Below are 115,343 nucleotides of genomic sequence, written 5' to 3' on the forward strand. Positions count from 1 at the left end.
CTAGAATGAGATAACCAAGACAATATAAGCAGATTTATTATTGAAATTATTCGAATAACTCTGATTAAACTTGATTTGTATTACAGACATTTACCCCTTTATGGCCTATCTTACTGAATAATTAAAACGAGACAGGATACCTACCGGCTTATGAACCGTTTATTCATTCCTTTACAAGGTGCGCAAATGTTATTTGTGGCCTTTGGTGCATTAGTATTGATGCCATTACTGAGTGGTTTAGATACGAGTGTTGCCCTTTTCACTGCGGGTATCGGTACCCTAATCTTTCAGGTCATCACTAAAAGACAAGTTCCAATATTTCTCGCATCATCCTTTGCCTTTATCGCCCCGATTATGTACGGCGTACAAACCTGGGGAATACCTGCAACCATGGGCGGGCTGATGGTTGCAGGTTTTGTTTATGTCATTTTAGGTGCTTTAGTTAAAGTGAAAGGCAGCGGTTTTATTCATAAACTCTTACCGCCTGTCGTTGTCGGTCCAGTGATTATTATTATCGGTTTAGGCCTTGCACCTATGGCTGTGAATATGGCATTGGGTAAAACGGGCGATGGGAGTACAGTGCTGGTCGAGCCTAACATCGCACTGTTTATTGCATTAATGTCATTGGCAACCACAGTCGCAGTAGCAGTATTTGCCAAAGGGGTATTGAAATTAATGCCAATCCTAGCAGGTATTCTTGTTGGTTATGGTCTTAGTTTATTTTTCGGAATTGTAGACTTCTCCCCGGTTCATCAAGCTGCTTGGCTTGCCATGCCAAATTTTGTCGCACCAGAGTTTCACTGGCAAGCCATCCTCTTTATGATCCCAGTTGCTATTGCTCCTGCGGTTGAACATATCGGTGATCTGTTAGCAATATCTAACGTAACTGGCAAAGATTACATGAAGAAACCTGGGTTACATCGCACGCTTACTGGTGATGGTGTTGCAACAATGGCAGCGTCTGCTTTTGGTGGACCACCGAATACAACCTACTCAGAAGTGACTGGTGCAGTGACGCTTACTAAAAACTTCGATCCTAGAATTATGACTTGGACAGCGATTACCGCTATCTGTTTAGCCTTTATAGGAAAATTAGGTGCGCTCATGCAAACCATTCCATTATCCGTGATGGGCGGCATCATGTGTTTGCTTTTCGGTTCTATTGCAGCCGTGGGACTCGGTACGTTAATTCGTAACCAAGTTGACTTAAACGAACCACGTAATTTAAGTATTGTGGGAGTGACATTAGTATTTGGTATTGGTGGTATGGCTTTCGGTATCGGAGAATTTAGTTTAACTGGGATAAGTTTATGTGGCTTAGTTGCCATTGTAATGAACCTAATTTTACCTAAAACCCCCGAAACAACTAAAGCGTCATAAAAGAGAAAACAAACAGTAAAATAGACAATAAAAAACCTAAAGTGAAAACACTTTAGGTTTTTTTGTATCTGGTTAATAACGGCAACCGATATGAACCAAGCATAGAAACTATAATTTATGCAATAGTGCGGGCTATAGCATAATCTGAAGCTTACTCAGCGCCTTCTTCAGTACGGAACTTATCAGCAGTTTCTTTAATAATTGGCTGTAATTCACCTTTTTGGTACATTTCAGTGATGATGTCACAACCACCGATTAGCTCACCTTCTACCCACAATTGTGGGAAAGTTGGCCAATTAGCAAACTTTGGTAATTCAGCACGAATATCTGGATGCTGTAAAATATCAACGAATGCAAACTGCTCACCACAGTTAATCATGACTTGTGCAACTTGCGATGAAAAACCACAGCTAGGTAACTTTGGTGATCCTTTCATGTATACGATGATTGGGTTTTCACTGATTTGCTGTTTAATCTTGTCTACTGTTTCCATTGTAATTCCTAAGTGCAACTTGATAATCTTTGACTATTGTACGCGAGCTAGTTCAATAACAAAATCCCACAGTTTGTAGGGTTATAATAAAAATAGCTTTTTTAGATTGCGTCTATCGACATTATTCATCAAACAATGATTCACATCACAAAAATTTTAAGTACAATGTCGGCAGAGCAATGATGCCTAAGTGGTACTCATACAATAACGATAACCTATGTCCATGGAGAGATAATAATGGCTTTCGAATTACCAGCATTACCATATGCTAAGAACGCACTTGCACCACACATTTCTGAAGAGACTATTGAATATCACTACGGTAAGCATCACAACACTTACGTTGTTAAACTTAATGGTCTTGTTGAAGGTACTGAATTTGCTAACAAAACATTAGAAGAAGTTGTTAAAACTTCTACTGGTGGCATGTTCAACAACGCTGCTCAAATCTGGAACCACACTTTCTACTGGAACTGTTTAGCTCCAAATGCTGGCGGCGCACCTACTGGTCCTATCGCTGATGCAATTAACGCAGCTTTCGGTTCTTTCGAAGAGTTCAAAGCTAAGTTTACAGATTCTGCTGTAAACAACTTCGGTAGCGCTTGGACTTGGTTAGTAAAAAATGCTGACGGTACTGTTTCTATTGTTAACACTAGCAATGCTGCTACTCCGTTAACTGACGAGTCAGTAACATCACTACTAACAGTTGATGTTTGGGAACATGCTTACTACATCGATTACCGTAACGTTCGCCCTAACTACATGGCTGCGTTCTGGGAACTTGTTAACTGGGATTTCGTTAACGCAAACTTCGCGGGTTAATCTACCCACAAAGTAACAATTGAGATGAAGTAAAAGGAGCCTAATGGCTCCTTTTTTATTACTCAAAATGAGATATTTTTCATTTACCCATCTAATACCAAACGCATTTATAGTTAAATAAAACTTTTGCAACAGTTGCAATTGCAACTGTTTATCATTGTTTTTATTGATAATTTTTATTTCTAATTTCTCGCCAAGTTCAAATCTCTAGCCTAGACTTAATTTAGCAAGTGGGTTTATTTACTCATTTAAGACAGTCAAATGTCACCGTAAAAACAAACCAAACATGCGCTATCACATACTTTCTTTCAGCTAAGTTTCAAGGGGTTTCTTATGGGCATATTCGAACATTACCAACAACGTTATGAACAAAAGCTAGATGAAGAATATTCATTACAACAGTTTCTTGAAATCTGTAAGGAAGACAGAAGTGCATATGTTTCAGCCGCCGAAAGAATGCTAATGGCAATTGGTGAGTCTGAAACCATTGATACATCAAAAGATCCTGTTTTAAGTCGTATTTTTTCAAACCGACTTATTACTCACTATCCAAGTTTTAAAGATTTCTATGGGATGGAAGAATCAATTGAACAAATTGTTTCTTACTTAAAACATTCAGCTCAAGGATTAGAAGAGTCTAAACAAATACTTTATCTACTAGGGCCAGTTGGTGGCGGTAAGTCATCTTTAGCAGAAAAACTTAAGTCACTCATGCAAAAAGTACCGATTTTTATTTTAACAGCCAATGGCGTGCGTAGTCCTGTTAACGATAGTCCACTGTGTTTATTTGACGCAGAAGAAGACGGAGAACTACTAAGCAAAGAATATAATATTCCTACTCGATACATTAAAACCATCATGTCACCTTGGGCAGTGAAACGGTTACATGAGTTTGGTGGCGATATTACTAAATTTAAAGTCGTTAAAGTATATCCTTCTATTCTTGATCAAACTGCAATCGCTAAAACTGAACCAGGAGATGAAAATAACCAAGATATATCGGCACTAGTCGGTAAAGTAGATATTCGTCAGCTTGAACACTTCTCACAAGATGATGCCGATGCCTATGCCTATTCAGGGGCTTTATGTCGAGCAAACCAAGGTGTGATGGAGTTTGTTGAGATGTTTAAAGCACCGATAAAGGTACTGCATCCACTATTAACAGCCACTCAAGAAGGTAATTATAACGGAACAGAAGGATTATCGGCCCTTCCCTACAACGGCATGATATTGGCTCATTCGAACGAGTCAGAGTGGACAACATTTAGGAACAATAAAAATAATGAAGCATTTTTAGATAGGGTTTATATCGTTAAAGTGCCATATTGTTTACGTGTATCCGAAGAAATTGAAATTTACCAAAAACTGTTATCAAACTCCGAGCTATCTAAAGCGCCTTGTGCACCTGGTACACTAGAAACCTTAGCGCAATTTAGTATTTTATCCCGTCTAAAAGCACCAGAGAACTCATCAATCTATTCAAAAATGCGCGTGTATAACGGCGAGACATTGAAAGATACCGATCCCAAAGCAAAATCCTTTCAAGAGTATCGTGATTATGCAGGCGTCGACGAAGGCATGAACGGGTTATCAACCCGCTTTGCGTTCAAGATACTATCTCGAGTATTCAACTTCGACGATACAGAAATTGCAGCTAACCCTGTGCATCTGTTTTATGTCCTCGAAAAACAAATCGAGCAAGAACAATTCCCTAACGAAATTAGTGAAAAGTATTTAGAGTTTTTAAAAGGGTATCTAATCCCTAAATATGTCGAATTTATCGGAAAAGAAATTCAAACTGCCTATTTAGAATCCTATTCCGAATATGGCCAAAATATTTTCGATAGGTACGTCACCTATGCTGATTTCTGGATTCAAGATCAAGAGTTCAGAGACCCAGAAACAGGCCAACTGTTCGATAGATCAGCTTTAAATGCCGAACTTGAGAAAATTGAAAAGCCTGCAGGAATAAGTAACCCTAAAGATTTTCGAAATGAAATCGTTAACTTTGTTCTTCGTGCACGTGCCAATAATGAAGGCAACAACCCACTTTGGACAAGTTACGAAAAACTGCGAGTCGTGATTGAGAAAAAAATGTTTTCTAACACCGAAGATTTACTCCCCGTTATTTCATTTAATGCGAAAACATCTGCTGACGATCAACGTAAGCATGATGATTTTATCAACCGAATGATGGAAAAAGGCTATACCCAAAAACAAGTAAGACTGCTATCAGAATGGTACTTAAGAGTCCGTAAGTCATCATAAATGTCGCTTAGTGAGCCTAGTCGTTGTGGGCGATTTTCATTTGAAAATTGCCCTCATTAGGCCATCTTTTAACGAGCTACATTAGGAGCTGTGTATGGCAAATTTTATTGATAGACGCCTAAACGCTAAAGGTAAAAGCACTGTAAACCGTCAACGATTTATTGAACGATATAAAAAACAAATCAAAAAGTCTGTCAGTGAAGCAGTGACGCGCCGCAGCGTGACCGACATTGATAAAGGCGAGAAGATCAGTATTCCGACACGAGATATCAGTGAGCCCATTTTTCATCAAGGACAAGGTGGTATAAGAGAAAGAGTCCACCCAGGCAACGACCAATTTAATCAAGGCGATCAAATCGAGCGCCCTAAAGGTGGTGGTGCAGGTGAAGGAAGTGGCGAAGGTGATGCATCAAATTCTGGTGAAGGTAAAGATGAGTTTTTATTTGAGATATCAAATGACGAATACCTAGAACTGCTATTTGAAGATTTGGCTCTCCCTGACTTACAGCAAACCAACGCCAAACAAATGGTGGAATTTGAAACCTACCGCGCCGGTTTTACCAATGTCGGTGTACCTGCCAATATAAACATCGTTCGTTCTTTACGGTCTTCACATGCAAGACGCATTGCAATGACCGCAGGAAAAAAGAAAAAACTCGCACAATTAAAAGCTGAGTTATCAAATCTTGAAAACACTCCCGGTACCCAAGCTGAAGTTATAATCGATTTAAAACAACAAATTGACGACTTACAGAAAAAAATTGAAAGCGTTCCTTTTATCGATAGTTTTGATTTACGTTTTAATAATTTTGCTAAGCGTGAAAAACCTTCAAGCCAAGCGGTAATGTTCTGTCTAATGGATGTCTCTGGTTCTATGGATCAAGCAACTAAAGACATGGCAAAGCGATTTTATATCTTGTTATATCTTTTTCTAACGCAAACATACAAAAACTTAGAAGTCGTTTATATACGCCATCATACTCAAGCTAAAGAAGTCGATGAGCATGAGTTTTTTTATTCACAAGAAACAGGCGGCACAATTGTATCAAGTGCATTGAATTTAATGCATGAAATCCAGCAGGAACGTTATCCTGCCGATGAATGGAATATCTATGCAGCACAGGCATCAGACGGCGACAATTGGGCTGATGACTCCCCTGTCTGTAAACAAGTGTTAGCAGAAAAGATATTACCAGTATCTCGTTATTTCAGTTACATAGAAATTACCCGACGCGCCCACCAAACCCTTTGGCGCGAATACGAAAACCTACAACAAGATTATGCAAATATTGCAGTGCAACATATCCGTGAGGTGGATGATATCTACCCTGTTTTCCGTGAGTTATTTAAAAAGCAGCCTAGCTAAGGAGAACATGATGACGAATCATAAAACCAAAGCAAAACAGCCATTAAGTGATGGGCCAGATTGGAGCTTTGATTTACTTGAAGCTTACATGACTGAAATTGAAAAAGTGGCTGCTTTTTATAAACTCGATAGCTACCCAAATCAAATTGAAGTGATCACTGCTGAGCAAATGATGGATGCATATGCAGGTATTGGTATGCCCATTGGTTACACTCATTGGTCTTTTGGTAAACGTTTTATAGAAACTGAACAAGGTTACCGTCGTGGCCAAATGGGATTGGCCTATGAAATTGTGATTAACTCAGATCCTTGTATTGCTTATTTGATGGAAGAAAACACCATCACAATGCAAGCTTTAGTGATGGCTCATGCAAGCTTTGGACATAACAGTTTTTTTAAAAATAACTATTTGTTCAAAACTTGGACTGATGCAAGTTCAATTATCGACTATTTAGTTTTTGCTAAAAACTACATTCATGAGTGCGAGCTTAAATATGGAGTGGAACAAGTCGAGTTAACTGTAGATTCTTGCCATGCACTAATGAATTATGGTGTGGACCGATATAAGCGACCCGCTGAGGTGTCGTTTAAAGAAGAGCAAATGCGTCAAAAAGATCGTGAGAGCTACTTACAAAGTCAGGTGAATGACTTATGGCGAACGGTACCTAAAAACCTCGATGAAAACCAACAAGAAAACAGTGCGTCCTTTCCTGATGAACCACAGGAAAATATTCTCTATTTTATTGAAAAAAATGCGCCGCTGCTTGAGCCTTGGCAGCGAGAAATTGTAAGAATAGTTAGAAAAATGGCGCAATATTTTTACCCACAAAAACAAACCCAAGTCATGAATGAAGGCTGGGCAACGTTCTGGCATTACACCATCCTAAATCACATGTTTGATGAAGGTACTGTTACCGATAGGTTCATGCTTGAGTTCTTACAAAGCCACACAGGAGTTGTCGCACAACCTGCGTATAACAGTCCGTATTATAGTGGGATAAACCCTTATGCTTTAGGTTTTAACATGTTTATAGATATCCGACGAATATGTGAATCCCCTACTGAAGAAGATATAAAGTGGTTTCCTGATATCGCTGGCAGTGACTGGCTTACAACCGTTACCTTTGCGATGGAAAACTTTAAAGATGAAAGTTTTATCAGCCAATACCTTTCGCCTAAAGTGATCCGTGATTTTAAATTATTCAGTATTCTTGATGATGACAGCTGTAATCGATTATCAGTATCAGCTATTCACGATGATCGAGGTTACCACCTCATTCGTGAAAAACTATCGCAGCAGTACAATCTATCCAACCTTGAACCAAACATCCAAGTTCAACGAGTAGATATAAATGGTGATCGGTCATTAACATTACGGTATGTGCCAAACAATCGAATACCGCTAGCCGGGAGTCATGAAGAAGTGTTAAAACATTTACATCGTTTATGGGGTTTCGATGTCAGCATTGAACAAGTTGATGCAAGTGGTAAAACAACAGTCTTAGCTCAATGTCCCACAAAGGAAGAACAGCAAAAAATGACTACACTATAGATAGCAATGGTTGATGGTTCACCTTTTTCGACACCAACAAAAAACCAACCTCTCGGTTGGTTTTTTAATTGCTGTTTTTATTTATCGTTTTTTGCAATTTCTGCAGGCATGTCATCACGTAGCTTTTGCCACATTATGCCACTGTTAATGCCGTTGGACTTCATCAGCGCAGGCACTTCAGTATATTTACCTTCCTGAGCTAATTTTTCTAGCGCTTTATAAAAATCCAGCGCAATAGTGCGTGCTTCTTGGCTTGAAAAGTAATAACGACCAACACGACTGTATAAGCCTTTAAAGCCATTAAGAATTAATACATAAAGTGGGTTTCCGGATGAAAAAGCCAAAGCATGATGTAATTCATAGTCATAATCAGCATACGCTTCAGCTGTTTCTTCTAACTCATGAATTTTGGCTAATACTTCCTGCGCTTTTTCAGGGTTATTTCGAACAGCACCACGAAAATAAATCGCACTGACGTTCGCCCTTGCTGATAACAATTGATCCACCAATAGTGGAAATCCGTCAGGATTAAGATCAGCAATAGTTTCTAGGATATTAAGCCCTGATGTTTCCCAAAAGTTATTGACTTGGGTTGGTTTACCATGCTGAATCTTAAGCCAGCCATCACGTGCTAATCGTTGAAGTACTTCACGTAACGTGGTTCTAGTGACACCAATTAACTCTGATAGTTCTCGCTCAGCAGGTAAAATTGAACCTGGTGGGAATTTATTTTCCCAAATAGAACGGACGATATACTTCTCTGCAAAACTTGCAGGACCTTTTGCATTGATAATTGTCAACTTGAACATCCTGTGATTACTCAATGAACTGATCATACCAGAGGTATTCCAAATAGGCACTATTGATAAAGGTCAAACACACTGTTCTACAACGTTATTGGTGAATAAACAGACGATACAGGTAAAGAATGTGAGATAGGAGTTATATTCGTTATTTTTTTTCGTCCCAAAAATTAATTCGCATTACAATAGAAACCGTTTGCGCTAAACTAGCGCCAAAATTAATGGATGTAAGTTAGTGGTACAACTAACGAATTTTGAAATATCAAACAAAAGCAATATAAAACAACAACATAAATAGAGTTAAGCTTTGTCATTTTGCAATCATTAGACAAAATAGTTTAGGGGCAAAATCACCAACCATAACAGCAGTTTTTGTTTTGGCTTAAATTGGTCTACAAAATTCCTTCCTCAAAAATTCACTATCGTAAATTCATAACTGGAGAGGCTATTATGCCGTCAACCACTGGTGCTGCGTTTTTTAGTAACTTTTTGGGTAACTCCCCAAAATGGTACAAATACGCAATATTATCGTTTCTTGTAATAAATCCCCTTTTATTCTTTTTAGTCAGTCCGTTCGTTGCCGGGTGGGTATTAGTAATAGAATTTATTTTTACCTTAGCTATGGCATTGAAGTGCTACCCACTTCAGCCTGGTGGTTTACTAGCGATACAGGCAGTCATGATTGGCATGACTTCCCCAACACAGGTACTGCATGAGATAGAAGCAAACTTAGAAGTTTTATTGCTACTCATATTTATGGTTGCTGGTATTTACTTCATGAAGCAGTTGCTTCTTTTTGTATTCACCAAAATGATCACTAAAGTACGCTCTAAAATTATTGTTTCATTGATGTTTTGCGTATCTTCCGCTTTCCTTTCAGCATTTTTAGACGCTTTAACTGTTATTGCCGTCATCATTGCGGTCGCAGTCGGGTTCTACTCTATTTATCATAAAGTTGCCTCAGGCAAAGACTTTAGCTGTGACAAAGAACATGACCATACTTCAGAAGAGCGTGAACAACTTAACGATGAAGAACTTGAAGCTTTCCGTGGTTTTCTACGTAACTTGCTGATGCATTCAGGTGTTGGTACAGCACTTGGTGGTGTATGTACTATGGTTGGTGAACCACAAAACTTGATCATTGCAGCGCAAGCGCACTGGCAGTTTAGTGAGTTTTTCCTTCGCATGTCACCAGTCACTATGCCTGTGTTTATTGCTGGGATAACAACCTGTTTCTTGGTCGAGAAATTTAAATTATTCAGCTATGGTGCACAATTACCAGATGCTGTTCATAAAATTCTAAGTGACTATTCAGATTACGAAGATCAAAATCGTACTAAAGCGGATAAAGTGAAGTTACTTGTTCAAGCATTGGTAGGGGTTTGGCTAGTTATTGGTCTTGCATTCCATTTAGCTTCTGTCGGACTGATTGGTTTATCTGTGATTATTTTAACCACAGCATTTAATGGCGTTACAGATGAACATGCATTGGGTAAAGCATTTGAAGAAGCCTTACCCTTTACTGCACTATTAGCCGTGTTTTTTGCTGTTGTCGGCGTAATCATTGACCAACACTTATTCGCGCCAGTGATTCAATGGGCATTAAGCTTTGAAGGAAACGCGCAACTGGTTATCTTCTATATTGCCAACGGCTTACTGTCCATGGTGAGTGATAACGTCTTTGTCGGAACAGTTTATATTAACGAAGTTAAAGCCGCTCTCATCAATGGTCAAATCACCCGCGATCAATTTGACTTACTTGCCGTTGCAATTAACACAGGTACTAATTTACCTTCAGTGGCAACACCAAACGGCCAAGCCGCATTCTTGTTCTTATTAACGTCTGCATTAGCACCATTAGTTAGATTGTCATACGGCCGTATGGTTTGGATGGCTTTGCCTTATACGATTGTGTTATCTATCGTCGGTATTATTGCAATTGAATCAGGTTTCTTAACCGATATGACGCAATACTATTATGATAATCAAATCATTATTCACCATTCAGCCAAAGATATTGGTGGAATTTCGGTTGGACATTAATGCCAATTTGAATTAAGTTTGACCTGAAAACACCCTCAATCGAGGGTGTTTTTTTATCGTCATAAATCGACAGGAGATTGATTTGACTGGTTTACAGGAATTTACTCGTTCGCGTACTGCATGGCTATTGCTACTTTTATCCGCAATAGGCCTAGAAGCAGCTGCATTATTCTTTCAGTACGTAATGCAATTAGACCCTTGTGTCATGTGTATCTATGTACGTGTGGCTGTATTAGGGTTAATTATTGCTGGAATTATAGGCGCCTTAGCACCTAAATTCTGGTTAACTCGCTTTCTTGGTCTCATTGGTTGGGGAGTCAGCGGCGTTTGGGGCTTATCGTTATCGCTTGAGTTAAATGAATTACAAGTTAATCCATCACCCTTTTCTACTTGTTCGTTTTTCCCAGAGTTTCCAACTTGGATGCCATTAGATCAGTGGCTGCCTTCGGTCTTTTCTCCAACGGGTATGTGTAGCGATGATCCTTGGACATTTTTGTCAGTGAGTATGGCGCAGTGGATGGTTGTCACTTTTGTTATCTATCTACTCGTTCTGGCGGTGATGCTACTTCCAGCAATAAAACCGTTAAAGCGCAGCTAACACCACGAAGTTGATTCGTTTATAAAAGAAAAAAGCACTCAATCAGAGTGCTTTTTTGTGGTCAATCAAATCTAACTTCACTTGTTCTAACCCGTAGCGTTAATCTAGGTCTTTCAAGGGCCATAGAACAATATGGTCAAAAACATCTTTAACTCGTTTCTCGTTAATGGTTTTCCCTTTAACTGAGATACCCGCTGCGTGCATTGCCTCTTTCGAACCGGTTAATAATGGATGCCAAGAAGGAAGCTCCCTGCCATCATGCAGACGCTTATAAGCACAAGAGTCAGGCAACCAAGTTAACTCTGCAATATTATCGACGGTAATCGCTGTACAAGCTGGCACATATTTAAATCGTTCAGGATAATGACGACAGGCGCACGTTTCATCATCGAGTAGATGACAAGCAGCATCTGTGTAATACAGATCCTCGGTTTCATCATCAATTAACTTATTCAGACAACACTTACCACAACCATCGCACAATGATTCCCATTGCACGGTGGTAAGTTGGTTAAGCTTTTTTTCAACCCAAAAAGACATAATTCAATACGGTAATAACTTACAATACCAGTATTGTATCATTATTTAATAGGAGGATTTTTGATTCGTTCAGATAGATAGGTCACAGTCAGTAAGAAATGTTCTTTTTTTGACCAAGCTTGCAGCAGTCGGAAATTATTATAAACCAGATACTCTCGGCCTTTTTCGCCATCAGGCATTAAGAAAGACACTTGCATGTCATCACGTTTAGGTAAATCATTGCCGTTGTATCGACGAACGCCCAGCTCTTGCCACTCATTAAATGTTTGAGTGTGGTCAGCACCAATCAGATACTGCGGAACTGGATTAACTGAACTAACTTGTCTTCCCCAAGTTTCATCGTTTTTCCATCCGGTATCTTTAAGCATTGCAGCTGCAGTAGCAAAAGCGTCAAATTGGTTGTTCCAAATGTCTTTGTTTCCATCTCCATTGCCATCCTGGGCATAGGCTAGATATTGAGATGGCATTAACTGCATATGGCCCATAGCACCTGTTGAGGAACCAATTAATTGCTCATAGGTAACTTGTTGGCTATCGATGATTTGCAGCGCTGCGATAAACTCATCGATGTAAAACTGTTCTTTTACACCTGAATAGGCATTAGAAGCAGTGACAGATAAAATAGGAAAATTCCCCTTCTGTTCACCAAATTCTGAAGTCATTCCCCATAAGGCGACGAGAAAACGAGGCTGAACACCGTAACGGTCACCCAGCGTAATTAACGCATCTTCTTGTTCTTTAAACATTGCCCTAGCAGTGCTGACTGTTATTTCAGGTGCATTTTGTGGAATATAACTTTCTAGATTAATGCTCTTATCAGCGCCGTTAACAGTGGCACGTTTAAACACTTTAATTTTAGAAAAGTGTTTATTAATAGTATTTTGTGAAACACCAGCCTGTATTGCTTTGTCTTTTAATGAAGCTAAATAATCATCGAAAGTAACGGTTTGCTGTGCATGAGCAATGTTAAAAGTAATCAGAGAGATGACTACTGATGAAATGATCTTCCCAATCATAAAATGTCCTAAGTTAACTCATTACTGCTGTTTTTGTTCTTATTAACTAAACGTTAACACATTTGTGTTAACGTCGAAATACTAAAATTGATAACTGTATTAAAAACAAGCTATTGTAAATTTAATATCATTTAAAAAAACGCTTTTCAGGCCAATAAACTATCACTGTAATAACAGGCGACGCTAGTCTTTTATCCCTAAACTTTTTCTGTGTTCATCTAACAAATTCGTGACTGGTGGCGGGATTTGTAAATAAAAGCCTTTATCTGCTAATTCTGATTTGACCTTCTCAATATCAGCCATCGCTAACTCAGTACGTTTGGATAAAGGCACCATCATAACCAATTTTGGAGTGCCAAACATTTGCATTAATGCTTCAGGTACAGCGTCAAAAACATCACGTTTTTCAACGAATAAGTAAGTATCAATTTTTCGGCTGCTTTTATATACTGCGCATATCATTTTGAAGTTAAATTCCTATGTTTCTTGCTTGATAGTCAACAACGCACACTATAACATGGACAGTCATAATTTAATTGCAAATCAGTTCACACACTGAAATTTTTGGAGATTAACGCCTGGATGGCCACACAAAGTCTTGAGCTCAAAGCGACCTCTTTTACTCTTTCAGTTCTTCATATCAATACACACGATATAAGTGCGATAGCTGCTGATTTAGACAGAAAGCTATCCCAAGCACCGCAATTCTTTATCGGCGCACCATTAATTTTAAATTTAAGTGCGATAGAACAACACGACGTTAATCTTGCTGCATTAAAACAACTTCTTACTGATAACCAATTAATCATCGTTGGTGTAACATCTGCAAACGATGATATTAGTAAACAAGCAAAATCGTTAGGCCTTGCGGTCGTTAAATCGGGCAAACAAGCCAAGAATATGCCAGCCCCAACCAAAGAAACCAAAATCATTAAACAAAATGTACGTTCAGGGCAGCAAATTTATGCAAAAAATGCTGACTTAGTCATTTTTGGTGCGGTTGGTAATGGCGCAGAAGTGATTGCGGATGGTAGCATTCATATATATGGCGCTTTACGAGGTAAAGCAATGGCGGGAGCTTCAGGTGATCGCAATAGCATCATCATAGCCAATAGCCTTGACGCCGAATTAGTATCAATTGCTGGACAATATTGGCTAGCAGAACATTTGCAGCAGCATTGTAGCGATCAACGCGGTTGTGTTCGTCTTAATGACGAAACACTCATGGTTGAATCATTGCCTCAATAGTTGGCAACATAAAAGGATATAATAACAAATGGCACAAATAATTGTTGTCACATCAGGTAAAGGTGGCGTAGGTAAAACAACTTCGAGTGCAGCTATTGCGACAGGTTTAGCACTTAAAGGAAAAAAGACTGTTGTTATCGATTTCGATATCGGTTTACGTAATCTTGATTTAATTATGGGTTGTGAGCGCAGAGTTGTTTATGACTTCGTCAACGTTATCAACGGTGAAGCTAATCTCAATCAAGCACTAATTAAAGATAAACGTTGTGATAAGCTATTTATTTTACCAGCGTCACAAACCCGTGATAAAGATGCACTGACTAAAGAAGGTGTAGGCGGAGTGCTTGATGAACTCAGCAAAGACTTTGACTATATTGTTTGTGACTCACCAGCGGGTATTGAACAAGGTGCAATGATGGCCTTGTATTTTGCAGACATCGCTATTGTAACGACTAATCCAGAAGTGAGTTCTGTACGAGATTCAGACCGTATTCTTGGTATGTTACAAAGTCGCTCTCGTCGTGCAGAACAAAATCTTGAACCAATTCAAGAGTTTTTATTATTAACTCGCTATTCACCTGCTAGAGTTAAAACAGGTGAAATGTTAAGTGTCGAAGACGTATCAGAAATTTTAGCCATTAAGTTAGTCGGTGTAATTCCTGAATCACAAGCAGTATTAAAAGCATCAAACTCTGGTATTCCAGTCATTAACGATGAAGAAAGTGATGCAGGTTTAGCGTACGCTGACACTGTGGCGCGTTTACTTGGTGATGAAGTACCATTTCGTTTTCTGACAGAAGAGAAAAAGGGATTCTTAAAAAGGATATTTGGTAGCTAACTATGTCTATACTTGATTATTTTAGAAGCAATAAAAAAACCAACACAGCGGTGACAGCTAAAGAGCGACTGCAAATTATTGTTGCTCATCAACGTGGTGAACGTGATGCGCCTGATTACTTCCCAAAAATGAAACAAGAGATCATTGAAGTTATCCGCAAATACGTTCATATCTCTGAGGATCAGGTATCAGTTCAGCTTGACCAAAATGATGACAAGCTGTCGGTACTTGAGTTAAACGTCACTTTACCTGATGGCAAATAACGTTTTTCAGGTCATAGCTTACTAAGCTGAACCTCACTATAAAAAAGCCAAGATAAATACGTATCTTGGCTTTTTTAATATCGTTAACTCAATAGCCTTGCTGACTATATAAAAGTTCCTTTCGTGTTAACCAAACTTTATTCCTTCTAGACTATCTTTAATGATGCTCGCTCGCCAGCCGGTTAATAATAATGGCGTGTCTGTTTGTTTTTTATGATAGAGCCACAGTAAAAATTCATGAATGAGACGTTTAGAGCCAATAAACTCAATCGCGACATCATGTTGCTCAGCCAGTTGCGTGAGGATGACTTTAACTTCTTTAAATGAGGCTTTATAACCATTTTTAAGGGCTATCACGTCCACAGCTTCTGGTAAATTTTCTAAATCTGCTGTTTGAAGCAGTTTGATGATCTCTTTACCATGGAAACGCTTTTCATGATCGGTTAAGTCATTTAATTGATTCAACTCGACTACCGTTTTCGGCTGTTTTTTTGCTAAAGCAATCAAGGCATGATCTTTAATGATAAAGCCAAGTGCAGAATCTTTCTTTAATGCTTTTTGTAAACGCCAAGTGGCCAAAACTTTCAAGTAAGCCAATTGTTTTGGGAATAACTGAAACGCATTTTTCACCTTTAAATAAGCAAACTCTTCATCAGGCGGCGTTAAACGCCCTTCTGTCATTCGCTCACCCTCTTCCAGCAACCAATCCATGCGGCTAGCTTGATTAACCTTTTCAAGTAATTGTGGGTAAAGGTTATATAAATAGTAAACGTCATTCGCGGCGTATTGTAATTGTGCATCGGTTAACGGACGTTTCATCCAATCAGTTCGTGACTCGCCTTTATCAATCTCAATGTCTAAAAACATATTAACCAATTTTGCGTAACCGACCCCATGTCCCAAGCCACATAAGCTAGCGGCAATTTGACTATCAAATAAAGGACTTGGCTGGCATTGTCCGTAACGCGCGAACACTTCCAAATCTTCACTACAAGAATGCACAAGTTTAGTAATTGAAGTATTTGTTAATAACTCCCAAAAACACGATAAATCAGGCAGAGCAACGGGATCGATTAGCGCCAATGTTTTGCCATCATAGGCTTGAATAAGACCCAACTTCGCGTAGTAGGTTCTTGTTCTTACGAATTCAGTGTCTAAGACCAGTAATTCACTTTGTTGATATTGTGCCACTAACGCTTCTAAACTTGCTTGGTCACTAATGTATTCGAACGATAACAAAATTCACTCCAGTATTAACTTATCGCCAATGGAAGGTCTAAATAGGATGCATTAAAAAGCCGGCAACTGCCGGCTTTACTTTACGCTGATTTAACTTCGTCTCGAAGTTCTCGTCGTAAAATCTTACCTACATTGGATTTTGGTAACTCTTCTCTGAATTCTACCAGCTTTGGTACCTTATATCCTGTTAAATGATGACGACAATGTTTAATAATATCGCTATCAGTTAAGCTGTTATCTTTTGCGACAACAAATACTTTAACTAATTCACCGCTGGCTTCATTTGGAACACCAACAGCCGCAACCTCAATGACTTTAGGATGCAGTGCAATGACATCTTCAACTTCATTTGGAAATACATTAAAACCTGATACCAAAATCATGTCTTTTTTACGGTCAACAATGAAAAAGAATCCTTTTTCATCCATATAGCCAATATCACCAGTCGCTAGCCAACCTTCTTTGTCGATGACTTTTGCAGTTTCCTCTGGACGCTGCCAGTAGCCTTGCATAACTTGCGGGCCTTTCGCAAATAGCTCACCAGTTTCACCTTGAGCTAATACATTACCTTCATCATCACGCACTTGTATGTCAGTTGACGGCGCAGGGAAACCAATCGATCCGTTATAACCATCAAGGTTATAAGGACAACACGTCACCAGTGGCGATGCTTCAGTTAACCCATAACCTTCAAGTAATCGCGTCTTAGTAATGCTTTGCCATTTGTCAGCAACGGCTTTTTGTACGGCCATTCCGCCGCCAATAGAAAGCTTTAAGCGGCTGAAATCAAGACTATTAAAGTCTTCATCATTAACTAGGGCGTTGAATAACGTGTTAACCCCTGTCAACGCTGTAAAAGGATACTTCTTTAACTCGCCAACGAACGCTGGTAAATCACGAGGGTTAGTAATTAATAAGTTTTTACTGCCTTTATGTAAAAACAGCAAACAATTAACAGTGAGTGCGAAGATGTGATAAAGCGGCAATGCAGTAACGACAAATTCGGTACCATCTTTCAAAGCTGGAGAATAGGCACCATTGGCTTGCAAAACATTACTCACAACGTTTTTATGACTCAACATCGCGCCTTTTGAAACACCCGTTGTACCACCGGTATATTGCAAGAAAGACAAATCCTCTGGTGAAATCTCAGGTTTTACGTATTGTAAACGACGGCCTTTACTTAAAGACTGCCTAAAAGACAATGCATGAGGCAAGTTGTATTTAGGCACCATCTTCTTGATGTACTTAACCACGAAGTTGACTAAGGTTCTTTTTGGTGCACTCAGTTGATCACCTAACCCAGTGATGATCACCGATTCTACAGGCGTTTCTGAAACCACTTCTTCCAATGTACGTGCAAAATTCGACACAACGACAATGGCTTTAGCACCAGAATCAACTAACTGATGTTTTAATTCTCTTGGGGTATATAGAGGGTTAACATTGACCACGACCATGCCCGCACGTAATACACCAAATAATGCAATTGGGTATTGCAGTAAATTAGGCATCATCAAGGCAACTCTGTCGCCTTTTTCTAACTTGAGTTCATTTTGTAAATAGGCTGCAAATGCACGACTTCTTTCTTCTAACTTTCTATAAGTCAGTGTCGCCCCCATATTGATAAACGCAGGTTGGTCAGCATATTTAGCTACCGCAGATTCAAACATATCGACAAGCGTTGAAAATTGCGCTGAGTCAATTTCTGCCGGTACGTGTTCTGGTAAATTATTAATCCAAGGCTGGTCCACAAAATTCTCCTATTTATCCTGACCATTGCTAAGAAGACGGGCTTCAATTTTTACAAGGTCGAAGATCACTGCACTTAAAACTAGCTGATATTTTTATTATTGTTATGAGTTGCAGTAAAAACGTTATTGATAGTTATTATTCTTGAGCCGCAAAAAATCATACGACCGTTTTAATTCAGACCATAATCACATAAATAAATTAAAAATCCTAGTGATTTTAAAACAAAGAAAGCTTAATTTAGAATAAATGTTCTAATCGTGTTAGCAACTTGTGCTGCGCTTCCCATATGTAAATGGTGATCGCCTTTAATCTGCACATTCGTAAGCTGTGTAAACCACAGCTTAGCTTGCGGTATTGCTAATTTTAACTGTTTATAGCCCTCTTCGGCTAATATTAATAAACAAGGGGTATCACTGACGCTCATTAAAACATCAACCTGTTCAAAGGTTAATCTATAAGGAGAATCCAGTTTCAAACGAGGATCACTTTTCCAACAATATTGATGATCTTTGATTTCAAGATTTCGCTTTATAATTAACTCACACCACGTAGGATCCATACCAGTGAGCTTATGACGGGCATTTACGGCCCGCTCAAGCGTTAAGTTTGATGAAGACTCAGGTTTCTTCTGTCCCTGAATCCCAGCTTGATTGAATCTGATATGCTGCTGAAAGCTTCTATTGACTCTTGCTTTAAATTTCGACAGATCTTCAAATAATGGCGATAAAGCTTCAATTAATATGAGTTGCTTTAAGCTATCAGGGAAAGCCGCATTATAAGCTGCCGCAACTATCCCACCTAAAGAGTGTCCGATAACGGTTACAGGCTGGTCCTGCTTAAGTAATAAAACGAGTTCGTGCAAATCGTAGAGGTAATCAATCCAATGCAAAGGATATTGCCCTGGACGATGTTGAGATAAGCCATGACCAGGCCAATCTACGGCAATAATTTGATAATCTGTAAGTACTTGCTGCTCAGATAGCGCATTAACTAACGGTACGAAGCTGTCGGCATTATCTAACCAACCATGTAAAGCCAGTAAAACGGGTTTGTTACTACTTCCATATCGCTTTGCTGCTAAACGAATATGAGCCAATTGAAAATCGACATCTTCAAATTCTAATGCCGCATCAATTGGCTCATTCATCATTATCTTCTTTATCAGTTATAGCGTGGTTATTTCGCTTTTTTAACAAATTTTAAAGTCATACGATCACTTTCACCAATCGCGAGATATTTATCTTTGTCCTGATCTTCAAGGGCTAAACGTGGCGGTAATGTCCAAACACCTTTTGGATAATCTTTTGTATCCTTAGGATTGGCATTCACTTCCGATGACGCCGCTAATGTAAAGCCGACTTTTTCAGCCAGTGCAATCATTTCAGCCTGATCCATATAGCCGCTATCAAATGACATACCAGGGTTTGCACGATGTTCAACCACACCAAAAACGCCGCCATCTTTTAGTACATTAAAAGAAGCTGTAAAAGCATTTTCAAGTTGTTTCTGGCCAGCCCAATTATGTAAGTTACGGAATGTTAATACATAGTCAGCACTGTTATCTTCACCTAAAACAACAGATGCAGGTGGCTGAAAAGTCACCGTTTTAGCATTACCTACAGCATCTTTGTTATCAGCTAACCAGCTTTGAAACTTTTTACCTGCTTTAGCGTAATATTGAGTGCGCTTAGTATCTTCTTTTGGATTGGTTTCAAAAATACCACCGATGTACTGACCTTTTTCTGCAAGGTAAGGTGCCAAGATTTCGGCATACCAACCGCCGCCAGGCCAAAGCTCAATAACGGTATCATCCGCTTGAACACCTAAAAAAGCTAAGGTTTCAGCAGGATGACGATATCCATCACGGGCTGAATTTTTTTCGCTTCTGAAGCTACTTGCTACAGCTTCTGCGAGTTGAGGGTTAACTTTAACAGCTTGTGCTTTGTCACTTGTTGAATGACCGTGCTCATGTGCAACCACATTTGTACTGATGGTCGATAGACCAATCGAACTTAAACCTAACATTGTGGTTAACAATAACGTACGTTTCATTGTCTTCTCCCTGAAGAAATTGTTTTAAAAAACAGCAACTGATACGACAAAAATTGCTAAGTTGATCACTCTAAACTGTTTCTGGCTTTTTGTCGTCTACTCTTCGCCAACACATCCATAACATAGTGCAGCTAAACACTAACCAGATTATTACCCAAAGCCAAGCTGGTAGCCATGTTAACTGTGATAGCTTAGCCGCATCTCCTTGAGTTGATAAACCAAAAAGAATTGTCGGGCTCGCCATAGCATTAAGCACAATCATCAAACCCAGTGTTCGTAACAAACTGTTAAGCCATGCAAAATTATTAAATTTAAGCGGCATTAGAAACACAACGGCTAACGAAATTAAAATGAATATGGTTAATAAATCTCTCGCCCAGAAAATTAATGATGCCAGGACTGTTGTACCAAGAATGCCTAAGGTAAATTTAATGCCCGCTCGCCAAGTCGCCAATAAGAAGATGATATACCCCCACAGCGCAGCACCGAAATAGCCACTAAAAGTGATGAAAGGTGCAAAGCCCCCTTGGGTAAAACATAAGCCCGCACCATTCGGAAATAGTTGAATTTGAGTGACAATGCCACCACTGGCTATAGCCGCTAATCCGTGGGAAATCTCATGAAAATAGCTTTCAAACCATTTGAAAGGAATACTGATAATAGGCAGTTTAGTAATCAGAAAAGCAATCAGTAGTTCAAAAAAGAAAAGCCCTTTAGAAGGAATAGCGGATAAGCGAGCAGGCTTAGGATCATGCATATAAATCAATACCCACCATTTGTTGAATTTGCTCTCGTTGAGCAGCATGTTGGTTTAATAAGTATTCTTTAATCGCACCTCCACTTCCTTGAACATGCTGTTGCTGTGATGCGTTAAAATGCGTTTGCTTGTCGTACTGCAGTTTTGCATCGACGGCATCGTTAATAACAGATTGCTCAACAAAGACAACGTGCGCATTAGTCGGTTCAGCAGCCTTGGTCAAGGTTTCTTGTTTTGCCGCAGAAGTATGATTCACTTCAGAGACTTGGCGAGCACGAGTTAACCTATCAACTGTCGATTGTTCATTACTTACCGCTTGGTTATTTTGACTATTATTATCAGCAATCTTGTTTGTGTCAGTTCTTAACGTAAATGGATTATAAGAAGACAAAGGCTGAATTGATGATTGAATTGTATGAAGCAAATTGTCCTCCTATTTAACTAAACAAATACTTAACTACACACATACTTAACTACATTATTAGAAAGCTAATACTAAGCCCATACTTAGCTAATAATAAGGCAAGAGTTAAACACAAACTCATCAAGCAAATAAAGCTAACCTATTATTCGCGCCCTGGTAATTTTTTCCAAGTCACCGTATCACGCAAATACACGGGAGCAAGCTCATCCACAGGAGTCGATAAACCTTGCTTATATCCCAATTGCGCGAGTTTTAACATCGCTTTGGCATCGGGTAATTTGATATCACTCATTTGTGTAGAATCAAGATTTGACAATAAATCAGGATACGCATCAAACCCAGTGCCACACAGTGTGATCGTTTGCTCAGTATCTAACAGTATATTTACTTGTTCGGGAGTAGATACATGTTCTTCGCCAACTAACGTCGCAATTCCATCTGAATTAGTAAACTGTCCCCAGTATATTTCATTCATTCTTGCATCAATGGCTACAAATACTTGTTTAGCACTGTCAGCGTCAATAGCCATTTGTGCCATTGCTGCCAAAGTAGAAATACCGATAACAGGTATATCATGTCCTAGTGCTAAGCCTTGAGTCATACTTGTACAGATTCGAATTCCAGTAAAACTACCTGGCCCACGCCCATATGCAATCAAGTTTACATCTGCAATCTTAATATTTGCTTCTTTCAATACTTCATCAACCATTGGCAATAAACGCTGGCTATGTTCTCTTGGTGCATTTGCTGAACGACAATGTAAATCTTGGTTATGCAACAACGCTGCCGAACAAGATTCTGTGCAAGTATCTAATGCAAGTATTGTTAAATCTGAATCAATGTGAGCCATGTAAGACGTGTTAACCCTAGAGTAATTCGGTAAATAATGGTCGCTATAATAACTTATGGGATACTTTTTAAAAAGCGTAACGCAGTATCTAAATCACGAGTCCTGCTCATTGGCGGTAATGAATTGATGAATGCTTCGCCATAGGGTCTATTTACAATACGGTTATCACACAGTATTAATACCCCTCTGTCTTTCTCGTCCCTAATGAGACGGCCCACACCTTGCTTTAAGCTAATAACAGCTTGAGGTAATGATATAGACGTAAAAGGATCGTTATGACTTCTCTCAGCGTTTGCCGCTCTAGCCCGATATAACGTGTCATCAGGAGAAACAAAAGGCAGTTTGTCGATGATTACGCAGCTAAGTAACCGCCCTCTTACATCAATACCTTCCCAAAAGCTACTTGTCCCCAGCAATACACCATTACCGAGTTGGCGAAATTTATTTAACAAGCTTTGCTTACTCGCCTGTCCTTGTACCAACAAAGGATAATTCACTTTACGTTGAAGCATTATCGCAACTTGCTGCAGCATATGATGACTGGTGAATAAAATAAAAGTCCGTCCTTGAGCTGCATTAATTGCTTGAGTACAGACATCTACGAGTTGATTAACATTAGCTTCAGTTTGGCCTGACTTAGCAAGATGTCTTGGCACACAAAATAATGCTTGGTTTGGATAATCAAACGGACTATCTAAGATAATTTGCTTTGCTTTACCCAGCCCTAACTCGTCAGCAAAATGTTTAAGCTGTCGGTTCACTTGTAACGTTGCCGAGGTAAAAATCCATTGAGTTTGTTTGTCAAACAATTGCTGACATTGCTTTGCGATATTAATCGGTGCCATTCTTAACATAGTAAATCGACCACTAGGTTCAACACTATAAGCGGCATTTTGATCATTACATTCAAAGTACAGTTGAAGCTGTGCAACGATTGAGGAGAGTTGATCTACTACATTATCTAACGTTTCACTGCGGCCAACATGTTCTGTTGTCACAGCAAGCAACGTCGTTAGTTCATTCAATAAATCCCAAGATTGTGTGGCTAAATCTTTATTTGAAATAACGTGGCGCCAATCTGTGACATCCCCCTCAAGCAATGCATTTTGCCAACGAGATAACTTCACTAATAGTCGTTGACTCAGCTGCTCCAATTGAATGCTGTCTCTTAGCTCTGTTCGATACACATCAATAATTTGATTTAGCACTCTGTCGATATCACGCGTCGCAATTTGTTGGCCAAAATAGTTAATGCAAACATCAGGAACCAAGTGAGCCTCATCAAAAACGACGACATCGGCTTCTGGTAATAATTCTGCAAATCCTGTGTCTTTTAGTAATCGGTCGGCAAAGAATAAATGATGATTAACCACAACAATTTTCGCATCTTGCGCTTTAATCTTGGCTTTACGACTAAAACAGGCATCGTAATAACTGCACTTTTTACCAGTGCAGCTTTCTTTGGTGCTGGTGACTGTGGCAATGGTGGCCGAATGTTCTGCTACTGAGGTTAAGTTACCAGTATCACCATCTTTGGTCATACTAGCCCATTGATTTATCTTGATCAGCTCATCAACCACTTGCGGTGACATTTGACTTATTTTTTGTAAGTTCTTTTCCAACCTAAGTTGACATAAGTAATTACTGCGACCTTTTAGTAGCGCCGTTTTGGGCGCGACAGAAAACATGGTTAATAATAGTGGTAAGTCTTTGAAGAAAAGCTGTTCTTGCAGGTTTTTACTCCCTGTACTAATGATGACTTGCTTACCACTTAATAATGCAGGGATCAGATAAGCAAACGTTTTACCTACACCTGTACCTGCTTCTAAAATTAAATTGTGTTTATCACTGATGGCACTCGTCACAGCCAAAGCCATGTCATACTGACTTTGCCTTGGTCGATATTGATGAACACTTTTTGCTAAAGCGCCCTGAGGAGAAAAAGCCAAGTCGACTTCTTTGCGTAATTTGCTGCTCACTATGATGCTTAATCTTGCCTTTTTAGTGGAAAAAACAGATAACCGTACTCGGTTATCTATCAAGCTTTTCATTATCCAATGATTTACAACAGTAAACAATGAAATAAAGTTTCTTTGAGTTAAGGCTCTTCATTAATGATTTCGACGATAAACATTGATTTATCTGAATTAAACACCTTACTTGTATATACAAACAGAGCAAAAATAAGCCTAAAAATCATACTGATATAAGATATATTTTTTATTTAGCAAAAAAATGCAAATAGTGTTTATTCTGTATTGCAAACAAAATTAAAAGGGGTTAGATTGTTTGTAATGAAATTACACAAGCTAATTTAATAGAGAATTTATTATGTTCATCCGAATCAATACAAACCATCATCATCACCATTTGCGGTAGCCTTCGGATGCTTACTGCCGGAGGACTATTTCCTTCAGGCGGTTGTAAAAACATACACAAACCCCTGAAAGAAATTTCAGGGGTTTTTTAGTTTTAGGCTTTAAATAATTGTTTTTATATCAAATTTAATAGGAATTACATCATGAGCGAAAATAACAGACTGCGTATTGCAATTCAAAAATCAGGTCGCCTTTCAAAAGAATCACAGAAATTACTTAAAAGTTGTGGCGTAAAGTTCAACGTAAACGAACAACGTTTAATTGTACACGCTGACAACATGCCTATCGATTTACTGCGTGTACGTGATGATGATATCCCTGGCTTGGTTATGGATGGTGTCGTTGATTTAGGTATTATTGGCGAGAATGTTCTTGAAGAAGAACAAATAGAACGTCAAACACTTGGTAAGCCAGCTGACTGTGTAAAATTACGTGAATTAGATTTCGGAGCATGTCGCCTTTCACTCGCTGTTCCAAATGAATTTAGCTATGAAGATGCAAGCTCACTAGAAGGTTTACGTATTGCGACTTCTTATCCAAACCTTCTACGTCGTTACATGCAACAAAAAGGCATTAACTATAGCGACTGTATGTTAAAAGGTTCGGTTGAAGTTGCCCCACGTGCAGGATTAGCTGACGGTATCTGTGATTTAGTTTCAACAGGTGCAACTCTTGAAGCGAATGGTTTATACGAAACAGATATCATCTATCAATCAATGGCATGCATTATTCAATCAGCTGAGGAGCAAGTACCTGCAAAACAAGCACTCATCGATAAAATCCTTTCGCGCATGAACGGCGTCGTACGAGCTCGTGAAAGCAAGTACATTCTACTGCACGCACCAAGAGAAACTCTTGATCAAATTGTTGCACTATTACCGGGTGCTGAAAACCCAACCGTATTACCACTCAATGATGATACTGATCGGGTCGCAATCCACGCCGTTAGCACTGAAGATTTATTCTGGGACACAATGGAAGAGTTAACCGCACTGGGTGCGAGTTCAATCCTTGTTATGCCTATCGAAAAAATGGCCGGTTAACTAACACATTTGTCGTAGTGGAGCAGCACATGCAAACACAGCAAACAATGCAAATTCTAGATTGGAATGAATTAAGTTCAACAAAGCAACAAACTGCGCTAAATCGCTCGCCATTAGTTGGTGACAATAGTGTTGAGCGTTCAGTTAGAGACATCATCAACACCGTTGTGGCTGATGGTGACAGCGCTTTAGTCAAATATAGTCAGCAATTCGATGGGGTTAGTATCGATTCCATTACTATGTCTGATGATGATATCTCACTAGCTTGTACCAGAGTATCTGAAGAGGTTAAGTCTGCTGTTGCTAATGCAGTGAATAATATTGAAACGTTTCACCAAGCACAAACATTCCAAGCAATTGATGTAGAAACGCAACCCGGTGTTCGCTGTGAGCTTCGCTCTGAGCCAATTCAGAAAGTCGGTTTATACATACCAGGCGGCAGTGCGCCGCTAATTTCTACGGTAATGATGCTGGCTTTACCAGCTAAAATTGCAGGCTGTGAGCAACGTGTTTTAGTCAGTCCTCCACCAATTAATGACGCAATTGTTTATGCTGCAAAGGTCTGTGGCATCACAGAAATTTATCAGGTTGGTGGTGCACAAGCTATCGCTGCCCTCGCCTTTGGTACAGAATCGGTGCCAAGTGTTGATAAAATCTTTGGTCCCGGTAATCGCTTTGTCACTGAAGCTAAACGTTTAGTTTCACAAGATGGCCGCTGCAGCGTCGCAATTGATATGCCAGCGGGCCCATCGGAAGTACTTGTCATTGCAGACAAACTCGCAAATCCAGCCTTCATCGCGGCTGATTTGTTATCACAAGCAGAACACGGGCCTGATTCACAGGTTATGTTAGTCACAGATTCTGAATCAGTGGCTAATGAAGTCAACCGAGAGCTCAGTAAGCAACTTAACGTCTTATCTCGACAAGATATAGCCGCACAAGCACTCAGTTGCAGCCGGTCTATCATTGTTGATGATATGTCTCAAGCAGCCATGGTATCTAACCTTTATGGTCCTGAGCACTTAATCATACAATCTGAAAAACCTCGTGATGTATTAACCAATATTCGAGCCGCAGGTAGTGTTTTTCTAGGGGCGTATACGCCAGAATCAGTTGGCGATTACGCGAGTGGAACCAACCATGTATTACCAACTTACGGATATAGTCGCAGCGTTTCTAGTTTGTCATTAGCTGATTTTTCTCGCCGATTTACCGTACAAGAATTAACTCCACAAGGCTTACAAGGTCTTGGCGAAACAGTCATGGTACTAGCAGAAAATGAGTTACTTGATGCTCATAAAAATGCCGTAGCCATTCGCTTAAATAGCTTATAAAGAGTAAAGATAGATGACAAATAACAGTGAACCCTCATCAAAATCTGCGCTAACGTTAGCAGAATCGTTAGCTAGACCAGAGCTGTTAAGCCTTGTTCCCTATGAAAGTGCGAGACGCATTGGTGGTCGCGGCGATATTTGGATAAACGCCAATGAGTCGCCTTTTAATAATAGCGATTTAGATACATTAAATCGTTACCCTGAATGTCAGCCTGAGCCATTAATTAATGCTTACAGTCAATATGCTAAAGTGCCTGTTGAAAATATCGTTTCAACTCGTGGAGCTGATGAGGGGATTGAGCTACTTATTAGAACCTTCTGCACCCCAGGCGTTGATAAAATAGCTTGCTTTGGGCCGACTTACGGTATGTATGCGATCAGCGCACAAACATACAATGTAGGTGTCAACAATTTAAACCTAACTGATAGCTATCAACTCCCAGAAAATTATGCTTCGCAAATTGATGGCGCAAAAGTCGTCTTTATTTGCAACCCCAATAATCCAACTGGCACGATTATTCAAAAGCAGGATATTACAGCGGCCGTTGAAGCTATGCCAAATGCCATTGTGGTGGTTGATGAAGCATATATTGAGTTTTCTCCGCAATACTCAGTGGCTGACTTAGTGACTCAGTATCCTAACCTGGTCGTGTTAAGAACCCTTTCAAAAGCATTTGCATTAGCAGGAGCTCGCTGCGGTTTTTTAATGGCCAACAGCGATATTATCAGTTTAATTATGCGGGTTATTGCGCCTTACCCAGTGCCTCTTCCCGTTGCAGAATTAGCGCAAAAAGCACTGTCGATAACGGGTATTGAGTTAATGCAGCAGCAAGTTGCACAGCTCAGCACTCAAGGGCAGCGATTATCCAATGCGCTGCAACAAGCTGGCGCTAAAGTATTACCTGCCCACGGCAATTTTGTATTAGCTGAGTTTACTCAACCTGATACGGTCAGTAACGCTTTACAACAAGCTGGGATAGTTGCACGGGCTTATAAAGACCCACGTTTACAAAGTCGAATTCGATTTAGTTTTAGCCATGCATCTGACACAGACAGACTTATCGATGCAATCAACAGCCTAAACTCACCCGTTTGATAGATATTACCCAATTTAAAGAATAAAAATATTTTGAAGGAAAAGAGATGAAACAAAACATTTTATTTATCGACAGAGATGGCACCTTAGTTGAGGAACCTGCAATTGATAAGCAGTTAGATAGACTTGATAAGCTAGTGTTTGAACCACAAGTCATTCCTTCTTTACTGAAACTACAAAAAGCGGGTTACCGATTAGTGATGGTGTCCAACCAAGATGGTTTAGGCACAGATTCATTCCCACAAGCAGACTTTGACGCACCGCACAATATGATGATGCAAATCTTTGAAAGCCAAGGTGTCAAATTTGATGATGTCGTCATTTGCCCACACTTTGACGCTGATAATTGCAGTTGTCGTAAGCCTAAATTAGGCTTGGTCAAAGAATACTTAACACAAGGTAAAGTCGATTTTACGACCTCGGCGGTTATTGGCGATCGTTATACTGATGTAGAGCTTGCAAGTGCTATGGGGATCCGTAGTTTTCAATATCAACGTGAAACACTCAATTGGGTTGCCATTACAGATGCAATCTTAAATCAAGGCCGTATCAGTGAAGTTGTTCGCACAACAAAAGAGACGGATATTAAAGTTAATATTAACCTTGATGATACTAGCAAAGGCAAAATTGATACAGGTATTGGCTTTTTTGACCACATGCTAGATCAAATTCAAACTCACGGAAATTTCAGAATGGATGTGACTGTTGATGGCGATTTAGAAATAGACGATCACCACAGCGTTGAAGATACCGCCTTAGCCATAGGCGACGCATTACGCCAAGCACTAGGCAATAAACGTGGTATTGCCCGTTTCGGCTTCAGTCTGCCTATGGATGAAGCAAATGGAGAGTGTTTAATGGATATTTCTGGTCGTCCATTTATTAAATTCAATGCTCAGTTCGATCGTGAAATGGTCGGTGAAATGGCCACTGAAATGGTGCCGCACTTTTTCCGCTCATTTGCCGATGGCCTGCGTTGTACGTTACACATCAGCACCGATGGCGATAATGATCACCACAAAGTTGAAGCGCTATTCAAAGTTTTAGGCCGCACGTTACGCCAAGCAGTAAAAGTCGAAGGTGATTTGCTGCCTTCAAGTAAAGGTGTACTGTAAGGAGCGCAATTCATGTCAGATAACAACACAACCGTCATTCTTGATACTGGCTGTGCAAACCTAAGCTCGGTACGATTTGCATTTGAGCGCCTAAACGCTGATGTCATTGTATCTGCTGACCATCAAGTGATTAAGTCCGCCGCAAGAGTCGTTTTGCCTGGTGTCGGCACTGCTGGCGCAGCGATGGATGCGCTTGTGAGCCGTGATTTAGTGTCCATTATTAACAACCTAACCCAACCTGTCATGGGGGTATGTTTAGGGATGCAAATGCTCACGGAGAAATCCAATGAGCACGGTGGGCGCACAGAACAAGACATCGCCTGTTTGGGATTAATTCCTACTCAAATTAATGAATTAGACAGCCAAGGCTTGCCATTACCACACATGGGCTGGAACCAAATAACAGTATCTGATCATCCGTTGTTTAAAGGGATTGAAGACGGTAGTTATTTGTATTTTGTCCATAGCTTTAAGGCGCCACTCAGTCAGTACACCATCGCATCATCACAATACGGTGAAGCATTTAGTGCCGCCATTGCAAAAGATAACTTTTTTGGTGTGCAATTTCACCCAGAAAAAAGTGCAGCAATAGGCTCGCAGATATTACAAAATTTCCTAAATATGGGGAACCAAGCATGATCATTCCAGCAATTGATTTAATCGACGGCCAAGTGGTACGTTTATATCAAGGCGACTACCAACAAAAAACGACTTTTGATTTAAGTCCATTAGCTCAACTTCAGTCTTATGAATCCCAAGGAGCTAAGCTACTTCATATCGTAGATTTAACAGGTGCTAAGGATCCCGAAAAGCGCCAAATAGCACTGATTTCACAATTAGTTGCAGGCTTAAACACCGATATCCAAGTCGGCGGCGGGATCCGTAGTGAACAGCAAGTAAAAGAGTTATTAGATAGTGGCGTTAAACGTGTCGTCATTGGTTCATTAGCAGTCAAAGAGCCCGAATTGGTCAAAAGCTGGTTTGTAAAATACGGCAGTGATGCCATTTGTTTAGCGTTAGATGTCAATATTAACGAGCAAGGCGAAAAAATGGTTGCAGTGTCAGGCTGGCAAACTGGTGGTGGTAAGTCGTTAGAATCATTAGTGTCAGAATACAGCACAGTTGGACTTAAACATGCATTGGTCACCGATATTAGCCGTGATGGCACTTTACAAGGCGCTAATACCCTTCTTTACGCTGAGCTAGCTAGTAAGTACCCAAACATAACTTGGCAAGCCTCTGGCGGTATAGCAAGCCTTGATGATGTTGCGGCGGTAAGAGACAGTAACGCCAATGGTATTATCATTGGTAAAGCATTGCTGATAAATAATTTTACCGTTGAGGAGGCAATCACATGTTGGCCAAACGCCTAGTCCCCTGCCTCGATGTTCGTGATGGGCAAGTCGTAAAAGGGGTTCAATTTCGTAACCATGAAATCATTGGTGATATTGAACCACTAGCAGCAAGATATGCAGCCGAAGGTGCTGATGAGTTAGTCTTTTATGATATTACTGCCAGCGCCCATGATAGAGTGATTGATAAGTCTTGGGTAACTCGAGTCGCAGCGCAAATCGATATTCCTTTTTGCGTCGCTGGTGGAATTAAAACCATCGAACAAGCACGACAAATGTTAGCTTACGGTGCCGATAAAATTTCAATTAACTCACCAGCACTCAGCGACCCGAGTTTGATTTCACGATTACAGGATGAATTTGGCCGCCAATGCATCGTGATTGGTATTGACTCATTCTATGATGACGAATCAGATAGCTACAAAGTAAAGCAATTTACTGGTGACGAAGCTGCAACTAAAGATACGCTATGGTTTACTCAAGATTGGGTTGAAGAAGTTCAAACTAGAGGTTGTGGAGAAATTGTACTGAACGTCATGAACCAAGATGGCGTGCGAGGCGGTTATGATATTAAACAGCTCAGCATGGTAAGAGCAATTTGTGATGTCCCATTAATTGCTTCTGGCGGTGCAGGCACAATGGCACATTTCAAGGAAGTGTTTCAGCAAGCGAATGTTGATGCTGCCCTAGCAGCCAGTGTGTTTCATAAGGGAATTATCGATATCGCTGAATTAAAGCAATATTTAGCCAATGAAAACATTGCGATTCGTATTTAACAGGCAAAGAAACTGAATAAGAAGTGAAACTGAATTATGACATTATCTGCAACTGTGACATTTGATACCTCAGCACTAGCATGGGATAAACAAAACGATTTATTACCAGCCGTGGTTCAAAACCACTTAACCGGTAAGGTGCTTATGCTGGGTTATATGAATAAAGCGGCATTAGAACATACCTTAGAAACAGGCAAAGTAACTTTTTTCAGTCGCTCAAAACAACGCCTATGGACTAAAGGTGAAACGTCAGGCAACACATTAGATTTAGTTGCCATTGATAAAGACTGTGACAATGACAGTTTACTGGTTCAGGTTATTCCAAATGGCCCTACCTGCCACACAGGAACTGAAAGCTGCTGGCCAAATGGCAATGCTCACAGTTTCATTGACAACCTCACCAATGTGATCATTTCTCGAAAAGGCCAAAGCGCAGATTCAAGCTACACGGCATCGCTTTTTGAACGTGGTACAAAAAGAATTGCACAAAAAGTTGGTGAAGAAGGATTAGAAACGGCGCTAGCTGCTGCAACACATGATAAAGAAGAGTTAATTAATGAAGCTTCGGATCTTATGTATCACTTAATTGTGCTACTTGAAGATCAACAATTATCCATGGCTGATGTTAATCAAAACCTAATGCAACGTCATTTAAACAGTCAATAGCGTTAATCTAAACCGGCCATGTAAGCACATTGCATCCAATAAAAAAGGCACCTACTCGGTGCCTTTAATTTTTACAAAACTGATATCTATTTGATTACGCTTGGTCTTGCCACAGCTTTTCATCGTTTTGCATGTTATATAAGCTCTCAGCGCGAGACACCAATAAGTTAGCAAATTTAAGTTGGGTCTCATCGCGAGTTGCGCCAGACTTATGTAAGTTTTCAGCTTTAATTTGCCACATCATTGAAAAGTGACGAATCGCCTCACGCGCAGTACCAGCAACTTTTACATCGACATAGTCAGAAGGTAAATCGCCTGACATTACCCAAAAAGTTTGCTTGGTAGGTTGTTTCGATTCCATTTTCCAAATTGCTAAATATGGCACTAAATAGCGGCTTTCATCAGCAAGGACTTTTGACGGGATAACGCCTTTTTCGGCAAGGAATCGATTGGCTTTTTGAAATTGTGCTTGGACCCATTGTTGTCTTAATACTTCTGGATCTTGTTGTTCTGTTTTAGGCTCAGCCACTGATTCAGTCATTCTTTCTTCCTATTTTATTGTTATATGTCGTCATCATAACACTTACATCTTTATATCAATTTGTGTGACAAATGCAACGAAACGCAAAAAAAGTTTACGTTTACGTAAAGTGGCAAGCTAAATTGCCACGTAGATCACAAAATTATATGAATCTAACTTTGTTGAGAGTATCGCTAAATGCTATCGTTCTGCAATAAATAATAACAAGCAGTCGTTATTCACTTTTATTCTGACGACTATTTAATCGCACAGCGGAGATCACAAGTGGCTCTATTTAATCATGTATCGTTTGATGACCACGAACAAGTCGTATTTTGTCACGACAAAGAAAGTGGCTTAAAAGCAATTATCGCTATCCATAATACTAACCTAGGCCCTGCAGTGGGCGGTTGTCGTATGTGGAATTATGACTCAGACGACGAGGCAATCAATGACGTGTTGCGTCTATCTCGTGGAATGACTTATAAAAACGCACTTGCTGGTTTAACAATGGGTGGCGGCAAGTCAGTTATCATCGCAGACCCTAAAACTACCGATCGTGAAGCCTTATTCCGCTCATTTGGTCGTTTTATTCACACTTTAGGTGGTAAGTACTACTCTGCTGAAGATGTGGGTACTACCACAGCTGATATTATGATTGCTCATGAAGAAACACCCTATATGGCTGGTCTTGAGGGCAAAAGTGGCGATCCATCTCCATTCACTGCTTTAGGAACGTATTTAGGTATTAAAGCCGCGGTAAAACATCAGCGTGGTCTAGATAGCTTAAAAGGCTTAAAAATTTCGGTTCAAGGCGTTGGACATGTTGGTTATTACTTATGTAAGCACCTTCATGAAGATGGCGCTGAACTGATCGTGACTGACATCCATCAAGCTTCTTTAGACCGTGTGGCCACGGAATTTGGCGCTACAGTTGTTGCACCACAAGATATCTATACCCAAGATGTTGATGTATACGCACCATGTGCACTTGGCGCAACGATCAACGACACGACTATCCCGTTGCTTAAAGCAACAATTGTTGCGGGTTGTGCAAATAACCAGTTAGCTGAAGTTCGTCACGGTGAAGTATTAAAAGAGCTAGGCATTTTGTATGCACCTGATTATGTCATCAATGCTGGCGGTATCATCAATGTTTCTTTCGAAAGTGACTATGATGTAGCTAAAGCCACTGCCAAAGTCGAAGAAATTTATAACACGTTAATCAAAATCTTCGAGCAAGCCGAAAAAGACAACCGCACCACCGGTGATGTTGCTGACGAAATGGCGCGTGAGATCATTAACGCCGCTAAATAATTAACGCACTCATTTTATAAGCCTATTTTTATAAAATGAGTTACGGTTATGACCTCACTAAAGGGAGCCATCAGGCTCCTTTTTTATTGGAATTGAGTCGCTAGTAATCCAGCGTTAACTTTGCTTTAGTTTCTTATATTAGTTTCTTATATTCGTTTCTTATATTAGTTTTTATATTAGTTACTTATATTAGTTACCTATATTTGTTTACTGCCAATGACCAAATTTTGGATCTTATTGTCTCTTAGAGCCTTACTAAATCTTATCCAAAATAACATTGCCTTGCTTAGCCTAGCATTCATTTAACTCGGCTCCGTTCACTGTAAATTGTCATCCCTTTGACATATTGGCGTCATCTTGAGTTCAAAAACCGCTCCTATGCTAGTTTAGACATTCATCGTTGAGCGATATATCAATGACTCAAAATGCTAAAGATAAGACCGGTTTACATGAACTTACATCTAATCCCACTTCTCACTTCAGCCCTTTTGAACATGCGATTACAACCAGCAAATCCCCTAAATCTAGTGGCAAAGTAAAACAAACTTTCAATGCTTTATGGATTTCAGATGTTCACCTAGGCAGTGTCGATTGCAAAGCAGAATATTTATTGGATCTGCTTAATCAAACTCACACTAATAAGCTTTATTTAGTTGGCGACATCATTGATATCTGGGCACTAAAACGTAAAGTTTATTGGCCTGAAAGTCATAACCTAGTCCTACAAAAGTTAATCCAACTGGCGCAAAGCGGTATCGAAATCAAGTTTATACCAGGCAACCATGATGAAGAGTTTAAAGCTTATAGTAATTTCCAAATATGGGGTATTACCATCACCCGCCAATATATACATGAATGCATAACTGGCGATAAAATTTTAATGTTACATGGCGATCAATTTGATTCAGAAGTGTGTATAAGTCGCACCTACGCCAAACTTGGCGATCATTTATATGATGTTTTGTTATTACTCAATCGTAAATTACATCGTATTAGACACAGCTTAGGCTTTTCGTATTGGTCTTTAGCCAGTTACGTGAAACTCCGAGTCAATAAAGCACAACATGCCATCAGCATGTATCGAGATGCAGTATTGCGCTACGCACAAACACAGCAAGTACAAGCAGTGGTTTGCGGTCATATTCACCAACCAGAATTATCCCAACACAAGAATATCATTTATGCCAACGACGGTGACTGGGTCGAAAATTGTACGCTGATTGCTGAAACCCACAATGGTGAATTACAGCTGCTTCGCTGGAGTGATGAAGCGTGCACGACCAAAGTCATCAATCAAATCACATTGAGTGAAGCCAGTGCTAGTCCAATGAAGCAAAAAGTCGCTTAGCACTGACTACTCACTTCTTATAACAATAAAGGCTATGGACATGATTTTTACAGTAGATAATGTGGTAGAAAAAAACTTACCCAAAATCCACCAAAAACCTTGGCTAGCAACACCAACAAAAGCCATGTTGCGTTATTTATTAAACGAAAAACAATGTAATGATATCGCGGCAGAATTCGCTTATTTGAAAGGGGTAGATTTTGTCGAGCATGTACTAGATTGTTTTGATTTCAATTACTCAGTGCCTAGTAATGAAATTGAAAATATTCCCATCGAAGGAAGAGTGGTTATTTATGCCAATCACCCTATTGGTTCCCTTGATGCACTCGCTCTCATCAAACTTATTAGCCAAGTTCGACCTGATATCAAAGTCGTCGCGAATGAACTGCTGATGGCACTTGAACCACTACATTCACTGCTGCTTCCCGTGAATAACATGTCCGGTGGTACACCAAGACAGCACTTAGAAAATATTCACTTGCACCTAAAAAATGAAGGCGCTGTATTAATTTTTCCTTCAGGAGAAGTATCAAGACTCAGACCCTCAGGTGTCACTGATTTAAAGTGGCATTCTGGCTTTTTAAAAATGGCCAACTCCTGCAATGCTCCGTTACTGCCAATGTTTGTTGATGCTAAAAACTCACTTTCATTCTATGGCGCTTCAATGATTTATAAGCCACTCGCTAGTTTATTGCTCGTCAAAGAAATGTTTAAACAGCAAAAGCGCACCATGCCAGTACGAATTGGACAGTTAATTCCTAAAGAAGCTATTACTGGCCATGATTTTAATGTCAAAACCAAGGTTCAGTTACTTAAGAATCACCTTTATCGAATTGGAAAAAATCGTCGGCCATTATTTGCTACACAAAAAGCCATTGCCCATCCAGAGTCACGAAGCGAACTGCAATCAGCTTTGCAACAATGTGAGATGCTCGGTGAGACTAATGACAATAAACAAATCTTTTTATATCAGCACCAAGGCTGCAATCCAATCATGCGAGAAATTGGCCGATTAAGAGAAATCGCATTTCGTGCCGTGGGGGAAGGTAGCGGCAACAGGCGAGATAACGATCAATATGATCCTTATTATCAGCACCTGGTGTTATGGGATAAGGATGATTTAGAAATTGTAGGATCCTATCGTTTTGCAAGTGCTAAGTGGGTTCACGAGCATCAAGGTAAAACGGCCTTATATAGCCAATCATTGTTTCAATATAACGATGAGTTTGCCCCCTACTTTGAAAATGGCTTAGAGCTTGGCCGTAGCTTCGTGCAGCCAAAGTATTGGGGAAAACGAAGCCTAGACTACTTATGGCTTGGTATTGGCGCTTATTTAGCTAAGAATCCACAATTTCGCTATTTATTTGGTCCTGTGTCTATTAGTGACCAAATCCCCGAACAAGCGAAAGAAATGCTTGTCCATTTCTATCAGAAGCAATTCAGTAACCCTGAGGTGTTAGCAATCTCAAATTGCCCTTACCGCTTTACCCAAGATAAACGCCAACAACTCGATGCACTTTATTCCGCTGACGATTACGCATCTAATTTCAAAGTGTTAAAACACACAATGGCGAATATGGGGGCGGCAGTACCGCCACTGTTTAAACAATATGGCGAATTGTGCGAACAAAATGGCGTATCGTTTCTCGACTTTGGTATCGATACTGATTTTGGCAACTGTATTGATGGACTGGTACTTGTTGATGTGCATGCATTGAAACCTAAAAAGCAGCAACGATACATTAATTACCACTTAACTAAACCATAAAATAACTGTTGAAATTAGCAATGAACTGATCAATCACGATACATGACTCAATTATTCATCATTTGTCGGCTTTTCAATTGTCTGATATAAATAGATTAATTGAAAAGGAGAACAAGATGGTTACTGTTGAGCAAATAATGAGCCACAGAGTAGTCACTGTTGAAATGGATGATCGGTTAGCCACGGCTAAAGATATTTTTGACAATGTACCATTTCATCACCTTGTGGTGTTAGATGAACATAATCAAGTCTCCGGTATCTTGGCGCGTGCCGATCTGGTTAATGCTATCAGTCCAAATCTTGGCACGGCCGCAGAACTAACTCGAGATATTGAAACGCTACAAAAACGTGTCCATCAAGTGATGGCTCACCACCCTATCACTATTCCTCCAGAGTTGGATGTTAACAGTGCTTCAGAACTTATCTTATCTAAAGGGATCACCTGCTTGCCTGTATTAGTGGATAAGGAAATTGTCGGTATTGTGAGTTGGCGTGATCTACTTGCTCATTATTGTGGTTTAGAGCCCTTGAATGGCGAACAACCGTAACCAACTGTTTTATATACAAATAAAAACATCTCATTAATGACAAAAACTATTTTATGCGTTTCTGTCTAACAATTGCTTGCTCCAAAAATAAAATAAAAAATTTTCTTCAATCTCAACAATCACATACTAATCCATTCAAAAAAACTTCATTTATCTTGGTGGAAAACGTCACATTTGTCTGCTTATCTTAAGGTAGGTTTACACGCCAAGGAGAGATTAATGACAAGTTTTAAATATCATTTAAATCATGAAAAAATCGAATTGCTTGCCAGTGATTGGTTTGGATTAGAGCGTGTTTTAGTTAATGATCAGCTTGTATCAAGTAAAATCAACTTTAGCCAAAGAAGTACTCACCGTATTGAGCTTAAAAATGGCAAACCTTGCCAACTTCAGTTACTCATTGACCCACAAACAGAGCAATTAACCTGTCGTTTATACAAACAAAACCAATTAATTGGGAGTTTAAAACAAGGTAAACAAAGCTTATTGAGCAGTAAGAAAGTATTTGAAGCCAGTGTCATGGTAACGTTTATGAGTGTTTTAGGACTTTATTGGTTTAGTTAACGGTACCGAAATTACATTGAAGATACACATTAAAAAAGGCTGCGATATGCAGCCTTAGCGTAGCGATTATATTTGTTTTACTGTTTTTTAGTCGCATAAACTGACAGCGTTTTCTGCAATACACACCAACTCGCTTGTTTGATAGTTTCCACTTCCAGCGGTTACCGTAGTAATATTAAGTTGTTGGCCATCACTATTATCTTTAAGGACTTCTACCGATAAAATTGTGCCATCTCTAGGAATAATTATCCCATCAGCAAAATCACCTACATCCAAGTTTTTATATAGCTTAATGCTTATGGTACCAATAGAACGTGGCTCGATACGGCCTTCAGCAATCACCACACTTTGCTGGTTAGAAAAAGAAAATGCTTTAACATAAGTGCCACCATTTGATGTAGTTAACTCGTGTACTTCGTGGGCGTTAACCATACTTACGCTGCCATACAACAAAGGCGCAATCATCAAAAACGACAGCATATTGTTTACACGAGAAGTCTTTTTCATATTTTTCATTATTAGCCCTTCCTATCCATGATACTTAAAAGTACATCAAGTTAACTATCAACAAAACCTTAGCTTAAGCATTGTTCATATTATTACAGTTCGCGAATTTTAAGCATTAAAAAGGCTGCCATATGGCAGCCTTAATCACGAGCGTCAGTGGCAATAGTCTTTAAAAGACTCTTGCAACCAAGCCTTTAAGGTAAAATCCTTCTGGAAATGCACTACCAATAGGATGATCACTTGCTTGGCTCAATCTATCAATAAATTGAACGTCACGCTTTGCATCAAGCGCCGCATCAGCAACCACTTTTTGGAATAAATCAGCGGCCATTAACCCTGAACAAGAGAACGTTAGTAATGTTCCACCAGGATTTAATAACTGCATCGCAATCATATTGATGTCTTTGTAACCACGGCAAGCACCATTCAGTTGTGCTTTATTGTCAGCAAACTTAGGTGGATCTAGCACAATGACATCAAAGGTTTTACCTTCATCACGATACTGGCGCAGTAACTTAAACACATCAGCTTCATGATAATTAACGTGATCATCATTAAAGCCGTTTATTTCCATATTTAATCGCGCGGTATCTAACGCAAGTTTAGAAACATCGACATTTTCAATGCTCGCTGCGCCGCCTTTTGCAGCATACAAACCGAAGGTACCTGTATAGCAAAAGCAATTAAGCACTGACTTATTTTTTACGAAGCGTGCTGCAATAGCGCGGTTATCACGTTGATCTAAATAAAAACCCGTTTTATGCCCTTTTGTCACATCAACAGAAATTTTTATACCATTTTCTTCAATTACCACTGGCATTACTGGTAATTCACCGTGCAATAAACCGGTGACAGGCTTTAAACCTTCTTTCTTACGAGAGTCGACATCAGAACGCTCGTAAATGGCACAATCAGGATAGAGTTCTGCTAATACCTCAACTAAAGTATCACGCCAGTAATCAGCCCCTGTGCTCAGTAATTGACAGACTAAAACATTCGCGTACTTATCAATGGTAATACCCGGTAAGCCATCTGATTCCGCAGCAATAAGACGATAGCCGGTAAGGCCTTGTTCTTCAATTAATGCATCACGCCCCAATTGAGCACGCTGAATACGACGAACAAAAAAGTCTTTATCGATTTGCTCTTCTTTATCAAACGTCCACACACGCACTTGAATTTGTGATTCAGGAGACCAAGCACCACGGCCTAACCAATGACCATCATGAGCGACAACATCAACGGTTTCACCTGCTTGTGGTTTACCTTTTATGTTATGTATACCACTTGCAAATACCCAAGGGTGCTTACGTTCAAGTGATTTTTCACGCTTAGGTCTAAGCTTGATTCTGATTGCCATGATGGTGCCTTTTTAAAATTGGGATAAGGATAATAAGGATCCTGTATAGGGAACGCAAGTTAGAATCTAAAAATTATAGCTTGAAATTGAATGTCATACACTCGAGGTCACTCATCGAAAATCAGTAACATCAACTTGCAGTTAACTAAAAATCCAAATCAAATGGTTATTATAACGTGGTGGGTAATTAAATATAAAAATGCTACTCATAATTGAGTAGCATTCTAAAAAAATATTTCACAGAGTTAACTATCTCAAACAGTGAAATAATTAAGGATGATATGTAAATAATCTTATAAGCAATATTTTATTAAAATCAATGACTATTGTTTTAATAATAGTAAAGTAAATAACTGTGATTGACTCAATAATGTAATATCTTGAGGCTCGCCATCAACTGACAAAGATAGCACTGGATTTTGTAAAAAGTCTTTTGCATCATCAGCTGAGTACAACTCAGGTAAATCTAAATGATACTGCTCATTACCTTGGACATTTAGCTTAAGATAAAGTGGTTCAGACTTAACCCAATGCCCTGAGTCATCGGCGTTATCTTGAAACAGATCGCTATAGCTCACTTCAATTAATTGCTCGCCAGGGATAAGATCCACTTCACGCTGAAATTCGATAACAACACCATTCACACTATCAACATCTAAATCATCATGAAACGTAATGCTTGATGACTGAGCCGTAAAACTGGTTAGCATAAAACTAAAAGCGGTCAAAATCATTATTTTGGTATTCATATTTCACTCCAATTAATATCTTCTTATCCCACTTGGCACAAAACACTGCACCGTTTAAATAAAGAGACCTTAAAATGATAAAGAGACCTTAAAATGAAAATTAAAATTTCATTTTTTAGAATTATTTTTTAAATCTATAAAATATGAGGAAAAAGATATTATAAAAACCATCTATCTATATGAGTAAAAATCAAAAAATATTTTTTTATTTTTTTAAAATTTAATTCTAATCCAGTATTCTTTGATTTAATGCAAAGAAATCAACAAGCATTAACACTAAAGTTACCTAGGTAACAAATATTCAAGATTGATAGAGGTAAGTTGTTGATGTTAAGTAATCACACGACAGCAGGTTCACGTGTAGCAGGTTCGAAATCAGATGAGTAAGTCATACAAAAAAAGAATAACTTGCATTCATTGTGACGCAGAAATTGTGGATTTTTCATCCATGTGTCATTGCAAAAAACGTCATATCATGTTTTCCAAACTGACTATTACCGTACTGGGCACATTGAGTGTATTCATGGCTATTTCCACAAGCCTTTTTTGGCTTGATGTAATTTGCCATCCTTTTAGCTTTCCTGAGCACAATTCAATCACTTATGTATTAGCTGCAGGTTGTTTTTTGGTTAGTTGGTACTGCTGTCTTAGATGGTGTAAAGACACAATTAAAACGGCCAAAAGATCGTCTTAAACTGACAGTGAAGTCTGCTTTACAAAACGTTTCATCTACTGATTAAAATGTGTTTTAGATAAGCTCATTTGACTAATCTGTTTATCAAAATACACCTTTAAAAAATCGAGTAATAATCGCAATTTTTTTGAGTCAGCCGCCCCTGGCGGGAATACACCATAAATATTAATATCGGATAAATGGTAATCATCGAGCACGGTTTCAAGTGTTCCTTGCTTAACCTTAGGCCAAGCATCATAAGTCGGCACCCTTCCTATACCATGTCCTCCTTCAATAAAGGCTGTTCGTGCTGAAGCATTATTTGTGGTTATCGAGCCTTTCATTTCAATACTGAACGATCGAGCACCTTTCTTCAGCTCCAACACTTTTTTAAGAGGTTTATAGATAACCCAATCATGTGAGCTAAGATCAGCCGGCGAACTCGGGCGTCCGTTACGATCAAAGTATTCAGGAGAACCGCACAAACAAGTCGTTAATACACAGAGTTTTGTAGCTTGTAAACTTGAATCAACTAATGGCGCACCTCTTATCGCTAAATCAAACCCTTGATTTATGATATTGACAATTTCATCAGTCAACATGACATCAAGTTCAATTTTGGGGTACAGCACTTTAAATTCGTTCAAGGCTGGCACTATGGTTTCAAGTCCAGCATTAACCGGACAAGTAATACGAATTAGCCCTACGGGCTCACTTTTCATATTTTCAATTTGTCGATTCGCATTAAAAGCTTGCTCAGCAATCACTTTACATGACTGATAATAGGCTTTGCCCTCTTCGGTTAGGCTGATGCTTCTTGTTGAGCGGTTAAGTAACTTTACTGATAAATGCGCTTCAAGCTTTTTTAAATGGTAGCTCACCACAGCACGAGATAAGCCGATGTGCTTTGCCGCGCCACTCAAGCTACCTTGCTCCACTACTTGTGAAAAAACCACCATGCTCTTTAACTGTTCAAACGATACGTTCACTTAACAATACTCCGCTTAAAACCTTCCGGCCATTGTATCAATTAATTAAACAATGAAGTCAAAAATATCTGCATTGTACGAATCTAAATGTATTTCTATACTGTGTAGCATTATTCAGAGCCTCATTACACAAACTTGTTTAAGGGAATATCATGACTCAAGCAACACAAACCACCAAAAAAGTATTAATGGTGCTAACTTCACATGACAAGTTAGGCGATACAGGTGAAAAAACCGGATTTTGGATTGAAGAGTTTGCAGCACCTTATTATGTATTTGCCGATGCTGGCTATGAAGTCGTTTTAGCCTCTCCTCTTGGTGGACAGCCGCCTATTGATCCCAAAAGTGAATTAGCTGATTTTCAAACAGAGGACACTCACCGTTTTGACAACGACGAGCAGCTTAAATCATTGCTGGCTAACACTCGTGTATTATCTAGCATAAATCCAGCAGAGTTTGATGGCGTATTTTATCCGGGCGGACATGGGCCATTATGGGATTTAGCTGACAATGCAGATTCAATCTCACTGATTAACCAATTTGTGGTTCAAAATAAACCTATCGCAGCAGTTTGCCACGCCACAGCAGTGTTATTAAATGTCAAAGACCAAAACGGTAAGCATATTGTCGCTGATAAAGCCGTAACAGGCTTCACGAACTCAGAAGAAGACGCTGTCCAATTAACGGATATTGTGCCATTTTTATTAGAAGATGAACTTATCGCCCGTGGCGCTGATTACCAAAAAGCGGCAGATTGGCATGCTTTCTCCGTACAAGATGGCTTACTCATTACAGGTCAAAATCCTGCTAGCTCATCATTAACAGCACAAAAGTTGATTAGCCAGCTCAATGCATAACAGTCAATTAGTCTTGATCCCCACTGTGTAACACAGTGCATCACTTTATTATCAGGAACGACACATGTTAAATTTTTCTTTTCAAAACAATACAAAAATTTTATTTGGTGAAAACCAAATCAGCGCAATCAGCCAAGAAATCCCAGCAGATGCCAAAGTATTAATGGTTTATGGTGGCGGGTCGATTAAGTCAAATGGCGTATACCAACAAGTCACCGAAGCACTTAAAGACCATACTTGGTTTGAGTTCTCTGGTGTTGAGCCTAACCCGCAATACGATACATTAATGAAAGCGCAAGCCATCATTGAAGCGGAAAATATTGATTACCTCCTAGCAGTAGGCGGTGGTTCAGTTGTTGATGGCGTTAAATTTATAGCCGCTGCAGCAAAATTTGAAGGCCAAGATCCTTGGGATATCGTTGCAAAAGGGGCCAGTGTTAAACAAGCACTGCCAATCGGCGCAGTCTTAACACTGCCAGCGACAGGTTCAGAGTCTAATGGTGGCTCAGTTATTACTCGAGATGGTAATAAACTGCCATTTGGTAGCCCATTAGTCAGACCATTATTTGCAGTACTCGATCCTTCTGTGACGCTATCACTGTCAGATCGACAAATTAGTAATGGGGTTATTGATGCTTACATTCATATTATGGAGCAATACTTAACTTACAGCGTCAACGGTAAAGTACAAGACAGATTCAGTGAAGGTTTACTGCAAACCTTAATTGAAGAAGGCCCTAAAGCTCTGGCTGCCGAGACAAAACAAGATCTTGAAGTCAGAGCTAATATCATGTGGTCAGCCACCATGGCACTAAATGGCTTAATTGGTGCCGGCGTACCACAAGATTGGTCGACTCACATGATTGGTCATGAATTAACAGCCAGCCACGGTATTGATCATGCACGTACTTTATCAATCGTGTTACCTGCAGTAATGAAAGTGCGCCGAGTACAAAAACATGACAAGCTAGTTCAATATGCTGAACGTGTATTTGGCATCACTACAGGCACTGATGAGCAAAAAATTGATCAAGCGATTCTTGCAACAGAAGCATTCTTTAAACGAATGCAAGTGCCAATTCGTTTAGGAGATATTGATTTAGGTACAGATCAAGTCGATGTAATGGTTAATGCCCTTGAAAAACACGGTATGACAAAACTAGGTGAACATGGTGATATTGATTTAACTGTCAGCCGAGAAATACTAACGACAGCGTTATAAATGATTTAACTTAATTGAACACAGATTTTTACTCTGTTGTGACTAAAAGCTAGCATCTTGCTAGCTTTTGTTTTTTATACTGTTTTAATATTTTGGTCACTACTGCAAGAAGTGTGATCTAGTGTTGAAATTTTCAATTAATTCATCAAATGTGGAATATTGATGAATTTAAATAGTAAACGAAAGACTCAGGTTGGCTTACTATATTCTACACTTGAAGAATTATTCATACATTAGTGCTTACCGATGCCCATTCTTAAAAAAACTGCTGGTAGACCGTTAACTCAGGTCGATAATCGCAATGCATTAATCGAAGCTGCTCGCGTACTCTTTGTTGAAAGTGATTACGACAAAGTATCTGTACGTGCGATTGCACAGCAAGCGAATGTTGACGCCAGTCTGATCCGTTATTATTTTCAATCCAAATTGGGCTTATTCAGTGAAATGCTAAAAGAAACATTAGCACCACTGACGCAAAAAATATCTCAAACTAACAAAGCAATGATCCACAACTCACCAGAAGAAATACTTAGCACTTATTACAGTATGATGAGTCAAAACCCAGATTTTCCGAAGCTCATTTATCGCACTGCAAGTTTGCCTGACTCACCGCAAAATCGTGAGCTACAAACAAGGCTATTAACCTTAATGCCATCACCTAAATTCGCCATCATAGACAAAATTAAAGATGCCGATATTTTAAAAGCGGATGTTGATGTAATGTGCGCCAAAATGAGTTTTATTAGCTTACTGATTTTCCCTTTTTTGATGCCTGAGCTATTTAAAAAAGCCGTTGGTATCGAAACCTCACCTGAATTTATGCAAAAGCTTGCGAAGCACAATGCATCACTTTTACGTCATGGGCTTTTTGCCGATGACAACCAACCAAGCCAGGACTGCAAAAAATGACCAGCTTAAAAAGACGTTATGTTTTCCCGGGGATTGCTGCCGGATTTATTATTTTATTTATCGCTATTGCAATGCGCTCATCGCCTGAACTGGAAGCAGGTCATGACAAATCTCGTTTAGTTGAAGTCATTAATCTCGACAAACAACAAAGTATGCCAGTGATTAAAGCGTATGGCAGAGTCGCGCCAAAGCACAGTTGGCAAGGTATTGCTGAGGTTGGTGGTAAGATTATTTATCGTCACCCAGAACTTGAAACTGGCCGCTTAATTAAAGCTGGCACCTTAGTATTAGCTATTGATCCACTCGAATACGAACTTAAATTGGCGCAAGCTGAAGCCAATGTAAATGCCGCAGAGGCGCAGTTAATTCAGTTAAACCAAAAAGAAGTTAACCTTGAAACCAGTTTGCAAATTGAAAAGCAAAAGCTCACGTTAGTGGATCAAGAGTACCTGCGTAAACAAGCGCTAAATGTTAAAAATCTTATATCTAAGTCAGAACTCGAAACCCAAAAGCAAGCATTACTTGCCCAGCGTAACCTAGTTCAAGACTTAAACAGCAGCTTGAGTTTACTGCCCGATGATAGAAAAGTGACCCAAGCTCAAGTCAAAGTTAATCAAGCCTTACTGAATGATGCACAGCGACAACTCAACAATACCCGTTTTACCCTGCCCTTTGACGCCCGTATTGCTGAGGTGAACATAGAGCGAGCTCAAGCGGTAACGAATGGTTCGGTGTTATTTGAAGCCCACCAGCTCGGCGCTGTAGAAATCAAAGCCGAGCTCTCTTTGCAAGATGCTGAAACACTGATTAGCAGCATCTCTGGGATCCCACGTGATACAGCATCATTACCATCAATCGAAAAAGTCAACTTTGATGCTTATGTTGAAATCAACATGGGACAAAATCATCACCAGTGGCAAGCAAAACTCACTCGTATAGCCGATACCATTAATCCAGATCAAGCAACCATAGGCTTTTACCTGGAAGTTGAACAAGACTTTAATGATATGGATCTGGTAAAACGCCCACCATTAACCAATGGCATGTTTGTTACTGCTTATATCCATGGCTACCCGTCAGAGCAATTTGTTATTCCTGAAAAAGCCCTCCACGGCGACCAAATCTATGTCATGGATCTTGAAGGAAAACTACAGATTATTAAGGTTAAAGTGGTATATCGCACTGATAAGGGCGTCGCAATCGAAAGCCTGTCAACAACCGCACCATTAACGCAAAACATGCAAATCGTTACTAACGATCTAATTCCTGCCATTGCAGGCATGAGTTTAAAAGTGGCGCAACAAAACAGTCAAAGTGATGAGGAGTCAAACCAGTGATTAACTTTTTCACTCGACATCCAACCATCGCAAACTTGATGATGCTGGCGTTTTTTGTTGTCGGCCTAAGTAGTATTGGCAAAATTAAGCGAGAAACATTCCCAGAGTTTAGCCCGCCTTACATTATTGCCAGTGTCGTTTATCCAGGCGCCTCTCCTGCAGAGGTTGAAGAAAGCTTATGTTTGAGAATGGAAGATGCCATTGATGGCCTAAGCGACATTGAAGAAACCAAATGTGATGCACAAGAAGGCTTTGCCTCTCTTACCGTTAAGCTCAACGGTGATGCCGATATGGGTCGCAGTTTAGTCGATATTCAGACTGAAATTAACGCCATTAAGGACTTCCCATCACAAATTGACCCACCAACCGTCAAAGAGCTTGATTGGGCTGAACCTGTCGTCGATATTGCTATTGCAGCCGATGCCAGTTTGCCTCACTTAAAGTCTTACGCTGAAGATTTAAAGCGACGATTAAAGATTGATGCAGGGGTTAATTTAGTCACAGTATCAGGCTTTTCAGATCATCAAATCCGAGTCGAGCTAAACGAGGCTGACATAAGACGTTTAGGACTTACCGTGGCAGAAGTCGCCGATAAAGTTGGCCGTCAGAACGTTCAAATGCCAGCAGGCAGCGTAGAGTTATCAGATAAAAACTTATTGATCCGTTTTGATGAGCGGCAAATTACCCCAGAAAATTTGGGTAAAATAATCGTATCATCAAACCCTGAAGGCGGTGTGGTTCGCTTACGTGATATCGCTAAAATTGAAGACTTATTTGAACTAGAAGAAGAGCACACCATATTTAATGGTAAAGCTGCAGCGGTATTAAAAGTTCAAAAAAATAAAGCTGATGATGCTTTGCGCATTAAAGAGCGAGTCACCGAGTTTGTTGCCCAAGAGCAACTCGTCGCCCCTGATGGCGTAACGCTCACGCTGACAAATGATATGTCATCATTGCTACAAGACAGATTATCCATGCTGCTTAAAAATGGCTGGCAAGGGATCATCTTAGTGTTCTTTTCAATGTGGCTGTTTTTCTCGTTACGTTATTCTTTTTGGGTGTCCGCAGGTCTGCCTGTCGCCTTCATGGGCGGGTTATTTTTAATGTGGGTGTTTGGCGTATCCATTAACATCATGAGCCTAGTCGGTTTGTTAATGGCCATCGGTATCATGATGGATGATGCCATTGTGATTGCAGAGTCAGTTGCTGCCCATGTAGAAAAAGGCTTACCCATTAATGATGCTGTCACTCAAGGAGTTAAAAAGGTCGCACCAGGGGTATTCTCATCCTTTTTAACGACAGTATTTATTTTTGGCAGTTTGTTGTGGCTCGACGGCCAAATGGGCGATGTACTATCTGTTGTACCACTCGTCTTAATTATGGTGCTCAGCGTCAGTTTGATTGAAGCTTTTTTGATTTTACCGAACCATTTAAGCCACTCATTAAAATCAAATAAACAAGAAAAACCACCGCTTAAATTTAAGCGTGTCTTTTTAGAAAAATTTGAGCATTTCCGTAATAACAATTTAGTTGAAGCTGTCACCTTCGTGGTTAAGTGGCGTTATGCAAGCCTTGGGGCAACCTTAGGTTTACTCTTTGTCTCTATTGCCCTAGTTGCCGGCGGCGCTGTGAAATTTGTTGGCTTCCCTGAGCTTGATGGTGATATTGCTGAAGCGCGCATTATATTGCCGCCTGGCTCAACACTGGATCAAACCAAACAAGTGGTCGAAAAGTTAGTTGCCAGTGCGAATAAAGTGGGTGACCGTTATACCAAAGAGAATCAAGAAGACTCAAATTTAATTCGGTATATCACCGAACAATACAACATGAATGCCGATGCCGGCGAATCAGGTCCCCACGTTGCAACAGTCAGGTTAGATTTATTGTCAGCGGAGACTCGAGAAAGCTTAATCGATGACTTTATTCGAGATTGGCGTCTAGAAAGTGGAGACATTGCTGAGCCATTATCGCTCGTCTTTAAGCAACCAAGTATGGGGCCTGCTGGGCGTGATGTGGAAGTCAGACTTCAACATGATGACTTAGAATTACTCAAAATGGCCTCAGTCGATCTGCAATCTTATTTAAGCCAGTTCTCAGGTGTAAATGGTATTTTAGACGACATGCGCCCAGGCAAAGAAGAAGTGCTCGTTAAATTGCGTGACGGCGCTGAAAATTTCGGTGTCGATGGCGAGATGATCGCATCACAACTGCGCGCAGCTTACTTTGGGCAAACTGCCGATGACGTGCAAGCAGGACCCGAAAACATTGAAATTCAAGTACGCCTAAATAAACAACAAGCAGGGAATTTACAGGCATTAGCCAACTTTCCTATTATGCTTAGTGATGGGAGTCAGCTACCACTTAATGCTGTCGCTACATTGAATTATGAGCGCTCTTACGTACGTATACAGCGAATTGAAAGTCAGCGTACCGTAACCGTAATGGCTGATATTGATAATGCTAAAGCCAATGGTAGTGAGATTGTCAGTAAAGTACGTAATGAATATGCCAATGAATTACGAGAAAAATATCCAGGTTTACGAGTGGACTATGAAGGCGCGGCTAAAGAAACTGCTAAAACTGGTGCCTCGTTCATGCAAGGTTTCATCATTGGCTTATTTGGCTTGTTCGCCATTTTAAGTTTTCAATTCAGAAGTTACTTAGAACCATTTGTGGTGATGTTAGCCATCCCACTTGCCTTAATTGGGGTATTCTGGGGACATTTATTAACAGGTCACAGCCTATCAATGCCATCAATTTTAGGCTTTGTTTCATTAGCTGGTATTGTCGTCAACGACTCCATCTTATTGGTGCAATACATAAGGCACCACGTTGATATAGGTGATGACATTCAAGAAGCAGTAGTCAAAGCGAGCCGAGATAGATTTAGAGCGGTATTTTTAACATCGCTTACTACAGCTGCAGGGTTACTGCCATTACTGATGGAAACCTCATTACAGGCGCAAGTCGTAAAACCGATTGTAATCTCTATTGTGTTTGGTATTTTCACCTCTACCTTATTGGTATTATTTATTATACCAAGTGCTTATGCCGTATTAGCTGACTTTAATCTCGTGCATAAGCATGAAGAATTGTCAGCCTAAACAAACCATAAGCTCAAACTGACAAAAAACAAAAGGCCGTTAATGACAACATTAACGGCCTTTTTATTGATAAATCAATATACCTGAAACTGTAAATAGACTCCGTCTTACTCATGCTCAGGCTATTTATTTATTTTATTCAACAATTGCAATAAAGTTTGCTGTTCTTGCTCATCGAGAGCTTCCAGACACTTCTCATTGACCCACTGCGCTTCATGGATCAAGTCTTGCTCTAGCGCTTTGCCCGCGTCAGTTAAGAAAATTTGGAATGCACGGCGATTGTCTGACTCTTGGTGGCGAGTGATATAGCCTTGTACTTGTAATTGGTCAAGCAGACGCGTCATGGTGTAGTTAGCCACATCACATAGCTTTGATAGTTCAGTTTGGCTTATGCCCTCTTCTTGCCATAAAGAAAACAGCACCGGCCAAAGCTTAACGTCTAATTCATAACGTTTTAAGCGTTCATCAAGCTCATTTTGAAGCGTGATGTTGAGGTGAGAGATTTGATAATAAAGACTTTCGTACCGCTTCATAAACCCTCCTACATGCTCAGCAATCCTTAGCTACTAGGTAAATTAACGAATCAAGCTAAGAATGCAGATTTCTGAGTTGTATTTTAGATTACCATCATATACTCAGGTTAACACCTTAAGCTAGGTAAGATACGTATAAGACCGCTATTTTAGTCAGTCTGTTACAAATTGATTAATATAGCGGTAGTAACAAGCACGCCCTAACCCTGCAATGACGCCTCTTTCTACTGGAAATTCAATAGCATCTTCTAACAATCTCACCAATGAAGGGTTGTTGATTATATGCTCAGTACCAATACTGCTAATTAGGGATAAGCTGTTATCATCATTTTCAATATAATCAACAATCACGAAAGCGTGACGTTCAACTGTCACCTGCACCATTTCCACTGGCGTAATCAAGAAATACTTCCCATCAATACCATTGAGTACACTCGCAAATAACTTAGCAAACTTTTTCGGCAGTGGACTGCCCAAATACGTCCAGTCGCCTTGCTTATTAATATTAAATAGTGGCTCATCACTGCATAACCGTGTAGACGATTGTTGGCTTTCGTTATTATTGGGGCTTAATTGCCCCAATTGTTCGGCAATGTTAATGGGGTCAGCCATTATCTTGTTTCGCTTGAACTAACAATTGCAATAAGGCTTCAATTGGATGTTTTGGTTTGAAGCCTGCAAAACGTTTAACTTGGCTTCGACATGAATAGCCTGACACTAAAATTTGCGTTTTATCGTCAATCTTATCTAAGGTCGGCTGCCAAGACATAGCAAACAATTTAGTGGAACGACCTAAATTATCTTGTTCGTGACCGTAGGTGCCTGCCATACCGCAGCAACCAACGTTTATCACATCGAATTCAGCCCCAAAGTGACTAAATATGGTTTTCCATTCTGCTGGCGTGGCAGGTTTTGCCGTAGATTCAGTACAATGGCTGAACCAACTAAATTTTTGCTGCGTGTTATTCAGTTTTGGTATTGAATTGATGGCATCCGTTAGCCATTCATTTGCTAATAACACTTCAAAATTTCCACGACTATTGCCTAATACTTGCTGATATTCATCTCGGTAACATAAGACTAAGGCTGGGTCTAACCCTACCATTGGCATATTAAGCGCGTACACTTGATTCAAAAAATCAGCACTGGATTGCGCTGTTTTTGCAAACTTATCTAAAAAACCTTTTATGTGGGTAGGCTTACCATTAGGTTTAAATGGCAATAATACCGGCTTTAAGCCCATTTCTTTTATTAGCTGAATAAAGCGATACACCAGATCCGCATCATAAAAGCTGTTAAAAGGATCTTGAACTACTAACACATATTGAGCACGCTCTGACTCAGGAATACCCTGTAGCGCTTCTAAATCATAGCCACGACTTTCGTGTCCATCTAAGCGTTGTTTGAGTGTCGGCACCGATAATGCTGGCGCATCGACATAACCAATCGATTTTTTAATCACCCATTGGCTGAGTTTATTTTGCGATGCAAAGTTAGTCACCTTTGGCATTGCGGCCATCATAGGTAACATATCTTCAATACCTGCGACCAAATAGTCTTTTGCTGGGCGCATGTAACGCTTGTAATAGATATTAAAAAATTGCGCTCTGAATTTAGGCACATCGACTTTAACTGGGCATTGTCCAGAGCATGCTTTACAGGCTAAACATCCTTTCAAAGACTCCATTACTTCATGGGAATAATCGTAGTCACGCTCTGCGTTATAGCTATTCTGAGCACGTTGTAAAAAACTTAATGGTTTTGACTTAGCTAGGGCATCAACATCAACACCTTCAGCTTCTAGTAAACGTAGCCATTCTCTCATTAAGCCACTGCGCCCCTTTGGCGAATGGATACGGTCGCCCGTTGCTTTAAATGACGGACACATAAAAGAATAACTGCTGTAGTTAAAGCAAAGGCCATTACCATTGCAGTTCATCACATCAGGAAACGCATCACGTACTTGGATTGGGATTTGACGGTCGAATGTGCCACGTTTAACACTGTCAACGTTAAACATCATAGGGCCACTGTCTTTTGGAGCAACCAATTTACCTGGGTTTAAACGGTTTTGCGGATCGAATAAACCTTTAATTTCTTCAAGCTCACCGTACAGTTCATCGCCAAATACCGCTGGACCGTATTCTCCGCGAACACCTTTACCATGTTCACCCCACATCAAGCCGCCATATTTAAGCGTTAACTCTGCCACTTGATCTGAAATGGTTTTCAATAACTTTTCATCTGCTTCATCACACATATCTAGTGCAGGACGAACATGTAACACACCAGCATCAACATGACCAAACATGCCATATTGCAGCTTATGCCCGTCTAATAAATGACGAAACTCCATAATAAAGTCAGCTAAGTTTTCAGGCGGCACTGCGGTGTCTTCGGCAAATGCAAGTGGTTTTCGGCGTCCTTTTGTTGCACCTAGCAGACCTACTGCTTTTTTACGCATCGCATAAATTTTATTGATACTCGGTTTATCTGAAGTGATTTGATAACCCACAACACCAGCTTCTTCATTGGCAAGTTGGCTTGCCAACACAGATTCCAGTTTGCTAATACGTGCTTTGACATCCTCTTCATCACCCGCAAACTCAACCATGTTAAGCCCCTCGATGACTTTATCAGGTACAGCTTCAATCAAATGCGAAACTGAATGCCAGATGATATCTTCGCGGGCAAGGTTAAGCACTTTTGAATCGATCGTTTCAACCACTGTGGCACTGGCTGCAACCAAAGAAGGTGCATGCCGTAATGCTGACTCAAACGAATCATATTTGATATTAAGCATCATTCGCGTGTTAGGAAGCGGTGTAATATTAAGTTTAGCTTCGGTTAAGACCGCTAGCGTGCCTTCAGAGCCTGCTAATATCCGCGATAAATCAAATTGAGTCAGATCATCATTCCAGACATGGCGTAAATCATACCCCGTTAAAAAACGATTTAACGCAGGGAATTGCTTAACAATCAAGTCTCGCTTTTCATGACAACGACTCGCTATATGACTGACAATATGTTGAGCAAAGGAGTTTTGATTAACTTGTTGGTGTAAATCACCTTGTTTACCCAGTGCAATATCACCTTGCATTGGTGAAGTTGCTAGTACACTGCCATCAACCAGCACGCTGGTTAGTCCTAATACATGATCTGAGGTTTTACCATAGACAAGAGAACCCGCACCAGAAGCATCAGTATTAATCATCCCGCCAACAGTGGCACGGTTAGAGGTTGATAAGTCAGGACTAAAAAAGTATCCATGTGGCCGCAGTGCATCGTTCAATGCATCTTTAACGACACCGGCTTGTACTCTGACCCAACCTTCTTCAGCGTTGACTTCAAGCACTTGATTCATATGCCTTGAAACATCAAGAATAAAGCCATGAGTTAAAGACTGACCGTTAGTACCTGTACCACCGCCACGGGCACTAAAAGTGACTTGCTTATATTGAGGATCTGAAGCCAGTGTTAACACCAGTTCAACATCAGTTTGATTTAGCGGATAAATTACAGCTTGAGGTAAAAACTGGTAAACAGAATTATCGGTCGCTTGGATTAGCCTTGCGCTGTAACGTTTATCTATTTCACCTGCAAACGAAGAGGCTTCAAGCGCTTCTAAAAAGCGTAAATAGATAGGTTCTAATGTTTGATGATGGGATAGCAGCGGCAGCATAGTCGACTTCTGTTATAGTAATTTTGTCATCATTATAAACAAAAAAATAACAGCTAAGTAGTTGAGTTAGTAAAATTCATTAAATTTTGATATCGATTGAATATTCTACAAAATCATGGCTGCATATTTCATCAATTGATAAATATCTGCCTCATCCTAATGAATATGATGACTTATCATTGAGCATCATTGGCACAATTGTAATGTCTGTAATTAATTGGTAGACAATAATTGGCAAAAATTAATTGGCCAAATTGATAACCGAGCCTAACAATAAACGACCTGTTAATTCCTACAGAGTGAGTTGATATCGGTTTTAGAGAAATGTTTAAAATTTAAATAGCGCTTATTTCTGCTTGATTGTTAACGGTTTACCTTCTATTCCTGCATAAAAAACAATTATCTCGACTGGTTCTACTCCTGAGTTAGTACCGTAATGCCATTTATCAACGACTTCAGCTATTGCATCACCCGCTTTCATAACGAGTTGTTTACCGGCTTTTGTCGTTACAGTTAAATGTCCTTTCGTTAATATGCCAGCATTAATGACCGGATGCTGGTGATATGGCAAGGTCGCACCGGGGGCAATGGTTATTTTTAAAATAGTGACTTCTGGTTGACCTGTTGGGTAACTAGGTAGTGTACGACCATCCCAACTTTTGGTTGTTTTAAGGAGTTGCTCAACTGCAATATCATCGGTTGGCTCTATGGCGACAGCTGTGCTCAAAAAACTAGAAACGAAAGTCAGGCTTAGGCCTAAAAACATGACTGAACGTAAAGCGCTTGCTAGGCACGGTATCTTCTTAGCTGTAAAGTGGTAAATCATGTTATTTCCTTATAGTCGATGATTTTAAATCAGAGGTGAATATTAAAGCAGAGTCAAAATCCGTTTTATACAAATCTATCTGAAGCACTAATTTGAGATGCTAAATCCAACGTATTTAATCAGAAGTTATTAATCAGAAGTTATTAATCCAAAGTACTTAATCCAAAGTACTTAATCCAAAGTACTTAATCAGAAGCGCTAACTAGCAATAGCTGGATTACTATCTGTTTTTATCAGATTCAGATTATATACAGCTTATGAAAAACCTGTGAAAAGATATCAATAAAAAAACACCTATCGAGTCATCATGCAAACTAGATAGGTGATAAAGTGTGATGATCAGAATACTAAATTACATGTGTCGTGTAACACAATAGACGGTATTACAGACGATATGGCTTATTAAGAAAAAATAACAATAAATAACACTTACTCATCTACCGCAGTCGCTCCCTCTTCCGCACTGCATATGAAGATACTTGGAGCCAGGCCTGTTTGCTGCTCGTATTGTGCATTAACCGCTTTAATCACTTGCTCAACCATCTCATCAGGTACGAGTGAAACCACACAACCTCCAAAGCCTCCACCGGTCATTCTTACTCCACCAGCCTCTCCTATCTCAGCTTTAATGATCTCCACTAAAATATCGATTTCCGATACCGTTATTTCAAAATCATCTCGCATAGATGCATGCGATTCTGCCATAAGTCGTTGTAATGTTTTGATGTCATTATTTCTCATTGCCTCAGCAGCATCTATGGTACGTTGATTTTCGGTGATAATATGCCTTGCTCGCTTGGCAATTACTGATGAAAGTTCACTTTGTTGATCATTAAATCTTGCGATATCAACATCACGCAGTGCCTGAACATTAAAATAAGCTGCTGCATCTTCACATTGCTGCCTGCGAGTATTGTACTCACTGTCGACTAAACCACGTTTTTTGTTGGAGTTTACAATTAATACGCTGAAACCAGCAGGCAGTTTTACTGGCTGAGTATTTAATGAGCGGCAATCAATTAATAACGCATGGCCTTTTTTGGCCTGCGCCGAAATAAGCTGATCCATAATGCCGCAATTACACCCAACAAACTTATTCTCAGCTTCTTGGCCATTTAGGGCGATTTCTTGTTGCGATATAGCTAAGTGATATAAGGTTTTAAAGGTTTGACCTATCACCACTTCTAATGCCGCAGATGAGCTTAACCCCGCGCCTTGTGGGACATTTCCACTAATAACGATATCGGCGCCATTAAAATGATAACCACGTAATAATAAGTGCTTTACCACGCCACGAATGTAATTAGCCCAATCATGCTCTGCATGAGTTATTTCTTCACTTACACTAAACTCATCAACAGCTAAGCCATAATCTAACGAAATAACTCGTACGACATTGTCATCACGACGACTTGCAGCTACTGCTGCGTTGTAATTAATGGCGCATGGCAACACAAAACCATCATTATAATCAGTGTGCTCGCCAATTAAGTTGACTCTGCCTGGCGCCGTAACGACATGACTAGAGGCATAACCAAATTGCGCTTCGAAAGCGTGTTTTACATTCTTTATCAATTGCTCACTCATTATTCAATCCGTTATCTGTATTATCTCTTTAAATAAAGCGCTTCGATGCGCCAGCTACTGGCTATATTTCGTAGTCTTTATACTTGCCCAAATGGCCGCTTATTCTGATTTATAATGCACATCACTTTGCTGACGAAGCATTGTGGCAGCTTGTTCTGGGGTGAGATCCCGTTGAGATTCGGCCATCATTTCATATCCCACCATAAACTTTCGTACACTGGCAGAACGTAAAAGTGGTGGTAAAAAGCTGGCATGTAATGTCCATTCAGGGTGGTTTTTGCCATCAAATGGCGCACCATGCCACCCCATTGAATACGGGAAAGAACAATTAAAAAGGTTGTCGTATTTAATGGTAATTTTTTTAATAATATCGGCGAGTGTCGACTGTTGTGCACAGCTGAGTTCTGTCATGCGAGTTACACTAAAACGCGGTAAGACTAATGTTTCAAATGGCCAAGCCGCCCAATAAGGCACCACAACGACCCAATCTTCATTAGCCACTACAATGCGTTCTGCATTGTCCAGTTCTCTGCCAACGTAGTCATTTAAAAGGCTTGATTGATGGGCCTCATAATACGAAGACAATGCCAATTGTTTTTTTTGCACTAACGTTGGTAAATGATTTTGCGCCCAAACTTGGCCATGTGGATGAGGATTTGAGCAGCCCATAACCGCCCCTTTATTCTCAAATACTTGTACCCACTGATACTGCTCGCTTAATTCTCGAGTTTGCTCTTGCCAACAGGCCACGACTTTTGTGATGGCAGCAACAGATAACTGCGGCAAGCTTTTACTGTGATCAGGCGAAAAACAAATAACACGACTTTCACCTTGCTCTGTTTCCATTTTAAATAAAGGATCGTTTTCACTGTGTTTAGGGGTGTCTGGTTTTAATGCAGCAAAATCATTTTGAAATACAAAAGTATCTTGATACTCAGGATTCACTTCTCCATTAATTCGCGTATTACCCGAGCACAAAAAGCAAGACTCGTCATAACTAGGCTTAACGTCATTATCAATGCTTTCAACTTGGCCTTGCCAAGGCCGCTTTGCTCGATGTGGTGAAACAAGTATCCACTCATTTATCAATGGATTAAATCGGCGATGAGGATGCTCAGTAGGATCAAACGTCATGATGCTTTCCATTTCAATTTTATAAACAATAATGCTAATAACTCGATGTCACACGTGCTGTTTAAAAACAATACAATGACAAAAGGGTAAACGTTTACCCTCTTTTATGCAATAGCTATTTTTAATTGGACTATTTGTTTGCTAAACCCGAGTTAGAAAGGTAATTTACTGCTACTAATAATTTTCATTCAGGATATGTTGTGTCAAAAGCAACCATTAAAGATATCGCTAGAGCCGCCAATGTATCTGTGGCTACTGTATCACGTGTCGTTAATAATGGACCCAAAGTGGGCGCTAAAACCCGAGAACGTATTCAACACCTAATTAACACTATGGGGTATCAGCCCAATGTTAATGCTCGTTCATTGGTCATGAAAAAAGCAGCTACCATTGGTGTGGTTATTCCTGATGTTGCTGACCCATTTTTTGCAGCACTCGCCAAAGGAGTCGACCAAATTGCGCGAGAAAATAAAGTGCAGCTACTTATCAGTACTGGCCAAGTGAGTGCTGAATCAGAAATGAAAGCGATAACGTCTTTGATGCAACAGCGCTGTGAATCAATCGTGATTCATAGCAAAAAAATACCAGATGAAACATTAATCGCTTTGTTTAACGATAACCCAAAGTTTGTATTAATTGATCGCTATATTGAAGCAATCAGTCACCGCTGTATTTGGCTTGATAACCACATTGGTGGTCAAAAAGCGGCTGACTATTTCTCCGAGTTAAATCATTGCAATATTGCGTGTGTAAACAGTAATCTGGATATTGATGATCCAAAAGAACGTTTGGCAGGATTTCAACGTGGTTTAGCAAGTCATGGCTTAACACTCAATGATAAATTAATCACCTATGCATCACCTAGCCTGCAAGGTGGAGAACAAGCGGCTCAAGATTTACTTAAACAAAATACTCCCTTCAGTGCCATATTTGTATATAACGACGCTATGGCCATTGGTGTTATTTCAACCCTTGAAGATAAAGGCTTGTCAGTACCTAATGATGTTTCCGTCATCGGCTTTGATGACGTGTTATTATCACGTTATTCAAGACCTAAGCTAACAACCTTACGTTATCCTATTGATTCCATGGCTAAAAATGCGGCCTTGTTAGCCCTGTCAGCTACTATTAATCCAACAGCGCAAGTATCATTTTATTCACCAGAGTTAGTGATAAGAGAGTCTACTCAAGCCTTATAAATTATCGATCATTTTCATTGTAAAAAAATTGAAGTACGTGCTGTAAATATTGCAGCAAAAAGCATTGAAACCGACTAAAATAGCGCCTTTTTAGGATCTGGCTAATGAAACTCAGCAAACGCTTATTACAAATATGTCATATGGTAGAACCAGGGTTTGATCATATTTGGGATTGTTGCTGCGATCATGGTTACCTCGGCGCTGCACTATTAAAACAACAATCTGCTAAGGTCCATTTTGTTGATATTGTGCCAGAATTGATGTCAAATTTAAGCCACAAATTGAACCATTTCTTTGCTGATACCAACACTTGGCAAACCCACTGTATCGATGTTTCCTTATTACCGTTAACTCAATACCAAGGCCATCACTTGGTAATCATTGCAGGCATTGGCGGCGACTTAATGAGTGATTTAGTCACTAACATACTTCATGCTCATCCTGATCAAGTAATAGATATTCTCCTGTGTCCTGTTCATCACCAATTTGAACTGCGCCAAAATCTTTCAAATCTACATTTATCGTTAGAAGCGGAAGTATTGATTGAAGAAAATGGCCGCTACTATGAAGTCATTCATGTCACCAATAACGCTGACAAGATGAGACCAATTAGTTTAACTGGTGAGCTTTTTTGGCAAACAGATTGCGAAGAGCAAAAATTGATAAATCAGCAATACCTGCATAAAACGTTAGCGCATTATCAGCGAATTCAAAAAGGACAACCCTTGCTGGTCAAAAACGTCATTAACGCTTATGAACAGTTACTATAAGCTTATGATCGTAAGTACATAAAAGCACAAATTATTGGCATAATTATCTTTGTACGTTCAATTTTATTCAGCCCCTATTAAGCAAATTTGGCTACACTGTTAATCGACATTTAATCAGTTTAATTCTAACGATGTTATTACGTTCTCATTTAAATAAAAAAGGCACCCATGAAAATCGCACAGTACCGAGCAAGTCAAGCAGAAACCGTTATAGAGCTTTTTGCTAATGTATTTTCCGACTCAGAGGGAGCCGATGAAGGACAAGTTATTGCCACACTTGTTGATGATTTAATCACAACAACTGACTCAAAAGATCTCATTGGTTTTGTTGCCACTGAAAACGAGTTTGTTATTGGTTGCATCTTCTTCAGTCGACTTGTTACTGCGAATAACGCAAACGCATTTATCTTGTCTCCTGTTGCGATTAATACCGAGAACCAAGGTCAGGGAATCGGGCAGAAACTGATTCTTGAAGGTTTGTCTTATCTTAAAGCAACTGGTGTTGAACGTGTGTTTAGTTATGGCGACCCTAACTACTACAATAAGGTTGGTTTTAAGCAGATTAACGATGCCATTATTACTGCCCCCTTCACATTAACGTATCCAGAAGGCTGGATCGCACAAACGCTTAATGAGAAAGAGATTAGCAAACAAGACAGCGTTATAAGCTGTGTTGATGCGCTGAACAAACAAAAATATTGGTAATTTATTGTAAATAATTTCAATTACCCGTTCTTTGAATAAACGCTGATATATGAAATTTAATAAGGATTTAATTGTCCGATTAAGCCTGCTTGCAAGAACTTATGACTTAATTACATAACCTACCCCTGCAAGCTGGCACGACTTCCCTCATGTTTTCATTTCTATTGTAACTATTCTGCGAATTGTTATAAGTACACAACCACATAATTGCTCAATGTTAACTGAAATCAATTCTGGTTAGACAGAAAATATACTTATGCTAGTATTAATTCATCAATGTTAATTTAGCTTTAGATTGTATTACTTCCAAGTAATAATACAAGTTACTGAATTATTTATTGATTTAACCAAGGAGAGGATGCAATAGCTCAAGGAAGGAGTGCAATACTACCCCTTTTAAGCTTCTGAGCAAATGTTTGATTGTATTACCTTTATCTAGACATTAACTATTTTGGGATGTTAAACATGAAAACATATAAATCGATATTAACGACTTTAGGAATCCTATTGAGTTTTAGCGCAGTTGCAAGTGATGACATATCAGCTCCAAACCATAAAGACTACGTTGCAAACGAATTATTAAAAGACCTTTCTGACTGCTATGTAAAATATGATTTTATTGGTAAAGATACTAGTGCTATTGAAAGTGTGCTCAGTCTATATGATCAAGAACAAGTTCGTGTATCAATTAATAAATACAATAGCCGATTTTACCAAGCCATGGCTTTAGGGGTTAATAGTGTTGAGCGAACACAACTAGCTCGTGGATGTGGAAGAATTAATCAAAGAGCAATTTCAATTAACGAGTATGTTGACAATAAGGTGAGTAAAACTGCTGAATAATTTTGTTTACCAGTATATTATAAGTGTGAGAACCGCTTGTAATATACTGTTTTAATTAGTATTGTTTTAAAAAAATATTCGATATATAGTATAAGTCAACAAGTAATCAAAGTTGTGTGACTGAAAAAGCTACCACTGTTTTAATATGCCTAGTTAACTTCAATCCTGTAAACTCGTTATACTTTTACTTGCCAACGAATAAGTACCTCACAATAAAACCTCAACTGCTCCCTGACCTTACTCGAATCACAACATCTGATTAAAACCAAATCCGAAATAGATCGGAAGTTCACTTTACATAAGTAATGCTAACAATTATCATTAACATTAGGATTTAGATTAAGTTAACCTCGGATTAGACAAATTACTTTTATGGATAAAACTGATAGTTACCAAGGTAATGCCACATTCACACATTTAAAAGCCCGAAGCTTTGCCGCTATTGTGCTGGCATTAATAACTGCGACTGTCATGATCCCAGGGATGACAACTTACCTTCCTTTTCATCAAAATGATGCTATTGGTATCCCGATTTTACTGTTTTCTTTTATTTGGACAGCTCTTTTCATCTACAGCTATATGGCGACCTCAGTAAAGTACGTGTATTTAATTATGTTGACGCTGATTATTTCTCACTCTCTTCTAGCCTATTTCTCATTAGTCGGTTAACGGTAAAGTAATGAAAAGTCTTACAATAAAAAAACTATATAAACTCCATTCCTGGGTTGGCATCATTACTGGAATATTGCTGTTTATTATTGCCTTTACAGGTGCCGTTGCTGTTTTTGCAAAACCAGAATTAACTGTATGGGCAAATAACGCAATTCGAGGTCCAATTGAAAGTACCTCTGCACAATTAGCAGAAAAAGTGCATCAACATGCCGCTGAAGTTGATCTTGAATATTTAGAAGAAGTTCATATCCAACTACCTGATGCTAAAAACTCGGCCTCGGTTCGGCTTATTTATGAAGGTCACTTTATTGATGAAAATGGCAAGGAAGAGCACAAAGGCGTTGTTTATGAGTTAGAACCCAATTCACTTAAGATCACTAATAAAACCGATATGGAGAGCTTTTTTAGTCATATTAAACTCAATATGGCCACGTTCATTGCTCATTTTCATGCAGACTTACATTTAGGGCGACCTATTGGGTTAATTCTCACCGGATTATTAGGCTTAACACTAATGGTGTCGATCGCCACAGGGATAGTTATTCATAGAAAAATTTTGGCTCAATTATTTACTTTTAGACTCAGTAAAAGTTTTTCACTTGCATTAAATGATGGCCATAAAGTAATGAGTGTTTGGGCTGTGCTTTTCCACTCTATGATTGCATTTACAGGTGCTTTTTTAGGCTTAGCAACTGTCATTTTAGTGCCTGCAGCAGCTTACGTCAGCTTTAATGGCGACCAAGAAAAATTAATTGAAACCTTTACCGCAATAAAGCCACCTATCATGGCTGAGGTCGCAGCACCAACAAAGCTTGCAACAATTTTACAAGCTAGCGAACAACAAAGACCAGACTTAACATTTAATCGTGTAGCAATAATGGGCTACGGCGATAAAAATGCTTTAGTCTACTTATTCGGAACTGGTGGTGAACAGCTCGGCGGTGAGACCTTAATTTATCAAGGTAACAATGCTGAGTATATTAACACCCAAGCAAATTTCGGTCGGCTTGAAGGCATAACAGGAAAAATCCTAGACGCGATGTTTCCATTACATTTCGGAAATTTTGGCGGCGTTTTCATTAAAGCGATTTGGGCGATATTAGGCCTGAGTACTGCACTGATACCAATATCAGGCATTATGTTATGGATAGAAAGAGGTATGAATGCCAAGCACCCTGCACATAGTCGAGAAACGTATATTAGATTCAATAAATTACTGATAGGTAGTTGTGCAGGACTAGTTTTAGCTACCGTAGTGTTGTTCCCAACTCAATTGATTGTCAATAAATGGTATCCAGGTATTGATGCCACCAGCTTATTATTTTACGTGTTCTTCATAACTTGGTTTCTGGCTTGCTGTCTGCCTTTTGTTATGAGTGCCAAAAAGGCCATGCAATGCCTCACCCTTTCCACATCTTGGTTATTGATTCTCATCATGCCAATGGACGCCATCTTAACCAACAGTCACCTTCTTAATGTCTTTGTTACAGGTCATTACGTCTCTGTTGGCGTCGATTTAGTATTATGCATCATGGGTATTGCCTTATTACTAATGTATCAAAAATTAAATAGCACTTTATCGTTGAATGAAACGTATCAAACTTCAACACTGCAACTTAAAGAAGGAATCTAGCATGACATTATTATTCGCGTTAATGACGGCATATTTTGCGACATTATTATTAAATGCGGCAGGTACATTTACTAATAACAACATCCGTAAAGGTTTTTCGGCATTATTGAATATTACTTCTGTGGTGATGTTTATTACCGTATACGGTACCGCGCGTGGCGTTTTTGTATACCTTGCTGTTGTCGCACTATTCGGGATTATATTGAGTTTTTTCAATCGTAATACAACAATTTCAGCCAACGATATAAACTAACTTGTTAGCATCAATAGTGAGTAGGTCAAAAACACCTTTTTCTTGAGTTAACTGTTAATTAATAGCAGTTATTGATAGGTGACGAATAAGCTAGCCGCTTACTTATGCAAGGCAAATTTCACCGCACACGCTGCGTGAATCTGTGTCGTATCATAAAGTGGCACCTGAGTATCTTGTTGCTGTACCAATAAGGCAATTTCAGTACAGCCCAAGATGACTGCTTGAGCCCCCTGCTGGTAAAGATCATCGATTATTTCAAGATATTGGTGACGAGATGACTCCTTAATCTCACCAAGACATAACTCTGAATAAATAATGTGATGAATCACCTCTTGTTGTGTTTCGTTCGGGACAATGACATCAATACCATGATGTTCGGTTAACCTTCCCTTATAAAAATTTTGTGACATGGTAAATTGAGTGCCAAGTAAACCCACGGTACGAATACCATCTAGAAGCAGAGTGCTAGCTGTAGCATCGGCTATATGCAGCAAGGGAATAGAGATAGCTCGCTGTACTTCTTCTGCCACTTTATGCATGGTATTAGTGCAAATAAGTAAACAATCAGCACCACCCGCTTCAACCGATTTAGCTGCATTTGATAAAATTTCAGCAGTTTGTTGCCAATCACCTTGGTGCTGTAGTGACTCAATCTCAGCAAAGTTAACACTAAACAGACATACTTTGGCTGAATGTAAGCCACCTAGTGACGCCTTGATTCCTTGATTGATTGCCTTGTAATAGTTGCTGGTTGACTCCCAGCTCATTCCGCCTAACAAGCCTATTGTTTTCATTGTGTCATCCCATCTTACATGCGAAAAACATGATTCATCCAATTCAATTTGTTGTACATACTGCCATTAATACGCCACTCTTTCATACAGTCATTCAATATGCTCATAACCCTATCGAATAAGGCTCAAATTGTTATCAGGTTTCTTTTACAATTGCCTCAATATGTCATCATTAACAACACTATAATGTGTAAAAGATTTTCAAAATTAAGTTGATATTATGCTGATTCAAGATTTACAAGTGATATTAAAAGTAGCAGAGTTTCGCAGTATAACTGCTGCTGCAAACAGCCTTGATATGCGAGTTGCAACAGCCAGTGCTGCAGTCAAACGCGTCGAGACACATTTAGGGGTTGAACTATTCATAAGAACCACACGACAGCTGAGGTTATCACCAGCGGGTGAGCGTTACCTTCCACACTGTCAACAAGCCGTTCAATTACTCGACAACGCCCAACAAAACGTACGAGATGACTCTGATGTACTGCAAGGAGAAATCCGAATAGCACTATCATCAGATTTAGGTCGAAATGTTGTCATCCCTTGGATTGATGAATTCCTTATTTCTAATCCTGACGTTAGCGTACGTAGCAATATCAGCGATAGTAATATCGATTTTTATCGTGACTCAGTTGATATGGCGCTAAGGTATGGCTCCCCCACTGATGCCAGTACTTATGGGTTTAAAATCTGCGATATTCCACGTGTCGTATGCGCAGCGCCCGAATACCTTAAAAAGCAAGGTAAACCGCAGCATCCGCACGAGTTAAAAAATCACAATGCACTTTTGTATCAACTGCGTGAGGTCGTTCAAGATGAGTGGACGTTTACCCAACAGCAGGACACGATTAAAACTAAACTTGTCGGTAACCGAAGTTCCAATGATGGCGATTTAGTGAGACGTTGGTGTGTTTCGGGGCAAGGTATAGCGATAAAATCATGCTTAGATATGGCTGATGATTTACTCAATGAACGCGTCACGCCACTGTTATTAGATTATCAAGCTACCCCGACAGAGCTGTGGTTAATTTGTCCAAGCCGCCAGTCAATCACCCCTACAGTGAGACGATTACGTGATTTATTTAGGGATAAAGTCGCAGGACTGAAAACTCAACTGGTAAATAAAGGCATAATTGTCAATGATTAAAATCAAGTGTTCACGGACGTGCCCTAACCTCTGTTTTTAGTTTATCCACCAGTGACTCCTGAATAGATCATTTTTATGCCAACTAGAAATAATACCCAATAACTAAAGGTATAAATCAACTGCTGTGAAATGCGATTCACCAGCCAAACACCTGTTCTTACACCTAAAAAAGCTATTGGCACTAACAATAATGAGGTATTCAGGTTTGCTGCATCAAACTGCCCCATATAGGTATATGGAATAAGCTTTATAAAGTTAATCAGGGCAAAAAACACCACACTTGTACCAATTAATTGCGCTTTAGGTAAATTTTTAGGTAATAACGCCATACTCACTGGTGGACCACCAGCATGGGCAATCGTGCTAGCAAAACCTGACGTCAGCATTAACAGGTGATTATTAACTTTTGAAGGAGCCTGGCTTTTTTTACATAGACATTTTTGCGCTAGAAAAGCCATTGCTAAGCCACCAATTATAAACTCCACGATATGTGCAGGCAGACTTCCCATAAAATAAGCAGCAACAATAATACCTATGATGGCAAAAGGCAGCATTTGCTTTAACTCATGGTAGTTACAATTTTTTCGATGGTAATAAAGGGCAATCAAGTCCATAACGCATAACAGAGGTAATAGTATTGCTGCGGCTTGTATAGGCGAAACGGTTAATGCCATCAGCGGTACTGACAGCATTCCCAAAATACCTCCTACGCCCCCTTTGCCCATGCCATAAAAAAACACTGCGGGTATAGCGGCTAGATAAAAGTTAACATCTGAAATCATAAAACGCCAAAAAAGCCTTGTTCAAAAAGGCTTTTATTAAATAATTAACCGATATGAGTCATTTCATTCAATACAAACGAGTCGACAGCGCCTTCTGTCGCAGCGATGTAGTCAGCTAAATGTGTATTGTTCATATGTGTTTGCCATAACTCACGTGACTGCCAGTTTTCATAAAATAAAAAATGAGCAGGATTTTCATTATCTTGATGTAAGTCATAATTAATACAACCTTCTTCAGCTCGAGTTACATCAATCAATTTTACTAGTTCTGCTTTAACCAATTCGACTTTGTCTGCTTTTGCAATAATGTTGGCAACAATCGTTAATTTACTCATAATTTAACCCTTAATAATGTATTTGGATCTTTGTGAACCGTGTTGATGAATACATAATATCGCTATTTTTAAACAACAAAAACACGCTAATGATTGAAACATTTTCAAATTTTAATTGACAACTAACATCACAAATAGAGATGTTTGCTAAACACAAATAGTTGTTTTTTATTCGGAGTCGACAGCCGCAGAGAAGGCTTCTTTAATTTCGTCGCTATTAAAGCCCCTTCGCATTAAGTAGGCATAAGCTTTGGATTTCTCGTTGTAATCACTAAGAACATATCTCTTTTTAGCAAGTTGCTTTTGACAGCTCTCATAAAAATCAACCTCTTGAGACAAGGTTAACTGATAAACCACGTTCTCAAAGTCACTGACATCAATTAAACGTTGTGTTAGTTCTTGTAAAATGACTTTCTTACCTTTGCCTTTGTTATATAGTTTTATGATTTCTATCTTTAAATCAGCTTTCTCAGCTTTAATAGAGAGCTTTGAGCGTAAAGTGTCTTTTTGTGGGTGAATTGATAAAGCGTAATCGATTTGCGCACGCGTAAAGCCTTTAGTGGTCATTTGGCTATACACTTTTTCTTTAGTGGTACTTAAAAAGTTATCATACTTATTACTCAACCTAGCAGAAGCAAGAATATTAAGATCAATATTTTGCTCAAACATAACATGCTCAATTGCACGTTCAATATCGGTTAGTTCAACTCCACGTTGTTGTAATCTACCTTTAATCGCTCCATTACCTTGTTCGTTACTATAGGCAAGCTCACAAAAGCGTACTGCAAACTCGTAATTTGTTTTTAGGTAACCTCTTTCAATTAAGTGTGCCAACACTTTATCAACCCATTCAATCTTGTCTGTTTTTCGCAGCAGCTTTTGACGAATTTCTTCAATAGTGAAATCTTGTTGGCTAAGATGCCAATATGCACTATTGAATACATTATCAATTGTTTTCGCTTGCTTTAACGGAGCCCGATTCATAGTTGAATTTCTTTAATAACCAAAAACCTACTGAGTCTAGCAGATATACGTTATTCAGATGAATAGATTGTCGAGTGAGCACTCAAGTCATTTGTAAATTTAGCGCTAATTACTGTTTTTAAGGCAAAAAAAAGCCGCTATTAAGCGGCTTTTTTGTAACGTCATGAAGACGTTTCAAACAATCGATTATGCATGTTCTTCTGCTAGGTATAACCAAGTGTCGATTACGGTATCAGGGTTAAGTGATACAGTATCGATACCTTGTTCAACTAACCATTGAGCAAAGTCGGCATGGTCTGATGGGCCTTGCCCACAAATTCCAACATATGCACCTTTCGCTTTAGCCGCTTTAATCGCTAACGATAATAATGCTTTAACTGCATCATTACGCTCATCAAATAGATGACTGATGATGCCAGAGTCACGGTCTAGACCTAACGTTAACTGAGTTAAGTCATTTGAACCGATTGAGAAGCCATCAAAGTGCTCTAAGAACTGGTCTGCAAGCAATGCATTTGAAGGTAACTCACACATCATGATAACGCGTAAACCGTCTTTACCACGCTCTAGGCCTTGCTCTTTCAATAGTTCAATCACTTGCGCCGCTTCGTCAACTGTACGAACGAATGGGATCATGATTTCAACGTTTTTAAGGCCCATTTCATTGCGCACACGCTTAATTGCTTCACACTCTAGTGCAAAACAGTCACGGAATGACTCTGAAATGTAACGGCTAGCACCACGGAAGCCCAACATTGGGTTTTCTTCTTCTGGCTCATAACGGTCACCACCAACAAGGTTAGCGTATTCGTTAGACTTAAAGTCTGACATACGTACGATAACTTTCTTAGGATAGAACGCACTACCAATCGTTGCGATACCTTCAACTAAGCGAGCAACATAGTATTCAACTGGAGACTCATAACCTGCAATCATCTCATTGATTTCTTGCTGAAGCTCAGCGGGTTGTGAGTTGAATTCAAGTAATGCTTTAGGATGAATACCAATCATACGGTTGATGATGAATTCTAGACGCGCTAGACCAACACCTTCATTTGGTAAACGGGCAAAATCGAATGCACGATCTGGGTTACCCACGTTCATCATGATCTTCATTGGTAATTCAGGTAATGAATCAACACGATTGGTGACAACTTCAAATTCTTGCTTACCATCGTAAATGAAACCAGTGTCACCTTCAGCACAAGAAACCGTCACTGTTTGACCGTTCTTGATATAGTCTGTCACATCACCACAACCTACAACAGCTGGAACACCTAGTTCACGCGCAATAATTGCTGCGTGACAAGTACGGCCACCACGGTTAGTAACAATCGCACTAGCACGCTTCATGATTGGTTCCCAATCTGGGTCAGTCATGTCGGTAACTAATACATCACCAGGCTCGATTTGATCCATATCGTCGATAGAAGCAAGCACTTTAGCCACACCTGTACCGATTTTATGACCGATTGCACGACCTTCAGAAACTACGTCACCTTTAGTTTTAAGGTGGTAACGCTCAATCAGCTGTACATCTTCACGGCTGCGAACTGTTTCAGGGCGTGCTTGAACGATATAAAGTTTGCCGTCGTTACCATCTTTAGCCCACTCGATGTCCATTGGACGTCCGTAATGCTGCTCAATGATAACCGCTTGTTTCGCCAGCTCCATGACTTCTTCATCGTTAATTGAGAATACGCCACGTTGCTCAGCTGGGATATCTTCGATTTTAACTTGTTTGCCATGTGAAGCATCATCAGAGTAAACCATCTGAATTAACTTGCTGCCGATATTACGGCGCACAACGGCTTGATGCCCTTGCGCTAAAATTGGTTTGTGCACGTAGAATTCATCAGGGTTAACCGCGCCTTGAACAACCATTTCACCTAAACCAAATGATGAAGTGATAAAGACTACGTCGTTATTACCTGACTCAGTGTCCATAGTAAACATCACACCTGATGATGCTTTATCTGAACGTACCATTCGTTGTACGCCAGCAGATAATGCGACACCTTGATGCTCGTAACCTTGGTGAACACGATAAGAAATTGCACGGTCGTTAAATAGCGAAGCGTATACATGCTTAATCGCAAGTAATACAGCGTCAAAGCCTTTAACGTTTAGGAAAGTTTCTTGTTGACCAGCAAATGAAGCATCTGGCATATCTTCAGCTGTTGCTGATGAACGCACTGCAAATGATGCTTCTTGGGTCTCGCTAGAAAGTTGCTCGTAAGCTTCACGAATCGCATCTTCTAGTTCTGGTTGAAATGGGGTATCGATTACCCATTGTCTGATCTGTGCACCAACTTTCGCTAATTCATTTACGTCATCAACATCCAATGTTGCTAGAATATCGAAAATTTTCTGGTTAACACCACTTTGCTCTAGAAACTCATTAAACGCATGAGAGGTTGTAGCAAATCCACCAGGGACTTGAACACCAGCGTTTGCTAGGTTACTGATCATTTCACCAAGTGACGCATTCTTACCGCCAACCTTGTTTACATCACCCATGCCTAGTTCTTGATACCAGAGTATGTATTGCTGCACAGTTATCTCTCCACAAGTTTATTTCAATGGCCCCTTCACACGAGGGCAGCGGCATTCTACACTCCCACACAAGTGACGTAAATCTATAATTTTATTTGTAATTTTATTACTACAAGAGGTCATAATGGCACCAAAAGTATTTTATATATCAGATGGCACAGCAATCACAGCAGAAGTCTTTGGCCATGCCGTACTCTCACAATTTCCTGTGGAATTTGAGGCGTTTACAATTCCGTTTGTCGAAACGATTCAAAAAGCAGAGAAGGTTAAGCAACAAATAAATGATTGTTTTATTACAACAGGCGAAAGACCAATACTTTTCCACTCAATCGTTAAACCAGAAATTCGGGACATCATTTATTCCAGCGAAGGGTTGGATTATGATTTTTTAAACACTTTCGTTAGCCCGTTAGAAAAACAATTAGGTATCGAAGCCCAGCCGGTGATGAACCGTACCCATGGTAAAAGTAACTTGGGCTATGACTCTCGGATAGAAGCGATAAATTACACAATGGAGAACGATGATGGCCAAACCATGAAGCATATGGACAAAGCCGACATCATTTTATTGGGTGTTTCACGCTGTGGTAAAACCCCTTCAAGTTTATATTTATCGATGCAATTTGGTATTAAAGCTGCTAACTATCCGTTCACTGAAGATGATATGGATAACTTAAAGTTACCCGAGGCGTTAAAGCGTAATAAATCTAAACTGTTTGGTTTAACCATTGATCCCAACCGCCTGCATGAGATCCGTCAAGGCAGAATGGAAAATAGCCGCTACTCTTCTTTAAGGCAGTGTCGAATCGAAGTGAAAGAAGTTGAAATGTTGTATAAAAAAGAACGTATCCCGTTTGTGAACACCACCTTCCACTCTGTTGAAGAAATTTCAGCAAAAATTCTTGATGTCACAGGCTTAAAACGCCACATGTTTTAAGTTTTATTATGCTATTTAATGCCTTAAATCTAATTTAACGTATTATTCATGTTAGCGAAAATGCTGAACTAACAGCATTTTCAGCTAACTTAGGTCAAATTATCCACTTTTGTTCAATAACTTCGTCGATTTCAACGTGTCTATCGCCTGCTAATTCGTTATAATCCCGAGCAATATGATGTTAATTCATCGCAAACATGCTCGGTAAAATGAATGACAATTAAAACTGACGAACTACGTACCTCTCTTTTATGTAAGGTAATTTCACCTGCGCAACTCGCATCTGAATACCCATTAACCCAAGATGCTGCTGACTATTTAGTTGAGCAACGTCGTGAAGTCGAAGCCATCATAGCAGGCGAAGATCAAAGACTTTTAGTCATTATTGGCCCTTGCTCCATTCACGATACGGAAGCTGCTTTAGATTACGCTCAACGTTTAGCGAAATTACATCACGAGTTAAAAGAAGACTTATGCATTGTTATGCGTGTCTATTTTGAGAAACCTCGTACTATTGTTGGTTGGAAAGGATTAATTTCAGATCCTGATCTAGACGGTAGTTTTAGCCCTAATAAAGGCTTAAGAATGGCTCGCCATTTATTACAGCAAATCACTGAACTTAAATTGCCAATCGCAACTGAATTCTTAGACATGGTCAATGGCCAATATATTGCTGATTTAATCACTTGGGGTGCGATCGGTGCCCGCACGACTGAAAGTCAAATTCACCGTGAAATGGCATCAGCATTATCATGCCCTGTCGGATTTAAAAATGGGACAGATGGCAATATCAACATAGCGGTTGATGCAGTACGTGCAGCACAAGTGCCACATATTTTTTATTCTCCAGATAAAGATGGAGCAATGGCTGTTTACCGTACCCACGGGAACCCATACGGCCATATCATTTTACGTGGTGGCAAAAAGCCGAACTACTCAGCCGAAGATATTGAATCAGTTCGAGCGCAACTTGAAAAAGTGGATGTAACTCAGCGTATCGTTGTTGATTTCAGTCATGGCAATAGTGAAAAGAAACATAAAAATCAGCTCAACGTTGCCGATAGTATTATGGAACAAATGCGTAACGGTAGCACTGCTGTTGCCGGTATTATGGCAGAGAGTTTTATGGTTGAAGGTAATCAGAAAGTCGTTGACGGCCAGCCATTAACCTATGGTCAAAGCATCACCGATGCCTGTCTGCACTGGGAAGATTCTGAAAAATTACTTAGAAATCTAGCCCAAGCATCGAAAGATCGCCGTGCTCTACTAGCAAAATAACAATAATATTGAGTAATGCTAAATAGACTATTTACTGCAATGTGATAGTAATAATAATGGCTTAAACAATAACATGAGTTATATTTCAAAATACCAATCATATGATTGGTATTTTTGTTTCTAAAGCCAAATAACTGAGCCTTTTATGAAGTCCGATTAACTAGCTGGGCAGAAATGTAACACTAAGCGGGCTCGTATCTTCGTCCAGAGATTGTAAAGATAACTTTTCAAACAATGTATGAATAGCCATAAAACTCTCCACGAGTTTAGGATCAAAGTGCTTTCCTTTACCTTCTAAAATTAGTGAAACCGCTTGTTGATGGGTAAAAGGCTTTTTATAACAGCGTGGTGAAGTGAGTGCATCGTAAACATCCACTAAGGCTACAATTCGTGCAGATAAAGGGATCTCAAGCCCAGATAGACCTTTTGGGTAACCACTGCCATCCCACTTTTCATGATGACCACCGGCAATATCACGACCCATTTTAATATAGCCACACTCAGGAGCAAATTGAGTGATGCTTTCAAGCACTTGGGCTCCAATGACAGGATGCGCTTTAATATGTTCAAACTCATCAGCCGTTAACTTGCCTGGCTTTAATAAAATCGCATCGGCAATGCCAACTTTACCGATATCGTGCAGTACCGAGGATAAGGTTATCTCAGTAATAAACGCTTTAGTCAGCTCTTCTGGCGCATCATGATCTACATAACGTTGTTTGGCTAACATGGATGCATACTGCTGCATTCTCAGTATATGAGCGCCAGTTTCGTTGTCTCTATACTCTGCCAATTTAGCTAACCCAATGACGGTTGCTCGCCTTGATGTTGAAGTGCTTTCTAGTGAAGTTGATAACTTACCTAATAAGTAAGCGGTTGAAATGGTAACAATGGCATTGGTCACAATAAAATTGACAACCACAACGGCCCAAATTACCCAATTATAGCCATCAATACTAGGCCATATATGTAAATCAAAATGATATGCAAAACCAAGAATGACCAGTGATACAGCATTGATTACCTGTGCAAGGTTACTGGCTTTTTTTCCCAACAAAATACATGTTAATGGTGGAAAAATGAATAACCAAAAAAAACCTGCCCCACTTGGTCCTATCGCCACTAAAAAACCAAAACCTATGCTAAAAGCTAATAAGCTGCCGATAGAAAAACGAGTCCTATCACTGAGGTTTTTATCGTAAATGATGAACAGTAAAATAGCGTAAACTATGGTATCGAACACAGCCATTGAAAATAAGTCAGCTTGAATACAAAGATAAACACTAGTGAAATAGACTGGTACACAGGCAATAGCTAACAAGGTAAAAATACGATAAAAGATAACCCGGCGCCAAAATGTAAGCGAATCCCCTTTAGCCGTTTTTTCAATGAGTACGTTATCTGCTAGTGACATATTTCTTCCCTGAAGTAGCATGAGTATTTCGATTACCCCGCTTTCCTTCAAGTAATTATTGTCGAGTTTTTCAATAACGCAACAGACAGCACCTATCATCAGCACATCAATTACTTTGATGAGTAAATTATATTGTTATGAAATAAGGCAAAGGCTACAATCCTCTAATACAACATGGAATGATGAGTAATATTCAAAGGAATTGGAATGAGTCGTAGTACAAATAATGTCAGTTTTACCAGCATACTTTTAAGCACCTTATTACTTTCTTCACAAGTAAATGCAACTCCGGAAGAATTCAAACAAGCTTACGAAGCATATAATGTCGCATTTAAAGCAGGGAATACCCAACAAGCTGCTCACGCGGCCCAACAAGCTTATGACTTAGGTCAACATATCTACGGTGAAACCAGTATCGATACGACCAATCTAGGTTTTAATTTAGCCATAGCGCTTAGCAATAATAAGCAACATGAAGACGCTGCGCCATATTATGAACAAACATTAGAGCAGTATAAAAATCATTACGGCGAAGATAGTGTCCAATTGGTTGATCCTCTCTTAACCTATGCTGATAAAACTAAGGATTTGAAACTTGCTAAAGGTTTACTTTCTAAAGCTCGAAAAATTGCTTCAGATAGCGAACAGCCAATATTATATGCTCACACCCTTTCAGCATCTTATAGCAAGCTTGTACAAACGAAATATGATAAAAAGCAAGTACGTAAATATATACTCCAAGCGAAAGAAATATACAGCGAACTCCTGCCAATGGACTCAACTGTTTTAGTTAACTCAAGATTTGAAAGTTCAGCGGTATATCTTGCTAATAAAAAATATGACCAAGCAGAAATAGAATTACTGGAAGTAATCAAACAATATCAAATGTTGGATTATTCTCACCCATATGAACTAGCAGCCCATGCGAGATTAGTAACACTTTATAGTAAAAAAAATAAAGCTGAACAAGCTACCGAACATTGCCTTGCCATAGGTAGCATGAAACCTTGGAGCCAAGAGCAACAACAGACTCCAATTTACCGTGTCAATCCAAACTACCCAATAAGTAAAGCGAGAAGTGGCGTTGAGGGAATGGTGGTACTAAGCTTTACTGTTAATGAGCAAGGCTTTGTATCTGAACCTGAAATAGTCAACTCAACAGGTGGTAAAGCATTTGAAGATGAAAGCATTAAAGTTCTTGAACAATGGCGCTATGCCCCTAAGTTTGAAGATGGCAAACCCGTTAAGGCTGAAACACGGGTTAGGCTCGATTTCACTTTAGGCTAACAACCCTGATAAATATCTGTTTCTAAAAGCCTTGATGATACGCTGCTCAAGGCTTTTTTGTATCAATAGAATTAGCTAAGCCATCCATTGTTATCACCAGAATAACAAAGTATTGTACCCGATCCTTTCCACCCTACCTCTTCTTTTACAGGTCAATTATCAACGACGCTAGGTTAAAAAGTTGACGAGCACGTCAACTTACGGCTAAGGTCTTAAACAGATAATTGTTGCAGTTCGGTTAATTCACATTTTATTTGCACTGTAACTTTACATTTTAAACCAATACCGGCTGCTAAGGAGAACCGCTTGATGACACAATCTAAAACCAGTGCCACCATTCTTGGCCTTTTATTATTCATCGGTATGGCAGTGCTCGGTGTATTACTAAAACAAGCCATAATTGAATACAAGTTACTGGATAGGAGTGTCACGGTTAAAGGTCTAGCAGAAAACGAATATTCTGCAGATGTAGTCATTTGGCCGATACAATTTACCGCAGCCAGTAATCAGCTCGAAGATTTATATGTTGAAGTTGAAAAGCAGAACAAACTTATCAATGATTTTTTAATTTCACACTCAATCAAAACAGACGAAATTACAATATCGGCTCCCATGATTACCGACAAACTTGCTCAGCAGTATGGTGGCAATCAAGCAGTTGAGTTTCGCTATACCGCGTTACAAACAATGACTGTGTACTCTTCAGAGATTGACACCGTTCGACAAGTCATGCCAGAAATATCTCAGCTCGGTAAACAAGGGATTGTATTTTCGCAGAATAACTATGATGCGCAAATCGAGTACATTTTCACTCGATTGAATGATGTGAAACCACAAATGATTGAGCAATCAACCAACAATGCACGTTTAGTTGCTGAAAAATTTGCGACCGACTCACAAAGCCAACTTGGAAAAATCAAACGTGCATCTCAAGGGCAATTCAGTATTACAAATAGAGATAAAAATAACCCTCACATAAAACGGGTTCGAGTTGTATCAACAATAGAATATTACTTAGCTGACTAATAAAAATAAAAAAGGAAGGCAGATAATGGATAATAACTATAAAAAAGAACTGAATCGAAGGTATATAACTGGTTTACTCATGACCTTTGGCTTATTGGTCATTTTAACATTAATGGTATTTTCAAGCGGTTTAATTGCAGCTGAAACCACGGTAAATGAGTCAAAAACCAAAACATTGATATTAGTTAGACACGCTGAAAAATTATCAGGTAAAGACCCTCAGTTATCAAAAGCTGGTCAACAACGAGCCCAGCAATTGGCCCATTTACTATCCTCTGTTTCTTTATCCGCAATTTACAGCACAAATTACAAACGTACTCAGCTCACAGCAAAACCAACTGCTGATAGTCAAAAATTACCTATCACTTCTTATGATCCGAAAGAGCTTGCTTCGTTTTCACAATTACTCACATCATCACACGTTAATCATATTTTAATCGTCGGCCACAGTAACACCACGCCTGCGTTAGTCGATTTACTTGGAGGCGAATCAGGTAAAGATATTGATGAAGCGACAGAGTATGATCGTGTTTATATTCTTACTATTGAAAGTCAAGACAACACACATTCAACGAGTGTGTCGACATTAGTTCTTCGCTACTAAATCTTTAAGCGACTCAAGATGACTCACTTTTTGCATCACTCTCGTTAAATATTGTTATTGTTAACAAACCTACCTATTTAAATCACTTATCCGTATAATCCTGCCTCCAACTAGATGTACTAAGCAATTAATTAGGTCGTTGTATGCCCTTTACCCAAAAAGAACAAAACGAAGAAACACCACAGTACTCCGATGATATTTTAGCCAGAATCGAACAATCTGAAGCCAAAGTCATTAAAGCTATTTTCCCTTCAAATACCAATCATCATAATACGCTTTTTGGTGGCGATGCCCTTGCATGGATGGACGAAACGGCGTTTATTGCTGCTACCCGATTTTGCCGTAAAGCATTAGTCACGGTGAGTTCTGACCGAATTGACTTCAAAAAAGCCATTCCTGCTGGGAGCCTTGCTGAGCTCGTAGCTCGAGTCATTCATGTTGGGAATACATCTTTAAAAGTGGAAGTAAATATCTACGTTGAGGATATGTATCAAGATCTTCGAGAGCACGCTATTAGAGGTGTATTCACATTCGTGGCAGTCGATAATGAACGTCACCCAATTCCAGTTTGGCCAGTCCAACACCCTGCTTAGTCATTTCATTATCCCATAGCAATCATTGGCGAATGTATTCGTTTTCCCCAATGATTGCTTACACTATTTATAATTTCGACTAATCAATTAGCTTAACTTTGACACTGCAACCACCTAAAAGTGGTAGCTTTTCTTACTCAAACACCCTGCTTATTAGACAAAGGTCTAAAGCCAGTTTTAAAATCATTGTTTTCGATATACTGTTTCACTTTATCGTGGATCGATTGCCTAATTATCTGTTACATTAAAATTACCTTCACGTGCAACCAAGACAACTAAAAAGCCATGAAGCTTCAAAACTTAAATATTATTATCGCCGATGACCATCCCTTATTTCGTAATGCCTTACGACAAGCATTAAATAATGCTTTTCAAGGTACTAATTGGTTTGAAGCTGACAGTGCCGATGCCTTACAGCAAGTACTTGATGACAAAGCAGCAGATCTAGACTTAATCTTACTCGATTTGCAGATGCCTGGCTCACATGGCTACTCGACCCTTATCCATCTTCGAGGTCATTACCCTGATATCCCAGTTGTCGTCATTTCAGCCCATGAAGACGTGCAAACAATCAGCCGTGCTATTCATTATGGAAGCTCTGGGTTTATTCCCAAATCTGCATCTATGGATACACTAAAAGAAGCATTAGATGCTGTGTTATATGGTGATATTTGGCTACCTGAAGGCACGGAAATCCTTGAAGTTGATGACGATCCGACTAGCCAAATGGCAAGCAAGTTATCTGATTTAACGCCGCAGCAATACCGCGTATTACAAATGTTTGCTGAAGGTTTACTGAATAAACAAATTGCCTATGACTTTGGTGTATCTGAAGCCACGATTAAAGCCCATGCTACGGCCATTTTCCGCAAACTCGGCGTCAGAAATCGCACTCAAGCGGTAATAGCACTTCAACAATTAGAAATGGAAAAGGTAGATTTATCATAACCTCACTCTCTCAATTACCGTTTTCACAAGCCTGTGAGAACAACAAGCATGCAATCATTAAAGAGTTACAACAGATTTTAGCCACTCGCCAACAGGTTTTAGAAATTGGCAGTGGCACTGGGCAACATTGCGTATTCTTTTCTTCTCAATTACCACACTTACAATGGCAAGCGAGCGATCAACCTAGCTACCTGGCTGATTTAAATCGCCGTATTACGCTCGAAGGGTCAGTTAATCTAATACCTGCAATCGCTTTAGATGTCATGCAATCGTGGCCTCAGGCGCTGAATGAGAGTGAGATTGATGCAGTCTTTACGGCCAATACATTACATATTATGAGCCAAGCTATGGTTAACGCCTTTTTTAACCAAATTGGGAAGCATATCTCACAAGATGCAGCGCTGATTATCTATGGCCCTTTTAATTATAAAGGCCGCTACACCAGTGAAAGTAATGAGTCATTCGATCAATGGTTAAAAGAAAATAATCCTGAGAGTGGTATTCGCGATATAGAATGGATAGAAACCCTGGCCACTGAGCAAGGGTTTAAGCTTCAACATGACTTCGCTATGCCCGCAAATAATCGCTTACTGCATTTCAGCCGGTAAATTCAAAAGCAAGTAATTGAGTTACAAACTCAGTTGAAATGGAAATCAGAGTTAAGTTAAACGCTAAAAACTTAATCCGTAAAAACAATTAGTGAAATGCTTTTTTTATCGTAAAAACTTTGTAAGCTAACCATTAGAATTTTGAAATTAAATGATCCTCACCAATACAAGGACAGCGCATTATGGGTTCGGTTACCACTAAAAAACACCCTAACGGTTTAGATTATGTCGAAATAAATACCGATTTGTGCCAAGCCAGCATTTTTCTTCAAGGCGCACAAATTGATTTCTTCAAGCCAAAAGACAAAGCACCTCTTCTTTGGGTATCTGGCGCTGATGATTATCAACCTGGTAATGGCATACGCGGCGGGATCCCTGTTTGCTGGCCTTGGTTTGGCGCAAGTGACATCCCCGGATTCCCTCAGCATGGCTTTGCTAGAACCAGTCTTTGGTCACTCGCCTCTGTAAAAATGCGTAATCAAGTTGTCGATTTAGTTTTTACCTTGGCTATCACAGAGGACAATAAACAATACTGGCCTCATGATACGGAAGTTAGCGTATTATTTACCTTAGCTGAAACCCTTTCAGTCAGCATTGTTAATAAAAATAACTGTGACTACGATGTTAATCTAACTCAAGCATTACACACTTATTTTCCTATCGGTGATATTCATCAGCTTAAAGCAACTGGTTTTACTGGGGCTAAATACATCGAATTTGCAAAAGGCCCTTACCCGCAAGAAGGCGATGAAGTTAACTTTACTCGTGAAACCGATCGTGTCTATACCGATTTAGCCCCTATTCAACATTTACACACACCAGAAGGGACAATTGAAGTAGCAAGAGAGAACAGCCAATCTGCAGTGCTATGGAACCCATGGATTGACAAGTCTCAGCGATTATCTCGCTTTAACGATGAAGATTACCTCACTATGGTGTGCCATGAAGCGGCTAACGTACTTGAAGACCAAGTTAAGCTAGCACCGGGAGCAAGCCATACATTAACAACTCATATCCGCTGGGTTTAACATTACTATCAGTCTTCACGAAGCTACGTTTAGATTTTTGCTTAAAGCTTAAAACCAAGCTTTATTAGTCGCTAATACTTGGCCAACATAGATTTAAGCGCTGTGATTGGCCTTGTTTTCTTCTTACAAAAGACAACACTGTCAAATAGATAAAACACGAAAAATCAGATTAGCCTTTTTATGTTGCTGATGTATATGACTAACTACAGCCATCAATTTTTAGCTATGCTATTCTTTACCGCACTTCATAAATCAATACCTTAAGACAAAACTTTGACATGACAGTTCGAATTTTCACTGTTAAACGACTTCTCATTATGTGTCTCACATTGGCCACAATATTTGCTGTGTTCATCCAACAAAATTTTCGGTCGATTGCACTGAATATCGTGAACTCGTTAGCAGAGCCATACAGTGTAAGAGTTTTGGATGCCAAAGTTAGTATTGATAGTGCTAATCAATGGCATTTCCCTTTCATATTAGTTCGTTATCAAGATAGTGAAATCGCCCTTCATGAAGTTAAAATCCAACTCAACAATGGGTATAATGTCTTAAAAAGTATGAAGTTATCACTAGAAGATATTAGTGATTTCAGTGTGAATAAAATTGATGTTAACTTGGGAGATAGTTTTTTTCAGCCCCAACAGCAAACAGATAACGCTGGGAGTATAGGATTAAGTTTATCGCACATTCCCGAAATAAAATTAGCAGCAATAAATATCTATTTACCATTTCAAAATAATGATCGTGCAATTATTCAAGCTAAGCACCTGAATTTGCTGACACCTAAACTCAGTCAAGCACAACCAAGTCCTTCTATACGTAAAACGTTAAGCGGTGAATTTTTACTCATGCAACAGGCTGTTGCAAACCTGTCTCTAACACTCGATTCCACTCAATGGCAGCTTACTCACTACACAGAACTTAACTCACTCCGTGAAGGATTGGAACAGCTGAGCCTCACCCTAAACGAATATGCCTTACATACTCAGAAAGACGGTATACAGGATAAGGAGCGAGCCAGCTCTTCTTTAGAACAATCCTCTTTTTTATCAACATTAGACTCATTACAAAGTGCCATAAGCACGCATATGCTGACAATTAAAGGGCTTTGGAATAGTACAACTTCAATAGATTTAATTACTGGGGCAATCCAAAGCAAGCAAATAATTAATGAGTTAACTATCAGCTCATCAGCAGTTAAAAACGTTGCTTTTAATCCTGCATCGCCAATTCAGGTAGAAATAAACTACAAGCCTGAAGCAGATACGGTTTCGCCAAACCTAAACGTTAAACTTGCCCCAATAAGCTGGCAACAAAGTACAGACAAACGCCAGTTGGAACAATTGATCCAACTACTGCAGCCTTCAATAGTGTTGCCAACAGAGAAACATGAATTAATAAAACAGCTTGAGCACCCTATTCTTTGGCAACTCGCTCTTACCAAACCTCTGACTATACAAACAAGATTGGATGATCAAGCAACTATTACAGCGAATTATGATGCCGCTATTAACATTTCTCATCCTGTTTTGTCAGCTGATATCACTCTAAAAAATAATCATATCGTAAAAGATAATTCAGATATCAGCTTTGACGCAGAAGTATTAAGCCACCTTAAGCAGAAACAACACATCAACCTAACCGCTATGGATTTTATCCCCCATGAGATCAGTTTCGAAAATAGTGAACTAACAACGGATATTTCAATCAAGGCAACAAATAATACTGCCGAGATGGTTATTAATAGCGCGTCAATATATTCAGATAAACTCGATGCCACCTTTAATCATAAAAACCTAAATACAGAAAATGTATATTGGCAGCTAACAGAGCCGTCAAGTTTTACATTATCTCAAACGCCTTCTATAACATCTTCCAATGCTGCTTTGCAGCCATCTAACCTTAATCCCTCGAACTCACCTGTACCATTGAATTCAGTAATGAAGTTTAACGTAAATGGTTTTGCGTTTGGCTTCGATTCCTTTTCATTTACTCAGCCAACGCCTTTAGCATTTAATAAGCCAAGTTATGAGGCTCAATTAGGCAAGTTTCGAATTGAAGCTAAACAAAATATTGAATTAACATTGAACGAAACCACGCCTAGCATTGACCTACTATCGCAAGCTTTATCCCAAACCAATCAGTCAACTCTTAGTTGGCAACTGAATAATATTAAGCTTGATAAGCTTATCCCGAGTAAGTCGAGAACACGCCGGTATAAGGCATTAAAATTCGATCAAATAAATTTAGATCAAACACTATCATTAAAACAACAATTACTGACGGGAACTGAGCAATGGCAACTTGACGCCCTTTCACTATCTAGCTATCACTTATTAAAATTACCCCAAAAGCACCAGCCTGCCTCACTCGCCGGACAATGGTCATTTGACACTGAGCTGGCAGATATTCTTTCGACATTTGAACATACTCAGATGCTGCCTGATAACATGAAAATAGATGGCCGCGGTAAATTAAACGCTGGCTTTGCATTAATAGAGGCCCAAGGTGTGTCACTTTTTGAAATGAAGTTCGAGCAACAGCTGACCAATATCGACGCAAAATACCACGAAAATGTGATGTATGATGCGACAGCTCAAGCTAATTGCCAGTTTAATTGGCAACAAGCACATAGCACACCTGAACGACCCGAAACATTCAGCCAAAGTCGATTGCTATGCCAACAAGCACAAATAGATATTCCCGAGGCATACGCAGGGATAAACCTAGACAACATTAACTTATCAGCCAATTTATCCTTAGGTAAAAACGAACAAATACCTGCAAAAAATTGGTTGCAAGAAATCAGCGGCCTTAGTGACACTGACGTCAATTTGACTGCCAGCGGCGACTTACTTGATGGTGAGTTTCTAATTCCTGAGTTTTATTTAAGGTTACACGATATTTCAGAGGGCTACTTTGTCCTAAATGGGATCAGTCTAGAAGCCTTATTAGCAGCGCAGCCCCAAGTTGGTGTTTATGCAAATGGGATTTTTGATGGTGTACTTCCCGCCACGTTAGTGGATGGCAAAGTCACCATAGCGGGCGGTCATCTTGCCGCGAGAAAACCTGGCGGGTTAATTCAAGTATCTAATAACCCAGCACTTGAACAAATAAGGGATTCACAACCCCATCTTGATTTTGTGGTGCAAGCTCTAGAACATCTCGAATATAGCCAACTAAGCAGTACATTCGATATGAAAGATAACGGTGATGCGAGTTTGAAAGTGCAAGTAAAAGGTAAAAGCCAAGACATTGAAAGGCCAATACATTTGAACTATTCTCATGAAGAGAACTTATTTCAACTGTATAAAAGTACGCAGATTGGCAATCAACTGCAAAATGACATCGAACGTTCCGTGAAGTAAAAGGACCACTCAGTGAAAACACCTTACGTTGTTAATATTATTTTTATCAGTTTCTGTTGCTTGGCTGCTGTGGCATGCTCGCCTACGGTAAAAATAGCGCCACCAGATAAACCCATCGAAATTAATCTAAACGTGAAAATCGAGCACGAAATTATTATCAAAATAGATAAAGAGCTCGATGTATTGCTCGAAGATGACGAATTATTTTAGTTATAGGGAGCAATACCAATGAAAGTTCAATTAATTGCTTTACTAACCGGACTATTGTTTTCAAGTTCTGCACTTGCATTGACCTTACAGCAGGCTAAGAGTCAGGGCTTACTTGGCGAACAAACTAACGGATACTTAGGGTTAGTCGTCAACAATGAGCAAGCCAAACAAGTCATGAATGATGTCAATGCAAAACGGAAACTACACTACCAAAAAATAGCTAAAAAGAATAAGTTATCGACTGATGATGTAGCTATGCTAGCAGCAAAAAAAGCCATAGCAGCTGCAAAAAAGGATCATTATATTCAAACGGTTTCTGGTAAGTGGCAACAAAAGTAATGCCAGTTAACTCATCTTTGCTTGGTTACTGATCAAGCAAAGATTTCAGCAATAGACCTATTTAGTCTTTAATTAACGTTCTTGCTAGCCCTTAACCCCACCATAAGCGCAACCTGTCATTTCCTCTCTGGTATTTTACAAAGTAAAGCTTAAACCATACATTTTTTAATGGTATTTTTTCTAGTTCAAAAGTGTTACATTTGTAACATGTCAATTTTTTGTCTGGTGCCAAATAACCACACATCCAACCGCTAAAATTATATGAATAAGACACTCACTATAATAATTACAATTTGTCTTTTCGTGGCAAGCCCACTGCAAGCAAAACCCGTAGTAAACGTCGGGGGCTATTTGTTTGCTCCTTATGTTGATGTATCCGAAGACGGCTTATTTCAAGGTTTTACTATTGATCTCATTGCTGCCTTTAATCAACTACAAACTGAAGTTGAGTTTCAATTTGTTAATACAAGTATTGAGAATCGCTACCAAGCCTATGATATAAGACGGTTTGATATGATGTTTTTTGAAAGTCCTATTTGGGGCTGGAAAAGCTTCATTGCCGAATTTATTCCTCTAGACATTGTTGATGGCGAAGTGTTTATAACACTTAGAGATGGGGTAAAAGATCAGCAGTACTTTGATAGTTTTGGAAATAAATCACTCAGTTTAGTCAGCGGTTATCATTATCAATTTGCCCAGTGGAATAACAATGAACAAGAACTAATGAGCGATTTTGATATTCAATTTGTTCATACTAACCGAGCATCAATTGAAAGCGTATTAAAAGGCAGAGCTGACATTGCCCCTGTCACCTTATCTTACCTGCAGCATTACATTAAAATGTATCCAAAAGTCAGAGATAACCTGTTAATTTCAGAGAAATTAGATCAAACATATTCTCATAGTATTTTGTTAAACCCCAAAGCTGTAATTTCTAAAGCGAAATTGCAAAAATGGTTATCTGATTTGCAGAAATCTGGTCGGCTCAATCGAATAGCAAAAAAATATGATTTAGCGATAAAACCCAGATAAAAAATTAACCCCATTAATTGTTCAATTAATGGGGTTAATGGTAAAAAAAACCAAACGTATTTCGTTCGGCTTTATATTTGATATTACATAGTAACCATAGCCCAATATTCTAGGCGTGATTGCGGATCTAAGACGACTTTTTTACATAGATCTTTATATTTTCCCATTAAAGGGCCTAAACCACTTGAGCCACCTAAACTTGCAATCTGTTGCTCTTTGGCTTCAGCAACTGCGGTTGTCACAGCATCTGCAGCCATATATTGACCAGCTAATTTTTCAGCTTCTTCACCTGAGGTTTTTAATCGAGAACCCACAGCTTGCATCTGCGGCGCATCCATTCCCATGATCACCCCAGAGGCAATTTCATAATAAGCTGCACATTGAACTAACTCATTACTAAACGCCGCTTCAGCCTTATCTTGCGCACTTGCCTGAAAACTTGCTGTCATCAACACAGCGGCAGATAACATATATCCTTTTTTGCCCATGAAATTTCCTTTACATATTTTATTTCTACAAGACAATCATTACCTTAGATTCACAAGGCTAACGATATTTAATGACTTGTTTTAGTTAGTAGTTTATTTCTGTATTAAGCATCGCATTAGCATATTGCTGACGATAATAATCTAAACGGTGCTTTAAATGCTTTTGAACCGTTGTCCACTCAGTATCAATAATGGAATACACAACCGTATCTCTTACTGTGCCATCTTTAAGAATTTTATGGTTTCTCAGCACACCGTCTTGTTTAGCACCTAAGCGCATAATGGCTTGTCTTGATGCTTGGTTATGCCAGTGTGTTCTAAACTCCACAGCCATGACATCTAACGTATTAAAAGCATAATCCAATAACAATAACTTGGTTTCGGTATTGGCTGACGTTCGTTGGGCACGTTTAGCATACCAAGTGTAGCCAATCTCTAGACGACGATTAGGCTGATCCCAATGACAAATTCGAGTACAGCCAATAATTTCACCTGAAGTTTTATCCCTGACCACAAACGCTAATGACTCACCTTGTTTTTCTTGTTGTAGCGCTTTCTCTACATAAGCTTTCATTTCGTCTGGGTGTGGAACCGAGGTAAACCATAACTCCCAAAGGTTGCCATCTGTACTTGCTAAACTAAGAGCAGCTACATGATCGATACTTAGCGGTTCTAAAATGACATGGTCGCCGGTTAGCACACTATGACTGTCTATGTTTGCCATTCTTACTCCCTTACCAAATAGTTAACTTAGTCACACAATGACAGAATACATGATCTGAATCAGAAAAAAATCATCTTTATCAGTACAGAAACATAATTATTGTTTTCGATTAGTGTGTTAGCGACCTAAAAGGACAAGATTTACTAAGTTGAAACGTAAAAAGGCCAATAAATCAATATTGGCCTTTGAGTAACCTAATGGACGCCTCAATTACGGCATAGTCGTTAACGACTTTAATACCAATGCTTTTAGATACTTATTGCGCAAAAGATAGTTGATAAACACTCGTCGTTCCGCTCACTTCATTGCCAACTATCAATAATGGCAAACCATTTGGACTGTTTTCTGGGTTAACAAATTTCATTCCTTCAGGACCAAGATCGCCTGCTAATTCTGGTTGACCAGAAATGTCGCTGCCGTCTATTTCAAATTCAATGCCAAAATCACGATTAACAACATAATCGACAAATCGAACATCAAAAGGGTTACTGATATCGTAAATCATAAAACCAGACGTACGCTCAAGGCCGATAAATGCATATTGTTTACCTGCAATTTGACCAATAGCTAATGCTTCTGGCTCAGGTCCTTTATCATCGCTTCGGCTATCACCTTTACTTTCTTCATTATGATTATTGAAGTTGTCAGCTAAAATTGCAGCGGTAATACGCTCAAATTGACTACCACTATCAAAGACTAATTGACCATCATGAGTCCAAATAGAAAATGAACGAGCACCATAAGACACGATTCTATCCATATCTCCATCGCCATCATCATCCCCCATTGTCGTTGTTACCTTTAGTCGACCCAATTGTGTTTTATCTTGAGCTGCAGCGACTTGAGGATGATTAGCATCTAAGAGTAAATCTTCCGCTCGTGCCTCTTCAGAAAAGCCATCATAATCACGGGCATCTCCTTCATTAGCACTGACCACAAATGTTTGTTCATTCCATTGATAAGAAGCGATCGTATCTGGTTGATACATACCATAAACACCTTCATAAGCTTGGATATTGATAGCATCATCTTTATCACTTGCATCAATTTCATTTCCTACATCACCATAATGCTTAAGACCTAGGGCATTAATCTGCTCAACAGTATTATCAGTCAAATTAATCACCGCAATGGCATTATTTTCCTGCAAGCTAACATAGGCATATTTATTATCTAATGAAACAGCAATATATTCAGGCTCAAGATCTTGTGATACCGAAGCGCCGGGACCATTTAACTTAATCAAGTCGCTCATTTCATCATGGCGCGTACCACCAGCATCAAAGTCATTAAAATCAATGATTGTCGCACTATCAGCAGGACTATTATCAGCTATTGTAATCACGGCAACTGAACCTTGTGGATCAACACTATAATCACTATTGGGCTCACCTTCGTTCGCTACGATGACAAGAGCGCCGTCATGACTAAATACAAGGTTGTCTGGCAAAGCACCAACGGTAACCGCTTTAATATAACTGGCTTCACCTGTTGCTGATAATCGATAAAAGGCTATAACGCCATTGCCTTGAGTCGCATTCCCTAACTCATCGGCCCTTTCAACTGCAACAGCTAACAAGTCGTCATATATACTGATGCTATTTACATTACCTAAGCCTGTTATTTCGGCATCGGTAGCCACATCTAAACTAAACACCTTAGTTAGATTATCTAAATTAGTCGCTGCTATATCATCAGCTGTCATTACAGTGTTATCACCTTCTGTAGATAGTACTGAAATATCTAACGCATCAACCTGACCGCTATGAGCATTAACCACAAAAACAAGTCTACTTTGTGTATGGTAATCAACAATTTCAGCAGCACTTTGTCCAAAAATACCAGACTGATAACGTCCAACTAATTCTGCTGATAATGCACCTTGTTGCTCATGACACATGATTTGAGTTTGTGAAGAATCAATTTCGTCAATGTCCAGTATTCCATTACCGTTGACATCCAAGCCAGTCTCAATTTGTTGTCCGCCAAAAGGACATTGTGCATGTCCAGTCAGTAGCTCACTTGCTAGTAATAATGAACTTTGACCATTGATTCCATTACTGCCGTCCTGTCCATTACTGCCATCATCGCCATCACACCCTGATAAAGTCATTACAGACATCATTGCGACTAAAGGTAAAACTGCTGTTTTCATGTTTGTTCCTGTTGCGTACTTGTTATAAAAATTTCAAGTAAGCTACGCAAACTCAATGACAATCAAACGACGAGACTGTTAAGGTATTGTGACAAAAAACTTGGGTTAACCAGTAAATAAATTGATACAAGTTCATAAAAATTATTTCGCTCTATTAGCAAGTTCTCATGATAAAATTTAAACACTTAATTCTTCATCTACTTCATATTTCCCTATTCTTTCAATAAACTGAGGTTAGAGTGAGCCAGTCTTTAAACACGCATCACAATACTACTCCGCCAAATGCGCCGAATTTAGCAATGCTAATTCCAATGCTTGCTGCCATTGTGGCCATTACGCCACTCGCTATCGACATGTATCTACCTGCCATGTCGAATATCGCTCAAACATACTCAACGCACGTAACCACTGTGCAGCAGTCATTGAGTATCTATCTTGCTGGCTATGCATTAGGTATGCTTACATTCGGCCCGCTTGCAGATCGTTTTGGCCGCAGACCGCTAGTCATTTTTGGTCTCAGCGGATTTACCGTAATCAGTTTCTTTATTTCAATATGTAGCTCAATCGAAGTGTTTTTAGCATTGCGTTTTGTGCAAGCATTTATTGGCGCAGCTGCCACAGTGGTGGTTCCGGGTTATATCAAAGAGGTATATGGTGATAACACCGCTAAAGGGATGTCATACGTCAGCTTAATCATGATGCTCGCACCATTATTAGCTCCCTCTTTAGGTAGCTTGATACTGGAGCTGGGTGAATGGCCGTTAATTTTTCTCAGTCAAAGTTGCTATGCAATTGCCTTACTACTGATTGTCTTGTTCAAGCTAAAAATGCCCAGTGATAAAGCGGCTGATACACGAAGTAAGCAATCTTTCTTTGCTGCCTATAAAACCGTATTAACTCGCCAAGGCGTCAAAGTAAACATCACGTGTGGTGTATTAACCTCATTTGCGTTTTTTTGTTATTTAACTGCTTCACCATTTATTTATATGGAAGTATTCGGACTCGATAAAACCTTATTTGCCGTTTTATTTAGTACCAATGTCGGTGCACTCATGCTGGCAAATATAATCAATTCTAGAATCGTAACTCGATATGGTTCAAGCCGTATGTTATTTGTGGCAACAGTTTTTGGCTCATTAGCTGCCACAGGATTATTAATCGTCAATATTGTCGATTTAAGTTATCACTACACTGTTGCAATGCTGATCCCTTTAATGGGCTGTTTAGGTATCATGTCTGTCAATGCTGATGCCATTGTATTGATGAAGTTTAAAAAAGAAACGGGTACTGCCACTGCGGTTATTGGAACATTACGTTTTGGGTTTGGATCTTTAGCTGGTCCTTTACTTGCGTTCTTTTATACTGGCACCGCTGTTCCATTCTCTGCATTGATGTTGATTTCAGTGGTGATGGTCATGGCCTGTTTGCTATATCAACGCACGCAACCTTATAACCCATAAACGACTTGCGAAAACGACAGTTAATAAGCTAACGACTTAGAATAAAACCTTAGCTCATACTGAGACTCGCTAAACAATCATACGCTTCAATTAACTTCCTCTACTTTCATTGGAACTGTAGAGGAAGTCATTTACCTAATTGGCCTTACAAAGCCATCATGTTTTACCCCGTCATTTGCCTGTCACCTGCCATGTATTCGTCATTCAAATCGAGCCTAACGCACTCAAATATCGAGATTTGTCTTGAAGTAAAAAAAACTATCATATCTTTAGCTAATTCACAGAACTCTACTAGACTGACTATTGATATGTTAATGAATGAACAAGAAACGGCAGTGAATTGCACACCATAGAATGGATCACGCTATTGTCAAAATGACAGTCATTTCATAGTGACATTGAAGTGCGAACGCTAGTGCAGAGCTGCTAATAACATTTAAGGATGACACAAAGTAAGCACGTCAGCCCATGATGACATTAACGGAGTAATAACCATCATACATTCGGTACTAAAACGGCTATTAACTGATAAGCTTGAAAGACGTTTGTCAGCTTCAACAATTTGTTTAATCACACTATCCATGCTGACGAGTGCTAGCGTGATAGCTGAGCCTTTATCAACACCTGATATCGATGATATTGAATACCCAGTCGATATGCCTCCAAGTGCCGAAGAGATCGCGCTTGGCAAGTACCTTTTCTTTGACCCACAGTTATCGGGAAACCACACCATTTCATGTGCAACTTGCCATAACCCTGATAACGGATTTGGTGACGGGTTAAAATTAAGTGCAGGTCATGACGGCAAACCATTAACGCGACACACCCCTCCCTTATACAATTTAGCTTGGTCAAGCAGCCTATTTTGGGATGGACGAGCATCATCACTTGAACATCAAGTGCTTATGCCAATTTATAACCCTTCAGAAATGAATTTGTCAGAGAAAGTTTTATTAAAAAGAATCGCTAAGAGCCAATTCTATCAATCAAAATTTAAACAGGTTTACCAGCAAACTGACATCACTCCTCATTTAATTAGTCAAGCTTTAGCGGCGTTTATGCGCAACATCATTACCAACAACTCTCCATTTGATGAATACCTCGAGGGAGCAGAAAACGCACTAAGTCCTCAAGCAAAAAACGGATTAGCTTTATTTGAAGGAAAAGCGAAATGTATTGAGTGTCATGACGGTGCAAATTTTACCGACGACAGTTTTCATAGTTTAGGTATTGCATTTGAGGACAAAGGCAGAGCCAATGTCATTAAAGATAACTCTCTTGAATACCGATTTAAAACACCGACTCTTCGCAATATCACCTTAACCGCGCCTTATATGCATGATGGATCGTTGCCTGATTTAGAGACCGTAATGACTTTTTATAATGATGGCGGCGGCTCTGGTCCAAATAAAGACAAGCTAATGGAACCATTAAATCTGTCTCAATCAGAAATTCGTGACTTAATTGCTTTTTTATCAGCCTTAACTGATCCAGTTCTTATAGCGCGTCCGCCAAGCATGACACAGGCTCAGATATCACCCAATGAGAAGCATAAGGGAGAAAACATATGGAAATGAACCCTTCAAAAACGGCAAAGACGAAATGCTTGTTAACTTTTCTACTCGCCAATATGTTTGCCTTGCCAGCCGCTTTCGCGGCTGAAATTACTGGCACAATATCATTTATAAAAAAGCCGCCAATGGTTGGAATTGTGTATGTGCCATCAAGCCAATCAGACCAATATGCGCCGGTTATCGATCAAGTTGATAAACAATTCACTAGCAAGATGGCTGTAGTTAATGCGGGTAACCTAGTGACCTTTAAAAATTCAGATGATGTTGAACACAACGTATTTGCCAATGACACAAGTCAATCCGCAAAGTTTGATGTTGGATTAATGTCGCCTGGAGGAGAAAAGAAAATAAAAGTCGATTGGGATAAAAACAGTATTGTGAGAGTTGGCTGTAAAATTCACCCTAAAATGAGAACTTACCTAGCAGCAATAGATACGCCCTTTCATCAAATACTTGAATTTCAAAAAGGGACACAAGAATATACCTTTAGCATCAAAAATGTGCCAGCAGACTCAAACAAAGTCGTCTTTAGCATTCCCAAATATGACTTACTTACCGTCGAGTTAACATCAGGTTCTATTTGGACAGCTGAGATTACCAAAAAAGGTAAAGTCCGTGGTCTTCTTACCATTAATCAAAAGTAGGCCACCATGAAATCATATCAATTTATAAAGGTTTCCCTAATATTATTGACGCTTACCACTTCGACTTGGGTCGCTTCACAAACTGAAATAGCCAACACTCAAGCTTATCAAGTCGATATATTTAACTTCGATCACCAACTCATTCCTGATTCAGAAAATTATCAACAGCAATGGCGGAGACTGACAGGTTTTGAACACTCAGGTTTGCATTGGGAACAGTTCGTAGTGATTTACACTAATCATGGAGAACGTGCTTATCGCAATAACTTTCTAGAATTCAGTGCCTGGTTTGACGACCCAGAAGATGAAGATAACCAGCCTGAATATTTCACTTATCCAGTTGGCACCATTTTTATTAAAGAAAATTATCAAATGCTTAATGGCAAACCTGCGGATCCCAAATCCATCACAGTAATGGTTAAGCACCCCCAAGGATACGACGCTGAAGGGGGAAACTGGGAGTACATGCAATTTTCAGTCAATGGGCAACAAATGATCAAGGGGAGCCGTAAAGATAAAACGGTGAAGCAACAATGTGCTGGTTGTCACCAAAACGTTGCAGATAGAGACTTTATATTTTCAAATTTTTACAGTGGCACAAACTAATACATGATGAATATGTTAACTCGATTTAGTCTCAAACAAAAAGCCATAGCAGCCACAATTGTTCTTGTCTTAGTGCTACTTTCTATCACGTTAGTTTCACTTGTGAGTTTTTCTTCAACCCAAGAAAAACTCACCAAGGTCACATCGCAATATCAACCTAAAATGCTCAGCGCAATGCAATTAACCTCGCATTTTTACCATAGCTTGAGTGTTTTAGGGAATTACCTCATTGAGAAAGATGATTACAACATGAACCTATATAGGGAAAAGGTAAATGACATCAATTCCACATTAACTGAACTGGTCAACTTAACAAACTTAAACCCCGAACTGGATGATTCTGAACAACTATTACGAATTAGGCAATTAGTAGACAAAATCATAACTCATAATTTATCAATGCTGGAGTTAGCTCAAAACAACAATAAAAATATGCCTGCAATTGGGATCGCATCGTCAAAACTTGAGCCTATTGCCATCAATATGAATCAGATCGTTAATGACTTATTACTGGCAACTGCAATTAATGAACAGCAAAGCATCTTACCTTTGATTGAAGACCTTAGGTATAACTGGATAATGCTCGTCAGTGAAGTCAGAAACTACCTTGCCTTTAGGCAATTGCCAACCATAGATGAAATTGCGCTATTTAAAACAGGCGTTAATCAGTCATTTGAAGCATTAGAAAAACGTCGCTATGAAATGGATGACGATCAACTCGACCTATTGGATGAATTCGAAGCAAATACCGCGTCGTATCAGACTGCGCTTGTTCAAGCAATTAATATTCATGCAGGCAATAATTGGCGAGCTGATCGTCAATTAATGAAGCAGAACATCACACCAACACTCAAAGAGCTCACAAAAGAATTAGAGGTTCTCGTCACCAAGCAACAACGTCGAATACATGAAAGTAATCTCGCCTTGTCAAAGCAAATTAGTGAAGCGGAAAATACTATTCGTTTCTCAATACAAGTCGCGTTAGCGATTGCACTTTTGGTGATATTCTTATCTTTTAAAAATAAACGCTTATTGAGTGATATCTTAATTCATAAAGAAAGCGAGCGTAAACTGTTCCATAAAGCGCACCATGATACTTTAACAAAACTGGCCAATCGGGCATTTTTTGATGATCGACTATTTAAAATGTTTTTAGATCAAGAAACCCGTTCAAAACGCCGCACAAAAAAAGAAGATAACCTTGAAATAAACAGTCACTTTTTTGGTTTACTGTATATCGACCTTGATGGTTTTAAAGCCGTAAACGACAATGTTGGCCATGATGCGGGTGACTTTATTTTGATTGAAGTAGCAAAAAGAATGAAAAATGTGGTGCGTAATTCAGACATTGTTTGTCGCCTTGGTGGTGATGAATTCGCAGTGTTACTTAATGACATTAATCATATTAATAGTATTGAGAAAATCTCTGAAAACTTATGCAAAACAATCAGTCAACCTTACCACTATAAAGAGCAAGTATTAAACGTCAGTGCCAGTATTGGTTTTTCATATTCTAAACATCCACAACTGCCATTACACAAAAAAGTTAAATTTAGAATGGAAGCAATCATTAAACAAGCTGATACGGCCATGTACCAAGCTAAAGATAATGGCAAAAACCAACACGCACAATTTAAATAAAGCCTGACCTTATGATGTTAAGCTTCAACCAACGAATTTGCTTACGTCAACGGTTCTTGTCGAGGTTACCTCTTCTGGCACTATTCAATAAAATGTAATTTATTAAGGTTATATCGCGTTAATATGACTAAAAAATCAATTTTATTAAATAATCATGAATTTCATTCAAGTTTAGCAAACTATTTTTAAAATCCTCTTGTATCAACGCCAAAAATAAATATGATGAAATTATCTTATTTCATTGAATCTTAGAAAAGTTTCAACCTTAAATAAGTCCATTATCTAATGTGGTTATTGACCACTGAGATAAACGAGTTTGAATTACCGTTCAAACTTCACTTTTAGAACGATTACCGTCGTTGTAACAAGATACTGTTTACCCACAACGGTAACTTAAGAGGATTTAGCAATGGAAAAATTATCCGGCGCAAGTATGATTGTGCGCTCGTTAATCGATGAAGGCGTAAAACACATCTTTGGCTACCCAGGTGGCTCAGTTCTCGATATCTACGATGCTCTGCATGAAATTGCAGGTGTCGAACACATCCTTGTAAGACACGAACAAGCCGCTGTACACATGGCTGATGGTTATGCCCGTGCCACGGGTGATGTTGGTGTTGTTCTTGTAACATCTGGTCCGGGGGCAACTAATGCCATTACCGGAATCGCTACTGCCTACATGGACTCCATTCCAATGGTGGTATTATCTGGTCAAGTTCATAGTAACTTGATTGGTAATGATGCATTCCAAGAATGTGACATGATTGGTATCTCACGCCCAATCGTTAAACACAGCTTTTTAGTGAAAGATCCTCAGGAAATCCCTGAGATCATTAAAAAAGCCTTTTATATAGCCTCAACAGGTCGACCAGGTCCTGTGGTGGTCGATTTACCAAAAGACTGCTTAAATCCTGAAATTTTACATGACTATGTTTATCCAGAAAGCATAAACATGCGCTCTTACAGCCCAACAACCGCAGGGCATAAAGGCCAGATCCGCCGAGGCTTACACGCCCTTCTCGCGGCTAAAAAACCTGTATTATATGTTGGCGGCGGCGCAATTATCTCTGAGTGCGACAAGCAAATTCTACAACTTGCTGAACGCCTCAATATTCCTGTTATTAATACCTTAATGGGATTAGGCGCATTTCCTGGGACTCACTCACAATGTTTAGGCATGTTAGGGATGCATGGTCGCTATGAAGCAAACATGGCGATGCATAATAGTGACTTAATATTTGGCATTGGGGTTCGTTTTGATGATCGGACAACCAATAACGTTGAAAAGTATTGCCCTAACGCAAAAATCTTACATATTGATATCGATCCATCATCGATTTCTAAAACAGTGCGTGTCGATATCCCCATTGTTGGTTCTGCTGAAAACATTCTCGACAGTATGCTCAACCTACTTGATGAAACACAAAAATCTAATGACGCAGAAGCCATTAACCAATGGTGGGAAGAAATCAATCAGTGGCGTCAACGAGATAGTTTAGCTTATGACAAGTCATCCGATAGAATTAAGCCTCAGCAGGTCATTGAAACATTACATAAATTAACTGATGGCGATGCTTACGTCACATCAGATGTCGGCCAGCATCAAATGTTTGCAGCACTCTACTATCCATTTGATAAACCACGTCGTTGGATTAACTCAGGTGGTCTAGGCACCATGGGCTTTGGTTTACCTGCAGCGATGGGCGTTAAAATGGCGATGCCAGATGAAACCGTAGTTTGTGTCACTGGTGATGGCTCAATCCAAATGAACATTCAAGAGCTTTCAACAGCACTTCAATACGATACGCCCGTAAAAATCATCAACCTAAATAACCGCTTTTTAGGTATGGTGAAGCAATGGCAAGATATGATTTATTCAGGCCGTCATTCACATTCATACATGGACTCTGTGCCTAACTTTGCCAAGATTGCAGAAGCCTATGGTCATGTAGGTATGACTATTAGCGATCCAAATGAGCTTGAATCAAAATTAGCTGAAGCACTCGCAATGAAAGACAAACTTGTGTTTGTTGATATCAGTGTCGACGAAACAGAGCACGTTTACCCAATGCTAATTCGTGGTGAATCAATGAAAGATATGTGGTTAAGCAAAACGGAGAGAAGCTAATGCGTCGTATTATTTCTGTATTACTTGAAAACCAACCAGGTGCATTGTCTCGTGTGGTTGGCTTATTCTCTCAACGTGGCTACAACATTGAAAGTTTAACCGTGGCGCCGACAGAGGACACCACACTTTCTAGATTGAATATCACAGTCAATGCTGAGGCCAATGTTCATGAGCAAATTGAAAAACAACTGCATAAGCTCATTGATATATTAAAAGTATCCAACATTACTGAAAATGCGCATATTGAACGTGAGTTAGCATTAGTCAAAGTCAAAGCACAAGGTGAGCTGCGTGAAGAAGTAAAACGCACAGCTGATATCTTCCGCGGACAGATTGTTGACGTAACTTCAAGCTTATATACCATTCAAATGGCGGGTACCAGTGAGAAAATTGATGCTTTTATCAGTGCACTTGCCGAAGTCACTAAAGTCATTGAAGTTTCACGCTCAGGCGTTGTGGGTCTAGCACGCGGTGATAAGGCCATGAAAGCTTAATTGGCATTAGCCGAAAAACCAAAGGAGCCTAGTGCTCCTTTTTTATTACACCTAATTTTTTACACTGACCTCACTTCACTAGCCTAAGTTTTTCGCACTCTGGTATACTTACTGTCTATTCTTTACTGCAGCAGTCATAAAGTCACTGTTGCGACAGTTAACTGTTGAACATTACCCGAGAAAATACATGCCATTTGCAAAACTGGGATTAAGCGATCCAATCACTAGTGCGTTGAATAAGTTAGGCTATACCGAGCCAAGCCCTATTCAAGCTAAAGCCATTCCTGTTGCTCTATCGGGTAAGAATATCATTGCTGCAGCGCAAACAGGTACAGGTAAAACCGCCAGTTTTATTTTACCCATTTTAGAGCGCTTTAAAGCGGGTCAAAAAGTACGAGGGAAACGAGTTAAAGCTTTGGTACTAGCTCCAACGCGTGAACTTGTTGTGCAAGTTGAGCAAAATATAAAACTGTACAGTCAAAATTTATCCATCAATTCGATGGTGATGTATGGTGGCGTAGACAGTAAACAACAAAAGCAGCGTTTAATTGAAGGTATCGATATCTTAGTCGCCACTCCTGGTCGTTTACTTGATATGTATACCCAACGTGCTGTTAATTTTGATGAGTTAGAAGTTTTAGTCCTAGATGAAGCCGACAGAATGCTTGATATGGGCTTTATTGAAGACATTAACCGCATTATCGAACTTTTACCTGATGACCGCCAAAATATGTTGTTTTCGGCAACGCTTTCTAATCAAGTACGCGCTTTAGCTAAATCAGCGATGAAAAAACCAGTGCAAATATCAGTCGAAGCTGACACAGATGCACAGCCAAAAATCGAGCAATGGTTAACCACGGTTGATAAAGATAAAAAATCAGCATTGTTAAGCCATTTAATTAAAGAAAATGATTGGCAACAAGCCTTAATTTTTATCGAAACTAAACATGGTGCAGCAAAGCTTGTCACTCAACTCGAAAAGCGTGGCATTATTGCTGAATCATTCCATAGCGGTCGTAGCCAGCCAATCCGAGAACAAATTTTAGCGGACTTTAAAGCTGGCAAAATCAGCTATTTAATCGCAACTGGGGTCGCATCTCGAGGCATTGATATTGATGAACTACCGTTAGTGATTAACTACGACCTGCCATTTCCTGCTGACGACTATGTTCATCGCATTGGTCGTACGGGACGTGCTGGCGCAAAAGGCTTGGCTGTTTCTTTAGTCTCAAAGGATGACTTTAAAAATTTATGCGCTATTGAACGTCGTTTAGGCCATATCATCGAGCGTAAAGAAGTAGACGGCTTTGCACCTCGTAAAGAAGTGCCTATTTCAATTTTAGATTTTGTCCCTAAAAACCCTAAAATGCCAAACTCTTCCAAACCTAAGTCAACAAACGCTGGGGCAAAAACAGAGGATGACAAACCACGCTTGTCACGGGGTAAATCAGATAAGCCCAAGAACAATCATTACAATAAAAATAAAGCAAAGAAATTTAACCAAGAAGACAATAAAAAACCCTACGAGAATTCAAAAAGTAATGCTCGTAAACAGACAAGATCTGACTCAGCACCTACATCTTCAGTCCCAAATGGCACTGGCGCAGTTAACCCTTGGAAGCAATAAGCGCTTCGTTTGTATAGTGGTGTCAATACGATAAAGCCTGCGTTATATTTCGCAGGCTTTTTAGTTGTTGCGATTAAAGCAGTACCCAGACTACTTTTTTATATTCACTCGCCATGGCGGATTAAGCCGATTTTCTCCAGCCCAGTACAATTTAATTTTATTACCAGACGGGTCAAATAAAATCGCTTCGCGCCACAAATAGCTGGCATCAACAGGTAGCTGATAAAACTCAACCCCTTTCGTCAATAAATCATTAACCCATTCATCTAACGCTTCATGCTCAAAGTAAATGACACTGGAATTTACCGCATCATCCACTAACTGTGGCTTATCTTGCTTAAAAAGCGAAAATGTTGCGTCGCCGTCTGGACACATAAAACGAGCATAATGACTGCTACTAACAATTTGAATAAAGCCCAGCGTTAGATAAAAATCGCAAGCAAGCGACAAATCATTCACTGGTAAAGTGACTTGGTTTAATCGCATAATGCCTCCATTTATTTGGCTTAGTATTGGTTTCTTTCACTCGGAATATCTGTTGTATATTGAACAAACTCAACTTCATAACCGTTGGGATCGTTATAATAAACACTGTAGTAGTTAGCACCTTTTCCACCAACGATAGCGATTTCAAACCCTGCTTTTTCCATTCTGTTTCGTAAACCGTCGAGATCTGACACCTCATAAGCAAAATGAGCAAGGCCGAGATCGTATCCTTCTATTGGCCTCATTGTTCCTTTACCGTTATCGTTAAGTGACAAATAGTTATTATCATCGCCAAAATGAATCCATTTACGCTGCACTCCATGCCACTCGCCCTCACCGCCACCACGAACAGTCCAATGAGGAAAAGCAGCTTGATAAAAAGCCAGCGTCTCAGTTAAGTCATTCACCACTAAATTTAAATGTTCTAATCGCATAGTTTATTCCTTTAATATTATTAATTAGTTTGTGTACGTTTTTTATTTCACTTCGTTCTACTTGGCTTATTTCAGTGCCATCGTGTTGTGAAACAAAACGCGACTTCTGGCTATCACAGCAGCAATGTCTTGTTGATTGGCTTTTAATGCTGCAGAGCTATCACCTCTATCCAGCACCTGATTGTTATTAGCTCTTTTATTGGCTTTATTTTTTACAACTTGATCCATCATTTGTTGATTGATTATCACCTGAATCATGCTTGCCTCCTTGTCTTGATATAAGGGCTAACTTGCTTGCTACATAAGATGAAGCTACTATAAAACCTCAACCTAAGTTGAGGTAAAGCGATATTTTGAGTTTTCGAAATATATTTTTGAAATCCACTTTTAATACCTTAAATTTCAGAATCTTAAACAAAATAATGAAATGAGTAGCGAAGAGTTTGTAAAAGATATAAGGGATAACAGATGCTCAATGAAATGGATTTAAGTGTCGGTCAAGTAGCTAAGCGTTGTGGTGTTAGGGTATCTAGCCTGCACTTTTACGAAAAAAAAGGTTTGATTAAAAGCCTGCGTAATCAAGGGAACCAGCGCCGTTACCATCGAGACGTGATCAGAAGAATATCGGTGATTAAAGCTGCACAAAAAATGGGAGTGAGTTTACAAGAAATTAAACATGCATTTAGTTATTTACCCAATGAACGGACACCGAATAAAGATGATTGGGCTAAATTGTCTGAGTCATGGCACAAGCAGTTAACTCAACGGATTCATTATTTGACCGATTTAAGGGACTCTCTAAATGCTTGTATCGGTTGTGGTTGTCTATCTATGAAGTCTTGCCCTATTTACAACCCTGAAGACAATTTGGGTATTGACGGTGTTGGCTCTGTCATTCTTGATAAAGCCTTTAATGATGATTAACAGCCAGTTAATTTAAACTCGACTTATAACGTAAAAAGCCCAACAAGGAAATAGATTCTTGTTGGGCAAAATAATCAGGGAAGATGAAACTTGCGCATAAGTGCAATAGGGGAAAACTTATGCGCTAGGTTGTTGAAGTTTACTCACTATCAATAGTATTGTTTGCTGTGTTGATTTTAATCTTACGCGCTTTTAACGCTTCAGGTATTTCTCTTACTAAATCAATATTCAACAAACCATTTTCTAAATCTGCACCAACAACATTTACATGATCTGCAAGCTGGAAAGTGCGCTCAAAACCACGCTCTGCAATACCTTGGTGTAAATATTTTCGTTCGTCATTGACGTTAGCAACCTTGTTGCCCTTAACCAATAACTTGTCACCTTCACTTGTAATATCAAGCTCTTGCATACTAAAGCCAGCAACAGCCATCGTGATACGGTAACGGTTTTCACCGAGCAATTCGATGTTGTAAGGAGGGTAACCAGTGTTACCATTTTGCACTGCAGCGTGCTCAGCCATTTTAGCTAAACGATCAAAACCAATCGCACTGCGGTAAAGAGGAGTTAAGTCTGGAGTTACATTAAATTTACGCATGTTCATATCCTTGTCTAAAGCAATATGTGAAAAATAAGCCATTATTGGCGTTTGTCATTACCCTTGCGGCGTAATGGCAGTTAGTACCTCTATTGAGCGTGCCTAACTTATAACTAGATATGAGAACGTTATTTTTGTTTTCAAGTAAACTTGATAAATTAATTTCATTTTTATTTCATAAATAAATTTTAATCAATAAAATTCAATAACTTAAAAATTATTTTATTTAATAAAAAAGGCAACCTTACGGTTGCCTTTAACTATATTGAGTATTGCAGTGTCACTTTACAGCCATCATTAGGGGCTTATAAAGGTGAGTATTAATAAATACTGCACCCTAAACTACTCTTAGACTGAACAAACTTAACTTCACCATTTGGCTCATAATCTTCAATATTAATTTGCTGTTGCGTCTTAATATAATCATAAAGCTCAATAGCATCCACATAGCCTGCTTCTAAAATATTAATCTTAGGATAGTTATCACCGCCTGCGGCGCTAAAGCTTGGGATCGAGAAGGTATAAGTTTCGTTAATATCAAAAGGCTTGTTGTTTATGCTATGGATCTCAACATCTTGATCGCGACATTTCACTGTCATATCAATACCATAAAACTGTGCATAAGCGCCGCTAGTACGCGTATTGGACGCTACTTTTGATAAGTATTTAACCAGCTTTTCACCAGTCATTTCAGCAAAACCTATGGTATTTGAAAAAGGTTGTACCGTTAATACATCACGATATGCGACCTCGCCTGCTTGAATGGATGCCCTTACACCACCTGAATTCATAATGCCAAAATCAGCACGCACTTTTTCACTGTGCACTTTTGCAATCAAACGACCAAGGTTGGTTTGCTGAGAACGTACAACTTTGCGCTCACCTTGCAATAAACCATTTACGCGACCAATAACAACATCGAGTTCAGCACTGCCTTTATCTTGGTAAGGTTTAAGCACAGCTTCAACTTCCGCATTTCGTTCAATTGGCTCAGCAACTGGCCAAGCTAACTTTTTACCAAAAGCCATACGCTTAAGGTTAATAGGAATTAATTGATAGTCGACTAAATAAAGTTTGCCATTAATGTACTCAAAATCTGCACGGCCTACATAACGTCCCCATTCGTGAGCTTGCATTATATACGTGCCATTTTGCTTATCTGGGCGACATGAGTCCCCCGGCATAAAGCGTTTATCATACTCACTGTTGCGACCACTCATACACACAGGGTTTTGGGAGTGTCCACCGATAATCGCATCAAGCATGCCTTCTTCAAGCTCACGAGCCATAGTGACATCACCTGGTGCATTACTACCAAATTCGCCATTTTCATAATGGCCCATGTGCGTTGCAGCAAAAACAAGATCGACTTTTTCATTTGCCTTTATTTGTGGAATAAGCTGCTTCATTTCTGCAATAGGATTAGTGAAGGTCAGCGTTTCGGTATGTAAAGGATTGGTCAACTTAGGGGTATCATCTGTCGTCAGACCCACTACCGCAATATTCAAATCCCCCAAGGTAAACATCTTGTAAGGCTCAAAATAGCGCTCTTGAGTATCTTTATGATAAATATTTGCCGCTAACATTGGAAAGTTAGCCAGCTTTGCTTGCTCATCTAAAACAGATAAAGGGTTATCAAATTCATGATTACCAACGGCCATGGCATCGTAACCAATCATGTTCATACCAATAAAATCAGGTACTGCTTTTTGTAAATCAGATTCTGGTACACCGGTGTTAATATCACCGCCTGATAACACCAGTGTATGACCACCTTGCGCAGCCACTTCTTTACGAATACCGTCAATCACAGTAAATCGCGCAGCCATTCCTGCTTCGCCCGCTTTATTGTGCCAAAAGCGTCCGTGATTATCATTGGTATGTAGCACAGTAAATTTAGTACAGTTGTTATCGTCACATTGTGGCCGTTGTTCACAGCCAGATAAAGCCACCAACCCACTCGTGGCAATAAGTAACGGCAGTATTGTCTTACTCATTTTGGTTTTCAAAGCGGAAGCCAAAAACGTCGGAATCGTTTTTTTCATTATTTTATCCGTAAAGAGTCAGGTCATTAGCACTATAAAGCGCAATCGTTTAAACCTTGGTATTAACAGTAAACGTATATTGATTACAAAATTCGCAGAATATAATAACAAATTACCATCAATTCATGTCAGTTTTTTTAAATCAAAACCTTAAATAACAGATGTTTAGTTATATATTTTGAAGTAGATTATCTTTATTTAAGAACAACATTTAAAGTGACTATTACCCATTAAAAATAAAAAAAGCTTAAGCTAGCCAACTTATTTAAGTCGCTTCACTTAAGCCTTTTATTTAACGCTATTTATTACTCTAACTGATACTTCTGCTATAACAGAGGCATTATCTTTTTACTGAAACAACTAGTTAATTAATCGCCCTGCGATCCATTGGCCGATTTCTGTTAATTGTTCAGGAATAACACTGTGCGGCATAGGGAACGTTTTCCAAGTCGACGCATAACCGGCTTTATTTAAGGCATCATAGGCCATCTTACCTGCAAACAAAGGGACGACCTCATCTTGCTCACCATGGTGTTGTAATAAAGGGGTTTGGCTATTTGATGGATGTAAACCTTCAGGTAATGCTTCGCCAGCAGGCAAATAACAAGACAGCGCCATAATGCCAGCTAATGTTTGCTCAAAACGCAAACCAGTAAATAAACTCATCACGCCACCTTGGCTAAAGCCAGCCAAAACAATATTTTCAGCAGCAATACCCGACTCAATTTGTTCATTAATCAGCGCTTTAACCGATTTTTCTGATGCTAATACACCGTTAATATCTGCACGGTCATGTAAGTCCATACTTTTAATGTCATACCATGAGCGCATGATGTAACCACCGTTAATGGTTACGGGTTGTTCCGGAGCATGTGGAAAAACAAATCGAATGCTGTGATCTTGTGGTAACCCCAATAAAGGCACCACTGGTGCAAAGCCAGCTCCCGAATCACCTAAGCCATGTAACCAAATGACACAAGCAGTGGCTGCAGTAGTAGGTTCAACAGTAATACGTTCAAGTTCAGTAGTTGCAGACGACATGATTTATTCCCTTTTAATTTTTTGCGGCTATCTTAACTTAAACAATCTAGTCCGTTAACCGGAAACTTAAGAATGAAAAACAAAAAAGGTAGCCTAAGCTACCTTTTTGATTAACTGAGTTTCTTTAAATAAAGAGCTGCTATCAGCACCTATTATTCAGCACAACTTTTAACTAGTGTACCGTCACGGTAAAAGTTTAATTGACCTTCTACTGGCGCATAATCTTCTGCTGATATCTCAGGATTAGCTACAAAGTACTCACGGAATACTGCAGCATCGGTTAACTGAGTATCAATATAATTAGGGTGTTGATTGATAATTGGGTAATCATCACCACCAGCAGCACTGAAATGAATCACAGAGAATGTATAGTTTTCTTGTTCATCAAATGCACGGCCACCTAGTGAAGCAATTTCGACAGTACCTTCAGTACATTGAACATCCATAGCAACATTATTCAATTGTGGGTAACCACCACCAGTTTTAACTGCTACGTTAGCTAAGTAATCTTTTACTTCGCTACCTGTCATTGTCACGTAAGCGACAAAGTTACCAAATGGTTGTACAGTTAATACGTCACGGTAAGAGATATCACCTTCAGCAATTGATGCGCGAATACCACCTGAGTTCATTACACCAAAATCAGCTGTAACATTGAAGTTATTCGTCACAAATTCTGAGTAAGCCGTAGTGAGTAAGTTACCTAAGTTAGTTTGCTCAACACGCACCACTTCACGGTCGCCTTCTAACTTACCGTCAGTGTATGAAATCACGACATCAAGTAATTCTTGGCCACGTTCTTGATATGGTTTTAACATATCGTAAACCGTTTTATCTTTTTCGATTTCTTCAGTGATAAAGACTAATTCACCGTTATCATCTTCTTCTTTCAAGTTAATTGGTATTAATGAGTAGTTGGCTAACGTTAGCTCACCGTCCATGTATTCAAAGTCAGCGCGGCCTACGTATTTACCCCACTCATGCGCTTGCATGATGTAAGTGCCGTTTTGCTGATCAGGTTTACATTCATCACCTGGTGCAAAATCTGCGTACTCATCCCCTTCCATACACACTGGATTTTGAGAGTGACCACCGATAATCGCATGCAACTGCCCTTCTTCTACTGAGCGAGCGAGCATCACATCGCCCGGTGCCTCTGTACCGTGGTTGCCATCAGCATAGTGACCCATGTGTGTTACAGCGAACACCATGTCGACTTCTTCGTTAGCTTCAATTTCAGCTAAGACTTTTGGTAGCTCAACTTGAGGATCTGTGAACGTTAAGTCTTCAACGTTTTCAGGATTCACGATTTTAGGCGTATCTACAGTCGTAAAACCGATAATCGCAACTTTAAGGCCATTGATATCGAATACACGGTAAGGTTCAAAGTAACGCTCATCCGCATTTTTATCGTAAATGTTAGCCGCAAGCATTGGGAAGTTTGCTAAAGTAGATTGCATATTCAAAGTACTTAGCGGGTTATCAAACTCATGGTTGCCGACCGCCATTGCGTCATAACCGAGTAAGTTCATCCCTACAAAGTCAGGAATCGCTTCTTGCATATCAGACTCTGGTACACCAGTGTTGATGTCACCACCTGATAATAAAATCGTTTCATCACCACGGCCTTCTACCTCTGCACGAATTTGGTCAATCACCGTTTTACGTGCTGCCATGCCATATTCGCCGTCGCTGTTTTCCCAAAAGCGACCATGGTTGTCGTTGGTATGAATGACCGTAAAGCTAGTACAAGCATCACCCGCTGCTTCACATGCTGTTTGGTCTTTATCGTCGTCGCTACTACAACCTGATAAGGCAGCAATCACTGCTGTTGCCACTAATCCTTTGTATAACGTGTTTTTCATGATCTAACCCCTAATCAATATATTGTTATATTTACGAGCTACCCAGCTCTGATTGAATGGTATCAAACACTGACAAAGTAATATGTCATCCACATGACAAAACGTGACATTTAACTCAACAATAACAATATCTTACAAAGGGCATTACATCGAACTTAGCAACAATAACAATGCCGTAAATAAAAACCAGTTCCGAATTAAGAACATTGAAAAAACAAACCCGATAAACTGCTAATTTCATGAAGGTTTATACAAAACATCTGCTTGGTTCAATTATGCATAAACAAAAACGCACGCTCCAATGACCAATTAAACGTCAAAATTAGCAGGTTGACATTTCAGTAAATTACGATAGCAATGGAACCGATTAACTTAACCCTTCTACAAAATCGATAGATAGGGTTATATTTTTGCGCTTATGCTCTACTTAATCGACCATTATACTCAATGATTCACTATCAATTTTAGGTGCGTAATATGGGGTTACTACAAAACGGTCAATGGGTCGATCAATGGTATGAAACTAAAGAAAACGGTGGAACATTTGTCAGAGAAGACGCCCAACTTAGAAACTGGATCACTCAAGATGGTTCGGCTGGCCCAACTGGTGAAGCAGGGTTTAAAGCGGAATCAAATCGTTACCATTTATATGTATCCCTTGCCTGTCCGTGGGCTCATCGCACCTTAATTTTTCTGCAATTAAAGCAATTGGCAGACCATATCAGCGTTTCAGTGGTCGAGCCTCACATGCTCAGTAACGGATGGGAGTTTAGCGGCAAAAACCAATCACCTATGGCAAAAAGCATTAGCGGTGCAGTTTCTGACCCATTAATGCAAAAAGACTATTTATATCAAGTTTATCAAGAAGCTAAGCCCAATTATAACGGGCGTGTCACAGTGCCGCTGCTTTGGGATAAAAAACATAAAACCATTGTCAGTAATGAATCGTCTGAAATTATTCGTATGTTTAACAGTGAGTTTAATTTGATAACTGGCAATCAAGAAGATTATTACCCGCAGCGCTTACGTAGTGAAATCGATACTATTAATGAACTGGTTTATCACAAGATTAACAATGGTGTTTATCGAGCAGGTTTTGCCACGACACAGCAAGCGTATCATGATGCCGTGTTCCCGCTGTTTGATGCTTTAGACACGTTAGAAAAACGCCTTACGACACAACGCTATTTGACTGGTTCAACAATCACCGAAGCCGACTGGCGACTATTCACCACCTTGATCCGTTTTGATAGTGTCTATGTCGGTCATTTTAAAACCAATTTGCGTACTATTGAATCCTACCCACAACTATCAGGCTATTTACGAGACTTATACCAACAACCTGGTATTGCAGCAACCGTCAATCAAGAACATATAAAGCAGCACTATTACTATAGCCACCAGCATATTAATCCCACCCAAGTTGTGCCAGCAGGGCCTATCATTGACTATATGACGCCACATTTTCGTGATGAGTTAAATAATAGGCTAGAAAATGAGCGATAAAAAATGCAGCAACCCAGTTGCTGTTTTTGGGTTTATCTCATCGAATCAATGATTAAAAACCACTTATTCAGAAACAATAGATTCAGGGACATTTATTCAAGGGATTTTTATTCAGGAGCCATTTATTCAGGAGCTATTTATTCAGGAACCATTTATTCAGGAACCATTTATTCAGGAGCTATGCCCAGAACGTCAATGGCTTCGTAAAACTGCTGATTATTATCAAGCTGTATACTCCAGCGCACAGCGCCAGCATCAGCGATAATAAGTAAACGTTCAGCAATGCATTTGATGTCATCAACCATAGCGGTCAATACGACCTTGCTGACATTTAAACGACATTGTATTTCAAATGGGGTGACGACTAATTTACCTTGAGAAAACTCAATAATCATTTATACAATCCAATCTCTACCAGCATAATACTGGAAATAAAAATCCCAAGTGATTAACTCACTTGGGATTGGCATTAATGCTCTATTAAAGCATTAGCTCGGCGTTGATATTGTGTAGATTAGTGCTGATGACCGCCTTCACCATGTGAATGGCCATGAGCAATCTCTTCATCAGTGGCTTCACGGATATCAACCACTTCAATGTCAAAAGTTAATTCACGGCCTGATAGAGGATGATTGGTATCAATCGTCGCCATAAACTTACCCACTTTAACAACTGTGACTTGGCGTTGACCTTGCTCAGTGTTAACAATCGCAGGCATGCCCGCTTTCCAGACTTTCGCACCTTGTAAATGCTTAACCGACACTCGCTGCTCAGCCGATTCCATACGTTCACCATACGTATCTGCTGCAGGCGGTGTCACGCTGAATTTCGCGCCAGCTTCTTTGCCAGCAATGGCATCTTCAATACCCGGCATCATGTTGTCATGGCCGTGTAAATAAGCGATTGGCGAACCACCTTCGTTGGTTTCAATTACTTCGCCTTGTTCATCGCGTAATGTGTAGTTAAAGCGCACTACCATATTATCTTGAGCTGTCATCGAATATCCTTAATTCACTTCGATTTCAATAGTTGCCGCAGCTTAACAAATCGACTAACAAGCTGCCAGCAAAAAGCCGATGTTAATCGGCTTTGGTAATGATTTAGTGATTATCTGGTAAGCAAACAACACGACTCTGGGTTATTGGTTACCAATATCCATTCCCAATGCGGCAAAGGTTTTCTCATCAGGAAAACCATCAGCAATTAAATTTTTGCTGCGCTGAAATGCCTGTACACCCGCAATTGAATTACGCCCCAGCACACCGTCTGGTTTACCCACATCAAAACCAAGTTCATTTAATTTGGCTTGCATAACTTTAATATCACTACGATTGAACATACCATGTTCTGGCGCACTAACATGTAAAGGGGCAGCGCCATTGATACGATCTGCCAAATGACCGACTGCAATGGCATAAAACTCTGAACGATTCCAACGCATAATCACATCAAAATTGTCATAGCCTAAAAACGCAGGCCCTGTATGACCAGATGGAACATACAAAGAGGCTTTCATGTCAGGAGTTGATAACGGCTTGCCGCTAGTTTGGGTGATATTCAATGCAGCCCACTGGGTTAAAGGCTGTGAGTGTTTTCGGCCAAGATATTGATAATCATAATTCTCGGGCAAGGTCACTTCTCGACCCCAGCGCTCGTTAGCTTTCCAACCTAATTGCTGTAAAAAATTCGCCGCTGACGTTAGTGCATCTGCAGTGCTGTTCCATAAATCCACTTTACCATCGCCATCGCCGTCTACAGCATATTTGGCATAGTTTGTCGGCATAAATTGGGTATGCCCCATAGCGCCAGCCCATGAGCCAACCATGGTCGCATCGTCAAAGTTATACTTTTCTTTTAACTTTAATGCTTGCATCAATTCATTAGTAAAGTAGTCACTGCGTCGAGGATCGCACGCTAATGTTGCTAGCGAATTGAGCACCGACATTTTACCTTTATAGCCACCAAAGTTAGTTTCTAACCCCCAGAACGAAATAATGTATTGCCCAGGAACGCCATACTCTTTAGTTAACTTATTAAGTAATTCACGGTTTTCAGCCAGTAACCGACGACCTTCTTTTACACGCCAATCAGTTACGCGTTTATTAAAGTAATTACCAAAGGTTTGGCTAAATTCTGGTTGCTGGTTATCAAGCTCAATAACACGAGGAATAAACTTCAGGTTAGCCACGCTAGTATTGATAGTTTGCTCAGACAAACCCTCACTGCGTGCTGTTACTTTGAGTTTATCGACACATTGGGAAAAATCGTCAACAGCTGCAATAGATTGAAGACTAACAAAACAGCTAGAAAAGAATAACGCTGACTTTAAAACGGAAGAATACTGTGAACTCACCATAAATGAATACTTCTACAAATAATGACTGTCCACATCGTGACTGATAGCGATACAGGAAACAAGAGCCTATACGGCTTAAATATCGAAATTATGTGTTTATCTGGTTAATTAAGCTTCATGTTTCATCAGCTTTTGTCACATTAGATTAATAGTGTTTTGTATTGAATAGAGTTACCGTATAATCGACACGTTAATTGAATTCATCAAAGAGACTAATCATGATTGAACAAACCCCTGCTGTTGCAAGCTTTATTGAGAACGTTAAAGAACACCAAGTCCTTTGGGGCTTAGCCGATGAAACGGGCGAAGGTTGGGTTGTCTGTGACTCTTCTGAATTTGAAGAAACTGATGTGATGCCATTATGGTCAACTGAAGCACAAGCTGCTGGCCACTGTACTGAAGAATGGGCAGACTATAAAGCGGTACAAATCAGTTTAAATGAGTTTTTAGAGTATTGGGTTGGTGACTTAAATGAAGACGGCGTATTAGTCGGTATTGATTGGGTTGCTAACGAAGATTGTGTAGAAGTTGACCCTATCGTCCTTGCTAAAGAGCTTGTAGACGTAGAAGCGGAATAAGTACTGCGCTGTTAACAGCCACATAATACAAAGCTGCTAGATGTCATCGCAAACCTGTGATGCTTGGCAGCTTTTTTATATAACGTCATGTCATATAGGCCAGTAGTGAATCATTTACCTCCTTTAGTCGACATTCCTTTTGAGCTCAGACATCAATGTTGGTTTTGTGCAGAGCCATGCAATGATGTGTTCAGCTATTATGCAAAACCAAGCACGCCACATCCTTCGCTAACACTACCCGCATGCACTGAATGCAGTCGGCTTGCTAAAAAGCACCTCTTAACGTCGATCTGGGATTGCCGTGATGCCGTTAAAGACGATTTAATGAAGATTTACCACAAAGACTTGGCCATTGGTATTAATTGGACTGAAGAAGAGCTTGCAGAATCTGGATTTGACTGCCGTATTTTATCAGGCTTTAAAGAAAGTGCGTGGATGATGTATCAAATAGCCAAAGGACGCATCAACGCCAAAGGTTGGCCGTTAGTACTTAATGGTATTGATATTGAGCAAGGCTACCACCCCCAGTTTGAGTTTGACGGACTTAGTTTTAATTCATTAACCAAAGCCATAACTCATTACTGCGACACACTATCATTGAATAAGTATTTACTTTGCGAACTCCTCAACATTGTCGGCAAAGAGAAATTTGCTTACGCTATCAGGTTATGCCGCATGAACATTGGTATTACCCGTGAGCATCAAAAGCTATTGTTACAACAGGTAAAAGAAGAGTTTGAACAATAATCTTGTTTGAATCCAGTGGCAAAAATAAAGGCTAATCAACAATGATTAACCTTTATTTTTTGACATTTTTTAATAGTTTGCGTTTTAAATCGTTAACTCTCTCATTGTTACTTTAATTATCTAATTCCGATAATCATTAACCCAATAAGGTCTTTAATCGTTTTTGCACAACATCAACCAATAAATCAGGTTGGAATTTTGAAATAAACTCATCACAGCCCACTTTTTCAACCATTGCATGGTTAAAACTACCACTGAGAGAAGTGTTTAAAGTGATATATAAGGCGTTCATTTTCTCATCAGCGCGAATTTCTGAGGTAAGCTTATAACCGTCCATTTCAGGCATTTCCGCATCGGTAATCATCATCAAAAACTCAGTAGTGACATCAATGCCTTCTGCAGTTAACTTTTGTAAATAGTGTAACGCTTGTAAGCCATCTGACGCTTCAATAATTTCAATACCTAACTGACTTAATGTATCTCTGACTTGTTTTCTTGCCGTAGAGGAGTCATCAACAATAAGCACTTTTTTACCCGGCATATGCTCTGCAAGTTGTTCATCTAATACGCCATCTGACAAACTAATATCGTAATCAATAATTTCAGCAAGCACCTTTTCGACATCAATGATAGACACCAATCGCTCAACATCATTCTCAGTTAACTTGGTTATTGCAGTGAGGTAGTTGTTCGCGCCCGCTGACTTTGGCGGCGGCATAATGTCGCTCCAGGTCATGTTAACGATATGCTCAACTTTGCCTACTAAAAAGCCCTGCACACTGCGATTATATTCAGTAATAATTAGGTTACAATCTTCAGATACAGGCATCGGGCTAAACCCAATCGCTCCTCGCAGATTTATCACAGGTATCGACATACCACGTATGTTGGCTACACCACTAATATTGCTGTTACTACCTGGTAAGGCGCTGAGTGCTGGTAACTTAACGACTTCTTTGACTTTAAAGACATTAATTGCGAATAATTGAGTTGCGCTTATTTTGAACAGTAGTAATTCCAACCGGTTCTCACCCACTAGCTGGGTGCGTTGATCTACAGTATCAAGAACTTTCTTCATTATTATTTCTCAGTTAACTCAACATCGGCTTCACGTAAATTATAAAATGATTTACATCAAAAAACTGCTGACTTCATCGTAATTACTCAGTGTTTTGCAGAAAAACATACCAATTTGCATGTAAATTAAACAATCACATTTTGAATAAGATCTTATCGGCCAAAATCGACGTATCATTAGTTTAAATTACTGAAGTCTTTGGCTGACATCAGAAAAAGCCCCCTTGCTACAGACATAAAGGAAATATGATGCGTAAACAATTCATTAAAACTATCGCCTCTGCTGTATTACTTTTATCTACCAGTGCTTGCACCATGCTCGACACTAAAGTTGACGTTGTGGATGATTTTCAGCTAACCAATTACTTAGGCACATGGCACGAAATAGCGAGACTTGATCACTCCTTTGAGCGAGGTATGAACCAAGTCACCGCTAATTACAGTGTAGAAGGCGACAAAGTCATAGTGATCAATAAAGGGTACTTAACAGACGCACAAAAATGGAAAGAAGCAGAAGGTAAAGCCTACTTCATTGAATCTGAAAAAATAGCTCGCTTAAAAGTCTCTTTCTTCGGCCCGTTTTATGGTGCATATCAAATCCACGATTTAGTTAAAGACGATAACGGAGACTATCAAGCATCATTGGTCATTGGTCCCAATAACGAATATGCGTGGATTTTAGCCCGTGACACCGTGATTTCTGATGATGTTAAGCAGCGTTTTGTGTCTAAAATGCGCACATTGGGCATTAACGAACAAGACCTTATATGGGTAAGCCAAAACTAACCAAAAAATAATGATCATAGTGTTATTCGTATGCGTATATATAGTTGATTTAAAAATAAACCTTAGCCGACAAATAACACTTTCATCATATAGGTGCTGTTATGATACTACCTTTGTTTCCGCTTTCGATTTGCTTACTACCTCAGGGGTTTACGCAACTTAGAATTTTTGAACAGCGCTACAAGCGTCTAGTGACTGAGTCATTAAAGTCTGGCGAAGGTTTTGGACTGTGCATGCTAAACAGCAAAAACGAACTGATGCCAATCGGTACTTGGGTACACATTATTGATTTTGAAACGTTAGATGATGGTTTACTCGGGATCAGTATCCAAGGGCAGCAGCGATTCAAAATCAATGATTTCAACATCGAAGATGATGGCCTTAAACGTGGCAACGTAAGCCTATTACCTGATTGGCCAAATTCTGACATCGTCCCCAATCAGAAATTCTTGAGCGAAACCTTGCAGCAAATACTTGAACAATACCCAGCTCAGCTGTCCCATTACAATAAACAAGATTTCGATAACATGTCCTGGGTATGCCAGCGTTGGTTAGAAATAATGCCGATTACCGCAGAAGAAAAATATCAATGCATTAATAGTCATAACCATAAAATGACCGAAGAATTACTTACAAGCATCATTAAGTAACCCAAGCCAATACCACAAACACTGACTTTTACTCTTTCTAGAAATTTTTTGATCCATTCCTGCTGTCTCACGTAATGGTAAATAACAAGTGCATGATTGATTGGTAAAACAAATGCTAATACAGCTAATACAAAACCTTTCGTCATTTATGTACATCACCAACGTCTGAATATGCGAGCGAAAATAAATGGAAAATTTTCAATCACAAACTGTTCAAAGTCGTTATGATAAAGGCATGTTATCTAAAAATAATAATGCCATGACGACAAATGATTCCAGTGACAATAACGCAATTGATAATCAAGCCAGCAACGATGAAGCCAAGTACCTTGCAGATTTGATGATGCAAGTGGCCAACCAGCGTAGTAAAGCTGCTTTCGCCAAGTTATTTGCTCATTTTTCTCCCAAAATTCGTGCTTTTGGGGTTCAGCGTTTAAGCCAACAAGGTTTAGCAATGGATCTCGTTCAAGAAACCATGACACGAGTGTGGACCAAAGCGCATTTATACAACGCCGATAAAGCCGCTGTGAGTACCTGGGTGTTTACCGTTATGCGAAATCAATGCTTCGACATGCTTCGTAAAGTACAAAATAATCGTGAAGATGCGTACGGTGATGACATTTGGCCACTATTTGAATCTGATGAGAGTGATGAAACCGATAACGACTTCAAATTATCAGCCACATTACTAAAACATGTTGATGACTTACCTCCATTGCAAAAGCAAGTGGTTCAAGGCATCTACATGCAAGAATTAACGCAGCAAGAGCTCGCTGACAAATTAAAAGTGCCCATTGGTACAGTCAAATCAAGATTACGTTTAGGTTTAGAAAAGTTAAAAGGCTTCATGGAGAAACATTATGATTAAGTACCACCCAAATCAGGAATTGTTATCGCTCCATGCGAAGGGTCAATTACCGTTATCTTTATCTATCGCGGTATCAGCACATTGTGAGCTGTGCCCCCAATGCACTGAGCAATTAATGGCGTTAACTTTAAAAGCCTCAGACGACAGCTTTTCACTCGCGCCGATGTCCTCTATCGACACTGATAGTTCTGATTTAGACGCAGACTTAGATGCCCTACTCGCTGACATGATGCAAGATGACGTACTTGAAGCAAAAGAAGTTGAAGCAAGTAATCAAACTCATGTTGCTAGCCATGTTAACGTATCGATTAAAGGACATGAATACACCTTACCTCGAGCATTTAGCCAGCAAATTAACAACAGCTGGCAAGGTATCGGTAAGGTCAACCGGATACGATTAGACACAGGTGAAAAGCAAGCGAGAGCGAGCCTGCTGCACATTGCTGAAAATGGTGAAATCCCACAGCACAGCCACAAAGGTCAAGAGCTAACCTTGTTACTCGCTGGTGAATTTAGTGACGAGTACAATACCTATACAGCCGGTGACTTTATCATGCTTGATTCTGAGCATGAACATAGTCCTAAAACCATTGATGGTTGTTTATGTTATACCGTCGTCGATGCACCTTTATACTTTACTAAAGGTATCAGTAAATTGCTTAATCCAATCGGTGAACTAATTTACTAAATAGCCTATCAAAATGTTCATAAACAGCCTGTATTTCAGGCTGTTCTATTTTGATAATTAACGAATTAATACTAGGTAATCAGCTTTTAAAGTAGGCTTCTTAATAACAATGCTCAAACCTTATGTTTAAACGTTCGTAAACTCGATACGAAATGACATAATTGAGGGATACCATTTAACAAAATAGCGAAGTTAACCACTCAT

The 115,343-nt window shown here is 39.5% G+C and carries 109 protein-coding genes and 1 pseudogene; 65 read left to right on the forward strand and 45 right to left on the reverse strand.

All coding sequences use genetic code 11. The annotated features are described in order from the left end of the window. The first annotated feature begins 150 nt into the window (after positions 1-150). Entirely contained in the window at positions 151-1,380 is a 1,230-nt protein-coding gene (locus J8L86_RS03965) for a uracil-xanthine permease family protein (protein WP_211028826.1), read from the forward strand. 151 nt (positions 1,381-1,531) lie between these two features. Here the strand turns inward: J8L86_RS03965 and J8L86_RS03970 are convergent, their stop codons facing one another. Next, positions 1,532-1,873 (reverse strand): Grx4 family monothiol glutaredoxin, encoded by a 342-nt coding sequence (locus J8L86_RS03970; protein ID WP_211028828.1) that lies wholly within the window; start codon positions 1,871-1,873, stop codon positions 1,532-1,534. 237 nt (positions 1,874-2,110) lie between these two features. On the opposite strand from J8L86_RS03970, the gene sodB reads away from it, so the two are divergent. The 4 genes from sodB to J8L86_RS03990 all read left to right on the forward strand — a co-directional run bounded on the left by sodB (position 2,111) and on the right by J8L86_RS03990 (position 7,881). Then, complete coding sequence (sodB, locus tag J8L86_RS03975) at positions 2,111-2,695, forward strand: superoxide dismutase [Fe] (protein ID WP_065107969.1); 585 nt, start codon at positions 2,111-2,113, stop codon at positions 2,693-2,695. 333 nt (positions 2,696-3,028) lie between these two features. After that, a complete protein-coding gene (locus J8L86_RS03980) occupies positions 3,029-4,963 on the forward strand; it encodes a PrkA family serine protein kinase (RefSeq protein ID WP_055023194.1) in 1,935 nt (644 codons plus the stop codon). Between the two features lie 94 nt (positions 4,964-5,057). Beyond that, positions 5,058-6,329, forward strand: a complete 1,272-nt coding sequence (locus J8L86_RS03985; RefSeq protein ID WP_211028830.1) for a YeaH/YhbH family protein — start codon at positions 5,058-5,060, stop codon at positions 6,327-6,329. A 10-nt stretch (positions 6,330-6,339) separates the two neighbouring features. Then, on the forward strand, positions 6,340-7,881 hold the full coding sequence (locus J8L86_RS03990) for a SpoVR family protein (RefSeq protein ID WP_065107967.1): 1,542 nt from the start codon (positions 6,340-6,342) through the stop codon (positions 7,879-7,881). A 77-nt stretch (positions 7,882-7,958) separates the two neighbouring features. On the opposite strand, the gene fadR is transcribed toward J8L86_RS03990, so the two are convergent. Next, positions 7,959-8,690, reverse strand: coding sequence for a fatty acid metabolism transcriptional regulator FadR (gene fadR / locus J8L86_RS03995; RefSeq protein WP_055023411.1), 732 nt, complete (start codon positions 8,688-8,690; stop codon positions 7,959-7,961). Positions 8,691-9,134: 444 nt separating this feature from the next. On the opposite strand from fadR, the gene nhaB reads away from it, so the two are divergent. Further along, complete coding sequence (gene nhaB / locus J8L86_RS04000) at positions 9,135-10,727, forward strand: sodium/proton antiporter NhaB (RefSeq protein ID WP_055023197.1); 1,593 nt, start codon at positions 9,135-9,137, stop codon at positions 10,725-10,727. A gap of 82 nt (positions 10,728-10,809) precedes the next feature. Then, a complete protein-coding gene (dsbB, locus tag J8L86_RS04005; RefSeq protein ID WP_211028832.1) occupies positions 10,810-11,325 on the forward strand; it encodes a disulfide bond formation protein DsbB in 516 nt (171 codons plus the stop codon). A gap of 99 nt (positions 11,326-11,424) precedes the next feature. Here dsbB and J8L86_RS04010 read toward each other — a convergent pair whose 3' ends face one another. The 3 genes from J8L86_RS04010 to J8L86_RS04020 all read right to left on the reverse strand — a co-directional run bounded on the left by J8L86_RS04010 (position 11,425) and on the right by J8L86_RS04020 (position 13,343). Further along, a complete protein-coding gene (locus tag J8L86_RS04010) occupies positions 11,425-11,865 on the reverse strand; it encodes a YcgN family cysteine cluster protein (protein WP_065107964.1) in 441 nt (146 codons plus the stop codon). Positions 11,866-11,906: 41 nt separating this feature from the next. Beyond that, the gene (locus tag J8L86_RS04015; protein ID WP_055023199.1) at positions 11,907-12,881 is read right to left on the reverse strand and encodes a lytic murein transglycosylase; all 975 of its coding nucleotides are present in this window, start codon (positions 12,879-12,881) and stop codon (positions 11,907-11,909) included. 183 nt (positions 12,882-13,064) lie between these two features. Further along, positions 13,065-13,343: a YcgL domain-containing protein gene (locus J8L86_RS04020; protein WP_055023200.1), complete on the reverse strand. Its 279-nt coding sequence runs from the start codon at positions 13,341-13,343 to the stop codon at positions 13,065-13,067. A 120-nt stretch (positions 13,344-13,463) separates the two neighbouring features. Here J8L86_RS04020 and minC point away from each other — a divergent pair, with 120 nt between their 5' ends. The 3 genes from minC to minE are packed head-to-tail and all read left to right on the forward strand — an operon-like array spanning position 13,464 to position 15,230. After that, positions 13,464-14,129, forward strand: a complete 666-nt coding sequence (gene minC, locus J8L86_RS04025) for a septum site-determining protein MinC (RefSeq protein WP_080915856.1) — start codon at positions 13,464-13,466, stop codon at positions 14,127-14,129. Between the two features lie 28 nt (positions 14,130-14,157). Further along, positions 14,158-14,967, forward strand: coding sequence for a septum site-determining protein MinD (gene minD / locus J8L86_RS04030; RefSeq protein WP_055023202.1), 810 nt, complete (start codon positions 14,158-14,160; stop codon positions 14,965-14,967). A gap of 2 nt (positions 14,968-14,969) precedes the next feature. Then, the gene (gene minE, locus J8L86_RS04035) at positions 14,970-15,230 is read left to right on the forward strand and encodes a cell division topological specificity factor MinE (protein ID WP_055023203.1); all 261 of its coding nucleotides are present in this window, start codon (positions 14,970-14,972) and stop codon (positions 15,228-15,230) included. A gap of 126 nt (positions 15,231-15,356) precedes the next feature. Here minE and rnd read toward each other — a convergent pair whose 3' ends face one another. The 8 genes from rnd to J8L86_RS04075 all read right to left on the reverse strand — a co-directional run bounded on the left by rnd (position 15,357) and on the right by J8L86_RS04075 (position 24,286). Beyond that, positions 15,357-16,469 carry a ribonuclease D gene (gene rnd, locus J8L86_RS04040; protein WP_211028833.1) on the reverse strand — a complete coding sequence of 371 codons (1,113 nt, stop codon included), beginning with the start codon at positions 16,467-16,469 and terminating at the stop codon, positions 15,357-15,359. 80 nt (positions 16,470-16,549) lie between these two features. Further along, positions 16,550-18,223, reverse strand: a complete 1,674-nt coding sequence (fadD, locus tag J8L86_RS04045) for a long-chain-fatty-acid--CoA ligase FadD (RefSeq protein WP_211028836.1) — start codon at positions 18,221-18,223, stop codon at positions 16,550-16,552. A gap of 233 nt (positions 18,224-18,456) precedes the next feature. Next, positions 18,457-19,371 (reverse strand): alpha/beta hydrolase, encoded by a 915-nt coding sequence (locus J8L86_RS04050; protein ID WP_211028837.1) that lies wholly within the window; start codon positions 19,369-19,371, stop codon positions 18,457-18,459. Between the two features lie 29 nt (positions 19,372-19,400). Beyond that, positions 19,401-20,276, reverse strand: a complete 876-nt coding sequence (locus J8L86_RS04055; protein WP_055023207.1) for a class I SAM-dependent methyltransferase — start codon at positions 20,274-20,276, stop codon at positions 19,401-19,403. 70 nt (positions 20,277-20,346) lie between these two features. Further along, positions 20,347-21,033: a M50 family metallopeptidase gene (locus J8L86_RS04060; RefSeq protein ID WP_055023208.1), complete on the reverse strand. Its 687-nt coding sequence runs from the start codon at positions 21,031-21,033 to the stop codon at positions 20,347-20,349. Next, the gene (locus tag J8L86_RS04065; protein WP_211028838.1) at positions 21,026-21,457 is read right to left on the reverse strand and encodes a hypothetical protein; all 432 of its coding nucleotides are present in this window, start codon (positions 21,455-21,457) and stop codon (positions 21,026-21,028) included. Before J8L86_RS04065 ends, J8L86_RS04060 begins: the two co-directional genes overlap by 8 nt. Before the next feature lie 142 nt (positions 21,458-21,599). Continuing rightward, positions 21,600-22,307, reverse strand: a complete 708-nt coding sequence (gene tsaB, locus J8L86_RS04070; RefSeq protein WP_065107958.1) for a tRNA (adenosine(37)-N6)-threonylcarbamoyltransferase complex dimerization subunit type 1 TsaB — start codon at positions 22,305-22,307, stop codon at positions 21,600-21,602. A 53-nt stretch (positions 22,308-22,360) separates the two neighbouring features. Beyond that, positions 22,361-24,286: an ATP-dependent DNA helicase gene (locus J8L86_RS04075; protein ID WP_348772640.1), complete on the reverse strand. Its 1,926-nt coding sequence runs from the start codon at positions 24,284-24,286 to the stop codon at positions 22,361-22,363. Between the two features lie 542 nt (positions 24,287-24,828). Here J8L86_RS04075 and hisG point away from each other — a divergent pair. The 8 genes from hisG to hisIE are packed head-to-tail and all read left to right on the forward strand — an operon-like array spanning position 24,829 to position 32,067. After that, on the forward strand, positions 24,829-25,728 hold the full coding sequence (gene hisG, locus J8L86_RS04080) for an ATP phosphoribosyltransferase (protein WP_055023212.1): 900 nt from the start codon (positions 24,829-24,831) through the stop codon (positions 25,726-25,728). 47 nt (positions 25,729-25,775) lie between these two features. After that, positions 25,776-27,062, forward strand: a complete 1,287-nt coding sequence (gene hisD / locus J8L86_RS04085) for a histidinol dehydrogenase (RefSeq protein ID WP_065108419.1) — start codon at positions 25,776-25,778, stop codon at positions 27,060-27,062. Between the two features lie 13 nt (positions 27,063-27,075). Continuing rightward, positions 27,076-28,158 carry a histidinol-phosphate transaminase gene (gene hisC / locus J8L86_RS04090; RefSeq protein WP_211028843.1) on the forward strand — a complete coding sequence of 361 codons (1,083 nt, stop codon included), beginning with the start codon at positions 27,076-27,078 and terminating at the stop codon, positions 28,156-28,158. Positions 28,159-28,205: 47 nt separating this feature from the next. Then, positions 28,206-29,273 (forward strand): bifunctional histidinol-phosphatase/imidazoleglycerol-phosphate dehydratase HisB, encoded by a 1,068-nt coding sequence (hisB, locus tag J8L86_RS04095; RefSeq protein WP_211028849.1) that lies wholly within the window; start codon positions 28,206-28,208, stop codon positions 29,271-29,273. Positions 29,274-29,285: 12 nt separating this feature from the next. Then, a complete protein-coding gene (hisH, locus tag J8L86_RS04100; protein ID WP_211028850.1) occupies positions 29,286-29,912 on the forward strand; it encodes an imidazole glycerol phosphate synthase subunit HisH in 627 nt (208 codons plus the stop codon). Further along, complete coding sequence (gene hisA / locus J8L86_RS04105; protein WP_211028851.1) at positions 29,909-30,646, forward strand: 1-(5-phosphoribosyl)-5-[(5-phosphoribosylamino)methylideneamino]imidazole-4-carboxamide isomerase; 738 nt, start codon at positions 29,909-29,911, stop codon at positions 30,644-30,646. The genes hisH and hisA overlap by 4 nt, the downstream gene beginning before the upstream one ends. Then, positions 30,628-31,401 carry an imidazole glycerol phosphate synthase subunit HisF gene (gene hisF, locus J8L86_RS04110; protein ID WP_211028852.1) on the forward strand — a complete coding sequence of 258 codons (774 nt, stop codon included), beginning with the start codon at positions 30,628-30,630 and terminating at the stop codon, positions 31,399-31,401. The genes hisA and hisF overlap by 19 nt, the downstream gene beginning before the upstream one ends. 36 nt (positions 31,402-31,437) lie before the next feature. Continuing rightward, positions 31,438-32,067: a bifunctional phosphoribosyl-AMP cyclohydrolase/phosphoribosyl-ATP diphosphatase HisIE gene (hisIE, locus tag J8L86_RS04115; RefSeq protein WP_055023218.1), complete on the forward strand. Its 630-nt coding sequence runs from the start codon at positions 31,438-31,440 to the stop codon at positions 32,065-32,067. Positions 32,068-32,161: 94 nt separating this feature from the next. Here hisIE and J8L86_RS04120 read toward each other — a convergent pair whose 3' ends face one another. After that, positions 32,162-32,608 (reverse strand): DUF4826 family protein, encoded by a 447-nt coding sequence (locus tag J8L86_RS04120; RefSeq protein WP_055023219.1) that lies wholly within the window; start codon positions 32,606-32,608, stop codon positions 32,162-32,164. 264 nt (positions 32,609-32,872) lie between these two features. Between J8L86_RS04120 and J8L86_RS04125 the strand changes: the two genes are divergently transcribed. The 5 genes and pseudogenes from J8L86_RS04125 (at position 32,873) to J8L86_RS04145 (ending at position 38,132) form a co-directional block, all read left to right on the forward strand. After that, positions 32,873-33,904: a Glu/Leu/Phe/Val dehydrogenase dimerization domain-containing protein gene (locus J8L86_RS04125; protein ID WP_055023220.1), complete on the forward strand. Its 1,032-nt coding sequence runs from the start codon at positions 32,873-32,875 to the stop codon at positions 33,902-33,904. Positions 33,905-34,319: 415 nt separating this feature from the next. Next, the gene (locus J8L86_RS04130; protein ID WP_211028859.1) at positions 34,320-35,252 is read left to right on the forward strand and encodes a UDP-2,3-diacylglucosamine diphosphatase; all 933 of its coding nucleotides are present in this window, start codon (positions 34,320-34,322) and stop codon (positions 35,250-35,252) included. Between the two features lie 25 nt (positions 35,253-35,277). Beyond that, positions 35,278-37,020: pseudogene (locus J8L86_RS04135) on the forward strand (lysophospholipid acyltransferase family protein); the annotation flags it as partial. 116 nt (positions 37,021-37,136) lie between these two features. Next, entirely contained in the window at positions 37,137-37,568 is a 432-nt protein-coding gene (locus J8L86_RS04140; protein ID WP_055023222.1) for a CBS domain-containing protein, read from the forward strand. A 219-nt stretch (positions 37,569-37,787) separates the two neighbouring features. Then, positions 37,788-38,132, forward strand: a complete 345-nt coding sequence (locus tag J8L86_RS04145) for a hypothetical protein (RefSeq protein ID WP_055023223.1) — start codon at positions 37,788-37,790, stop codon at positions 38,130-38,132. 87 nt (positions 38,133-38,219) lie between these two features. Here the strand turns inward: J8L86_RS04145 and J8L86_RS04150 are convergent, their stop codons facing one another. From J8L86_RS04150 to J8L86_RS04165, 4 genes are all read right to left on the reverse strand, one after another. Further along, complete coding sequence (locus tag J8L86_RS04150) at positions 38,220-38,648, reverse strand: PliI family lysozyme inhibitor of I-type lysozyme (RefSeq protein ID WP_211028863.1); 429 nt, start codon at positions 38,646-38,648, stop codon at positions 38,220-38,222. 160 nt (positions 38,649-38,808) lie between these two features. Next, a complete protein-coding gene (locus J8L86_RS04155; RefSeq protein WP_065107949.1) occupies positions 38,809-39,999 on the reverse strand; it encodes a class I SAM-dependent methyltransferase in 1,191 nt (396 codons plus the stop codon). A gap of 323 nt (positions 40,000-40,322) precedes the next feature. Continuing rightward, a complete protein-coding gene (locus tag J8L86_RS04160) occupies positions 40,323-40,748 on the reverse strand; it encodes a DUF2057 family protein (protein ID WP_211028865.1) in 426 nt (141 codons plus the stop codon). A gap of 729 nt (positions 40,749-41,477) precedes the next feature. Next, the gene (locus tag J8L86_RS04165) at positions 41,478-42,410 is read right to left on the reverse strand and encodes a LysR family transcriptional regulator (protein ID WP_211028867.1); all 933 of its coding nucleotides are present in this window, start codon (positions 42,408-42,410) and stop codon (positions 41,478-41,480) included. Positions 42,411-42,562: 152 nt separating this feature from the next. Between J8L86_RS04165 and J8L86_RS04170 the strand changes: the two genes are divergently transcribed. The 5 genes from J8L86_RS04170 (at position 42,563) to J8L86_RS04190 (ending at position 49,839) form a co-directional block, all read left to right on the forward strand. Then, a complete protein-coding gene (locus J8L86_RS04170; protein WP_211028870.1) occupies positions 42,563-43,267 on the forward strand; it encodes a type 1 glutamine amidotransferase domain-containing protein in 705 nt (234 codons plus the stop codon). A gap of 64 nt (positions 43,268-43,331) precedes the next feature. Next, positions 43,332-44,489: an iron-containing alcohol dehydrogenase gene (locus J8L86_RS04175; RefSeq protein WP_211028871.1), complete on the forward strand. Its 1,158-nt coding sequence runs from the start codon at positions 43,332-43,334 to the stop codon at positions 44,487-44,489. Between the two features lie 246 nt (positions 44,490-44,735). Next, on the forward strand, positions 44,736-45,398 hold the full coding sequence (locus tag J8L86_RS04180) for a TetR family transcriptional regulator (protein WP_211028872.1): 663 nt from the start codon (positions 44,736-44,738) through the stop codon (positions 45,396-45,398). Then, a complete protein-coding gene (locus J8L86_RS04185; protein ID WP_211028873.1) occupies positions 45,395-46,735 on the forward strand; it encodes an HlyD family secretion protein in 1,341 nt (446 codons plus the stop codon). The genes J8L86_RS04180 and J8L86_RS04185 overlap by 4 nt, the downstream gene beginning before the upstream one ends. After that, positions 46,732-49,839 (forward strand): efflux RND transporter permease subunit, encoded by a 3,108-nt coding sequence (locus J8L86_RS04190; protein ID WP_211028875.1) that lies wholly within the window; start codon positions 46,732-46,734, stop codon positions 49,837-49,839. The genes J8L86_RS04185 and J8L86_RS04190 overlap by 4 nt, the downstream gene beginning before the upstream one ends. 122 nt (positions 49,840-49,961) lie before the next feature. Here the strand turns inward: J8L86_RS04190 and J8L86_RS04195 are convergent, their stop codons facing one another. The 6 genes from J8L86_RS04195 to J8L86_RS04220 form a co-directional block, all read right to left on the reverse strand. Beyond that, positions 49,962-50,372 carry a MarR family transcriptional regulator gene (locus tag J8L86_RS04195; RefSeq protein ID WP_055023233.1) on the reverse strand — a complete coding sequence of 137 codons (411 nt, stop codon included), beginning with the start codon at positions 50,370-50,372 and terminating at the stop codon, positions 49,962-49,964. Positions 50,373-50,525: 153 nt separating this feature from the next. Then, positions 50,526-50,984 (reverse strand): DUF1285 domain-containing protein, encoded by a 459-nt coding sequence (locus tag J8L86_RS04200; RefSeq protein WP_211028878.1) that lies wholly within the window; start codon positions 50,982-50,984, stop codon positions 50,526-50,528. Then, a complete protein-coding gene (locus tag J8L86_RS04205) occupies positions 50,977-54,054 on the reverse strand; it encodes an FAD-binding and (Fe-S)-binding domain-containing protein (protein ID WP_211028880.1) in 3,078 nt (1,025 codons plus the stop codon). Before J8L86_RS04205 ends, J8L86_RS04200 begins: the two co-directional genes overlap by 8 nt. A gap of 346 nt (positions 54,055-54,400) precedes the next feature. Beyond that, the gene (locus tag J8L86_RS04210) at positions 54,401-54,880 is read right to left on the reverse strand and encodes a cupin domain-containing protein (RefSeq protein ID WP_231919023.1); all 480 of its coding nucleotides are present in this window, start codon (positions 54,878-54,880) and stop codon (positions 54,401-54,403) included. Positions 54,881-55,309: 429 nt separating this feature from the next. Beyond that, positions 55,310-56,467 carry a galactokinase gene (gene galK / locus J8L86_RS04215; protein WP_211028881.1) on the reverse strand — a complete coding sequence of 386 codons (1,158 nt, stop codon included), beginning with the start codon at positions 56,465-56,467 and terminating at the stop codon, positions 55,310-55,312. A 99-nt stretch (positions 56,468-56,566) separates the two neighbouring features. Next, positions 56,567-57,601, reverse strand: coding sequence for a UDP-glucose--hexose-1-phosphate uridylyltransferase (locus tag J8L86_RS04220; protein ID WP_247663186.1), 1,035 nt, complete (start codon positions 57,599-57,601; stop codon positions 56,567-56,569). Between the two features lie 200 nt (positions 57,602-57,801). On the opposite strand from J8L86_RS04220, the gene J8L86_RS04225 reads away from it, so the two are divergent. The 7 genes from J8L86_RS04225 to J8L86_RS04255 all read left to right on the forward strand — a co-directional run bounded on the left by J8L86_RS04225 (position 57,802) and on the right by J8L86_RS04255 (position 63,676). Next, positions 57,802-58,800 (forward strand): LacI family DNA-binding transcriptional regulator, encoded by a 999-nt coding sequence (locus J8L86_RS04225; protein ID WP_211028884.1) that lies wholly within the window; start codon positions 57,802-57,804, stop codon positions 58,798-58,800. Between the two features lie 104 nt (positions 58,801-58,904). Then, positions 58,905-59,570 carry a tRNA (adenine(22)-N(1))-methyltransferase TrmK gene (locus tag J8L86_RS04230; RefSeq protein WP_211028886.1) on the forward strand — a complete coding sequence of 222 codons (666 nt, stop codon included), beginning with the start codon at positions 58,905-58,907 and terminating at the stop codon, positions 59,568-59,570. Positions 59,571-59,738: 168 nt separating this feature from the next. Further along, positions 59,739-60,275 (forward strand): N-acetyltransferase, encoded by a 537-nt coding sequence (locus J8L86_RS04235; protein WP_065107935.1) that lies wholly within the window; start codon positions 59,739-59,741, stop codon positions 60,273-60,275. Between the two features lie 465 nt (positions 60,276-60,740). Next, entirely contained in the window at positions 60,741-61,118 is a 378-nt protein-coding gene (locus tag J8L86_RS04240; protein ID WP_055023241.1) for a hypothetical protein, read from the forward strand. 372 nt (positions 61,119-61,490) lie between these two features. Continuing rightward, a complete protein-coding gene (locus J8L86_RS04245; protein WP_065107933.1) occupies positions 61,491-61,787 on the forward strand; it encodes a hypothetical protein in 297 nt (98 codons plus the stop codon). A gap of 10 nt (positions 61,788-61,797) precedes the next feature. Beyond that, on the forward strand, positions 61,798-63,423 hold the full coding sequence (locus J8L86_RS04250; protein ID WP_211028888.1) for a PepSY-associated TM helix domain-containing protein: 1,626 nt from the start codon (positions 61,798-61,800) through the stop codon (positions 63,421-63,423). A 1-nt stretch (position 63,424) separates the two neighbouring features. Further along, complete coding sequence (locus tag J8L86_RS04255; protein WP_211028890.1) at positions 63,425-63,676, forward strand: hypothetical protein; 252 nt, start codon at positions 63,425-63,427, stop codon at positions 63,674-63,676. A gap of 98 nt (positions 63,677-63,774) precedes the next feature. Here J8L86_RS04255 and J8L86_RS04260 read toward each other — a convergent pair whose 3' ends face one another. Further along, on the reverse strand, positions 63,775-64,470 hold the full coding sequence (locus tag J8L86_RS04260) for an aspartate/glutamate racemase family protein (protein WP_065107931.1): 696 nt from the start codon (positions 64,468-64,470) through the stop codon (positions 63,775-63,777). A gap of 220 nt (positions 64,471-64,690) precedes the next feature. On the opposite strand from J8L86_RS04260, the gene J8L86_RS04265 reads away from it, so the two are divergent. After that, positions 64,691-65,617, forward strand: a complete 927-nt coding sequence (locus J8L86_RS04265) for a LysR family transcriptional regulator (RefSeq protein WP_065107930.1) — start codon at positions 64,691-64,693, stop codon at positions 65,615-65,617. A 41-nt stretch (positions 65,618-65,658) separates the two neighbouring features. On the opposite strand, the gene J8L86_RS04270 is transcribed toward J8L86_RS04265, so the two are convergent. The 4 genes from J8L86_RS04270 to ppsA all read right to left on the reverse strand — a co-directional run bounded on the left by J8L86_RS04270 (position 65,659) and on the right by ppsA (position 70,274). Then, complete coding sequence (locus J8L86_RS04270; protein ID WP_065107929.1) at positions 65,659-66,399, reverse strand: sulfite exporter TauE/SafE family protein; 741 nt, start codon at positions 66,397-66,399, stop codon at positions 65,659-65,661. Between the two features lie 44 nt (positions 66,400-66,443). Next, complete coding sequence (locus J8L86_RS04275) at positions 66,444-66,734, reverse strand: putative quinol monooxygenase (RefSeq protein ID WP_211028892.1); 291 nt, start codon at positions 66,732-66,734, stop codon at positions 66,444-66,446. A 168-nt stretch (positions 66,735-66,902) separates the two neighbouring features. Next, positions 66,903-67,718 carry a RecX family transcriptional regulator gene (locus tag J8L86_RS04280; protein WP_211028894.1) on the reverse strand — a complete coding sequence of 272 codons (816 nt, stop codon included), beginning with the start codon at positions 67,716-67,718 and terminating at the stop codon, positions 66,903-66,905. 186 nt (positions 67,719-67,904) lie between these two features. Further along, positions 67,905-70,274: a phosphoenolpyruvate synthase gene (ppsA, locus tag J8L86_RS04285; protein WP_211028902.1), complete on the reverse strand. Its 2,370-nt coding sequence runs from the start codon at positions 70,272-70,274 to the stop codon at positions 67,905-67,907. Positions 70,275-70,398: 124 nt separating this feature from the next. On the opposite strand from ppsA, the gene J8L86_RS04290 reads away from it, so the two are divergent. Both J8L86_RS04290 and J8L86_RS04295 read left to right on the forward strand, forming a co-directional pair. Continuing rightward, complete coding sequence (locus tag J8L86_RS04290) at positions 70,399-71,211, forward strand: pyruvate, water dikinase regulatory protein (protein ID WP_211028904.1); 813 nt, start codon at positions 70,399-70,401, stop codon at positions 71,209-71,211. 213 nt (positions 71,212-71,424) lie between these two features. Further along, positions 71,425-72,489, forward strand: coding sequence for a 3-deoxy-7-phosphoheptulonate synthase (locus J8L86_RS04295; protein ID WP_065107925.1), 1,065 nt, complete (start codon positions 71,425-71,427; stop codon positions 72,487-72,489). A gap of 160 nt (positions 72,490-72,649) precedes the next feature. On the opposite strand, the gene J8L86_RS04300 is transcribed toward J8L86_RS04295, so the two are convergent. Next, the gene (locus tag J8L86_RS04300; protein ID WP_211028906.1) at positions 72,650-73,903 is read right to left on the reverse strand and encodes an HD domain-containing phosphohydrolase; all 1,254 of its coding nucleotides are present in this window, start codon (positions 73,901-73,903) and stop codon (positions 72,650-72,652) included. A 207-nt stretch (positions 73,904-74,110) separates the two neighbouring features. Here J8L86_RS04300 and J8L86_RS04305 point away from each other — a divergent pair, with 207 nt between their 5' ends. From J8L86_RS04305 to J8L86_RS04355, 11 genes are all read left to right on the forward strand, one after another. Continuing rightward, entirely contained in the window at positions 74,111-75,190 is a 1,080-nt protein-coding gene (locus tag J8L86_RS04305; protein WP_211028907.1) for a TonB family protein, read from the forward strand. A gap of 306 nt (positions 75,191-75,496) precedes the next feature. After that, positions 75,497-76,216, forward strand: a complete 720-nt coding sequence (locus J8L86_RS04310; RefSeq protein WP_065107922.1) for an SIMPL domain-containing protein — start codon at positions 75,497-75,499, stop codon at positions 76,214-76,216. A gap of 25 nt (positions 76,217-76,241) precedes the next feature. Further along, entirely contained in the window at positions 76,242-76,820 is a 579-nt protein-coding gene (locus tag J8L86_RS04315; RefSeq protein ID WP_211028910.1) for a phosphoglycerate mutase family protein, read from the forward strand. A gap of 143 nt (positions 76,821-76,963) precedes the next feature. Continuing rightward, on the forward strand, positions 76,964-77,413 hold the full coding sequence (locus J8L86_RS04320; RefSeq protein ID WP_065107921.1) for an acyl-CoA thioesterase: 450 nt from the start codon (positions 76,964-76,966) through the stop codon (positions 77,411-77,413). Between the two features lie 285 nt (positions 77,414-77,698). Beyond that, the gene (locus tag J8L86_RS04325; protein WP_055023258.1) at positions 77,699-78,361 is read left to right on the forward strand and encodes a response regulator transcription factor; all 663 of its coding nucleotides are present in this window, start codon (positions 77,699-77,701) and stop codon (positions 78,359-78,361) included. Further along, complete coding sequence (locus J8L86_RS04330) at positions 78,358-78,969, forward strand: DUF938 domain-containing protein (RefSeq protein ID WP_348772646.1); 612 nt, start codon at positions 78,358-78,360, stop codon at positions 78,967-78,969. The genes J8L86_RS04325 and J8L86_RS04330 overlap by 4 nt, the downstream gene beginning before the upstream one ends. A gap of 182 nt (positions 78,970-79,151) precedes the next feature. Next, positions 79,152-79,997: a D-hexose-6-phosphate mutarotase gene (locus J8L86_RS04335; RefSeq protein WP_211028912.1), complete on the forward strand. Its 846-nt coding sequence runs from the start codon at positions 79,152-79,154 to the stop codon at positions 79,995-79,997. 389 nt (positions 79,998-80,386) lie between these two features. Beyond that, the gene (locus J8L86_RS21305) at positions 80,387-83,368 is read left to right on the forward strand and encodes a YdbH domain-containing protein (RefSeq protein WP_211028914.1); all 2,982 of its coding nucleotides are present in this window, start codon (positions 80,387-80,389) and stop codon (positions 83,366-83,368) included. Positions 83,369-83,404: 36 nt separating this feature from the next. After that, entirely contained in the window at positions 83,405-83,578 is a 174-nt protein-coding gene (locus J8L86_RS04345; protein ID WP_225442272.1) for a YnbE family lipoprotein, read from the forward strand. Positions 83,579-83,596: 18 nt separating this feature from the next. Continuing rightward, positions 83,597-83,917, forward strand: coding sequence for a YdbL family protein (locus J8L86_RS04350; RefSeq protein WP_065107916.1), 321 nt, complete (start codon positions 83,597-83,599; stop codon positions 83,915-83,917). 303 nt (positions 83,918-84,220) lie between these two features. Then, positions 84,221-84,949 carry a transporter substrate-binding domain-containing protein gene (locus J8L86_RS04355; protein ID WP_231919021.1) on the forward strand — a complete coding sequence of 243 codons (729 nt, stop codon included), beginning with the start codon at positions 84,221-84,223 and terminating at the stop codon, positions 84,947-84,949. Between the two features lie 83 nt (positions 84,950-85,032). On the opposite strand, the gene J8L86_RS04360 is transcribed toward J8L86_RS04355, so the two are convergent. The 3 genes from J8L86_RS04360 to J8L86_RS04370 form a co-directional block, all read right to left on the reverse strand. Continuing rightward, positions 85,033-85,437 (reverse strand): hypothetical protein, encoded by a 405-nt coding sequence (locus J8L86_RS04360; RefSeq protein WP_247663187.1) that lies wholly within the window; start codon positions 85,435-85,437, stop codon positions 85,033-85,035. Positions 85,438-85,522: 85 nt separating this feature from the next. Further along, positions 85,523-86,161: a GNAT family protein gene (locus J8L86_RS04365; protein ID WP_065107913.1), complete on the reverse strand. Its 639-nt coding sequence runs from the start codon at positions 86,159-86,161 to the stop codon at positions 85,523-85,525. A 256-nt stretch (positions 86,162-86,417) separates the two neighbouring features. Beyond that, on the reverse strand, positions 86,418-88,316 hold the full coding sequence (locus tag J8L86_RS04370; RefSeq protein ID WP_211028916.1) for a choice-of-anchor I family protein: 1,899 nt from the start codon (positions 88,314-88,316) through the stop codon (positions 86,418-86,420). 311 nt (positions 88,317-88,627) lie between these two features. On the opposite strand from J8L86_RS04370, the gene J8L86_RS04375 reads away from it, so the two are divergent. After that, positions 88,628-89,776, forward strand: a complete 1,149-nt coding sequence (locus J8L86_RS04375) for a multidrug effflux MFS transporter (RefSeq protein WP_080915902.1) — start codon at positions 88,628-88,630, stop codon at positions 89,774-89,776. Positions 89,777-90,212: 436 nt separating this feature from the next. On the opposite strand, the gene J8L86_RS04380 is transcribed toward J8L86_RS04375, so the two are convergent. Continuing rightward, positions 90,213-90,350, reverse strand: a complete 138-nt coding sequence (locus tag J8L86_RS04380; RefSeq protein WP_156669076.1) for a hypothetical protein — start codon at positions 90,348-90,350, stop codon at positions 90,213-90,215. Positions 90,351-90,375: 25 nt separating this feature from the next. Here J8L86_RS04380 and J8L86_RS04385 point away from each other — a divergent pair, with 25 nt between their 5' ends. The 7 genes from J8L86_RS04385 to J8L86_RS04415 all read left to right on the forward strand — a co-directional run bounded on the left by J8L86_RS04385 (position 90,376) and on the right by J8L86_RS04415 (position 98,490). Beyond that, a complete protein-coding gene (locus J8L86_RS04385; protein WP_211028918.1) occupies positions 90,376-91,353 on the forward strand; it encodes a cytochrome c peroxidase in 978 nt (325 codons plus the stop codon). After that, on the forward strand, positions 91,344-91,994 hold the full coding sequence (locus tag J8L86_RS04390) for a hypothetical protein (protein WP_211028919.1): 651 nt from the start codon (positions 91,344-91,346) through the stop codon (positions 91,992-91,994). Before J8L86_RS04385 ends, J8L86_RS04390 begins: the two co-directional genes overlap by 10 nt. Positions 91,995-92,000: 6 nt before the next feature. Further along, positions 92,001-92,600: a cytochrome P460 family protein gene (locus tag J8L86_RS04395; RefSeq protein ID WP_082972150.1), complete on the forward strand. Its 600-nt coding sequence runs from the start codon at positions 92,001-92,003 to the stop codon at positions 92,598-92,600. A 3-nt stretch (positions 92,601-92,603) separates the two neighbouring features. Further along, positions 92,604-94,241, forward strand: a complete 1,638-nt coding sequence (locus J8L86_RS04400) for a GGDEF domain-containing protein (protein WP_211028920.1) — start codon at positions 92,604-92,606, stop codon at positions 94,239-94,241. Positions 94,242-94,650: 409 nt separating this feature from the next. Further along, positions 94,651-96,369 carry an acetolactate synthase 3 large subunit gene (locus J8L86_RS04405; protein ID WP_192022823.1) on the forward strand — a complete coding sequence of 573 codons (1,719 nt, stop codon included), beginning with the start codon at positions 94,651-94,653 and terminating at the stop codon, positions 96,367-96,369. Continuing rightward, positions 96,369-96,863 carry an acetolactate synthase small subunit gene (ilvN, locus tag J8L86_RS04410; protein ID WP_055023273.1) on the forward strand — a complete coding sequence of 165 codons (495 nt, stop codon included), beginning with the start codon at positions 96,369-96,371 and terminating at the stop codon, positions 96,861-96,863. Before J8L86_RS04405 ends, ilvN begins: the two co-directional genes overlap by 1 nt. A gap of 187 nt (positions 96,864-97,050) precedes the next feature. Continuing rightward, the gene (locus J8L86_RS04415; RefSeq protein WP_211028922.1) at positions 97,051-98,490 is read left to right on the forward strand and encodes a DEAD/DEAH box helicase; all 1,440 of its coding nucleotides are present in this window, start codon (positions 97,051-97,053) and stop codon (positions 98,488-98,490) included. Between the two features lie 90 nt (positions 98,491-98,580). Here J8L86_RS04415 and J8L86_RS04420 read toward each other — a convergent pair whose 3' ends face one another. The 3 genes from J8L86_RS04420 to J8L86_RS04430 form a co-directional block, all read right to left on the reverse strand. Continuing rightward, entirely contained in the window at positions 98,581-98,976 is a 396-nt protein-coding gene (locus tag J8L86_RS04420; protein ID WP_211028924.1) for a VOC family protein, read from the reverse strand. 20 nt (positions 98,977-98,996) lie between these two features. Further along, a complete protein-coding gene (locus tag J8L86_RS04425; protein ID WP_211028926.1) occupies positions 98,997-99,410 on the reverse strand; it encodes a VOC family protein in 414 nt (137 codons plus the stop codon). A 66-nt stretch (positions 99,411-99,476) separates the two neighbouring features. Then, a complete protein-coding gene (locus tag J8L86_RS04430) occupies positions 99,477-99,668 on the reverse strand; it encodes a hypothetical protein (RefSeq protein ID WP_065107904.1) in 192 nt (63 codons plus the stop codon). A gap of 210 nt (positions 99,669-99,878) precedes the next feature. On the opposite strand from J8L86_RS04430, the gene soxR reads away from it, so the two are divergent. Next, entirely contained in the window at positions 99,879-100,334 is a 456-nt protein-coding gene (gene soxR / locus J8L86_RS04435) for a redox-sensitive transcriptional activator SoxR (protein ID WP_055023278.1), read from the forward strand. Between the two features lie 139 nt (positions 100,335-100,473). On the opposite strand, the gene J8L86_RS04440 is transcribed toward soxR, so the two are convergent. The 4 genes from J8L86_RS04440 to ushA (J8L86_RS04455) form a co-directional block, all read right to left on the reverse strand. After that, positions 100,474-100,932 carry an Hsp20 family protein gene (locus tag J8L86_RS04440; protein WP_055023279.1) on the reverse strand — a complete coding sequence of 153 codons (459 nt, stop codon included), beginning with the start codon at positions 100,930-100,932 and terminating at the stop codon, positions 100,474-100,476. A gap of 320 nt (positions 100,933-101,252) precedes the next feature. Continuing rightward, positions 101,253-102,929 carry a bifunctional UDP-sugar hydrolase/5'-nucleotidase UshA gene (gene ushA / locus J8L86_RS04445; protein WP_211029168.1) on the reverse strand — a complete coding sequence of 559 codons (1,677 nt, stop codon included), beginning with the start codon at positions 102,927-102,929 and terminating at the stop codon, positions 101,253-101,255. A 408-nt stretch (positions 102,930-103,337) separates the two neighbouring features. Continuing rightward, positions 103,338-104,018 carry a carboxylesterase gene (locus tag J8L86_RS04450; RefSeq protein ID WP_065107902.1) on the reverse strand — a complete coding sequence of 227 codons (681 nt, stop codon included), beginning with the start codon at positions 104,016-104,018 and terminating at the stop codon, positions 103,338-103,340. Positions 104,019-104,170: 152 nt separating this feature from the next. Then, entirely contained in the window at positions 104,171-105,883 is a 1,713-nt protein-coding gene (gene ushA, locus J8L86_RS04455) for a bifunctional UDP-sugar hydrolase/5'-nucleotidase UshA (RefSeq protein WP_211028927.1), read from the reverse strand. Positions 105,884-106,360: 477 nt separating this feature from the next. Here ushA (J8L86_RS04455) and J8L86_RS04460 point away from each other — a divergent pair, with 477 nt between their 5' ends. Next, positions 106,361-107,389 carry a glutathione S-transferase family protein gene (locus J8L86_RS04460; RefSeq protein ID WP_065107900.1) on the forward strand — a complete coding sequence of 343 codons (1,029 nt, stop codon included), beginning with the start codon at positions 106,361-106,363 and terminating at the stop codon, positions 107,387-107,389. Between the two features lie 167 nt (positions 107,390-107,556). On the opposite strand, the gene J8L86_RS04465 is transcribed toward J8L86_RS04460, so the two are convergent. From J8L86_RS04465 to J8L86_RS04475, 3 genes are all read right to left on the reverse strand, one after another. Further along, positions 107,557-107,784 carry a DUF3389 family protein gene (locus J8L86_RS04465; protein WP_065107899.1) on the reverse strand — a complete coding sequence of 76 codons (228 nt, stop codon included), beginning with the start codon at positions 107,782-107,784 and terminating at the stop codon, positions 107,557-107,559. A 119-nt stretch (positions 107,785-107,903) separates the two neighbouring features. Further along, positions 107,904-108,386, reverse strand: coding sequence for a peptidylprolyl isomerase (locus J8L86_RS04470; RefSeq protein ID WP_055023284.1), 483 nt, complete (start codon positions 108,384-108,386; stop codon positions 107,904-107,906). Between the two features lie 141 nt (positions 108,387-108,527). Further along, positions 108,528-109,745, reverse strand: coding sequence for a lytic murein transglycosylase (locus J8L86_RS04475; RefSeq protein ID WP_055023285.1), 1,218 nt, complete (start codon positions 109,743-109,745; stop codon positions 108,528-108,530). A gap of 218 nt (positions 109,746-109,963) precedes the next feature. Between J8L86_RS04475 and J8L86_RS04480 the strand changes: the two genes are divergently transcribed. Together J8L86_RS04480 and J8L86_RS04485 are read left to right on the forward strand one after the other, a co-directional pair. Beyond that, positions 109,964-110,323, forward strand: a complete 360-nt coding sequence (locus J8L86_RS04480) for a DUF2750 domain-containing protein (RefSeq protein ID WP_055023286.1) — start codon at positions 109,964-109,966, stop codon at positions 110,321-110,323. Between the two features lie 105 nt (positions 110,324-110,428). Beyond that, on the forward strand, positions 110,429-111,070 hold the full coding sequence (locus J8L86_RS04485; protein WP_348772641.1) for a hypothetical protein: 642 nt from the start codon (positions 110,429-110,431) through the stop codon (positions 111,068-111,070). A gap of 136 nt (positions 111,071-111,206) precedes the next feature. Here the strand turns inward: J8L86_RS04485 and J8L86_RS04490 are convergent, their stop codons facing one another. Beyond that, positions 111,207-112,148 carry a chemotaxis protein CheV gene (locus J8L86_RS04490; protein ID WP_065107896.1) on the reverse strand — a complete coding sequence of 314 codons (942 nt, stop codon included), beginning with the start codon at positions 112,146-112,148 and terminating at the stop codon, positions 111,207-111,209. A gap of 248 nt (positions 112,149-112,396) precedes the next feature. Here J8L86_RS04490 and J8L86_RS04495 point away from each other — a divergent pair, with 248 nt between their 5' ends. From J8L86_RS04495 to J8L86_RS04510, 4 genes are all read left to right on the forward strand, one after another. After that, the gene (locus J8L86_RS04495) at positions 112,397-112,933 is read left to right on the forward strand and encodes a lipocalin family protein (RefSeq protein WP_247663188.1); all 537 of its coding nucleotides are present in this window, start codon (positions 112,397-112,399) and stop codon (positions 112,931-112,933) included. Positions 112,934-113,034: 101 nt separating this feature from the next. Continuing rightward, complete coding sequence (locus J8L86_RS04500) at positions 113,035-113,583, forward strand: LON peptidase substrate-binding domain-containing protein (RefSeq protein ID WP_055023290.1); 549 nt, start codon at positions 113,035-113,037, stop codon at positions 113,581-113,583. A 187-nt stretch (positions 113,584-113,770) separates the two neighbouring features. After that, entirely contained in the window at positions 113,771-114,451 is a 681-nt protein-coding gene (locus tag J8L86_RS04505; protein WP_080915916.1) for a sigma-70 family RNA polymerase sigma factor, read from the forward strand. Then, positions 114,444-115,139: a ChrR family anti-sigma-E factor gene (locus J8L86_RS04510; protein ID WP_055023292.1), complete on the forward strand. Its 696-nt coding sequence runs from the start codon at positions 114,444-114,446 to the stop codon at positions 115,137-115,139. The genes J8L86_RS04505 and J8L86_RS04510 overlap by 8 nt, the downstream gene beginning before the upstream one ends. Positions 115,140-115,343 lie beyond the last annotated feature (204 nt).

Source organism: Shewanella sp. MMG014 (assembly GCF_018100775.1).
Taxonomy (GTDB): domain Bacteria; phylum Pseudomonadota; class Gammaproteobacteria; order Enterobacterales; family Shewanellaceae; genus Shewanella; species Shewanella japonica.

What these genes read in the sequence shown, in the direction of transcription:
- J8L86_RS03965 (WP_211028826.1), top strand. Translation starts at nt 151, where the DNA reads ATGAACCGTTTATTCATTCCTTTACAAGGTGCGCAAATGTTATTTGTG.
- J8L86_RS03970 (WP_211028828.1), bottom strand. Translation starts at nt 1,873, where the DNA reads ATGGAAACAGTAGACAAGATTAAACAGCAAATCAGTGAAAACCCAATC.
- sodB (WP_065107969.1), top strand. Translation starts at nt 2,111, where the DNA reads ATGGCTTTCGAATTACCAGCATTACCATATGCTAAGAACGCACTTGCA.
- J8L86_RS03980 (WP_055023194.1), top strand. Translation starts at nt 3,029, where the DNA reads ATGGGCATATTCGAACATTACCAACAACGTTATGAACAAAAGCTAGAT.
- J8L86_RS03985 (WP_211028830.1), top strand. Translation starts at nt 5,058, where the DNA reads ATGGCAAATTTTATTGATAGACGCCTAAACGCTAAAGGTAAAAGCACT.
- J8L86_RS03990 (WP_065107967.1), top strand. Translation starts at nt 6,340, where the DNA reads ATGACGAATCATAAAACCAAAGCAAAACAGCCATTAAGTGATGGGCCA.
- fadR (WP_055023411.1), bottom strand. Translation starts at nt 8,690, where the DNA reads ATGTTCAAGTTGACAATTATCAATGCAAAAGGTCCTGCAAGTTTTGCA.
- nhaB (WP_055023197.1), top strand. Translation starts at nt 9,135, where the DNA reads ATGCCGTCAACCACTGGTGCTGCGTTTTTTAGTAACTTTTTGGGTAAC.
- J8L86_RS04010 (WP_065107964.1), bottom strand. Translation starts at nt 11,865, where the DNA reads ATGTCTTTTTGGGTTGAAAAAAAGCTTAACCAACTTACCACCGTGCAA.
- J8L86_RS04015 (WP_055023199.1), bottom strand. Translation starts at nt 12,881, where the DNA reads ATGATTGGGAAGATCATTTCATCAGTAGTCATCTCTCTGATTACTTTT.
- J8L86_RS04020 (WP_055023200.1), bottom strand. Translation starts at nt 13,343, where the DNA reads ATGATATGCGCAGTATATAAAAGCAGCCGAAAAATTGATACTTACTTA.
- minC (WP_080915856.1), top strand. Translation starts at nt 13,464, where the DNA reads ATGGCCACACAAAGTCTTGAGCTCAAAGCGACCTCTTTTACTCTTTCA.
- minD (WP_055023202.1), top strand. Translation starts at nt 14,158, where the DNA reads ATGGCACAAATAATTGTTGTCACATCAGGTAAAGGTGGCGTAGGTAAA.
- minE (WP_055023203.1), top strand. Translation starts at nt 14,970, where the DNA reads ATGTCTATACTTGATTATTTTAGAAGCAATAAAAAAACCAACACAGCG.
- J8L86_RS04050 (WP_211028837.1), bottom strand. Translation starts at nt 19,371, where the DNA reads ATGAATGAGCCAATTGATGCGGCATTAGAATTTGAAGATGTCGATTTT.
- J8L86_RS04055 (WP_055023207.1), bottom strand. Translation starts at nt 20,276, where the DNA reads ATGAAACGTACGTTATTGTTAACCACAATGTTAGGTTTAAGTTCGATT.
- J8L86_RS04060 (WP_055023208.1), bottom strand. Translation starts at nt 21,033, where the DNA reads ATGCATGATCCTAAGCCTGCTCGCTTATCCGCTATTCCTTCTAAAGGG.
- tsaB (WP_065107958.1), bottom strand. Translation starts at nt 22,307, where the DNA reads ATGGCTCACATTGATTCAGATTTAACAATACTTGCATTAGATACTTGC.
- hisG (WP_055023212.1), top strand. Translation starts at nt 24,829, where the DNA reads ATGAGCGAAAATAACAGACTGCGTATTGCAATTCAAAAATCAGGTCGC.
- hisD (WP_065108419.1), top strand. Translation starts at nt 25,776, where the DNA reads ATGCAAATTCTAGATTGGAATGAATTAAGTTCAACAAAGCAACAAACT.
- hisC (WP_211028843.1), top strand. Translation starts at nt 27,076, where the DNA reads ATGACAAATAACAGTGAACCCTCATCAAAATCTGCGCTAACGTTAGCA.
- hisB (WP_211028849.1), top strand. Translation starts at nt 28,206, where the DNA reads ATGAAACAAAACATTTTATTTATCGACAGAGATGGCACCTTAGTTGAG.
- hisH (WP_211028850.1), top strand. Translation starts at nt 29,286, where the DNA reads ATGTCAGATAACAACACAACCGTCATTCTTGATACTGGCTGTGCAAAC.
- hisA (WP_211028851.1), top strand. Translation starts at nt 29,909, where the DNA reads ATGATCATTCCAGCAATTGATTTAATCGACGGCCAAGTGGTACGTTTA.
- hisF (WP_211028852.1), top strand. Translation starts at nt 30,628, where the DNA reads ATGTTGGCCAAACGCCTAGTCCCCTGCCTCGATGTTCGTGATGGGCAA.
- hisIE (WP_055023218.1), top strand. Translation starts at nt 31,438, where the DNA reads ATGACATTATCTGCAACTGTGACATTTGATACCTCAGCACTAGCATGG.
- J8L86_RS04120 (WP_055023219.1), bottom strand. Translation starts at nt 32,608, where the DNA reads ATGACTGAATCAGTGGCTGAGCCTAAAACAGAACAACAAGATCCAGAA.
- J8L86_RS04130 (WP_211028859.1), top strand. Translation starts at nt 34,320, where the DNA reads ATGACTCAAAATGCTAAAGATAAGACCGGTTTACATGAACTTACATCT.
- J8L86_RS04140 (WP_055023222.1), top strand. Translation starts at nt 37,137, where the DNA reads ATGGTTACTGTTGAGCAAATAATGAGCCACAGAGTAGTCACTGTTGAA.
- J8L86_RS04145 (WP_055023223.1), top strand. Translation starts at nt 37,788, where the DNA reads ATGACAAGTTTTAAATATCATTTAAATCATGAAAAAATCGAATTGCTT.
- J8L86_RS04150 (WP_211028863.1), bottom strand. Translation starts at nt 38,648, where the DNA reads ATGAAAAATATGAAAAAGACTTCTCGTGTAAACAATATGCTGTCGTTT.
- J8L86_RS04155 (WP_065107949.1), bottom strand. Translation starts at nt 39,999, where the DNA reads ATGGCAATCAGAATCAAGCTTAGACCTAAGCGTGAAAAATCACTTGAA.
- J8L86_RS04160 (WP_211028865.1), bottom strand. Translation starts at nt 40,748, where the DNA reads ATGAATACCAAAATAATGATTTTGACCGCTTTTAGTTTTATGCTAACC.
- J8L86_RS04170 (WP_211028870.1), top strand. Translation starts at nt 42,563, where the DNA reads ATGACTCAAGCAACACAAACCACCAAAAAAGTATTAATGGTGCTAACT.
- J8L86_RS04175 (WP_211028871.1), top strand. Translation starts at nt 43,332, where the DNA reads ATGTTAAATTTTTCTTTTCAAAACAATACAAAAATTTTATTTGGTGAA.
- J8L86_RS04180 (WP_211028872.1), top strand. Translation starts at nt 44,736, where the DNA reads ATGCCCATTCTTAAAAAAACTGCTGGTAGACCGTTAACTCAGGTCGAT.
- J8L86_RS04185 (WP_211028873.1), top strand. Translation starts at nt 45,395, where the DNA reads ATGACCAGCTTAAAAAGACGTTATGTTTTCCCGGGGATTGCTGCCGGA.
- J8L86_RS04195 (WP_055023233.1), bottom strand. Translation starts at nt 50,372, where the DNA reads ATGAAGCGGTACGAAAGTCTTTATTATCAAATCTCTCACCTCAACATC.
- J8L86_RS04200 (WP_211028878.1), bottom strand. Translation starts at nt 50,984, where the DNA reads ATGGCTGACCCCATTAACATTGCCGAACAATTGGGGCAATTAAGCCCC.
- J8L86_RS04205 (WP_211028880.1), bottom strand. Translation starts at nt 54,054, where the DNA reads ATGCTGCCGCTGCTATCCCATCATCAAACATTAGAACCTATCTATTTA.
- J8L86_RS04210 (WP_231919023.1), bottom strand. Translation starts at nt 54,880, where the DNA reads ATGATTTACCACTTTACAGCTAAGAAGATACCGTGCCTAGCAAGCGCT.
- galK (WP_211028881.1), bottom strand. Translation starts at nt 56,467, where the DNA reads ATGAGTGAGCAATTGATAAAGAATGTAAAACACGCTTTCGAAGCGCAA.
- J8L86_RS04220 (WP_247663186.1), bottom strand. Translation starts at nt 57,601, where the DNA reads ATGACGTTTGATCCTACTGAGCATCCTCATCGCCGATTTAATCCATTG.
- J8L86_RS04230 (WP_211028886.1), top strand. Translation starts at nt 58,905, where the DNA reads ATGAAACTCAGCAAACGCTTATTACAAATATGTCATATGGTAGAACCA.
- J8L86_RS04235 (WP_065107935.1), top strand. Translation starts at nt 59,739, where the DNA reads ATGAAAATCGCACAGTACCGAGCAAGTCAAGCAGAAACCGTTATAGAG.
- J8L86_RS04240 (WP_055023241.1), top strand. Translation starts at nt 60,741, where the DNA reads ATGAAAACATATAAATCGATATTAACGACTTTAGGAATCCTATTGAGT.
- J8L86_RS04245 (WP_065107933.1), top strand. Translation starts at nt 61,491, where the DNA reads ATGGATAAAACTGATAGTTACCAAGGTAATGCCACATTCACACATTTA.
- J8L86_RS04250 (WP_211028888.1), top strand. Translation starts at nt 61,798, where the DNA reads ATGAAAAGTCTTACAATAAAAAAACTATATAAACTCCATTCCTGGGTT.
- J8L86_RS04255 (WP_211028890.1), top strand. Translation starts at nt 63,425, where the DNA reads ATGACATTATTATTCGCGTTAATGACGGCATATTTTGCGACATTATTA.
- J8L86_RS04260 (WP_065107931.1), bottom strand. Translation starts at nt 64,470, where the DNA reads ATGAAAACAATAGGCTTGTTAGGCGGAATGAGCTGGGAGTCAACCAGC.
- J8L86_RS04265 (WP_065107930.1), top strand. Translation starts at nt 64,691, where the DNA reads ATGCTGATTCAAGATTTACAAGTGATATTAAAAGTAGCAGAGTTTCGC.
- J8L86_RS04270 (WP_065107929.1), bottom strand. Translation starts at nt 66,399, where the DNA reads ATGATTTCAGATGTTAACTTTTATCTAGCCGCTATACCCGCAGTGTTT.
- J8L86_RS04275 (WP_211028892.1), bottom strand. Translation starts at nt 66,734, where the DNA reads ATGAGTAAATTAACGATTGTTGCCAACATTATTGCAAAAGCAGACAAA.
- J8L86_RS04280 (WP_211028894.1), bottom strand. Translation starts at nt 67,718, where the DNA reads ATGAATCGGGCTCCGTTAAAGCAAGCGAAAACAATTGATAATGTATTC.
- J8L86_RS04290 (WP_211028904.1), top strand. Translation starts at nt 70,399, where the DNA reads ATGGCACCAAAAGTATTTTATATATCAGATGGCACAGCAATCACAGCA.
- J8L86_RS04295 (WP_065107925.1), top strand. Translation starts at nt 71,425, where the DNA reads ATGACAATTAAAACTGACGAACTACGTACCTCTCTTTTATGTAAGGTA.
- J8L86_RS04300 (WP_211028906.1), bottom strand. Translation starts at nt 73,903, where the DNA reads ATGTCACTAGCAGATAACGTACTCATTGAAAAAACGGCTAAAGGGGAT.
- J8L86_RS04305 (WP_211028907.1), top strand. Translation starts at nt 74,111, where the DNA reads ATGAGTCGTAGTACAAATAATGTCAGTTTTACCAGCATACTTTTAAGC.
- J8L86_RS04315 (WP_211028910.1), top strand. Translation starts at nt 76,242, where the DNA reads ATGGATAATAACTATAAAAAAGAACTGAATCGAAGGTATATAACTGGT.
- J8L86_RS04320 (WP_065107921.1), top strand. Translation starts at nt 76,964, where the DNA reads ATGCCCTTTACCCAAAAAGAACAAAACGAAGAAACACCACAGTACTCC.
- J8L86_RS04325 (WP_055023258.1), top strand. Translation starts at nt 77,699, where the DNA reads ATGAAGCTTCAAAACTTAAATATTATTATCGCCGATGACCATCCCTTA.
- J8L86_RS04335 (WP_211028912.1), top strand. Translation starts at nt 79,152, where the DNA reads ATGGGTTCGGTTACCACTAAAAAACACCCTAACGGTTTAGATTATGTC.
- J8L86_RS04350 (WP_065107916.1), top strand. Translation starts at nt 83,597, where the DNA reads ATGAAAGTTCAATTAATTGCTTTACTAACCGGACTATTGTTTTCAAGT.
- J8L86_RS04360 (WP_247663187.1), bottom strand. Translation starts at nt 85,437, where the DNA reads ATGGGCAAAAAAGGATATATGTTATCTGCCGCTGTGTTGATGACAGCA.
- J8L86_RS04365 (WP_065107913.1), bottom strand. Translation starts at nt 86,161, where the DNA reads ATGGCAAACATAGACAGTCATAGTGTGCTAACCGGCGACCATGTCATT.
- J8L86_RS04370 (WP_211028916.1), bottom strand. Translation starts at nt 88,316, where the DNA reads ATGAAAACAGCAGTTTTACCTTTAGTCGCAATGATGTCTGTAATGACT.
- J8L86_RS04375 (WP_080915902.1), top strand. Translation starts at nt 88,628, where the DNA reads ATGCTTGCTGCCATTGTGGCCATTACGCCACTCGCTATCGACATGTAT.
- J8L86_RS04390 (WP_211028919.1), top strand. Translation starts at nt 91,344, where the DNA reads ATGGAAATGAACCCTTCAAAAACGGCAAAGACGAAATGCTTGTTAACT.
- J8L86_RS04395 (WP_082972150.1), top strand. Translation starts at nt 92,001, where the DNA reads ATGAAATCATATCAATTTATAAAGGTTTCCCTAATATTATTGACGCTT.
- J8L86_RS04400 (WP_211028920.1), top strand. Translation starts at nt 92,604, where the DNA reads ATGATGAATATGTTAACTCGATTTAGTCTCAAACAAAAAGCCATAGCA.
- J8L86_RS04405 (WP_192022823.1), top strand. Translation starts at nt 94,651, where the DNA reads ATGGAAAAATTATCCGGCGCAAGTATGATTGTGCGCTCGTTAATCGAT.
- ilvN (WP_055023273.1), top strand. Translation starts at nt 96,369, where the DNA reads ATGCGTCGTATTATTTCTGTATTACTTGAAAACCAACCAGGTGCATTG.
- J8L86_RS04415 (WP_211028922.1), top strand. Translation starts at nt 97,051, where the DNA reads ATGCCATTTGCAAAACTGGGATTAAGCGATCCAATCACTAGTGCGTTG.
- J8L86_RS04420 (WP_211028924.1), bottom strand. Translation starts at nt 98,976, where the DNA reads ATGCGATTAAACCAAGTCACTTTACCAGTGAATGATTTGTCGCTTGCT.
- J8L86_RS04425 (WP_211028926.1), bottom strand. Translation starts at nt 99,410, where the DNA reads ATGCGATTAGAACATTTAAATTTAGTGGTGAATGACTTAACTGAGACG.
- J8L86_RS04430 (WP_065107904.1), bottom strand. Translation starts at nt 99,668, where the DNA reads ATGATTCAGGTGATAATCAATCAACAAATGATGGATCAAGTTGTAAAA.
- soxR (WP_055023278.1), top strand. Translation starts at nt 99,879, where the DNA reads ATGCTCAATGAAATGGATTTAAGTGTCGGTCAAGTAGCTAAGCGTTGT.
- J8L86_RS04440 (WP_055023279.1), bottom strand. Translation starts at nt 100,932, where the DNA reads ATGCGTAAATTTAATGTAACTCCAGACTTAACTCCTCTTTACCGCAGT.
- ushA (WP_211029168.1), bottom strand. Translation starts at nt 102,929, where the DNA reads ATGAGTAAGACAATACTGCCGTTACTTATTGCCACGAGTGGGTTGGTG.
- J8L86_RS04450 (WP_065107902.1), bottom strand. Translation starts at nt 104,018, where the DNA reads ATGTCGTCTGCAACTACTGAACTTGAACGTATTACTGTTGAACCTACT.
- ushA (WP_211028927.1), bottom strand. Translation starts at nt 105,883, where the DNA reads ATGAAAAACACGTTATACAAAGGATTAGTGGCAACAGCAGTGATTGCT.
- J8L86_RS04460 (WP_065107900.1), top strand. Translation starts at nt 106,361, where the DNA reads ATGGGGTTACTACAAAACGGTCAATGGGTCGATCAATGGTATGAAACT.
- J8L86_RS04465 (WP_065107899.1), bottom strand. Translation starts at nt 107,784, where the DNA reads ATGATTATTGAGTTTTCTCAAGGTAAATTAGTCGTCACCCCATTTGAA.
- J8L86_RS04470 (WP_055023284.1), bottom strand. Translation starts at nt 108,386, where the DNA reads ATGACAGCTCAAGATAATATGGTAGTGCGCTTTAACTACACATTACGC.
- J8L86_RS04475 (WP_055023285.1), bottom strand. Translation starts at nt 109,745, where the DNA reads ATGGTGAGTTCACAGTATTCTTCCGTTTTAAAGTCAGCGTTATTCTTT.
- J8L86_RS04480 (WP_055023286.1), top strand. Translation starts at nt 109,964, where the DNA reads ATGATTGAACAAACCCCTGCTGTTGCAAGCTTTATTGAGAACGTTAAA.
- J8L86_RS04490 (WP_065107896.1), bottom strand. Translation starts at nt 112,148, where the DNA reads ATGAAGAAAGTTCTTGATACTGTAGATCAACGCACCCAGCTAGTGGGT.
- J8L86_RS04495 (WP_247663188.1), top strand. Translation starts at nt 112,397, where the DNA reads ATGCGTAAACAATTCATTAAAACTATCGCCTCTGCTGTATTACTTTTA.
- J8L86_RS04500 (WP_055023290.1), top strand. Translation starts at nt 113,035, where the DNA reads ATGATACTACCTTTGTTTCCGCTTTCGATTTGCTTACTACCTCAGGGG.
- J8L86_RS04505 (WP_080915916.1), top strand. Translation starts at nt 113,771, where the DNA reads ATGGAAAATTTTCAATCACAAACTGTTCAAAGTCGTTATGATAAAGGC.
- J8L86_RS04510 (WP_055023292.1), top strand. Translation starts at nt 114,444, where the DNA reads ATGATTAAGTACCACCCAAATCAGGAATTGTTATCGCTCCATGCGAAG.